Origin of the sequence: Rufibacter aurantiacus (genome assembly GCF_017916345.1) — a bacterium.
GTDB classification, from domain to species: Bacteria; Bacteroidota; Bacteroidia; order Cytophagales; family Hymenobacteraceae; genus Nibribacter; species Nibribacter roseolus.
In genome coordinates this window covers 807,173-922,515 of record NZ_JAFMSV010000004.1, presented here as the reverse complement: position 1 = coordinate 922,515, position 115,343 = coordinate 807,173, and the positions used below count along the sequence as shown (strand labels likewise).

Below are 115,343 nucleotides of genomic sequence, written 5' to 3'. Positions count from 1 at the left end.
ATTCCGGTACGGAAGCAGAAGCGCGAAGGAAACGGCAAGAGCCTGATTCTGCGCGGCGCCACTGGCCATAACCTGAAAGACGTGACGTTGGAGTTGCCCTTGGGTAAACTGATCTGCGTAACAGGCGTATCGGGGAGCGGGAAATCGTCTTTGATCCATGACACGCTGTACCCTATTCTAAACAAGTACTTCTTCAACGCCAAACGCGAGCCGCTGCCGTTCAAAGCCATCGAGGGACTGGAGCACATTGACAAGGTGATTGAGGTGGACCAAAGCCCCATCGGGCGGACGCCGCGCTCTAACCCTGCTACCTACACCGGCGTGTTCACCGAGATCCGCAGCTTGTTCGCGTCCATGCCGGAGGCGAAGATCAGGGGTTACCAGGCCGGACGTTTCTCGTTCAACGTGAAAGGCGGTCGGTGCGAAACGTGTGAAGGCGCGGGTATGCGGACCATCGAGATGAACTTCATGCCCGATGTGTACGTGCCCTGCGAGACCTGCAAAGGCAAACGCTACAACCGCGAGACGCTGGAAGTGCGCTTCAAAGGTAAATCTATCACCGATGTGCTGGACATGACCGTGGAGGCCGCCGTGGAGTTCTTTGAGCACCAGCCGCGTATCCTGCGCAAAATCCAGACCCTGAACCAGGTGGGCCTTGGCTACATCACCTTGGGTCAGCAGGCGACGACCCTTTCTGGCGGTGAGGCGCAGCGCGTGAAACTGGCCACGGAGCTTTCCAAGAAAGACACCGGCCGTACGCTTTACATCCTGGATGAGCCTACCACCGGTCTGCACTTCCAGGACATCCAGCACTTGTCTGACGTGTTGAACAAACTGGTAGACAAAGGCAACTCGGTCCTCATCATCGAGCACAACATGGACCTGATTAAGGTCGCTGACCACGTGATTGACATAGGCGCCGAAGGTGGTGCCAAAGGCGGCATGATTGTGGCCCAGGGCACGCCTGAGCACGTGGCCGAGCTGAACTTAGGCTACACCGCCCGGTTCCTGAAAGAGGAACTGAGCACCAGTCATTACGTTGAAGCACCGGTGTATATCGCTGATGAGCCGGAAGTAGAAGACGAAGCACCGGTGGAAGAAGTGAAAGAGAAGAAGACCCGGGGCCGCAAGAAAAAGCAAACCACCGAGGCAGATGCTGCACCGGCTGCCGCGACGGAAAAGAAAAAGCCCGGCCGGAAAAAGAAAACCGAATAACGTTTAGGATCTGATTTGAGAAAACAGGCCCTAAAAGCAAAAACAGAAAAGCCTTGCTCCGGGAGCAAGGCTTTTCTGTTTTAAAGGTCATTACCGTAAAATGACGCTGAAATAGCGCTACCGGTAAAACTACTTCTTAGTGGGCAGCTTCTTCTGAATGGGCTGCTGAGTCTGGCTTGGCTACGGTGGCACTGTCGGCTTTCACGGGAGCGGCAACTTCGTGCGTTTCCTGGGCGGGAGCGGCAGTGGTTACTTCCTCGGTGGTGGTACCAGACCCCAGGTCAATTGGGTCTGTAGAGGAAGTATAGGTAGAACAAGCGGAACCGGCCAGCAAAGCACAAGCCGCAAAGAAAGGCATGATAGATTTCATCGTTTTCAGAAAGTTTGGCGCAAAGGTACAGAATAGGACCTTCAAAAAACAACCTGCATTTTTCTTGCTTTCAAACGCTTTCGCCTTCTTTTCTACTGGTTCTTGTTTAGCGGCTGTTTTCCTTTAAATGGCCCTAAAGCAGTGAGCCAGCACACCTTACAAAGGAATGCGGGCCCATAAAAATACCAGAACTTGCCTTTTACTCAGCGCCGGCTTTCTTGGCAGTGCCGCTGGTGGCAGCTCCGCTGGCGGTGGCCCCGTCAGGAGACCCGCCCCGGCCCACTTTCTCATAGACTGGCTGGGCCAATTTACGGTGCTCACGCAGGACAGGCAGAGTCTTCGCTGCGAAGGCTTTCAGGTCTGGGTCTTTGCCGCTGGTGGCTTGCTGCTCAAAAACCTTGATGTCTTTGTCATGGTCTTCCACCATGTGCTGCATGTACATTTTGTCAAAATCTGCATTGCCCTGTTGCGAGAGCATGTCCAGGTGCTGCTTGTGCTCTGGCAAGAGCGTAGGCGGCAGCGTGATTCCTTTTTTGGCGGCCAGGGCCTTGAGCTCAGTATTGGCTTTGGTGTGGTCGGTGATCATGCGTTGCCCGAATTGCTTCACGCCGGGGTCTTCCCCTCTGGTAGTGGCCAGTTTACCCGCCTGCACCTCCAGCAGGCCTCCGCTGGCGGCGGCCATCAGGAATAGCTGGTCCTGATCCTGGTTTACGGCCATGCTGTCTGAGTTTACCCCCGTAGCCGGATTGTCAAGGGTGGCATTGTTATGGGCTTCGGCCAGGCCGCTGCTGCCCGGGTGGGTTCCCACTTGTTCGTTAGAAAGGGCGTAGCCGGTACCGTAATTGTCTGGGTCTGTGCTGGCTGTATAGGTATTGCAGGCAGCGCCAGTTAGCAGAATGGCGGCCACAAAGAGGGGCATGGTGTTTTTCATAGTTTTAAAATGATCGCGTAGAACAGTTTTTAAGAATGGTTTTTATACGCAGTGGTCTGCAGGTGGTTAAATTTCTTTGTCAACCGCTGCTATTCAAGGATTTGTGGTCTACAGGTTTAGGCAAATAATCCTCTGCCTGCAGATTAGGAAATATGCCTAAACCTGGGCACGATGGCGCAACAAAAAGTGCCTGCGTCTGGAAGGCGTTTTTGTAGAAACAGCCCCTGAACGCAGGCACTTAAAAAACCAGGAATGCAGTACAACAAGGTTAGTCTACCCGGTCTTCCAGTTTGGTAGCCATTCCCTGGTGCGACTTAAGCATAGGCAATGTTTTGGCGGCAAGGGCCTTCACAGTGGGCGTTTCTGCATTGGTGCTCTTCATCTGGAACATGGCGATGTCCATTTTATGGGCTGTTTCCATGGCATCCATGTAATCTTCTTCAAATCCTTTGCCGGTCTTCCCTTTCAGTTTGTCCAACATGGCTTGGTGCACGGGCATCAGGGTTTTAGGCAGGGTGATTTTCATCTGCGAGGCCAGGCTCATCTGCTCCTGGCTTGCTTTGGTGTGGTGGTCTATCATCATTTGGGCAAATCTTTTCACCTCAGGATCGGTGGCAGACTGCACGGCCAGTTTACCGGCCTGAATCTCAAACATGTTGCTGCTGGCTGCGGTCATCATGAACATGGCATCTGTCATGTTGGTCATGTCCATGGTGGCTCCGGCAGTTCCGGCTGCACCTGCGGCTGTCCCCCCGGTAGTTCCGGTGGTAGTGCCTCCGGTTGTACCAGTGGTGCCACTGGTGGTGCCGGTAGTGCCAGATGTAGTTCCGGTTGTACCTGAAGTAGTGCTGCCTGAAGTTGTTCCAGTAGTGGTGCCGCTGGTGGTGCCCGTAGATCCGCTGGTGGTTCCGGTGGTAGTACCTGAGGTAGTAGTTCCGGAAGTAGTCGTTCCGCCGGAACCAGACATAGTACTTGAGCCGGACATTGTACCAGAACCTGACATAGTACCGGATGCAGAACCCGCTCTGGCATCTGTTGAGGAGGCACTTGAGGTACCAGTGGAGGTGTTAGTATCCGTTCCCGTATTCGTGCTGGAACAAGCGGTGCCCGTAAGCATAGCCCCGGCCATCAACATTGACATTACTTTTCTCATAACTCTCTAATTTGCGTTCAAATTCGTTCTGCCCTGTATACGCGCTCAAAATGAGGCAGTTAAAGCATTAATACCTGAACAAATACTGTATTTCAGCAGGGCTATGGCTATTTATACGGGGTCACAGGCCCCTTATTGCTGCTCTGAAGAATCTGAAGACAGGGTATCTGAGGCGATGGCGTGAGTAGAGGCTGCGCCGCCCATGCCGCTGCTGCCGGCGCTACTGGTGGCTGCCGTGGGGCTTTCCGCCGCTCCCTGGGCGTTCACGTCTGAGTCTGTGGTGGGCTGGGTACCTTTCTGTTCGCTGCTGCAGCCCGCCATCATCAATAGAAACAGGGCCAAAGCGCCGCAGGAGCCTATTCGTTTTATCATCTTTATCATATTCTTGTAAGCTGTTTTAAAGGTATTTTCAGGAAAACGGGGCTAAAACCCCTGCACGCCCCCTTACAACAGAAAAGCCTGCAGTTAGCAGGCTTTTCTGTTGTAAGGGGGCAAAGTTATTTCAGGATTTTCTTTTCCAGCTCATCGGCCTCGTGCTCATGGATGCGCAGCATGGGCAGGGTTCTGATGGCGAAGGCTTTCACAGTGGTAGTAGGCGCCGCGTTGCTGACCACGTCAAACAGCGCGATGTCGCTCTCATGCGCGTCTTCTATCTTGTCTATGTATTTGCGGTCAAACTCAGAACCGGTAAGTTTAGAGAGTTCATCCACCAGTTTCTGGTGCTCGGGCAAAAGGGCGGTAGGAAGCGTGAGGTTCATGCCTGAGGCAATACTGGTGAGCTCCTGGCTTCCCTTGGTATGATGATCCACCAGAGTCTGGGCCAATCTTTTCACCTCAGAGTTGGCGCTGCGCTCCAAAGCTAATTTGCCTAACTGCACTTCCATCATGCTGCTGCTGGCCGCCTCGGTGAGGAAAGTAGCCTCTGTGATGTTGCGGGTGCCGTAGCGCATGGTGCCGGTACCAGCCACAGTGCTGGTGGTGCCCGGGGCTACGTAGGCATCTGCCGAGGTACCCACGGTACCGGACGCAGAATTGGAAGAAGTGACAGTTGCCTCGTAAGCATCTGAAGTGGGTACTGAATTAGACGTATTGGCATCTACCCTGCTGCAAGCCGATCCTGCCACCAAGGCAAGCGCAGCCACTCCATAAAATATCTTTTTCATACTTCCTTCTGTTTAATGGAACCGTCCCAGGCCAATCTACCCTGGCCGGATCTTCTCTTCATCCGCGTCTGGCTTACAGAACCCTATTTCGGTTCCAGCTCATCTTCCAGCTGCTCTACCTGTGAGAGATGCGCGCGCAAGGTGGGCAGGCTTTTTCCGGCAAAGGCTTTCAGCTCCATGTCGGTTCCTTCCTCAGACATCTCCTCGTACCTTTCAATGGCTTCCTTGTGGTCCTTTACCAGCGCTTCCAGGTAAGCTTTGTCAAAAGCAGCCCCTGAATTGCTCATAAGGTCATTGAACGCTTTCTGATGGTCATCGCTCAGGCTGGTGGGCACTATCAGGTTCTTGAGGTCCGCAATCTGCTTTAGCTGGGTATTGGTTTGGGTGTGGTGGTCCATCATCAGCTGCCCCAATTGCCGCACTCGCGGATCGGTGGCCTTGCTGCTGGCCAGGCGGCCCATTTCCACTTCAAACAGATTGCCACTGGTTGCTTCCGCTACAAACCAGCCGCTTTTCTCATCTTTGCCCGTGCTTTCCAGCAGGTCCTCATTGTGTTTTCCCGCTGCGTCTACCGAAGTAGCCTCAGACGAGGAACCACCACAACCAGAGACCGAGGAAACACAGGCCGCAAACAGCAGGTAGAGCAGAGCGTTTTTCATAGTTAGATCTTGTACTGATGGCAAGCGGATAGATTCCGCACAGTCTTTTTACGGAGTAAGTTGTACAGGGTTGACATTGCACTCTACCAATCTCAAACTGGCTCCTTCTTCCAATGCTTGGTATAAAGGCCCACGGAATTTGTGCTTAAAGAAGAGGCTATCCTCCTTTAACCCTTACGCCCATAATGCAGCTATATAGGTATTAAAACCAGAAGGGCGTTCTGGGACTGCTTTTATAAAAACAGCCCCAGAACGCCCTTCCAATGAAAGAACGATAACCGGTCTAAATTACAGACTCACACCTTTACGTTTACCGGCCTGACGGATGGCATCCCGTACGGCCTCCTCGTATTCCTCCGGCACAGAGTCCAACTCAATCTGCCCGGTCTGGCCCGAGGTTAAGCGGTACAGCAGTTTATCTGACTGTACCCGCAGCAAGCTAATGGTGTCCCAAGGCAGCGTGATGGCAGCCTGGGTGAGAGACAGCTTCAGTTCCAGGTGCTCCTCGGTTACCTGCACATAGCTGGTGCCGGTGGCTTTGCGCCGGCGCCAGGCCACTACCAGGTACGAAAAGGCCAAGGCCACTTGCAGCAAAGGCAGGAAGTAAACGCCCAAGGCCACTTCCTCCTCAGCGGTATAATGCCGGTACACGCCCAGCCCGCCTAATATAAAAAACACCACCGCCATGAACAGGTACAGCTTGGAAAGCGCAGACCCGTTGTGGTTAGAGGGTGATAGGTTCAAGAAGTAAGATTCCATAAAAAAGCTATTTAGAAGATTTGCTTTTCCGATTGCGCAGCACCATGATGATCTTAAGCACTACAAACATCATGAACCCCACGAATGCCGCCAGGGTCACAAAGATATTTGGGTCGTCCAGGCGCCACATCAGAATGAGGAACGAGACGGTAAGCATGAAATTCAGCAACAAATCAGATGGACGTAAAGCCATGGGTAAAAGCAAAAAGTAAGGGGGGTAAAGATACAAAGATGTACCCAGTACTCAAGTCTTTACCTGTTTATGCGCTACTTTAATGAAACTGTGCCTCAAACAGAATAGTGCCTTTTTCAAGCGAAAAAGAAGCATTTCCCGGCTTTTATTTATCAGCCAGGGTCCAGCGTTCAAAGTCACTGAAATAGGCGCTTTTCCAGAAAGCGTACCGGGGCAGGATGGCCGTTTTCAGCCGCCGTTTGAAGTCGGTGAAGTCCTTCAATTTGGGGTCGGTCCAGAGGACCTCGCTCAGAGCAGTCATGCGCGGGAACACCATATACTCCACCTTCGCCGGAGAACCCATGTATTCGGTCCAGACGTTGCCCTGCGCGCCCAGGATGTATTTATCCAGCCTCAACTGCTGCAGCTCGGCCGGCAAAGGGTTGTACTGGTACACGGCCTCCAGCGGATTATACCCATGGATGGCCAGGCTGTCCTGCGGATTTCTGGACTGGTAGTTGTCAAAGTACAGCGGGTTGCCGGGCGTCATGATCACCGGGTGGCGCCTTTTAGCCGCCGCGATGCCCTCCGCGGCCCCGCCCCAGTTCATGACCACCGCCGAGGTGTCCAGGTCCCCTTCCAGAATTTCGTGCCAGCCAATGACTTTCTTGTTCTTTTTGGCCAGATAACCCGATACCTGCTCTATGAAATAGGTCTGCAATTCTTTCTCGTCTTTGAGCCCATTGACCTTCATGAACGCCTGCGTGCTGGGACTGGCCTTCCACCATATCTTGCTGCACTCATCGCCCCCAATGTGGATATATGGAGAGGGAAACAAGTCTGCCACCTCCTGGAACATGGTCTCCAGAAACCTGAAAGTTTCCGGATTAGGCGCCAGCACGTTGTTCTGCCGGTTGTACATGCCCCAGGTATTGGCCACCTGCCAGGCCGAGTCTGGTTTGGTGCTGAACTCAGGGTAAGAGGCGATAATCGCACGGCTGTGCCCGGGAATATCAATCTCCGGAATCACGTTGATGCCCCGCACGGTGGCGTAGCGCACCACTTCGCGCACCTGGTCCTGGGTGTAGAAGCCGCCGTAGCGGGTGGAATCATAGCGGGCGGGCGTGTCTTTGAAATGCCCGATGAGCGTGGAGTTGCGCCAGGCGCCTACCTGGGTGAGTTTGGGATAGCTCTTGATCTCCAGGCGCCAGCCCTGGTCATCGGTGAGGTGCCAATGGAAGTTGTTGAACTTGTGGAAGGCCAGGTAGTCTATGTACTTCTTGAGGAAATCAAGCGGGAAGATATGGCGGCTCACATCCAGGTGCATGCCCCGGTAAGCGAAGCGCGGATAATCCTTGATCTCCACCGTTGGGAAGGCCACCTGCTTGGCTTTCTGCAGCGGCAACAACTGCAGGAACGTCTGGATGCCGTGCACCATACCCGCCACATCCCTAGCCTTAATCCTGATCACGGGCCCACCAGATTCCAGCCAGTACATCTCGGGCCGGTTGGCCTCGATGGTGTCATGCATGAGCTGGATTTTGGTGTGCCGGCTTGGCTTAGCGTTTGGGGTGGAGATGGCTAGCCCTAGATCGCACTGGTCCAACAGTAGGCCCTGCAGGTACTCGGCCTGGGCTTTGTAAGGGACATCAAAGAGGATGACAGTATGTCGGTCTATGGTCACGGGCCTTTCGCCGGTGGCGTTGAAGGAAACCGGCCGGGGCACGATGTTATTGGCCTGTGGCGCCTGCCCCTGGCACCGGAAAGACACCACGGCAAACAAGCCCAGCAAACAAGACAGCCAGCGTTTCTTCATTTATTTACGGCGGGTTAGCGTTGATTCCAGATAACAGAAGCACAGACAAACAGATGATTAAAAATAAGGTTTATTTCCACACGGCCTAAAAACAGATCGGCCTTTCTCCGGAGAACCAGAGAAAGGCCGATCTGTTTTTGCTTAAATAAAAGGCAGATTATGACTGCGGCTTCACCGCCGGAAGTGCCTTGCGCGGCAACTTGTCTTTGCGGGTAGCCGACTGGTACACGAAAGAAGCCACAATCACGGAGGCTTGCTTCAGGTCATCGGCCTGGAGGCGGTCATAGGTATCCATGTTGGTGTGGTGGGTACGGGTGTTGTACTCCAGACCATCCTGGATGAACTGGAAGCCTGGCAAGCCCAAGCCATCGAAGGAAAGGTGGTCGGTACCGCCGGTGTTGCGGTTGGTCACGGTGGTGGCACCCAGGTCATGGAAAGGTTTCAGCCACTCAGTGAACAACGGCGCCACGGCCTCGTTGCCCTGGGTGTAGATGCCTCTGATTTTTCCCGAGCCGTTGTCCAGGTTGTAGTAAGCGGCAATCTTGGCGTGCTCCGGCAACAGTTTCATGGTAGCGGGGTCACCCAGGTGTTTCTTGGCGTATCCGCGGGAACCGTACAGACCTTGCTCCTCGCCACCCCACAGGGCAATGCGGATGGTGCGCTTAGGCTGCAGGTTTAGGGCTTTGATGATGCGCACGGCTTCCATCATCACGGCCACGCCGGCGGCGTTGTCAGTAGCGCCGGTGGCAGCGTGCCAAGAGTCAATGTGGCCGCCCAGCATCACAATCTCAGATTTCAGTTTTTTATCGGTACCCGGGATCTCCGCGATCACGTTGTAACCTTGCTGGTCATCGGTGAGGAAACGGGTTTTGCTTTCCAGCTCCACTTCTACGGGAATACCGGCGGCCAAAAGGCGGCTCATACGGGCCAGGTCTTCCTGGGCCATTTCAAACTCAGGCAATACAGGCTTGGCATCCATGGCGTACGAGGCGCCATTGCTGGTGAAGAACGTTCCGTGCGAACCGCTGCGGCCGCTGAACATGGCCACGGCGCCTTCCTGCAGGAACATCTCGCTCATTTTGGCTACTAAAGCCCGGCGGGCCTGCATGGCGGCTCTCTGCTCATCGGTCATGGGCGTACGACCGGCGGTGGGCTGCACAGGCTCGGCCATTTTCTGCAACTGCTCATCGGTGTAGCGGCTGGCATCGGCGGTGAAGGTGGTTTTGATAGGATTGGTTACCTCCATCATCACTACTTTGCCTTTCAGCTTGCCGGTGTACTGGGCTAAATCTTCTTCTTTGGCGGCTTTCACCAGCATCACCTGCGCTTTCACCGGTCCGTTGGTGCTAGGCGTCCAGGCTTTGGGCGAGCCGATCATGGGCTGATAATACGGTTTGGTAAGCGCCAGGTAGGATTTCTCCACCTCCCAGCCTTTGCCAAACGTGCCCCAAGGCTCAATCACGGCGTTCTTCAGGCCCCAGGAAGTCAGTTTGTCTTTCGTCCACTGGTTGGCTTTGGCCAGGCCGGTAGAACCCGAGAGGCGAGGGCCGTTCACATCGGTGAGGTAGAAGGCGATGTCCATCACCTGGGAGTTCTTCAATCCTTCCTGGCGGATTTTCTCTACCACGGCCGCATCCAGCGGCTCTACCTGTTGGGCAAAAGCAGGCATCGCCAGGAAAGCGGCGCCTAAAAATAGATTAAAAGCTTTGTTCATTAGAAAGGGGTTTGTAGGGAGGTTTGTAGGTCTGCGGGTAAATATAGAAAAGGCCAGATGATTAAACCAACCCCACAGCATAAAAACCTATTTCTGAAGAGAATAGCCCGCCTAGCACTACCGGCCGGTAGTGTGCAGGTAGCAGTTCTCCAGTTTGAATTGTCCGTTCTTGGTGATGCGGTAGGCTTCCAGGCAAGACCAGCGGTTGAAGACCTTATCGGCGCGGAAATACCTTTTCACCAGCACCAGGTTCTTTGACAGCAGCACCACCGGGTAGGAATAAGCATAATAAGAGGCGGGCGCCAGACCCAGTTCCTGCAAGACCATAATGTTCTGCGGGAAATCCTCGGGCGTCCACTCGGTCCGTTTCTGTTGCCTGATTCGTTTTTTGATTAGCTCGAACTCCGGTTTGGTCAAGCGGAAGTCCATTTTGAGTTGGGGACCGGCGCCGTGCAGTCCCTGCCGGGCCGCCACGCGGCTGGCATCAGAGATATTGACTTTGGCCCATAGCGAGTCATTGAGATACACTTCAGACAGGTTCCAGGGCAGCATGTTTTTGTCTACCCGGTTGTGCGTGCCGTTTTGCCCGGCCAGGTACCGCATGAAGCGCTGGATCACCTGGGTTTCTGTTTTCCCGGCTTGCGCGATCCCCTCAGAAGAAATGGACAATAAAAAGCCGAGGAAAGCGAAAAGGGCGAAAGACTTGAGACGCATGAGCTGGAAAAAGGATAATTCTTCTACAATATCCGGAAAACCCGGGTTAATCACAACCAAGCCCTTACCTGCAGAGAAGTTGGGTTTGACTCTTCCCGGAGACATAGGTTATAAATGCAGTAGCGTTTTGAAGCTACTTTAGAGAAATCAGGCTAAAAGCGTGCCATTTAAAAACTGTGATAAATCTGATTTAAAACAAGTCATTTCTGGTTTCTGCCGCGGCACCTCTCCTCCACCCTTGCCTGAATGGTTTAACTGTTTTCTACCCGATTTCCCGAAAACGGTTCTAAAACGGAGTACCCCAGAGGCAGACGCCCAGCAGAAAGCCCAGCGCGAAGCCGGTGTACACCTGTTTGGTATTATGGGCACCCAGGGCCAGTCGGGCAGACAAAACCGCGCCGCAGATCACGCACCCCAATGCCACGGGCAACAGCAGGTAAGCCTCGGGGAGCCACGCATGCAGCAGCACCAAAATCCCCAACGTGCCACCCAGTCCAATACCATGCGCACTGATTTTCCAGAACTGGTTAATGACCAATGTGAGGTACACGGAGACCGTGATCACGCCCATCATGAGGTAAAACAGGCTATCAAAGAAAGAGATGCGGTAAAACACTACCGTGAGCACGGTGTAGCAGGTGGCGGATATCAGGAGCGGCCAACGGCGATCGGTGCGGGCGTCTAAAGTGACAGAGGTGACCAGGCCCGCCTGTTGCAGCAGCATTGTCCCCAGTACCGGCAGCAGAAAAGTAAGGATGAACACCAGCAGCACAATCAGGCGCCTCCCCTCCGGTGGATACGAGAATACCTCGGCCGGCAGGTAGTACAGCAGCAGACTGAATAGGTACGTAGGAAGTAACAACGGGTGAAAGAGTACTGAAAGCACCGTTGCGAGGCGGGGATTCACTTTGGTAATTAAGAATTAGGAATGGAGAATTAGGAAATGGTGCGACAGATACCGAACTACTCACTAAAGCAAGCAGCGCAATGAGTTAAGCATAAAAATCATCTCTATTTCAAATTCTCAATTCCTCATTCTTAATTCACCCGCTGCGCGGGTTAAAGTTCCTTGCGCAGGCGAGCCACCGGTATGTTCAGTTGCTCGCGATATTTGGCCACGGTGCGGCGGGCTATGTTGTAGCCTTTCTCATTGAGCATCTTCTCAATTTTATCGTCTGAGAGAGGTTTGCGCTTGTTCTCGGCCTCAATAATATCTTTCAGGATGGCTTTCACCTCGCGGCTGCTGGCATCTTCACCCGCATCGGTAGCGATACCTTCTGAGAAGAAGAATTTCAACGGGATAATCCCGAACTCGGTTTGCACGCTTTTGCTGTTTGCCACGCGGCTCACGGTGGAAATGTCCATGCCTATGTCCTCGGCGATGTCTTTCAGGATCATGGGCCGCAGTTTACTTTCATCGCCCTCCAGGAAATAGTCGTACTGGCGGCGCAGGATGGCTTCCATGGTGCGCAAAAGAGTATTCTGCCGCTGCTTGATGGCGTCTATGAACCATTTGGCGGCATCCAGCTTCTGCTTCACAAAGGTTACCGTCTCCTTCAGCTTCTTGTCTTTTTTGGAGCCTTTCTCATAGGCATCAAACATATCAGCGTAGGAGCGGGAAATGCGCAGGTCCGGGGCGTTGCGGGCGTTCAAGGAAAGCTGCAACTGGCCGTCTTCATTGGTGATGATGAAATCGGGGATCACGTACTGCACGCGCGTGGCGCCGCCGGTTCCGCCCGGTTTGGGGTTCAGCTTCAGGATCAGGTCAATAGCGGCTTTCAGCTCATAGTCTTCCAACTCCAACCGCTGCTGAATCTTGGCGTAGTGCTTCTTGGTGAACTCATCAAAGCAGTCATGGATGATCTGCTCGGCTACTTCGGTGATGTCATCGGGGTCGCGGCGCTCCAGTTGTAGCAAGAGGCATTCCTGAAGGTCACGGGCGGCAATGCCGGGCGGGTCAAAGGCCTGGATGCGGCGCAGCACGTCCTCAATCTCCTCAGGGCTGGCGTCTATGTTCTGCGAGAAAGCCAGGTCATTGGAGATAGCCTGCAGTTCCCGCCGGATGTAGCCGTCCTGGTCAATGGACCCGATGAGTTGCTCGCCAATGGCCAGCTGCTTGGTGTCTAGGTTCAGGAAACCCAACTGGTCCAAGAGGGCATCGGTGAGCGAGCCGGTAAAGGCGATGGGCATTTCGCGGTCTTCCTCGTCGCCGGGGCCGTCGCCCTGCATTTTGTAGCCGGCTACCTCGTCATCATTGATATAATCGCCCAGATCTACATCATCATCGTCGCGGCGGACTTCCTCTTCGGCAAAATCATCCTCGGTGTTGTCGAAATCGTCATCGGCATCACTACTTGAATCATCGTCTGCGGTAGGCTCATCGGCGGCGTCTCCTTCTTCCAGGGCGGGATTCACCTCCAGTTCCTCTTTGATGCGGGCCTCCAGCTCAGCGGTAGGCACCTGCAGCAATTTGATGAACTGGATCTGCTGCGGCGATAATTTTTGGGATAAAAGCTGTTTTAAGTCAAGTCTCTGCATATGAAAACGGCACCAACCACACAAGTGCGGACTAGCCCAAAGTTATGGTTTTTTACTACTGGATTGCAAAAAAGGTTAATTTTGAAGTTCGCGTTATTGCGCGAGGTATCAAGTATCAGGTATCGGGTAGCAAGACTCTTCCTTTAGGTAAGATTTATTTGCAATTGGATACCTACTTTTGCAACGGTCAAATACGTGCTACTTGATACATGCTACGTGATACTACAATTAACATGAAAAGAACCAAAGTAAAGGAAGTCCTCCAGACGGAGCCCAGTGGCCAGGAGGTGTTGGTAAAAGGTTGGGTGCGCACCAAGCGCGGCAACAAGTACGTGACGTTTATTGCCGTGAACGACGGCTCTACTATAAACAATATCCAGGTGGTGGCGGACATGACGGTGTTCTCTGAGGAAAGCCTCAAAGAGGTGACCACCGGCGCCAGCGTCTCTATTTTGGGCACGTTGGTGCAGAGCCAGGGCAAAGGCCAGACCGTAGAGATCCAGGCCCGCACTGTTGAGGTGCTGGGCACCGCCGATCCGGAGACCTACCCGCTGCAGAAAAAAGGCCACTCCCTGGAGTTCCTGCGCGAGATTGCCCACCTGCGCCCGCGTACCAACACCTTTGGCGCCGTGCTGCGCGTACGCCACGCCATGGCGTTTGCCGTGCACCAGTACTTCAACCAGAAAGGCTTCTTTTACATCCATACGCCCATTATCACGGCCTCTGACGCTGAGGGCGCCGGTGAGATGTTCCGGGTGACTACCTTGGACCCGGTGAACCCACCTAAAACTGAGACTGGTGAAGTGGATTTCTCGGAAGACTTCTTCGGGAAATCAACCAACTTGACGGTGTCTGGTCAGCTGGAGGGCGAGGTGACGGCCATGGCTTTGTCTGAGATCTATACCTTCGGGCCTACGTTCCGGGCCGAGAACTCCAACACCAGCCGCCACCTGGCCGAGTTCTGGATGATTGAGCCCGAAATGGCCTTCTATGAACTGGAAGACAACATGGACCTGGCCGAGGATTTCCTGAAGTACCTGGTGCGCTACGCTCTGGACAACTGCATGGACGATCTCCAGTTCCTCAACGACATGTACGACAAGGAGCTGCTCAGCCGCCTGAACTTTGTGGTGGAGAACGATTTCCAGCGCCTGACCTACACCGAGGCCGTGGAGATTCTGAAGACTGCCAAGCAGAAGTTTGAGTACAAGGTAGACTGGGGCACCGACTTGCAGAGCGAGCACGAGCGCTACCTGGTAGAGAAGCACTTCAAGAAACCGGTAATTCTGACGAACTACCCCAAAGACATCAAGTCTTTCTACATGAAACTGAACGATGACGGCAAAACCGTGCGCGCCATGGACGTGTTGTTCCCGGGCATCGGGGAGATTATTGGCGGTTCGCAGCGCGAGGAAAGTTACGAGAAGCTGGTGACCCGCATGCGGGAGATGGGCGTACCCGAAAAAGAAATGTGGTGGTTCCTGGATACCCGCCGCTTCGGGACCGTGCCGCACAGCGGCTTCGGGTTGGGCTTTGAGCGTCTGCTGCTGTTTGTGACCGGCATGGGCAACATCAGAGACGTGATTCCTTTCCCCCGATTCCCTAAGAGCGCCGAGTTCTAGGATTTCGTTATCCCAAGCCTATATGGCTATCAATCGCCCTGCCGTCTGTATGACGGCAGGGCGATTTTGTTTTAGGCCTGTTTTACTGAAAAGCGCCTATAAACTAGTTTCCTGCGTTTGTTATTTCAATCTTTAGACTATGGCTGCCATAGCTTTGAAGAACAAGAAGAAGCGTAGAGAAGGGGTTACAGACAATTAAAACGAAGCAGTGTATCTCTCCTCCTCAAGTCCCGTAAAAGCTTTTAACACTTTAACGCCAGCACCCATCCAGCAAGGAAATACTCCAGGTTCTAATTACAGGAAATTGGGTATTCCTGGAGCCAAACCCCTCCTGGCAGGTATAAACACAAGGGTGCAGAGCCATCTTTTTAGCATTTATTCTAGCACAAAAAGGCAAGTTTACTATCAGCAATTGGCTTAATCAACAAAACCACTATATTAAAAATCCTATATATTAGTATCCTTCCCCTCTACTTGTCCGTAATGCCCAAAATCCGTCAGTTTCAACTTAAAAACTGTTTCACTGTTTTCTGAACATAGGAAAATGGATGAACAAACGCCCGTTTTGAAGGGCATACAACTTAGTTTTATTATACACAAACCTTACAAAAGGAATTTCATATGTAAATACTAGGATTTACTCTATAATTTATTTTGATTTGCAACGACAAAAAAGACTATCTCCCAAACTCAAAAACTATGATGAAACACCTTACTCTCCTCCTATTTGTATTTGCCTTAGCGTTAGGTTCAGCTCAAGCCCAAAGTGCTGCTCAGAAGAGCAAAGAGCGGGCAGCTCAAATGAAACAAAAAGAAAAAGAGCGTGCCGAACTGGCCAAGCAAAAAGCGAAAGAGCGCAAAGAATTAGCCAAACAGAAGCAAATTGCGCGCGAAGCCCAGATAGATGCCAAGTACGAGGCAATGGATGAAGCTTACGCCCAGAAGGAAGAGGCAAGAAGAGTGGCTATGAAAGAAAGAGAGGAAGCCCTGAAGCAGAAAGAAGAAGAACGCGAAGAGGCTTTGAAGGAGAAAGCAGCGGCAGCCAAAGAAAAACAGCGCCAGGCAAAACTGGCAATGAAAGAGAAAGAAGAAGCCAGAAAAGAAGCTGCCAAGCAACGCGCCCAAGCCTTAAAAGAAAAGGAAGCTGCCCGTAAAATGGCCGCCAAAGAGAAAGAAGCTAACCGCAAGATTGCGTCTAACGAATAACAACACTTTCAACTTTACTGCAAGTTGAAAAGTAAAACAGCAAGAGCCCGCCAAAAGCGGGCTCTTGCTGTTTTACTTTGTTTACCATTATGGTTTGCACGTCGGAAGAGGGCTATTTACAGGGTGTTTTTAGCAAAAGGGGCCTGAAATGCATTACCGCAATTTACAAGAGTTTCTATCACGCCGGATCTGCCCCAACTCTGGTCCCTAACTGCTAAGACATTCAAGGAATTCAATTGTAACAGTTTCCAGCCATTCCGCAACTCTAGAAGCACAGTTTTCTCACTGGCTCTATTTCTTTCAGAAGCCAAACCCAGGAAAATGACGGGCCAGGTTCTGTTATAAACAACAATCTGTTCTCAATACAATAACCCTTTCCTTATTCAACCATTACCTGACGCTAAAAACCCACTTCTCCCCTCATGTCCAGGCATCGTCAAACACTAACAACATACAATTTGGTATAAACCGCATAGTATAAAAACCCAAGTAAAATAATATTTATTGTTATTATTGTTTTATTTTATTATTAATTATAACTATTATTGGCATACGCTCAATCAGATTGCCAGGCCCACGCCACCGCATCTTCTAAAAGAGTTTATAATCAATTGCTATATGGAAAACCGTTACACTTTAAAGCCTGCATCTGCCTTATGGTATCTCATGAGGGTTCTGATTGTTTTGATGGTATTGGATGCAAGTGCCATTGCCGTAGAGTATTACCTCAGGACTTATGTTGATCCGTCTATCACCGCTTCCTATTCCTTTCAATATTACGTGACAGGCATGTTTGCGATGGATGGGGAAAGAAATATCCCTACCTACTTTTCAGCCATCAACTTACTGGTCAGCGCAATCCTGCTGTTCACCATCTCCAGACACGTAAAGAACAGTGCAAAACCCAGGCACCACAGAAAGTGGTACCTCATGGGCTGCATGTTTGCCTGGCTGTCCGCTGATGAGTTGTTTTCCCTGCACGAACTACTGGTGAAACCTACCAGGGGCTTTCTTAAACAATCACTACAGCAAGACAACCTGGGATACCTGAATTTTGCCTGGTTTGTGCCTTACCTCCTCTTCTTCATGCTGGTAGGCCTGTACCTGGTTAAGTTTGTGCTGTCACTGCCCAGAACCACGCTCCTGAGGTTTATAGGGGCCGGGGCCATCTTCATTGCCGGAGCCGTAGGCATGGAGATGATTGGCGGTGATTTCATGGCAGACAAAGGCAGCCGGATAAGCCTTGTCTACAAAATGTTTACCTCCGTGGAAGAAGTGCTGGAGATGCTGGGCATCATTTTCTTTATCTACTCCCTCCTCAAATACATGGAACAGCAGACAGCAATGAATGATTTGTTGACGCTTACCTTCAACAAAACCAGAAAAGAGGCCGTGCCTGCGTCTTCTGCCCCTAAACAACATGTCATAAAAGAAGTGGAAGCCCCCTTAACGGTAGCCTCTTGATTAACTTTTCCTAATCCAGTCCCAGGCGAGTAGATGTTTTGGGAAGGAAGTACTAGAAACCTACAGAAAACGCCCCTATGCTTAATGCTTTTTTACATTAAGCTGATGGTAAGCGACTGTTTAGAACTGAGGGGCACCAGAGAACTGGTGCCCCTCCTTTATGGCATTCCTGTAAACTTTGGCCGCTTGTTTTAACTTTTGGTCGCTACAGTCTATCCTTTCTCCTTTACGTTTCATCTTCCTCTGTTTACAGTTCATCTCCTTTTAATTTCAGGCGGTTTTCCGGTGGTTCATATTTGTCCAGAACCTAACCGAGACCGCCATGAAAACCTTTACTCTTCTTTCTTTCCTTCTGCTGCTCACCTCTGGGGTCACCAAGGCACAAAGCCTTCTGCAAGGCCAGGTACAGGACGAAGCTGGGCAGCCGGTGATTGGGGCCAACGTGTACCTGAAGGGTCTTTATGACGGCGCCTCCACCGATGAAACCGGGCATTTCAAATTTACCTCCAAGCAAACGGGCCCTCAGACGCTGGTGATCAGTTTCCTGGGTTTCTCTACCCTGGAGCGCGAAATAGATCTGACCCAACCCCAATCCTCCCTCAGGTTCACCCTGAAACCAGATTACCGCCAGCTACAGATGGTCCAGATCTCGGCAGGGGCGTTTGAGGCCAGCGATGAGAAACGGAGTGCCCTGCTCACCTCCAGAGACATTGTCACCACGGCCGGCGCCACCGCCGATATCATGGGGGCCATCAATACCTTGCCCGGCACCCAGAAGGTGGGCGAAGAAGGAAAGCTGTTTGTGCGGGGCGGCGACAGCTACGAGACCAGAACCTTTATTGATGGTTTGCTGGTAGCCAACCCTTATAACGCCAGCGTACCGGATGTGCCCTCCCGAGGCAGGTTCTCGCCTTTTCTGTTCACCGGCATGGCTTTCAGCTCCGGCGGATACTCGGCCGAGTACGGGCAGGCGCTTTCCTCGGCGCTACTGCTGCAGAGCCAGGACCTGGCCGAAGAGTCGCAAACCGGCATTTCGCTCATGAGCGTGGGCGCCAGCCTTTCCCGCACCAAACGCTGGGCGAACACCTCCCTGGCCATCTCTGGCGAGTACAACAACCTCAGGCCCTACATGGCCCTGGTGCCCCAGCGGCAGAAGTGGCTGCACATGCCAGAGTCCAGAGCAGGCAGTGTGGTTTTCCGGCAGAAGACCTCTAAAACGGGGATGCTCAAATTCTACGGCACCTACACCACATCACACCTGGCATTGGAACAGCTTGACCTGGACCATCCCACAAAAGCAATTGCGGTGGGCCTGCAGAACCAGAACCTGTTCCTGAACACCACCTATGAAGAGGTCATCCGGGAGAAATGGACCCTGCAAACCGGCTTTACCTATACTTACAACCAGGAGGACATCGCCGCGGGCGAGGCCCAGGTAAATACCGGTACCCACACCTGGAACGCTAAGGCCGTGATGATACGGGACCTGGGACACGCCGTCACCCTGCGGACCGGCCTGGAAACCCAACAGAAAAACTACCGCCAGCTTTACGAAGAAACCCCTGCCGCCCAACCCCGGCACGGCCTAGTGGATGACCAGAATCTGGCGGCTTTTGCCGAGGCGGATGTGTACCTGGGCCAGAAGCTGGTGGCCCGGCCCGGCCTACGCCTGGAAAGGTCCTCTTTCCTAAATCAACAGGCCCTGTCGCCCAGACTGGCGGTGGCTTACCAGTTGCACCGCGCTGGACAAGTCTCTTTTGCCTACGGCCACTTCTACCAGACCCCGGAGAATGATTACCTTAAATACCACCAGTCGCTCAGGTTTGAGCGAGCTACCCATTATATCCTTAACTACCAGCGTACGGCAAACAAGAGAACACTCAGGGTAGAAGGCTACTACAAAAGCTACCAGAACCTGGTGCGGTACAATGCGCTCCAGTTGCAGAACGCCACCGATTTCAACAGCCAGGGCCACGGCTACGCCCGGGGAGTGGAGGTCTTCTGGCGCGACCAGAAGAGCATCAGGCACGGCGACTACTGGGTTTCCTATTCCCTGCTAAACACCAAGCGCCTGTACAAAGGGTTTCCGGAGGAAGCCCGCCCCAGCTTCGCCTCTACCCATAATGTCAGCCTGGTGTACAAGCAGATGGTAAACCCGATCAAAACTTACGTGGGCACCACCTTCAGCTACACCAGCGGCCGACCTTACCACAACCCCAACCAGGAGGGTTTTCAGCAAAACACCACCAAAAACTACCTGGACCTGAGTCTGAACGCCAGCTTTCTCACCAGCATCAAAGGGCACTCCACTATTCTGCACGCCTCCTGCACCAACCTGTTGGGCTTCAACAACGTGTTCGGGTACCGCTACAGCACCTCCCCAGATGCGCAGGGTCAGTTCGCCGTGCAGCCCATAGTACCTGGCGCCAAGCGTTTCGCGCTGCTGGCCCTCCTCATCTCGGTCAATGACGGGAAAAAGGAAAGCGCCAAATAATGCCCTCCCTCTCGTCGCCAGAAGCTGTTCACCGATTCTCCTTTTCGCCCTCTTTTCAGAAAATTAACCTTAAAACAGAAACCATTCAAATCAAAGCCATGAAAAAACTACTCTTCCTTCCGCTCTTCTTCATCACAATGCTGGTGCAGGCCCAAGGCCACTTCCAGGCTGCCCTGGGCGAAGCGCTCACCGATTTCAAAGCCTCCCAAACCCCTGAGGAGGTGCAAGCCCTGGCCAACAAGATGAGCCGTATTGCAGAGGCCGAGCCCAAGGAATGGCTGCCCGCCTATTACGCGGCCTACGCCCACGTCACGCTGAGTTTCATGCTCAAAGAAGACCATCAGCGCGATGCCGTGCTGGACAAAGCGCAAACCTATCTGGACAAAAGCCTGAAACTGAAGCCACAGGAATCTGAGCTGTTTGCCTTACAGGGATTTCTGCACCAGGCCCGCATCTCAATAGCCCCCATGGACCGTGGGATGAAGTACTCTGGCCAGGCCCTGGCTGCGCTGGAGAAAGCCAAAACCTTGAATCCTGAGAACCCCCGCGCCTATTTCTTGCTGGGCCAGCAGTATTTTAACATGCCCCAGATGATTGGCGGCGGCAAAGAGGTAGCCAAGCCCTTCCTGACCACGGCCGTGGCAAAGTTCTCGGTGTACCATCCGGCCAACCCGCTGCTTCCCAGCTGGGGGCAGAGCCGGGCTCTGGCGCTTCTCAGTGAGTGCGAGTAAACCCAGGAACCCGCGCCTGCCTCTTTTGGGTGGGCACGGGTATTCTTAAAAATGATTAACTTCCAGCCATGTCCCATTTCGCTGTCCCACGTCTTCAACTCAAGTCCATTCTTAGGTGGATACTCATCTTTTCTGGGTTGGCCCTGGTGAATGTGCTTTTGCAGTGTGCCTCCTGCCTTACAGACAGGAGCTGGGTGGTCCACAACTTTGGGTACGCTTTTGTTTTGTGTTCCAGCTTGTGGCTGGGGAACGGCTATCTGGGCAACGCCCTTAATCAGGTGGTGTCATGGGTAGACCATCCGGTGCGGCGGTTTGGGGTCACCTCGCTGGCCACCACCTTGTACTCGGCGGTGGCCATTTTCCTGGTGAACTGGACGTACTTTATAGGAGTGCGGGGCCATGCGCCCGCCTTGCTCCTGACCCCGGGCCTGCGCAGTACCATGCTCACCCAGATGCTGGTGACTTTTTTCATTACGCTCTCCTTACACGCCGTTTCCTTTCTGCGCCACTGGCGGCAATCTGCCATTGACACAGAACGCCTGAAGAAAGAGCATGCGCTGTCTCAGTACGAGGCCCTCAAAAACCAGGTGAACCCGCATTTCCTGTTCAACAGCCTCAATGCCCTCACCAGTCTGGTGCATCCGCAGCCCGATCTGGCCGTGAAGTTCATCAAGCAGCTATCCGAGGTGTACAGGTACGTGCTGGACTCGCAGCACAAAGAGGTAGTGCCGCTGGAAGAAGAACTGCATTTTACCCGCCGCTACGTTTTTCTGCAGCAGATCAGGCACGCCGAGGGTCTGGACGTGCAGTTTCCAGCTTCTTTCCCGGCTGGTTTCCATCTGCCGCCGCTGGCCTTGCAGATGCTGCTGGAGAACGCCATCAAACACAATCGGTTGTGGGCCAAGGAACCGCTGCGCATCAGCATCTCCATTGCCCAGAGCTGGCTCATAGTGGAGAACAACCGTCAGCCCAAACCGCAGCATGAGCCTCCCAGCGGTTTGGGCTTGGCAAACATCCAGGCCCGGTACCAGATGCTGACCCACCGTAAACCAGAGATTGTCTCAACCGATGCTACTTTCACGGTGCGTCTGCCGCTCTTGTCTTTTCAGGAGCAGGAATCGCCGGAGACTACTTAGTTAGGTCTTGCCTCCAAGGAAAGGAAAATCTCCGTTTTGTGGTTATTTTGCAGAAATCAGGCTAAAAACAATCACGAACCAACCTTGCACATGCGCCGAGCGCTGATCATTGAAGACGAACCCCTTGCCGCCGACCGGTTGGCCAGACTACTGCAAACGCAAACAGAGCTGCCCGTGCAGGTGGTGGCCCAACTGGCCTCGGTGCAGGAGGCGGTAGCCTATTTCCGGGAGCAGCCCGCCCCTGATCTGGCCTTCTTTGACATTCAGCTAGCCGATGGCCTGAGCTTTGAGATATTTGACCAAGTAGAAGTCACCTGCCCCATCATCTTCACCACCGCATATGATGCGTACGCCCTCCGGGCATTCAAGGCCAACAGCATAGATTACCTGCTAAAGCCCATTGATGACGAGGAACTGGTACTGGCACTAAGGAAACTCCAACGCCTGACCGCGGCCTCACCTGCTGCAACCTCCACCCAAGAGACTACCCAACTGCAGCTCCTGCAGCGGGCTTTGCAACAACTGCAAAGCCCCTCGGCGGCCACCTACAAAAACCGGTTTGTTTTGAAAGTGGGCGAACACCTCAGGGCTATTCCGGTAGAGGAGATTGACTTCTTTTTCAGTTTTGAGAAGGCTACTTTCCTGCAGACCATGGATAACCGCCGCTTCGCCCTGGACTATACCGTGGAACAGCTGGAGCAATTGGTAGACCCGCAATGCTTCTTTAGGGTAAACCGTGGCTACCTGGTACAGCTCAAGGCTATCCAGGACATTGTCCATTACACCAACAGCCGCCTGAAAGTAGTCTTGCGCCACCATGCCCAGGAAGAGGTTCTGGTCAGCAGGGAGCGGGTAGCGGCTTTCAGGGCCTGGCTGGACCAGTAGCTGTTTCCAGCCTGTTTTGATAATCCTGCGCTGAAAACGGCACCACCCCTTCTGCTGCCCTACTGCTTTATATTCCTTATCCCGATTCTCTTCCTCCCGCCTCTGCAAAGCACAGTTGCTACCGTGCTGATTTTGCTATCTACAATCGGCCTGCATCTAAAACCTATAACACCTTAATACTGACTCTTTTCACTATTTACTAGGCGCTACAACTCATCAACATTAATATTATTGCTTGCATTTTACTAAGTTATTTTATAACTTAAATTTCATCACCGCTAGGTTTCATTCCAGAAACAGACAGCAAACCTATAACTAAGCTGCCATGCCTTTTTCTACTCCTTTACCCGAAGCTAACAGAAACGGCTTCTTCCTAAGTTTTGACAAAGATTTACTTCAGTTAGACGCTATCCACGGGTTTTTAAGCAAGGCCTATTGGTCTAAAGGCATTCCCAAACAGGTGGTGAAAAGAGCCATTGACCACTCCCTCTGCGTGGGCGTCTATTATGAGGGCAAACAAGCCGCATTCGCCCGTCTGGTCACTGACTATACCACGTTCGCCTATCTCTGCGATGTCTTTGTGCTGGAGGAATACCGGGGCAACGGGCTTTCCAAATGGATGCTGAAGGCGTTCAGGGCGCACCCTGAGTTGCAGGGCCTCCGCCGCTGGATGCTGGCCACCGAGGATGCGCATGAGCTCTACACCCAGTTCGGGTTTGAGCCGCTGCCCCACCCAGAGCGGTTTATGCAACTGCACACCCCCAACATTTACCAGAAGCAAACGCAGAGAGCCGAGGAGGTATAAGCTTTCGGGGTTAGGTGGATGATAACGACAGCGGGCGTTTTTGCTCTCTTTTCCGTAAAAGAGGGCAAAAACAGAAATCGCGTATGCATTATTCATCAGCTTATAATTTCAAAAAATCACTAGCAGCCAGGATTCTGCCCTTCTGGGTGCTGGCCGCTTTTTGTCTCCTGCAAGCCTGCAGCAGTACCAGCAAACTGCCGCCGGCGCAGTCTACGGCCGAGTTTTACCAGAAATACCGCAATGAAGCCGGCTTCAAAGGCACCACTGTGCCCGTAGGATTGGTCTCTAAATACCTGGCGAAGGAAATCACCGATACCACCGTACGGGCGGCTTTGGCTAACATCTCCTCGGTGCGCGTCCTGTCCTTTACGCCCACCAACAGAAAATCGCAGCGCTTGCTGCAGCAGGGCCTTACCCAGGAACTGGACCAGGTCCTGCAACGGGACAACTATGCCGCCATTCCTTTACTGGACGAGGCCCCGGGCGCTTTGCAGTTCAGGATGAGGCAGTCTAATGAGCAGGTGCAGGAAATAGTGGGCTATCGCAAGTACGGCAACTCCTTCCTGATGCTCCAGGTTAACGGCCGCTTCACCCGGCAGCAGGTAGAGCAGATGCTGCAGAAAATAGACCCAGATCTGTTGATTCCCCTGTTAGGCTGATTTCCTTAGACCTGTGATTTAAGCCTTATTTCAGGAAATCTGCCAGGAAACGGCGTGGCCATGGCATCTGCAAATTGACAGACCCGGCAACAAAAAAAAGAGCATCGGAATAAAGGAAACTTCTCCTGCTTTCCGATGCTCTTTTTTTTGGGTATCCTTTCTTTTAAACTTCCTTATCAGAAGTCAGGAGCGCGGGAGATGGGGTGATAGTCTCTTCGCGGAAATACACGGTAAAGGTGGTGCCTTTGCCCGGCTCACTTTCCACCTCAATGCGGCCGCCGTTGTTCTCAATGATCCGTTTCACAATGTACAACCCTATACCGGTGCCTTCTACGTGCGAGTGGAACCTACGGAACATGGTGAACAGCTTTTCCTGCTGGTCTTCCCTTATTCCCAGCCCGTTGTCTGCCACGCTCAGTACCACATACCCATCCTGCCGATAAGTATTGATGTTTACCGTGAGTTTGCGGGCCGGGTCGCGGTATTTGACAGCGTTAGACACCAGGTTGTAAAGGATGCTGCGCAGGTTTTTACGGGCGTACCGCAGGTGTTTCACCTGGAAAGTGGTTTGCAACTGGCCCCCAGACGCCTGGATCATGGGCGCGATGTCTTCCTCCACCCCAGCCAGCACTTCGGCAAAAGAAAGCTCCTCTGCCTGCGAGTCCAGGTCTTTCTGCACTTTGGTGATCTCGGTGAGGTCATGGATGGTGCCTTTCAGTTTAGAGATGGAAGAGGCTACCATGTGCAGCAGCAGATGCTCCTCACTTTCCTCCTTGCCTTCCACGGTTTCCAGCAAAGCCGAGGTGAGTCCCTCCAAATTAGCCAAAGGCGACCGCAGGTCATGCGAGGCCGTGTACACGAAGTTATCCAGGTCATTGTTGATCCTGATCAGCTCCTGGTTTTTGAGGTTCAGCTCATCGTTGATGGTGGAGAGTTGCTCGCGGCTTCTCACCTGCTCTGTCACCTCCACCGCAAACGTGAGCACCGATTCCACTTCTCCGCGGCTGTTTTTGATGGGCTCGTAGACAATGTTGAAATACCCCACGTTCTGCCGGCCTTCCGGCGTATCACTGAAGTAAACCGGCACTTCCTGGCCCACAAACGGCTCACCGGTCTCCGCGATGTGCTTGATAACGGCCCTGAATTGTTCATGCTGAGACTCCGGCAGAGAATCTGTGGCTACTTCCCCTACTTTGGCCTTGCCGTCATACAGGTTACTCAGGTAAGAATTGACCAGGGTGTATCTCAGGTCTTTGGTGCGCACCAGCCCCACAATGGCCGGCACCTGCATGAAGATTTGCTGCAGCATATCGGCGCTCTGCTTCAGTTTTTTCTCCATTTTGATGCGGTCGCTGATGTCAATAGCCGAGCCGATATAACCAAGGAACTCCCCGCCCTCAGTGCTGAACCTTGGAATGCCCATCGTCACCACCCCACGGTAGGCCTCATCGCGGCGGCGCAGGCGGTATTCCACCTTGAACTCATCTTTTGCCGCCAGCGCCTGCTGGTAAGTTTGGGACATGTATGGACTATCCTCTGGGTGGATGAATTGCAGCCATCCCTTGCCCAGGTTGTCTTCAAATTTTGAGCCGGTGAACTTGAGCCATTGCCGGTTCACGTAGGTGCAGTTGTGGTGCTCATCGGTGATCCAGATCATTACCGGGGCGCTGTCTGCCATGTTACGGAAACGGGCCTCGCTCTCCAATAGGGCCTGCTGGGCTTTTTTCTCCTCCGTGACGTCGCGCACTTCCAGGATATGCCCCACCACCTGGCCGCCCTGCTTCACATAACGGGTAGAGCAAACCACCGGAATAGGGTTGCCGTCATGGCAGATAAAGGAATCCTCAAAGGTGAAAGACTTCTGGGATACCAGCTCGGGCGCCAGGTTCCTGGCCTCATGGTCGCGGTGCACTATCTCATACAAGGGTCGGCGCTTGAGTTCTGCCAGGTCATACCCCAGCAACTTCTCGGCAGATGGGTTCTGAAAAGTGCAGTAACCCCGGTCATCCAGCATGAACAAACCGGCGGTGGTATTCTTGGTGATCAACTCGGTTAACTGGTTTGACTGCAGGTAACGCTGCAGCGACCAGATCACAAAGAAAATAAGCAAACTGATGATGCTGCCGCCCAACAGAATGAGGTCATGCTGGTCTATGCCCGAGGCCTCGGCAAAGGCTTTGTTCGCTTTGTAGCGCAGGGTCCAGATGCGGCCGGCAAACCGGATGGTGTCTGTGTCTGTCAGGAGGCTGTCATTACCGGCAGAAACGTCCAACTCAGTGGCGTTCCGGAAAAGGAGCGCCTCTTCTTTCATCTTTTTGCCGTCATAGATGGATAGGCTGATGTTCTCCAGGGCGTCGCCCAGGGTATTGGAGAAAAGGTCTCCGGCCCGGAAAGGCGCATAGACAAACCCCCGCAGCTTGTTTCTGCGCTCCATAAGGTCCACCGGGTCTTTGCCGCCATAGTAGACCGGCATGTAAATGAGCAGGCCAGGCTGCACATTTTTCCCGCTTTCCTGCACCAGGCGCACTTTCCCGGTCATGGCCGGCCGGTTAGAATCACGGGCGGCTTCCATGGCTTCGCGGCGGGTAGGGTCATTGAACATGTCAAATCCCAAAGCCCGATTGTTTGCCCTGTTCATGGGCTCAATGAAGATAATGGAAGAATACTCGGTACGGGGTCCTTCGGGGTAAATCTTAAAGTTAGGAAATCCCTCGGCGCGTACGCGGTTTTCAAGGGTTGGCGCCTGCTCTGGCGTGGCCATGGCCGCAAACCCAATGCCCTGCACCCCGGGGTAGTTCCTCAGGATCTCCAGCGAGCTCAGGTATCCCTGGAAATCGGCGCGGGTAACGGTGTCTGAGGCGGCAAACAAACCGTTCACGCCCTTCAGGATCTGCAGGTAATAGCCCATACGGCGCTCCAGGGTGGCTTTGATCTGCACCTTCTTGATCTCAAACTGCCGGGCATCCTCCGCCTCGTCATTAGATTTGGACACATAGTAGGCATACAAGGTGATTCCCAACACCAATACAAAGGACCCTATGGCCAGGTAATAATCTTTTAGACGGGAAAATATCATGTACAATCAGTTCGCATCACCTTCTCTTAATGTATAGAAGGTGTTTTTTGTTTGACAGGCAAAGACTTTTTTATGGTGTATTTAAGGGGCCTTTTCCAGAAAACAGACCGAAAATAAAGGAAAGCTAAGCCAGTTGTGCCTGCAGATACTCCTGCACCTCTGGTTTGTTGTAGTCTTCCTCTTTCTGGATATGTTCCATTAATACGCGCATAATCTCTTCCTGCCGCTGACCGTTGGCCAGTGCCTCGGCATACGGTAAATCCGGGGAAAAGGTAACCATGGAATACAAAGGCAGCCAGGAATCTGGGTATTGGGCCGTAATTTTAGCCTCTATTTTCTTCTGGAGCAAAAAACGCGGATCGGCGACTTTGTCCCGCATCTCAATAAAGTTATAGACAGCCAGATCGGCGATGGCATCTGTGTTGGGCTTGCGCACGTCCTGGAACGTCTGGAAAATGGTTTCCCAATCGTCTTGGTGCTGCTCCAGCAGGCCGCGCAGCACGGTGCAGTCTTCAAACCCGGCGTTCATGCCCTGCCCGTAAAACGGCACGATGGCGTGGGCGGCATCGCCTAGCAGCAGGATTTTGCCGCTGTGGCGCCAGGGCAGGCATTTGATGGTAACCAGCGACCCGATGGGGTTCTCGAAGAATTCCTGCGCCAGATCAGGCATTAGGGCAGTGGCATCGGGGAAAACTTCCTGGAAGAAGCTTGTCAGTTGTTCCGGGGTCTGCAGTGATTTAAAGGAGGGCTCGCCCTCGTAGGGGAAAAACATGGTGCAGGTAAAGGAACCGTCCACGTTAGGCAGCGCAATCATCATGTACTGCCCGCGGGGCCAGATGTGCAGGGCGTTTTTCTCCAGTTGCCAGCCCCCATCAGCCGCAGGCGGAATGGTGAGTTCTTTGTAGCCGTAGTCCAGGTAGCTTTGCTCGTAGTTGAACCGGTCTGTTTTCTGCAGAGACAACCGTACCATGGAATAGGCGCCGTCGGCGGCGAAAATCACGTCTGGCGAAATGTGGTGCTCCTTCCCCGAGACCGTGTCCAGCATGGTTACCTTATTGGTGGCCACTTCCACCTCCATCACCTGTTGCTGGAAGTGCAGCGAGATAGTGGGCTCCGCCTCGGCGAGGTCCAGCAGCGCCTGGTTCAGGCCGCCCCGGGAGACCGAGTAGATGGCCTGTCCCTCCTGCCCGTACGGCTGGAAAGAGAGATTCCCGTTCTTGTCATGCATCACGCGCTGGTACATGGGAATAGCCACCTTGCGGATATCCTCGGCAATGCCGATGGTTTCCAATGCCCGCCAGCCGCGGTCACTCAGCGCCAGGTTAATGGAGCGCCCTCCCCCAATGTCGGTGCGGCGCAGGTCTGGCCGCCGTTCATACACATCCACCCGGTATCCTTGTTTGGCAAGATACAAAGACAGCAGGCAGCCTACCAGGCCCCCGCCCATGACGCTGAGTTGGGTGGTTTTCTCCATCAATTTTGGTTACGTGTGGTCTCCTGCGCAGAAACTGGCCCTGAAAAGGTGCTTTCTACGGAAAGAAGAGGTAAACTTAGGTTAAATTTTGTAAACAAGCCTTGCCATGTCTGCCCCTTCGCCGCTCTTTGTGCTCCATTTTTCTTCGCCGGTGGGCACCATTCAGCTTACCTCTACGGAAAATCAGCTGTTTAGGGCTTGCTTTCTGGAAAACGGCCCTGAAAAGGACAGCCCGGTTATACCCACCTGCCTGAAGGAGGCCGCTACGCAACTGGAAGAATACTTCGCAGGCAAGCGTCACACCTTTGACCTGCCGCTGTACACCCAGGGCACTCCCTTTCAGCAACAGGTCTGGCAAGCGCTCCAACAAATCCCGATGGGCAAAACCGATCATTACCTGGGCCTGGCCAAACGCATGGGCAACGCCGGCGCCGTTCGGGCGGTGGGCGTAGCCAACGGCGCCAACCCCTGGATGATCCTGGTGCCCTGCCACCGCGTAATAGGCGCGCAAGGCCAACTCACCGGTTACGCCGGCGGTCTCTGGCGCAAACAATGGCTCCTGGACCACGAAGCCAAGATGACCGGCACGTATCAGACGGCGCTTTTCTAAATGAGAGATTGAATGATTGAGTGATTGATAGAATATTTTTTTCCTTGCATTCTCTCAATCATTCAATCTCTCATTCACTCATTAGAATGGATAAACCTGAACGTGAGGTTGATTCTGGGCTGTAGAGGCTTGGTGGTTTTGGGGAGCTGGTGGTGCCAGAAGTGTTGAGTGGGGCCAGCCATTAAAAGCAGACTACCACAGGGTAAGGTTATTTGGTGTTTCAGGTCTTTTTGTTGGCGGTGCCGGAAGGAGAAGGTGCGCTCCTGGCCCAGGCTGATGGAGGCGATGATGGGGTTCTTTCCAAGTTCGGGTTCGTCATCGGCGTGCCAGCCCATGCTGTCCTGCCCGTGGCGGTAAAGGTTCATCAACACGCTGTTGAAAGCGGCGCCCGTGGTTTTTTCCAGGTCTTTTCTTAAATCTGATAGTTCTGGCAGCCAGGGCAATGGCTCCCAGGTGAGGCCCGAATAGGTGTAGGCTTTGCCGGCATCGGCGTACCAGGCGGTGAGGCGAGGTTGGTCTACCTGGCGGCCAAACATCCTGATCTTCTCCTGCCGCCAGTCCGCCTTCTCCGTCAGCGCCTGTTGCAAGTCTGGCTGGTTTTCCGGAGAAATGAAATCTGGAAGAAGGTAAACCTCGGCATTGGGCAAGGGCAACCTACAGGCGGCAAATTGCTGCTGGAATTCTGGGGAAAGGTGCGGCATGCGGGAAAGATACGCCTAAATTATTCCTGGGGCTTATCAACGGACTCACCTTTGCGGTCATCTGACATCTCCAGGGCGGCTTTGTCGGGGTCAATAAAATCGCTAGGGGTCCGGACTTTGTCCAGGTAGCGCATGATGGGCGTGGCCAGTATGCCGTGCAGGAAGACCGAGAGCAGAATGGTGAAACCTGCCACCGCCCAGATTTCCTCAGGGTTCGCGAAATCGGCTTTGCCCAGCGCGAAGGCCAGGTAGAAAACCGACCCGATGCCCCTGATCCCGAAAAAGCTGATGGCCCACTTTTCCCTTGTTTTCACCGGAACGCCCCATAAACCGATGTACCCGGCCAGGGGCCGAATCACCAGCAGAAACCCGATGCTCACCAGCGCGCCCTGCCAGGTAAGCGCATCCAGCAGGCCCCGACTGATGCTGCCGCCCAGCAAAATCAGCACGATCACCACCAGGATCCGTTCAATTTGATCAGTGAAATCATGCATTTCCCGGTGGTAATTATTGTCTTCCTCGAAGTGCTTGAGGGTTAGCCCCGTTATAAACACCGCAATGAACCCGTAGCCGTGTACCATCTCGGTGAGGCCGTAGACCAGCAACGTAGTAGAGATGGCCACAAAACCGTCCTTGGTTTCAGGAAAGCGGCTTTTCTTAGGAAGTTTGAACAGTAGAAACGTCAAGAGTTTGCCCAGTAAGTAGCCCGTTCCCACGCCCACCACTATGCGATAAAGCAGGTCATAGGAAAGCCAGTCCACCAGCCAGGCTTCGGGCGCCAGCCCGTGCAAAGCCAACGTGATGGCCAGCCAGGTGAACGGGAAAGCCATGCCGTCGTTAAGACCAGCCTCGGCGGTGAGCGCGAACCGGGTAGCGTCTTCCACCTCATCGCTGGGCGGGCCCACCTGCACATCAGAGGCCAGCACGGGGTCGGTCGGCGCCAAAGCCGCAGCCAGCAGTACCGCCGAGGCCACCGGAAATCCCAGGAACTGCCAGGCCAGCCAGGCCAGGCTACCGATGCACAGAAGCATGGTCCAGCTCACCAGCCGCAGCGGCACCTGCCATTTGAACAAAGAGAACCGCCGGTTGATCTTGATGCCCGTGCCCATGAGCGTGATGATGACACACAGCTCAGAAAGACGCAGCGCAAAATCATTCTTGCGCAGAGGATCTGGCTCTGGCAGCCCGATGGGCAGTTTGTAGAGCAGGAAACCCACGCAGACAAACAGCATGGCGTAGGAAACAGGCACTTCCTTGAACCAGGTGGGCAACCAGGCCATGGCCAGCGCGGCAACGCCAACCACCACAAAAGAAATCAGGTAAATGTCCATGGGCCGCTTCGGTTTCTGGCAGGCTGGGTCCTGCTCTTCGTATAAATACTTACTTCATACGGAATCGAAGCGTATGTTTCTACCCTATTTTCTGAAAAAGCGCAAAAAAACGTGCGACCGCCAGCTCCGCCAAGTCCTTATATGTCAGAAACTATCCATAAAAGAAAAGTGCCTTTCGCCGGGCTTTTACGTTTAGAGGCCGTTTTGCGACAACTACCTATAAAACAAACAGCCTGAGGAAAGGCACGTGGAAGATGCGGGTTGGTTGGCTCTTTAATCCATTGTCATCTCTTCCCGCCGTTGAAAATCAACCCATCCCTCCCAGGAGGGAATACCGTAACTGTAACAATAAAGGCTAAGACTTTCCCAAACATTCTATTGGGAAAGCCCCTCCTTAGAACGGTAGGGTGGGTAAAGGACCGCTAATTGCAAAGAGCTCTATTTCCTGAAGTGCGCCGCCAGAAACTGCCCGAACCGGAACACGTCTTCAAAGGTGTTGTACAGCGGCGTAGGCGCTACCCGGATGACGTTGGGCTCGCGCCAGTCCAGGATAAAGCCGTTGGCCATCAAGGTCTCAAACAGCGCACGGCCGTTCTGGTGCACCAGCAATGACAACTGGCAACCCCTCGCCGATGGCTCTTTGGGAGTGATGACCTCCAGGGCTTCTTTGGGTTGCTGCAGTTCCTCTATCAGGAATTCAAGGTAAGCGGTGAGCTTCTCGCTTTTGGCGCGCAGGTTTTGCATGCCGGCCTGGTCAAACATCTCCAGGGAGGCTTTGTGCACGGCCATAGGTAGAATCTGGCTGTTGGAGAGTTGCCACCCCTCGGCGCCCGGCATGGGAATAAAGCCTTTCTTCATCTGGAATCTTACGCTCTGGTCATGGCCCCACCAACCGGCAAACCGCGGCAGGTCTGGGTTCTTGGCGTGGCGCTCGTGCACAAACACCCCTGAGGTTCCGCCCGGGCCCGAGTTCAGGTATTTATAGGTACACCACACGGCAAAGTCCACGTTCCAGCCATGCAGTTGCAGCGGCACGTTTCCGGCGGCGTGCGCCAGGTCAAAGCCGCAGATAGCACCCGCAGCATGGGCCTCGCGGGTGATGGCTGCCATGTCAAACACCTGCCCGGTGTAGTAGTTCACCCCGCCCATCATCACCAGCGCTATCTCGCTGCCTTTCTCCCGGATGACCGCCAGAATGTCCTCGGTGCGCAGGGTATGCTCGCCAGCTCTGGGCGCAACTTCAATAATGGCTTCATCTGGATTAAACCCGTGGAATTTCACCTGGCTCTCCAGCGCATACTGGTCTGAGGGGAAAGCCCCGGCCTCAGTGAGGATTTTGTAGCGCTGGCCTTGCGGCCGATAGAAGGACACCAGCATGAGGTGCAGGTTCACGGTGAGTTGGTTCATGACCACCACTTCCTGCGGAGAGGCGCCCACCAGCCGGGCGGTTGGCTCCGCTAAGGCCGCGTGGTAGGTAAACCAGGGTGTATCACCGGTAAAATGCCCTTCCACGCCCAGCTCGGCCCACTTGGTCATTTCTTCCTCCAGGGCGGCCCGGGCGGCTTTGGGCTGCAAACCCAAGGAGTTGCCGCAGAGATAGACGGTGTCTTCCCCATTGAACTTTGGAATATGGAACTGGTCTCTGTACGATCTGAGCGGGTCTGCCTGGTCAAGCGATTGGGCAAAAGCAAGGGTATTTTGAAAAGACATGAAATGCGAATACGTTGAAGAACAAATTTAAGAAGAAGCCGGTGCAAACCTCCCCATCGCGGATACTTTCTACACCAACAGAAAATCAGGGGGTTTGTTTGCTTTGGGCCAGCTTCTGCACCAGAAAACGCTCTTTCTCCAGACCCAGCCATTGCAGGGCCGCGCCACCCAGCAGCAGCTCTTTCACCTCCTGGGAATAAGACATGGACTCAATGAGTTTGCCTGGCTCCTGCTCGCCTAGCGGGAAAGGATAATCGCTGCCCAGAGCCACTTTCTCCGGCCCGAACTGCTTCACCACATAATCCAGAGTATTGGGGCAGTGCACCAGTGAGTCTATCCAGAACTTGCCCACGTAGTTTTCCGGAGCTACGGGGTTGTCCACCGCGCAGAGATCGGGGCGTACGTCAAAGCCATGTTGAATGCGGCCTAAAGTGAACGGGAAAGAACCTCCGCCGTGCGCAAAGGCCAGCCTGAGGTTAGGCAGCCGCTCCAGCACGCCCCCGAAGATGAGCGAACAGATGGCGCGGGAGGTCTCGGCGGGCATGCTCACGAGCCAGGGCAACCAGTACTTACGCATCTTCTTCTCGCCCATCATGTCCCAGGGATGCACGAAGATAGCGGCGCCCAGATCAGCGGCAGCTTCAAAAATGGGGAACAGCGAGGCATCGTCCAGGTTAATGTCGTTTACGTTGGAGCCTATCTGCACCCCGGCCAGCCCTAGTTCTTTCACGCAGCGCTCCAGTTCTTTGATGGCCAGATCGGTATCCTGCATGGGCAGGGTACCCAGACCCACAAACCGCGTCGGGTACCGGGCGACTACGCCGGCGATATGGTCGTTGAGGATTTTGGAGAGGTCCCAGGTGTGCTCAGGCTTGGCCCAGTAACTGAACATGACGGGCACGGTGCTCAAAACCTGCACATGCACGCCATGCTGGTCGCACTCGCGCATGCGGGCGGCAGGGTCCCAGCTGTTTTCCTGGATCTCGCGGAAGAACCGGTCATCCAGCATCATGCGGGCGCAGCAGGGTTTGTGGTGCTCCAGCCTGATGAAACCGCCATAGCCGTACCGCTCCCGCAGATCGGGCCAACGCTCCGGCAGAATATGGGTGTGGATGTCTATTTTAAGCGGCTGGTAGGACATGGCTGGCAGAACAAACAAAAAGGAACTGTTGCTCAACTTACGAAATCTCTTTCACATAGTCTCGGCTCCCGTTACGCAGGCTTTGTTTTCACCCTGTTTTTGGCAAAACAAGCCCCAAACGCATCGCAAATTATTTCCGGCAAATGCAACATTCACTGGCACAAGTGCGGCAGGTTAGATAAACTTACGGCATCCTTTCACTTAACTATATACGCACATGGCACGTCAATTATTCTCCTCAGGGGCGCCCTGGGAAAGCAGCGTGGGTTACTCACGGGCCGTACGGGGGGCCCCTTGATTGAAGTCGCCGGCACCACCGCCGTAGAGAACGGGCAGGTCATTTGTCCTGATGATATGTACGCCCAAACGGTTTGCATTCTGCAGAAGATTAAACGGGTCTTGCAGGAAGCCGGTGCCTCGCTCCAGGATGTGGTACGCACGCGCATGTTTGTGACCGATATCAGCCGTTGGGAAGAGGTGGGCCGCGCGCACGGCGAGTTTTTCAAGGACATCCGACCGGTCACCAGCATGGTGGAAGTCAAAGCCCTTATTGACCCGGCGCTGCTGGTGGAAATCGAAGCAACTGCCTACGTGGGTTAAGGCATTTTCCAGCCATTTTCAAAAAATCAACCCTGAAACAGGTTTGTTTTTTCGCTCAGGTTTACGGTTTACTATAGGCAGTTTTTCCATCCTTTACCTATGGCTTGGCCTAGGTATTTAGCGAACCATCCATCGCCAAGAGACTGCTAAGCTTGTTGCCAAAATTCATTTTTGGACTAGCTTCTTTTGCAATAAATTCAAAAGATAGCTAGTTTAGAGGACAAGAGTACATTCCCCCACCTCTTTACACGCCCTGTCTATGCAAACAGTCCTTGTTTTAGGAAGCACCGGAAGCCTAGGTTCCAGTATCCTGGAAGTGCTGAAACAGCAGCCATACAAGGTCCGCGCCACCGCCCGCACGCCCCTGAAGGCCGAGCAACTGCAACCCTCGGTAGACGAAGTGATCATCTGCGACCCCACTGATCCTGAAACCCTTTCGCCAGCGATGGTGCAGGGCGTGGATTTCATTATCTCGGCGCTGGGCAAGAGCCTAAGCCTCTCAGACAGCAGCCGCACCTCCTTCCACGAGGTGGATTTCCAAGGCAACCTGAATGTGCTGCAGCTGGCGCAGGCCCACGGACGATTGCAGAAATTCATCTACGTGGGTGCCTTCAGCGGCGAGAAGCACCCGCACGTAGCCTACTTCAGGGCGCACGAAGACTTCACCCAAGCGCTGCAGCAAAGCGGCATTGCCTCTACCATCATTAAACCGCCGGCGCTCTTCTCGGCTTTCCTGGATCTGCTGCCCATGGCCCGCAAGGGACGCCTGGCCTCCATTGGCGACGGCGAGCGCATCACCAACCCCATCCATGAGCAGGAAGTGGCCGAGGCCTGTGTGCAGGCGCTCACCTCGCCGGAGAAAGTGATAGAACTGGGAGGTCCTGTTACCTATTCGCGTCTGGAGCTGGTGCAACTGGTGGGCAAGGCCGTGGGGAAGGGAAACAAGGCCATTCCTAAGGTGCCGTACTGGGTGGTGAACTCGTTTCTGCCCATGGTGCGGCTGGTGAACCGATCGCTCTACGAGAAGGCGGCCTTCTTTGTGGAAGTCACTAAAAGAGACTGCGTGGCCCCTATCAAAGGCAAGCTGAAGCTGGAAGATTATTTAGCCGAACATGTGTAGCAACCCGCTTGGGCTATCCGCCGTTTTTCCCGATATTTGTCTGTACTTTGTTTTAGACTAACCGCATGGGAAGAGCATTTGAGTTCCGGAAAGCCCGGAAGATGAAACGCTGGGACATGATGTCCAAGCAGTTCACCCGCATAGGGAAAGAGATTGTGATGGCCGTGAAATCCGGCGGACCCGACCCAGACACCAACGCTCGTCTGCGGGTGTGCATCCAGAACGCCAAAGGGGTGAACATGCCCAAAGACCGCGTGGAAGCCGCCATTAAACGGGCCCAAGGCAAAGAAGAAAGCGATTACTCAGAAGTGGTATATGAGGGCTACGGTCCGCACGGCGTGGCCGTTCTGGTAGAAACCGCCACCGACAACGTGAACCGCACCGTGGCCAACGTGCGCATGCACTTCAACCGCACCGGCGGTGAGCTGGGCCGCACCGGCCAATTCGATTTCATCTTCGAACGCAAAGGCGTGTTCCATTTGAACGCTGAAGGCCTGGACATGGAAGAACTGGAATTGGATCTGATTGACTTTGGCCTGGAGAGCATTGACAAAGACGAAGAGGAAAACGAGATCATCATCCAAACCTCTTTCGGAGACTTCGGGGCCATGCAGAAAGCCCTGGAAGAGCGTGGCATCCACGTGAAAACTTCAGAGTTGCAGCGCTACCCTACCGTCCTCAAAGAACTTTCCCCCGAACAGCAGGAAGACATGGAAAAACTCATAGACCGCCTGGAAGAGGACGATGACGTACAAGCCGTGTACCACAACATGAAAGAAGAATAGCCTGTTCTTAGGCTGATTTCTGAAAATCGGCGCTGAAACAGCAGTTATAACAAAGGCCCGCTTTCTCTGGAGAAAGCGGGCCTTTGTGTTGTCAGGTAGTTCATTTAGCAATATCCTAGTAGAGCCATGTAATGATATTATTGTTTTTGCTTTAATTCTAGGGTCTTAGCAGCCATTGAATCAATGACTACACTTATGTTCCTTAATCCAGGAAGAGGAATTTTTATCGGTTGATTTTCTTTCGACTCTATTAGAATCCTGTATTCTTCTTGAAACTTAAAAGCCAGATCTTTATGATGTAAAGTCAAATCTCCATTATAAGTTTTGGGATCATAATATATTACTGGCCTCCTTTTATATTCATAGCCACACTTTACTATTGATTCATCAAGAATCTTAAAAAAGGCTAAGCAATCAACAATGAGCAACATTTTATTACCCATCTCTAAAGCTTTGTCACTTACATTTGATAAAACACCATTAAGATCAATGTCAATTGTAAAAAGTGAACAACAACTGACCGTAGAATCATCAGGGTGTTCCATATATTGGCCGCTGAAATTAGACAAAGCCTCACTAAGTTCTATTGCTACATCTCCTTTTTTAATTAGAAGATTTTTTAATTGTAAGTTCTTAGTATTTAATTCTCTTGGATCTAATCTTCCAGTTATATCCTTGGAATCACTTCTGAAATATTTTAAACTGTTAAAATATAGATATTCATTCTCGTACATATCATTTATGTACTTTTCGTCCTGAATTTTTCCAAGAAGCATCATAAGGTATAAATTAAGACTAAGGCCTCTACAGTTCGCTCACAAGATCCTTTCAGGATGACAAAAGGGGTTGAAGTCTCTATTACTTTATTGACCACTTACTGCACCGGAGCCGGTTTGGCCAACACCTCGCCGCAGTTTGAGCAGGTCCGTTTCTCCTCAGATTCCCAGAAGGCGTTCATCACCACGGGCAACTGCCCCACGATGTCCGATACCGGGATAAACTCCTCGTAAAGTTTGGTGTTGCAGTTCTCGCAGTACCACTGGAAACCGTCCATCTCGCTTTCATTGCGGTAGCGTTCCATTACCAGGCCTACGGTGTTGGGGCCTCGGCGCGGAGAATGCGGCACGTTGGGCGGGAGCAGAAAGATATCGCCCTCGTTGATGTGGATGTCTTTGAACTCGCCGTTGTCAATGACTTTGAGCACGATGTCGCCTTCCAGCTGGAAGAAGAACTCCTCGCCGTTGTTGATGTGGTAATCTTTCCGCGAGTTGGGTCCGCCCACCACCATCACAATAAAGTCTTTGTTGTCTTTGTACACCTGTTGGTTACCCACCGGCGGCTTAAGCAGGTGGCGGTGTTCCTCTATCCATTTCTTGAAGTTGAAGGCAGGTTGTAAGGCCATGGCAGTAGCGTTTGGGTAAATAATGCGTCTTAGGTTCATGCCCCAGACTGCTCCAAGGTACGAAACCTGCCGCATAAAAGATAGACGCCTCTTTGAAGCCGTTTTCTAAAAAGCAGCCTTAAAACACCCGTTCCGCTGCTCCATAATAATCTGTACATTTACTTCTATGGATTTAAATTTACAGCACAAGCACGCCGTGGTTTGCGGCAGTACGCAGGGCATCGGAAAAGCGGTGGCGTTGGAGTTGGCGCTCATGGGTGCCACGGTCACGCTGGTGGCCCGAAACGAAGAACGCCTGCAGGAAACCCTCAAAGAACTTTCCACCGAGGCCGGTCAGCAGCACCAGTACGTAGTCGCAGATTTCAGCCGTCCGCGGGAAGTACAGGAGCGTTTAGAGGCTCATTTAGCAAAAATCGGCCAAACGCATATCTTGGTCAACAACACCGGGGGCCCGGCGGGCGGGCCGGCTCTAGATGCGTCGCTGGAAGAATTTGAGAATGCCTTTGCGGCGCACCTGCTGTCTAACCACGTACTGGTACAAGCGGTAACTCCGTACATGAAAGAGGCTGGGTATGGTAGAATCATCAACATTATCTCCACCTCGGTGAAGCAGCCTATTAAAGGCTTGGGCGTTTCCAACACAATACGAGGAGCCGTGGCCAATTGGGCGAAGACGCTTTCCTTTGAGCTCGCGTCCTTCGGCATTACCGTAAACAACGTGCTTCCAGGGGCCACGCTCACTGCCCGCCATCACTCGCTCATTGAAACCCGTATGCAGAAAACCGGCCTCCGAAGAGAAGAGATCGAGAAGGAAATGCTGGCGGGCATTCCGGCTAACCGGTTCGCGGAGCCTGCCGAGGTAGCCGCCGCCGCCGCGTTTCTGGCCTCGCCTGCCGCAGGTTACATCAACGGCATCAACGTGCCCGTAGACGGAGGACGATTAGGCAACCTGTAACCAAAACAAACGAAGACTTCTCCCCCCATGTCCGCGAAACAAAAGAGACTCAACTTCTACTTAAGCCTGTACCAGGCCGTTGGGTTTTCGCTTACCTCCATCATTTTGACCATCCTTCTAATAAAAGAGGGAGGAATGGCGGTATTGCTTATCTTCTTCATGGCGTTACTGTTTCTGCCGTTTCTGTTGCTCTCCATGTCAGAGCTGCTTAAGCCCTTGCTCGGGAACCAGAACCTCAAGCTGTGCATCTACCTGGCGCTGGGTTTCCTGGTGATCCCCGCTTTGGCGTTGCCCTTCTTCTTTGAGTTGGGCGGGTTCCTGATCTCAGTGTTCTGCTTGTGCTTCGCCGGAGCGGTTTGGCTTCTGAAAGACTGGCACCAGAAATTACTGGCCATAAACGTCTTGGGAGGCTTGGTCCTTTCGGCTATTCTGGTGTATCTCATTTGGAGTGTAACCAACTATATGACCTAACCTCGGCCTCCAGAGACCTACCTTTCACCACTGCGCTTTAAAAACAAACCACCTGCCTCCCATGCTGCACCTCCAAAACTACATCAACGGAAAATTAGAGGCTCCAATTTCAGGTGCGTATCTGCCTAACATCAACCCGGCCACGGGAGAGGTGTATTCCCAGATTCCGGATTCTGATGACCACGATGTGCAAGCAGCGGTAGAGGCGGCGCAGGCGGCATTCCCGGCCTGGTCTTCGCTTCCTGCCGAGAAACGGGGCCGTTTTCTCATAAAGCTCTCCGAACTGATAGACCGGAACCTGGAGCGCCTGGCCGAGGCCGAAACCACCGACAACGGCAAACCGCTCTCCCTATCCAGAACCGTGGACATTCCCAGGGCCAGCAGCAATATGTACTTCTTCGGGACGGGCGTACAGCATTTTGCGTCAGAGGCTCATACCATGGAAGGCGTAGCCGTGAACTACACCGTGCGCAAACCGCTGGGTGTGGTGGCCTGTATTTCCCCGTGGAACCTTCCGCTTTACCTGTTCACCTGGAAGATCGCGCCGGCCCTGGCCGCCGGAAACTGCGTGGTAGCTAAACCCTCGGAGATCACACCTTACACCGCTTTCCTGCTGGCAGAACTTTGCATAGAAGCCGGATTACCAGCGGGCGTGCTGAACATCGTGCACGGCACCGGACCAAAGGTAGGCGCAGCCATGTGCGAACACCCCGAGGTCAAGGCCATTTCCTTTACCGGCGGCACCCAAACCGGCAAAACCATCGCCCGCACGGCGGCTCCGATGTTCAAGAAACTGTCGCTGGAACTGGGTGGCAAGAACGCTACCGTCATCTTCGCGGATTGCGACTTTGAGCGCACCGTGAATACCGCCGTGCTGGCCGCCTTCTCCAACCAGGGACAGATCTGCCTCTGCGGCTCCCGCATACTGGTGGAGCGCCCGCTGTATGACCGTTTCAAGGCCGCTTTTCTGGAAAGAACCCAAAACCTTACCGTGGGTGACCCCATGGAAGAAGGCTCCAGAATGGGGGCCCTAGTTTCGGAGTCGCATTTGCAGAAAGTGCAGCAATACATTGCCCTAGCTAAAGAAGAAGGCGGCACCCTGCTACTCGGCGGAGAACGGGTGCATCCGGAGGGTCGCTGCGCGAACGGCTATTTCCTGCAGCCCACCGTCTTTGAGAACCTTCCCCACACCTGCCGCACCAACACCGAGGAAATCTTCGGGCCGGTGGTCACCCTCCTGCCTTTCGACACCGAGGAAGAGGCCCTCACCTACGCCAACTACACGCAATACGGCCTGGCCTCCTCCGTCTGGACGCAGGACCTCACCCGCGCTCACAGGGTGGCGCATCACCTGCAATCCGGCATTGTGTGGGTGAACACGTGGCTGCTTCGGGATCTGCGTACCCCGTTTGGCGGCATGAAGCAAAGCGGCGTGGGCCGGGAAGGCGGCTGGGAAGCGCTGCGGTTCTTCACCGAGGCGCAGAACGTGTGCATCAAAATTTAATGAGAGATTGAATGATTGAGAGAGTGAATGAATAATTAGTGATGGAGTGAATACAAAAGTGGAAGGATTTAATCTTCTAATTCTCTCATTCAGTCAATCTCTCAATCGCTCATTCCCAATAAATGCCTACTTTTAAGGCTACGAACTTTCTAACAAACCCCATGAGACATAGAATGAACCGCTGGTTTGTGGCGGCTTCCTGCCTGGTGCTGACCATGAGCGCGCAGGCCCAACAAAAACGTGATTTTGATTTAGACGACATTTTCAGAAAAGGCACCTTCCAGGCCAAATCGGTGTACGGCGTGAACTGGATGCGCAACGGCCAGTTCTACTCCAGCCAAGTAGCCGATCAGAAAAACCAAGCCGTGGATGTGGTGCAGGTAGACGTGACCACGGGTCAGCCGGTGAGTACCATCATTGAAGGTGAGGACATCAAGGTGAACGGCAAGACGCTGGAGTACGATGACTACAGCTTCAGCACGGATGAAACCAAGATCCTGTTCGAGACCGAGCACGAGCCGATTTATCGCCGCAGCAGCAAAGGGCATTTCTACGTGTATGACCGCTCCAGCAAGAAACTGCAGAAGCTGAGCCAGGGCGGCAAACAGTCTTACGCCACCTTCTCGCCAGACAACAAGTACGTGGCCTTCGTACGCGACAACAACCTGTTCTACGTGGACTTGGCTTCCATGCAGGAGCGCCAGATCACCAATGACGGCAAATGGAACTTCATCATCAACGGCGGCACCGATTGGGTGTACGAAGAGGAATTCGGGTTTGCACAGGCATTCTTCTGGTCGCCGCAGGGAAACCAGATCGCGTTCTACAAATTCGATGAGAGCCAGGTGCCCGAATACAACATGCAGATGTGGGGCCCGCTGTATCCGCAGGACTACAAATTCAAGTACCCGAAGGCTGGTGAGAAAAACGCCACCGTGGCCATCTATACCTTCGACCTGGGCTCCGGAAAAACGGTCAAAATGGAAACTGGCAACGAGGCCGACCAATACATCCCACGCATCAACTGGACCAACACGCCTAATCTGTTGTCTATCCGGAGAATGAACCGCCTGCAGAACACCCTGGAGATCCTGCACACCAACACGCAGACCGGCCAGAGCAAAGTGGTTCTGAAGGAAACCGACAAAGCCTACATTGACATCACCGATGACCTGACGTATTTGGCCAACGGCAAGCAGTTTGTGCACAGCTCGGAGAAAGACGGGTTCAACCACCTGTACCTGTATGACATGAACGGCAAACAAGTGCGCCAAATCACCAAAGGCAAGTGGGAAGTGAGCAGCTTCTACGGTGTGGACGAGAAGAACAACGTGGTGTATTTCACTTCCACCGAGGCATCGCCACTGGAGCGTCATTTGTACAGCATCTCGCTGAACGGCAAGAACAAGAAGAGCCTCACACCGGCCAAAGGCACGCACACCATCAACCTGAGCCGCGATTTCAAATATTACCTGGACTACTACTCCACCATCACTACGCCGCAAGTGGTAAGCCTGCACACCTCAGACGGAAAGCAGATCAAGGTGCTGGAGAGCAACGAGGCCCTGAAGAACACCTTGGCTACTTACAACATGCCCAAGCCGGAGTTCTTCCAGTTCAAGACCTCGGAGAACGTGACCCTGAACGGCTACACCATCAAACCCGCTGATTTTGACCCGAACAAAAAGTACCCGGTGCTCATGTTCCAGTACAGCGGTCCGGGCAGCCAGGAAGTGGTGGACAGCTGGAGAGGCCGCAATTACCTGTGGCATAGCTACCTCACCAAACAAGGCTACATCATCGCGGTGATTGATAACCGGGGTACCGGCGGACGCGGCGCGGAGTTCAAGAAAATGACCTACGGCAACCTGGGCCACTATGAAGTGATTGACCAGATTGAAGGCGCGAAGCATTTGGGCAGCCTACCGTATGTGGACAAGAGCCGAATCGGCATCTGGGGCTGGAGCTTCGGAGGCTATATGAGCTCGCTGGCCATCACCAAAGGCGCCGATGTGTTCAAAGCGGCCATCGCGGTGGCGCCGGTGATTAACTGGCGTTTCTATGACTCCATTTACACCGAGCGTTTCCTGAAACTGCCGCAGGACAACGCCCAAGGCTACGACGACAACTCCCCCATCACCCATGCCAACAAGCTGCGCGGCAAGTACCTGCTCATCCACGGCACCGGCGATGACAACGTGCATTTCCAGAACTCCATTGAAATGGTAAATGCCCTGGTGAAAGCCAACATCCCGTTTGAGAGCGCCTACTACCCTAACCGGAACCACGGCATCAGCGGCGGCAATACCAGCATCCACCTGTTCACCAAAATGACTGAGTTCGTGCTACGAAATTTATAGTCTGAACTTACTTTAGAATAGAAAACGCCAGCCTTTTAGAGGGCTGGCGTTTTTGTTTTACACTTGACAGAACTGTTTCAAGCTTCCTTTTAAGAAAATGGCTCATAAACAGGAGCCCGTAGACACGCTGGCGCGAGCCAGCCTTGGAATATGGTAAAACACATTAACTGTATAGAGGCTGATTTCTAATAAACAGCCTCTATACACACCTCGCTTCTATCCTCTGAAACTAGCCCGCTGCAGACGGTCATTGATGGCGCGGCCCAGGCCTTCCTCGGGCAAGGGCTCTGCCAAGATCAGGTCGACGGGCTGGGCGTCCATGGTGCGGAGGGCGGAGAAAAGGCTACGGGCGGCTTCGCTTAGATCACCGGAGGCGGATAGTTGAATTTGCTGTTCACGTGGAACTTCGGAGAAAATACCCTGCAAGGAAATCACCCCAACGCGCGCGGGATCCGTTTTCTGCAGGTTTTCAGAAATATTGCCTAAAAGCACCTTCTTGCGAGGCGAGTAGTGGCTGCTGAGCATACCGGGTGCGGCCGGGTTAGAAGAAGAGGTTTTCACCTGTACCTTCGAGATTTGCACCACCTCCTGCAGTTCTTCCAGTGCCAGGCCGCCTAAACGCAGCACCTCCACCTCATCGCCGTTCAATCGGATGATGGTAGATTCAATCCCTACCGGGCAGGCGCCACCATCCAGAATATACGGAATACGGTCTCCTAACTGGTCCTGCACGTGCTGGGCGGTGGTAGGGCTCACGTACCCAAACGGGTTGGCACTAGGTGCCGCCACCGGGAAAGGCAATTGACGCAACAGATCAAGCGTGAGCGGATGGTTGGGAATACGCACTCCCACAGAGTCATGGCCCGAGGTCACCAACAGCGGCACGTGCTCGGCTTTGGGCAGAATAAGGGTGAGCGGCCCGGGCCAAAAGCGCTCGGCCAGTTTGTAGGCTGCATCCGGCACCTCCCGCACAATCCCGCTGACCAGGGACACCGCGTGGGTGTGCACGATGAGCGGATCAAAAGCCGGACGGTTCTTGGCCTCAAAAATCTTCACCACCGCCTTCTCGTCATAGGCGTTTGCCGCCAACCCGTAAACCGTTTCGGTGGGAATAGCCACCAAGTCGCCTTGCGTAAGAAAGGATACTGCACGCTGTAAATCAGTGCCGATGTCTGCCATAGTACTTTAATAATCCTGCAAAGCTACTACGATGTTCTCTCATTTACAGCCGGGAAATCTGTTTTAAGTTTGTATTAAGGAAAATGCCCTTAAAACAGAAAGCCCTGCTTTGTGGGCAGGGCTTTCTGTTTTTGATAATATATAGACTTCTAACTTACACCGTTTCTTTCTGGTACAGTTTGGCCAAGGTAGCTACGGCGTAGTCAATCTCTTCTATGGTGTTGTACTTGCTGAACGAGAAGCGTACGTTGCCGCGCTCCATGTCTGACCCAATGGCTCGCAGCACGTGCGAACCCAGATCGACCCCGCTGGTGCAGGCGCTTCCGCCCGAGGCCGAGATCTTGTTGATGTCCAGGTTGAAGAGCAGCATCTCGTTCATCTCAGATACAGGCAGACTCACGTTCAGGACCGTGTACAGGCTATTATCGGCTTCCGCGGAAAGACCGTTGAACTGCACGTCTTCAATCTGCTCGCGCAGTTTGGAGATCATGCGGTCTTTGAGATTCTGGATGTGCTGGTGGTGCTGGTCCATGTCGCGGTACGCGATCTCCAACGCTTTCGCCAGCCCAATGATGCCGTACACGTTCTCGGTGCCGCCGCGCATGTTCCGCTCCTGCGATCCGCCCTGGATCAATGGGTTGATCTTCACCGATGAATCGACATAGATAAAGCCCACGCCTTTTGGTCCGTGGAATTTATGGCCCGAGCCCACCAGAAAATTCAAGCCCAAGGCCTGCACATCGTGGCGGTAATGGCCCATGGTCTGCACCGTGTCTGAGTGGAAGATGGCGTCATACTTCTTGCAGATGTGGGCAATGGCCTGGATGTCGTTGAGGTTACCCAGTTCATTGTTGGCGTGCATGATGGACACCAACGTGCGGGGCTGTGAAGCCAGCGTCTGCTCCAGATGCTCCAAGTCCAGCACACCGTTTCCGTCTACCTTCAGCATGGTCAACTCCACCTCACCGGTTTTCTCCAGCGCCTCCAGCGAGTGCAGCACCGCGTGGTGCTCCAGCGGAGAAGAGATGGCGTGCTTGATTCCCAGGCTGCGGATGGAGCAGATAATGGCCAGATTATCGGCCTCGGTACCACCGGAGGTAAAGAAAATCTCAGACGGCGACGCGTTGATCAAGCCGGCTACTGTCTTTCGGGCGCCTTCAATGGCGGCCCGCACCTGTCTCCCGTGTGCGTGTATGGACGATGGATTTCCGTAGTGCTCCAGCATGAAGGGAGCCATTACATCAAAAACTTCTTTGTCTATGGGCGTGGTGGCCGCATTATCTAAATATACACGCATGAGGAGAATTACTTTTTACAACAACAACAGGTGAAACAGGTCCGGTTCATAGGAAGCCTTCTTAGAAAAAATAAAAGCTATGTATTTATATTCAACTACGATTTAACAGAGATAATCTCTTTGATATCGCCAATGATTTTATTGGCCAGATGGTCAGCGGTGGAGAGGCTGTCAGACTCGGCGTAAATCCGGATGATAGGCTCGGTGTTAGATTTACGCAGGTGCACCCACTCTTTGTTGAACTCAATCTTAACGCCGTCAATGGTGTTGATGGGTTGCTTGGCGTAATGCTTCTGCACTTTGCCTAGCACCGCGTCTACATCAATGTCTTTGGTAAGTTCTATCTTGTTTTTAGAGATGTAATAGTTAGGGTATGTGGCACGCAGTTGGGTCATAGTAAGGCCAGTTTTAGCCAAATGACTTAAAAACAAGGCAATCCCTACTAAGGCATCGCGGCCGTAGTGCAGTTCTGGGTAGATGATGCCTCCGTTGCCTTCGCCCCCGATGATGGCGTTCTGGGCTTTCATCATGTTCACCACATTCACCTCGCCTACGGCTGCGGCAAAGTACTGGCCTCCGGCTTTCTCAGTGACATCGCGCAGGGCGCGGGTAGAAGACAAATTGGAGACAGTGTTTCCTACCTGGTTTTGCAGAACGTAATCAGAAACGGCTACCAGGGTATATTCCTCGCCAAACATGCTGCCGTCTTCGTTCACCAAGGCTAAACGGTCAACGTCTGGATCAACCACAATACCCAGATCAAACTTGCCTTTCTCCATGAGACGGGCAATCTCGCCCAGGTTCTCCGGGAGCGGCTCTGGGTTATGGGCAAAGTGCCCGGTGGGCTCGCAGTGCAGTTTCTCAATCTGCTGCACCCCTAAAGCCTCTAACAGCATAGGCACGGCAAATCCTCCGCTGGAGTTCACGGCATCTACCACCACGCTGAAGTTTTTAGCTCTGATCGCCTCTACATCTACCAGCGGCAAATCAAGAATGGTTTTGATATGCTCCTGCAGGAATTGGTCGTCCTGGGAGTATGCGCCTAGCTTGGTTACCTCGGCAAACTCAAACGCTTCCTGCTCGGCCAATTCCAACACCAACTTACCTTCGGCATCGTTAATGAACTCACCTTGTTGGTTCAGGAGTTTGAGGGCGTTCCATTGCTTTGGGTTATGGCTGGCAGTAAGAATGATTCCGCCGCCGGCATTCTTGGCAGGCACTGCCATCTCCACTGTTGGGGTGGTAGACAAGCCCAGATCAATGACGTTAATGCCTAATCCCTGCAGCGTAGCGGCCACCAAGCGGTTCACCATTTCGCCAGAAAGGCGGGCGTCACGCCCAATTATTATTGTATCATTGTTGGTGGTCTGCAGTACCCAGGTACCAAAAGCCGCCGCAAATTTCACTACATCAACCGGTGTAAGGGCGTCTCCTACCTGACCTCCAATTGTTCCTCTTATTCCTGAAATTGATTTTATAAGTGCCACTGATTCCAAATTTTGAACACGCAAAAGTAGTAAAATAGAAATGATTCAACGCAAGGAAAGGTAACAAAGGTCCAGGCTCGGCTTCCGGGGTGGCGCTTGCATCTGGCTTGGCAGGAAGAAATTTGCGACAAGCAAAACCTTCTACCAAAGTTCTCATTAGTAGACAATAGAGGTAAATAGCCGCCTGTTCAACCTAAATCCAAAAAAGGTTTTTCTCTTAAGGTTCATGCGTTTTGAGCCTACTTTTTCAGAATTATAAGACAAACAGCAACCAAGACTGCCTCTTTTTAGGCAAGCAGATATCTTTTTAGGGCAAACAGCGTTTTAGTGCAAATTCCAAAAACCTAACTCGGTTTTAGGCGTTCTCTCAAATACACCCACTTTTTATGGCAGTTGGCGGCTTTAAACGCCTGTGAGCAACGCCCGAAGAAAAAACTTTACTTTTTTTCTTCCCCGGTTATGGAATCCTTATGAAACATGCATCATGGTAGTAAATAAATCGTTCTTGCCCGGGACCAGGTCTTGGAGAGAACGTAACCTGTTTCAAGGCCGAAATCCTGATTTTAGCCCCAAAACAAGTTCGGTTGATTCACCCTCACCGGTAAAGTTTATGGTTTGTTGTGTTATTGTTTCATTAAGAAATCTCGCATAGCTCATGAATTGTTAACAATACGTTTATCTTTGTTAAATGGAAACCCCGGTAGTACCCGCTTACCCCCGCCAAGCCCAGTTAGATGCTTTTAACCGTCTGCTGGATATTTTAGATGATTTACGTGAAAAATGCCCCTGGGACAGGAAACAAACCATGGAAAGCCTGCGGCACCTCACCATTGAGGAAACCTACGAGCTCTCTGAGGCCATTCTCACCCAGGACCTCCCGGAAATCAAGAAAGAGTTAGGCGACGTACTGCTGCACCTGGTTTTCTATGCGAAGATCGCTTCTGAACAAGGGGCCTTTGACATCGCGGCGGTGCTCAACGCCCAATGCGACAAATTGGTTTTCCGGCACCCCCATATCTACGGTGACACCAAGGCAGATACAGAGGAAGAGGTAAAGAAGAACTGGGAGAGTTTAAAACTGAAAGAAGGCAATAAATCTGTTTTGTCGGGCGTTCCTTCCTCGCTTCCGTCCATGGTGAAAGCCATGCGCATCCAGGAGAAGGCCCGCGGTGTTGGATTTGATTGGGATGAACCTTCCAAAGTTTGGGAGAAGGTAGAGGAAGAAATGGCTGAGTTCAAGGCTGAGTTTGACAAACCGCAACTCAGCGAAGAAGACAAGGCCAAAGCCACCGATGAACTGGGTGACGTCTTTTTTTCCCTGATCAACTTTGCCCGTTTCCTGGACCTTAACCCAGAAGAAGCCCTGGCCAAAACCAACCAGAAGTTCATTCACCGGTTCCAGTACCTTGAGAAAGCGGCCGCTACGCAAGGGAAAAAACTAAGTGAGATGACGCTGGCCGAAATGGATGTATATTGGAACGAAGCAAAACAAAAAGCCAACCCGGGATAGAAACCAAATACTTAAGAATACCTTAAATAGATTGTACTTTTGCAATAAATTTTCCGGTATTATTTGATAAATTGCGTTTAAATCCCTAGGCTTGTATTTAGGTTGCTCCCAAACAGAAGTAACTCTCTCGCTGATTTAGCAGTTAAAAGGGAATTATTAACGTATAAAGAGCATTAAACTTTTTAACAACCAATTCATTATCAACAACTAACACAGTAACACAAACAACTAAACCTAAATTTTTAGAAACAATGGAAAAAAAGAGTGCACCTGCAACTGCAAAACCAGCAAAACAAGAAGGCAAAGCAGGCTCAATGTTCGCAAGCATCGTAATTCCGGTAGCCATCATTGCTGCTGTTTGTATTTATCTGTTTATCCTTGGTAACGGAGCTAACTTTGAAGGCGGCGACAACGCCAATCACCCACTTCCAGGCAACATGCTGGGCCAGGTGTACAAAGGTGGATTCATTGTGCCAATCCTGATTGCGATCAACATTCTGGTAATCACTTTCTCAATTGAGCGTTTCTTAACAATCAACAAAGCAAAAGGCGGTAAAGGCCTGGAGTCTTTCGTGAGAAGCGTGCGTCAGAAAATGAACGCCAACGATATCAATGGCGCTATCGCTATCTGTGACCAACAGAAAGGTTCAGTAGGAAACGTGGTGAAAGCCGGCTTGCTGAAATACCAGGAAATGCACAACGAGCACGGTATGACCAAAGATCAGCGTATCCTGGCTATCCAGAAGGAAATTGAAGAAGCTACCGCTCTTGAGTTGCCAATCCTGGAGAAAAACCTGGTAATCATCTCTACCATCGCCTCTATCTCTACCCTGGTAGGTCTTATTGGAACGGTATTGGGTATGATTAAAGCGTTCGCGGCTCTTGCAACTGCAAGTGGTGCACCAGACGCTACCCAGCTGGCAAACGGTATCTCTGAGGCTTTGATCAACACAGCCCTTGGTATCACTGGTTCTGCTATCGCCATCGTTGCTTACAACTTCTTCACCAGCAAAATTGATGAGTTGACTTACAGCATTGATGAGGCTTCTTACAGCATTATCCAGACGTATGCTGCGCAGCACACTGAAAACAACAGAATCTAATTAGAACTTCTCGCTTAGAAGGAAAAAATGCCTAAAGTAAAAGTACATAGAACCTCTCCATCCCTGGACATGACGCCCATGGTGGACTTGGCATTCCTTCTGGTAACGTTCTTCATGCTTATTTCGAAGTTCGCACCAGAGGAAGCGCTGGTAGTGGATACGCCTTCTGCGACAACAGAAATCAAAGCCCCGGACGCCAACGTGATCACCATCAGTATTGGTAACGATGAGCGGGTTTTCTTTGGAGTAGACGACAAAAACACTAAACTGAGACTGATAGATAAAATAAGTGAGAAATACGGAGTAGGCTTCACCCAACCAGAGAAAGAGGTTTTTGCTTCTCTGTCTTCATTTGGAGTTCCCATTTCTCAGCTTAAATCTTATTTGGCTCTGAAACCCGAAGATCAGAAAAAGGTGAACCAACCAGGTATTCCTATTGATTCTACCAGAAATGAGTTAGGTGACTGGGTTCAATTGGCCCGTTATTCTAATCCCCAGTCTATTGTAGCCATCAAAGGAGACCAAAAAGCAGGTTACCCAGTTGCTGGTCGTGTGATTGAGATCTTGCAGGAGAAGAACGTGAACCGTTTCAACCTTGTAACAGATATGGAAGTTAAACCTGTTATCAAATAACGAAAGGGAAACGACATGGCAGAAATACAACAGCAAGGCGGCGACGAAGGCGGTAAGAAACGGGCCAAGAAAGGCTCTACCAAAGTGGACATGACCCCAATGGTAGACCTAGGCTTCCTGTTGCTCACATTCTTCGTAATGACCACTACCCTGGCCAAGCCGCAGATCATGGAGATCAACATGCCGGTGAAACCCAAAGACAGACAAGAGCAGAATGAATTGAAAGCGTCTAACGCCTTTACCGTTCTCCTTGGCGGCGATAATAGAATCTTCTATTACCGCGGTCTTCACCAGCCAAACATGAACATCATCCCGCAAGTGGAGGAGAGCAACTGGTCTGGTAAAGGTATCAGACAAGTAGTTCTGGATGCAACCCGCGCCAATCCTAATCTGGTAGTGCTAATTAAAGCTGATGAGACCTCTTCTTACAAGAACCTTGTGGATATCTTGGATGAGATGAGTATCACCAACACCCAGAAGTACGCCGTAGTGGAATTGGACAACGCAGATGCCACTTTGCTTAGAAACGCAGAAAAAGGAGGAGGAGCGCAATAATGGATAATCAACGTTTAGCAACCGCCTCTCTTGATGATATGGTCTTTGAAGGCCGTAACAAAGAGTATGGTGCGTACATGCTTCGTAAGCTTTACACGAAGCACGTAAACCGGGCAATTGTCATTGCCATTATCCTGTTCGTACTCTTTTTGAGTATTCCTTTGATTCAGTCAATGTTCAAAGATGAGGATGCAGTGACTAAGGCACCGGTAGTAAAAGTAGTGGACTTGGCTGCGCCGCCTTCCGTTGAGAAGGTAGTGCCACCACCGCCACCACCACCAGATGCCCCACCACCCCCACCACCCGTACGTTCAACCGTTAAATTCACTCCTCCGGTAGTGAAGAAAGACGAAGAAGTACAGAAAGAGGAGATTCCGGATGTAAAGGAACTTCAAAAGACAGACGCCGGTACTGAAACCGTGAAAGGTGACCCAACTGCGCCGCCAACCCTTGAAGGGATTGAGAACGGCACAGGCCCAACTGGTCCGGTACAGGAAGTCTTTGAAGACAAGGTTTACATTGCGGTAGAGAAAATGCCTGAGTTCCCAGGCGGGATGGCAGCCATGATGAAATACATGGGTGAGAAATTCCGCATCCCATCAGCCGCTCAGCGTGCTGGTGCAGAAGGTAACGTGGTACTCTCTTTCGTAGTAGGCCCAACCGGGGAAATCACCAACATTGAAGTTCTAAAAGGCCTTGGTTATGGTCTGGATGAAGAAGCCGTACGTGTTATCAAGGGTATGCCTAAGTGGAGCCCAGGGGAGCAGAACGGCCGTAAAGTATCTGTAAAATATACAGTTCCTTACCGCATCGTGATCAAGTAACCAAATACCTTCACTGGTACTTTACAAAAAACTCCGGAGACAGACCTTCTTAAAAGAATGGTTTTGTCTTCGGAGTTCTTTTTTACCAACATGCCCGAAATCACGTATTATACTTGAAATAAGCCCAAAAGCAGCAACATGAATTATTCCAGAAGACCCCAGCAAGAAGACCGGGGAAGCGCCTACGGAGGCATCATGAAATATGTGTCCCTGCTTATGGTGCTTCTATACTTTGGCTTTGGCTTGTACGTTTTATTTTCTACCGAAAGGCAAATCCCCTTCCCAAGGGATTATAAATATATACTAGGAGGCCTCCTCCTTTTCTACGGTTTGATTAGATTTGTGAGAGCGTACCAACAGTACTTCAAAAAAACCAGACGAAATGAAGAAGATTAATCTTTTAACTTTTCTATTTACTGCAGGTGTGGCTCTTGCTACTTTCTCGTGCGGTCAGTCTGGGAACAAGAACACAGACACTCCAACGTCAGGAAGTATCAAGATAAGCGCAGATGAATCTTATGCACCTATCATAGACTCGCAGATCCAGACGTTCCAGGGCTTGTACAAATATGCTAAAGTACAAGCCGTGTATAAGCCGGAAGCCCAGGTAGTGCATGACCTTCTTACTGACACCATCAGGTTTGCCATCATGGCCCGTCAGTTGAATGACCGGGAGAAAGCTGAGTTTGAGAAGCTCAAGCTTACGCCCCGGATGAACAAAATTGCGGTAGACGGGATAGCGCTTATCATAAACAAGGAAAACACAGACACTACCCTTACCTTACAACAGGTTAGAAGCATATTCACGGGCAAGACAACCTCCTGGCGCCAACTGGATCCCAAGGCCCAGGATGGCAAGATCACCATTGTGTTTGACAACAGTAACTCTAGTACGGCCCGCTTCATCCTGGACTCAATCAACCTGAAGCAGCCTCTGCCGCCAAATACTTACGCATCCACCTCTAATGCTAACCTGGTGGACTACGTTGCACAGAACAGAAACGCAATTGGCGTCATAGGCGTGAACTGGATTAGTGACCGCCGCGACAGCACGGCTATTTCTTTTCTCAAAAAAGTGAATGTAGTAGGAATCAGCAGAAACGAGAACCCTACTTCTGAAGATGATTTCATCCAACCTTACCAAGGATATTTGGCCCAAGGAACTTATCCACTACGCAGAGAGGTTTTTATAGTAAGCAAAGAGGCCCGCGCAGGACTTGGCACAGGTTTTGCATCCTTCATATCAGGAGATCGGGGCCAAAGAATAATTTTAAAATCGGGCTTAGTCCCAGCCTCTATGCCAGTTCGGATAGTAGGGTTTAGACAGTAATAATTAACTAGAGTTTCACTAACACTAACAACCAAGACAAATGATTAAGAACTGGAAGACGTATGGAGTTTTGGCGGCCGCTTTCTTCACTGCCGCTGGAGCCTCAGCACATAATGATGGGCTGCGTTCTGGTAAGATTGAAAAACAACTAACATCAATACAATCCCCCCAGGATCAATTGATATTCGCTTCTTATGCTGTACAAGATAATTCTGCTGCCGGCTTGGTGAAACAAGGGAAAGCAGCCCTTGAGCAGAACAAACTGGCAGAAGCGCAGCAGTTTTTTGACAAAGCGTTGGCCTTGAGCAAATCAAAAGACAACAACGTCAAGATCATGATTGGTGAAGCGTATGTGACATCAGGAGTGAAAGATTTGTCTCCGGCTATCAAACTTCTGGAAGAGGCTACCAGCAAAGACACTAAAAACGCGAATGCGTTTGTGTTGCTTGGTGATGCTTACCTGCACAACAAAACCGTAGATGGCGGAAAGGCTATGGCCAGCTATGACAAAGCTTTGGCGGCAGACGGCAAATTTGCCAAAGCCCATTTACGCAAAGGACAGCTGTACGTACAGTCTCGTAACTTTACCCAAGCCAAAGAAGCCTTGGACGCTGCCGTAGCCGCAGATCCAAACTACGCTCCTACTTACCTGGAGTTAGCCGAGTTGTACTACCGTGCCGAGCAGTATGCGAAAAGCTCTGAGTACATCAAGAAGTATGTGTCAATGGCTGAGAACACACCAGAGACCCGTGCCAAGTATGCTTCTATCCTTTACCTTACCAAGGATTACCCTAACGCCATGACAGAGATTCAATCTGTTCTGAAGAGCGATCCTAACAACATTGCCATGAACCGTTTGTTGGCATACAACTACTATGACACCAAACAGTATGACAAAGCCTTAGAAGCCATTACTGCTTACTTCAATAAGTATGATGAGTCTAAGCGCATTCCTTCTGACTACGAGTACTATGCCAACATTCTGGTAGAGAACAAGAAACCACAGGAGGCTGTTGCTGTCATTGAGAAAGCGAAACAACTTGATCCTAAAAACCCGCTCTATGATGATCTTTTAGCCAAGCAATACCTGGCTCTTAAGAACTATCCTAAAGCGATCCAGGCATACAAATCAAAGTTCGCGACCACGCCTCCCAACAACACAGATTTGTTCTACTACGGTTATGCCCATGAGTTGAATGATGACTTCAAAACCGCGGATAGTGTATACACCATCATCACCACCAAGAACCCTACCTATGCGTACGGTCACTTCTGGAGAGCCCGTGTAAACTATAGCTTAGACCCTGAAACAAAAGCAGGCCTGGCCAAACCGCACTACGAGGAGTTCATCAAGCTGACTTCCGGTGATAAGGAGAAGTACAAGAAAGACTTGATCACTGCTAACAACTATCTTGGCTACTACTATTATCTGAAAAAAGATAAAGCCAATGCCATGAAGCACTGGCAAGAAGTGAAAACATTGGATCCGGCAAACGCAGATGCCACCAACGGTTTGAATGGATTGAAAGCCATGAAGTAATCTTCTTTAACAACATAAAAAAGCGCCTCTTACTATAAGAGACGCTTTTTTTATGTCCAATGATGACTGCCTTATAACTGCTGCTTCTATAGAAAAGAGAATAGATCAACAGGTAATTTTTGCACCTACTACAGCAAAACAACACTTACTTCAATCCGGAGAAATCAACTCCTGACACTTTCCACAACCATGCACCCTATTATCTTATCGAAGGCTGAAAAAATAAGATGGTGCTACATTTTCTAAGATAGACAAACCAGTTTTAAGGCCATTTTGGTGCTACTCTGGCAACTTCCTTCTCACCTGTATTATGCCTCTTTTCCAAAAAACAGAAATAAAATGAGGCTTTACTTCTTCTATCCAATTGAGTTAAATGAATATACGAAAGGCTATAAGGGCGACTGGTATAAAGGCCCATTCCTAGCTTTGAATCCGGTTCTGAAGCACTTCCCCGTATTGTCTCCATTTTTCTAAAGCCGCCACGAAATCTGAAGGTAATTCTGATTCGAAAAAGACAAATTGCTGGGTAGTTGGGTGAATAAAGCCCAATGATTTGGCATGCAGGGCCTGCCTAGGTAACAAATCAAAGGTATTCTGCACAAAGGCCTTGTACGAACCCGTTTGCTGCCCTTTCAGAATCTTATCCCCTCCATAGGTAGCATCATTGAATAGCGGGTGCCCCATGTACTTCATATGGGCCCTAATCTGGTGCGTGCGCCCTGTCTCCAGGTTGCATTTGATAAGACTGCAGTAAGTAAAGCTTTCCAAGACCTCATAATGCGTAACGGCGGGCTTCCCGAAATCGCCCTCGGGGTAAACGGCCATTACTTTCCTATCCTTTACACTGCGCCCGATGTGCCCTACAATTGTACCCTTTGCTTGGGCGGGAACACCCCAGACAATGGCATAATAGGTTCTTTCAATGGAATGGTCAAAGAACTGCTTGGCCAGGTAAGTCATAGCAAACTCTGACTTCGCAATTACCAGTAAGCCGGAGGTATCTTTGTCAATCCGGTGTACCAGGCCGGGCCTGATCTCCCCGTTTCTGGAGGTGGGCAGGTTCTGCAGGTAATACACCAATCCGTTCACCAACGTACCAGACCAATTGTTATACGCGGGGTGCACCACCATACCGGCGGGCTTGTTGATCATCATCAGCTCCTCGTCTTCGTACACAATGTTGAGCGGAATATTCTCCGGCACCACATCTGTGTCGCGGGGAGGGTTGGCCAGCGTAACGGTAATCACATCCAGAGGCTTTACTTTATAGCTGGCCTTGGTGGGTTTTCCGTTCACGCGTACAGACTCTGCTTTGATGGCATCCTGCAATTTGTTACGGGTTACGTTAGGCAAACGGTCCATCAGGAACTTGTCTACTCGTAACAGTGCCTGGCCTTTGTCTACCTGTATCCGGTGGTGCTCATATAACTCATCAGAATCGGCGGAGGCCAAATCTTCAATCTCGTCTTCTGGGGCGTCAGGTAGTTGCATGCGTTTTAAGCCTGTTTTCTAAAATATAGCACAAAAATAAAGAGCCGGTAACGATAATCGTCACCGGCTCTTGAGTATTAGAAAGGATTAACCTTATTTTTTCTTTTTCACGGGAGCAGCGTTGTTCACGGCAGGCTTAGGAGAAGAAGCACCTGGGGTAGCAGCAGAAGCAGCTGGAGAACCTTTAGGAGCTGGCGTTACACCAAGATCTTTCAACACCAGGTCAGTGAAGCTGTTTCCATCCTCTGGTCCGTACAACAGAGCCTCGGCGGTAAAGATGTGGGTGTATCCGTTTTCTTTAGCCACTTTGTCAATTGACTTCTGGATTTTATTCATCACTGGCTCTAAAGCAGCTTGCTCTTTTTTCTGCAAAGAAGCATCTGCGTTACGCTGGAATTCTTCAATAGAAGCCTGCAGGGTAGTAAGCTCTTTTTCTCTGTCTGCTCTTACCACATCGGTCATGGTAGGGGCACCTTTTTTATAAGCTTCTACTTTAGTCTGATAATCTTTGTACTTGTTCTGAAGCTCTTTCTCCAATTGACCGCTGTGGGCTTTCAGATCAGACTCAATCTGGCGGCTTTCAGGTAGCTGGCTAATGATGTAGTTAGCATTGGTATAGCCAATTTTAACTGTTCCTGTCTGTGCAAAAGAAGCCACACTTACCAATAGAAAAGCGGCTACTAACAGAGATTTCAATTTGTTCATTGTAAGTTACTTAGTTTGTTTAATTGTTTTTCTTTTTAACTGGGGTTGTTGCTTTGCGGGAAGGCGTAGCTTTCTTGTTTGAGTTGGTAGGATTCTCTGTGGTAACAGCCCCTTCCGGCAGTGGCGGTACATCGGCCGGATCATCTTTCAAAGCATCTGCCGGGCGAGCCCCTGCGGTATTCTGCTCTTTAGATGCCAGGCCAAGTTCCTCCAGCACAAATTCGGTGTAATCATGCCGGGGATCTGTGTACAGCATCACCATATCACCAGACTTGTCAAACATGAAGTTGAGGCCGCGTTGCCTTACAATTTTCTCCACCGCTTCAAACAACTGGTCCTGCGCTGGTTTTATCAGTTCTTGGCGTCTTTTAAACAAAGAGCCCTCAAAACCGAACATCTTCCGTTGGAATTCCCGAAGTTCTGTTTCCTTGCGGTTGATCTCCTCTTGCCGCTTCACTTTCATGTCGGGCGTTAACAGAATCTCCTCAGCCTGATAACTCTTTTGGAGCTTTTCAAGTTCCGCCCGCATGCCCTCTATTTCCTTCTGCCAAGACTGAGATAGCTTTTCCACCTCGGCCTGGGCATTGGCGTAAGCGGGCATTTTCTGCAAGATAAAACCAGAATCAATATAGCCAAAGCGCTGCGCATTTACCTCCTTCCCAAACAGAAGGAACAAACCCATCACCATAAAGCACTTTAACTTCTTCATCACTTCTATCTTAACAAATTCTGTTCCAATTATCTGATTTGCTGACCTATGATAAAGTGGAATTGACCGCCGTTAGCACCTGGGCGTCCTGGCACGGTGTCAAGTCCCCATCCGTAGTCAAAGCCTAGCAAACCGAAGGCCGCCATAAACACCCTGGCGCCTACCCCTACAGAACGATACAGTTTGAAAGGATCGTATTCACGGTAAGTACCAAAGTTATTACCAGCTTCAGCAAATCCAAGGACAAACACCGTTGCTGCTGGGTTCAATGAAACCGGGTAGCGCAGTTCTGCTACGTATTTGTTAAAGGCGATACCACCGGCCGCATTAGGTGTGATACTTTCGTCTTCATAACCTCTCAAGCCAATGTAATCTGTGGCCACAATGAATGAACCACCGCCTAAACCAGAGCCACCCAACTTGAAGCGCTCAAACGGCCCGATTACTCCTTTAGAACTGTATGTCCCGATGAAGCCAAAGTGAGCACGGGTATTCAGTACCAGTTTGCCATCGCCGCTTAATGAATGGAACCAAGAGGCATCAAACATCCATTTGTGGAACTCAATCCACTGGAAGTTATTCACGCTGTTCCTAAACAAAGAGTAAGGCGGAGTGAAGGTCACATTCAGGCCAATGGAAGAACCGGAACGGGTATAAGTTGGGTTGTCAATACTAGAGCGGGCGAAAGACGTGATAAACGAGATGTTGTTCGCATCTCTGATTTGGTCTGCCTCGGCGTACCCTCTAAAGATGGTAGATCCGTTGCTCATATTATACCTGAAGTAAGAAATTGAATTACTTAAGGTGAAATAGTCATCTGGCCAACGCAATCTTCTACCCAGGTTCACACTAGCCCCCGAGATATCAATGAAAGCATTTTCTGCCTGGCCAAACTCATCCTGTTGTGTATAGCGCTGGATGGATTTGCTCAAACTTACCGTTAGAGAGTTAGGACGGCGCCCGCCCAACCAAGGCTCAGTAAAGGACAATGAGTAAGACTGGTAACGCTTACCATTTGCCTGAATGTTCAAAGCCAGACGCTGCCCATCGCCGGACGGAACCGGCCTCCACTGCTTCCAGTCTGTAGCTTTGCGTAATGAGAAGTTGTTCAACACCAAGCCCACAGTTCCTACCGCACCAAGGCCACCACCCCAACCACCAGAAAGTGTAATCTGGTCATTAGGCCGTTCCTCAACGGTGTAGCGGATATCTACCGTTCCATTCTCAGGGTTTGGAACTGGCTCCATACCAATTTTCTCCGGGTCAAAATAACCAAGGTTGGAAAGTTCACGCTGCGAACGAATCAAGGCAGATCTGCTGAAGTTCTGGCCAGGCAACGTACGCAATTCCCGAAGAATCACATGGTCACTGGTTTTGGTGTTACCAGTTACTGAAATACTGTTGATAGTGGCCTGAGAACCTTCGCTCAGACGCATTTCAATATCTATGGAATCTCCGTCTACAGCAACCTCTACCGGCTCAATCTGGAAGAACAGGTAACCGTCATCCATGTATAAAGAGGTGATGTCGTTTCCGTTAGGATTGTAGTTCAGGCGCTTGTCTAGTTCTTCTCTGTTGTAAACATCACCTTTGTTCAGCCCCAGTACCCTGGCCAGCATGGCATCATCATACAGGTAGTTTCCGCTCCAGCTAATGTTGCGGTAATAATACCTGCGGCCTTCATCCACTACAATCTTGATGCCTATACGGTCATCGCTGATCTTGTAAATAGAATCTGATACGATGGCTGCATCACGGAAACCTTCTGAGTTATAGAAGTCAAGCAGGAGCTTCTTATCCGCTTCAAACTCGGTTTTGTTGAATTTGGCGCCGGTGAAAATCTTATAGAATTTCTTTTCCTTGGTCTTCTTCAGCTTCCGCTTCAGTTGTGACTCACTGAACATTTCGTCCTCGTCACTCCAGATACCCGAGATAAAGCCTCCGAAACCTTCTTTTCTGCTTTGACCGGTAGCGGCGTTGATTCTCTCAATGTCCAGTTCCCCAATACGTACCTTCTCTCCTTTATCTACTCTTATCTCCAGCGCCACGCTGTTTGCGATGACTGAGTCTGGGGTTTGTCTGATTACCACCTGGGCATTCAGGTACCCTTTGTCCTGGAAGAACTTCTGCACCGTGGTGCGGGTAGAGTTCAACAGTGCGTCTGTCACTACCCTGCCCTTGTTCAAAGAAATTGATTTCTGCAGATCCTCAGCCTGGGATTTGGTAGCACCGGAAAAATCAAAACGGGATAACCGGGGGCGCTCAGTTAGGAAGAAGTCAAGGAAAATATTGTCTCCCTCAATTTTAGTGGCGCGCACATCTACCCCGCCCAAGATTCCCTGATCCCAAAGTTTTTGGATGGCTCTGCTGATAGCATCACCCGGCACATCAATCTCATCCCCTATCCTTAACCCGGTAAGAGAAATCAACGTAGTAGGATCAAGGAACTTGGCACCACTCACCGTGATACCGCCAATCTTATATTTCCGGGGATTTGCGTAATCAATGGTAGCGGCATTGCTGCTGCCAACCCCTAGTCTGATCTGCGCATTAGCAGTTACACCAGACATTACTAACAGGCATAACAGCCAAAAATACTTACTCATTAAGAATGTGCTTTTTGTAATTGTTCGCTTGTCTTCCCAAAGCGGCGTTCGCGCTGCTGAAAAGCAAGTATGGCTTCATAAAGATGCTCTTTCCTGAAATCTGGCCAGAGAAGATCTGTAATATACAATTCTGTATAGGCAAGCTGCCAAAGCAAAAAGTTACTTATTCTCTGCTCCCCGCTGGTCCTGATTAAAAGCTCCGGGTCTGGCATACCAAAGGTATTCAGATAATCCTGTACTATGCGCTCATTGATAGCCTCAGGTTCCAGTTCCCCGGCTTTAACCAAAGAAGCCATCCTCTGCATGGCATTTACCAACTCCCAACGGCCGCTGTAGCTCAGAGCCAGGACCAGGGTCATCCGGGTATTTTGGCTGGTAATCTGGATTGCCTCTTCCAACTGCTTACGGCAAGCCTGAGGCAAGGCTGCTAAATCGCCAATAGACTGCAGCCGGATATTGTTCTTATTCAAGGTCTCGGTTTCCTTGCGGATGGTGCTCACCAACAACTGCATCAGGGCCTCTACTTCATATTTAGGCCTTGACCAGTTTTCTGTGGAGAATGCGTAGAGCGTTAAATAGTGAACTCCCAGTTCTGCCGCCGCCTCCACCGTTTCGCGCACGGCAGTGATGGCATTCTGATGGCCAAAAATCCTAAGGTTCCCCTTTTTCTTTGCCCATCTACCGTTTCCATCCATGATAACGGCAATATGTTGGGGCAAATTGCCTATGTCTATCTTTTCCTTCAGGCTCATTAAAAAGAAATTTCAATGCAATTTAGGAAAAGCTTAGCACTTTTTACTTATTATCCACACCCCCTGTCTTCTTTTACTTAACGGGGCAGTTGATCTTATAGAAGGTGTATGAGATACTAACCCCATTGTAGAAATACAAGTCTCTGCTGTTAGGGTTCATGACCTGCTCATTCTGATCGGTGAGATTATCAAAGGCATCTGTGAAGAGAACCCTCACGCCGGCTTCAAACCCAAGGTTCCAACGCTCAGAAAGGGCATACTTCACCCCTGCCCCCACCGGAACAGCCAAAGCGAAACCGGTTCTATACGCCTGCTGCTTGTCTGCATCTGTTGGATATATAATGGCAGGGTTCTGGGCTATTGTTTTGTTGTTGTATACTATACCGGCTACGCTTACAGTGAAGTAAGGAGTCCACCTGATAGGCCGCCTGAAATCATAGTAGTCCAGAAACTTATAGTCGATGCCGCCACTCAGCTCAAGAATACTGGTAGTCACAGTTGCTTGCCTGTACATAGACAGAGGCAGTTCCCTGGCCAGGAAAGAAGGGTTATCGGTAAAATCCTCATCCTTAGCCTTTATCTTACCAAGGAGCAAACCTACTTTCCAGGCTACGGCATTGGAGATATCCTTCTTATAGAAAATGTTAAGCGCCGGCCGGTTACTCTTCAAGCGGTATCTGGGCGCTATATCACCTTTATAGACAACTCCACCAATACCAATCCCTAACTCACTGGTAGTTTTGGGCTGTCCCGTCTGTTGCTGCGCTGTTGCGGGCAAGGCAAAAAAAACACTCCCTATTTGTACCAAGGTGCAAACAAGGAGTGTGCGTACTGTTTTTAAAATCATTTACTCAAAATCAGAAGGTGTTTCCGTATTAACGGAATTTCGGTCCTCTTCGTGCAGGAGTCAGAATATAATTTAAAGAAAAACCGGTAGTGATGTACCAGTCGTCATCAGACACGTCACCTCTTTGGTCACCTTTGGCACCATAACCATTTATTCTTCTATAACCATTCTCAGTAATGATTGGGTACTGGCTAGCTCTAGAGTTATCGGCACTTCTGTCAGACAAGATAGCAGCGGCTGTACTCAGGTCACTCTTATCAGCGTAAACGGTACTTACGTCATCCAGGTAGTCAGTGAAGGTTTTGCGCCAGGTGATCTCAAAGCCAAGATCCCAGTATCTGGCAAGCTTGTATTTCACCCCTAAACCAAAAGGAATAGCAAATTGAATCTTTTTGTATGGTTCTGGATAACCTGCTCCATTGGCGTACTGACCTTCAGTTCCTAAAGGCTGCAGTTCATACCAACCAGCAGGTAGACGTGGATCTGTTCCGTCATAATAAGCTTTGGGGTTGTGGTGGAACACTGCTACTCCCAGGAAGGCATATGGTGTAAAGTCAGGGCGGCGCATGAAAGTTCTGCGGTTCTCAAACAGGTCAACAATACCTTGCACGCTCAACTCCTTAATATCATTTCTGAAGCTTAGGTTACGCTTGTATCTTGGCTCGTTCTCTGGCTCTGAGAAATCAGCGCTTTTGCTGTCGTCACCGGTGATTCTACCCCAGGAAAGAGCAGCGCGGCCATAGATTCTCGGAGTGAATTTTCGGGTAAAGTTCACTGAGATACTTGGCCGGGTTGAAGCAAGGCGTAAGCTGGTAAAATCAGACTCAGGGGTAACATCGCCAAAATAATTCATGGCATTTAAGCTAACCCCTACACTATTGTAAAGGTTTCTTCTACTAAAACGCTGAGCTTCCGCCTCCGGAAGAGCAGCCATAAAGAGAACAAACAATATTAAAGAAGTAGAGAAAAATTTCTTCATGCCATCAACTGTTACTGATTTCATCAACTTATTACCGGTTTACTATTTAATTTGCAAAACAATGATTGCTCCGCAACGAACAAAATTATACCTTTTTTTTATACCTCAAACAGGTATATAGGATTTTTTTATATTTTAATTTTATTTAACCATTCCTTTGATCAAGCCCCCAGTGCATCTTAGTTCTAAGAGTAGTCAGAAAATTGACTTGATTCAACTTCACCAGCCTTGCATTGAAGTCCTCTCTCCGTACCGCTAACTGAATGGAAGCATCTACCGGCTTGGACCTGGAATCCAGAGAAACCAGATACCGGGTGCTTCTGCCCTCAATCTCAAAAGAAATCACGCTTTTGTCTGAGACCACCAAAGGCCGTACGTTCAAGTTATGAGGGCATACGGGAGAGATTACAAAATTGTTTGTCTGCGGCATCATCACAGGACCTCCACAAGAAAGCGAGTATCCCGTGGAACCAGTTGGAGTTGCCACTATCAGGCCGTCTGCCCAATAAGAATTTAAATATTCCCCGTCGATGTACGTATGCACGGCAATCATGGAGGACGTATCCCGCTTCAAGATCGAGAACTCATTCAACCCGAAGTTCTTGCCCTCAAATACCTCCTGATCGCTGTCCAGATGAATGAGAGATCTATCTTCCAGGGTAAAATGCCCTTTGAGCAAAGCATCAAGAGCCATTTCCAACTGAGCATAAGGGACTGATGCCAGGAATCCCAGGCGCCCCATGTTAATGCCCATAATAGGAATTTGCAAAGCCCCTACGTAGGTAACCGCATCTAGCAAGGTTCCATCACCGCCCAGACTGAGCATGTAAGTCACGTCCTGCAGACTGGTATCACGGGTAAAAACCTCGGCTTGGCTGGGCACAGAAGTGAAGGGAGCCAACGACTCCACAAAATGATCTGCCACCGTAAGTTCAATGCCTTGCTGCACCAGAATATCCATTAGCCGGCGCACAAAAGGAATCACTTCCTCTTTTACTGGCTTCCCGACTATTGCTATTTTCATGGTGTACTCAGATCAAAGATATTGCAACACATTCAATATCAAGACAAATATATAGGGTGTTTGCTTATATAGGAAATTTAAATATTCAAATACCGTAAAAGCATGTCCAGCCTGTCCTGGTCTTGCGGGGCGCTGGAAGTATCCTGGAACTGCGCGGTAATCTTATATCCAAACCGCTCCAGGGTAGCCACAATACGGGTAAGGTCGCCGGTATTTATCTTTAGAGTGAGCTTTATCTTGAAGATATCCACCTCGTCTGGCGAGACGTTGGCGCTCAGAATTTTGGCGTTGTTAGACTCTACTAGACGGCTGATTTCACTCAAAGAGTAATCTCGTTCTGCCATGCAGAGCACCAGAATACCGCCCTGCCCCTGGATGGCGGACATTTGCCCGAACGCCGAAATGGTGTCACTTACCGTGATAACCCCCAGGTATTCTTGCAGGTCATCTAGTACCGGCACCACCTGCACTTTGTTCTTGATGGCCAATTCCATCACGTTGTAAAAGTGCTGATTCTGTTGCACGTGCACATGCTCAAAATCAAAGGGAATGTTCTCTAAAACCGCCTCGGGGTTCTTGGCCTCCAGGACGTTTTCTTCGGTTACCAGACCCAGGTACTTCCGGTTCTTCACCACAGGCAATTGGTTCAGCCGGAACTCATCCATCCAACGTACCGCTTTCTCACCGGTGTCAGAGAGTTTGAGGGGCGGAACCATCTGGTTTATCAATTCTTCAGCTATCATAGGCAGCAGTCTTTAACAGGAATTCCTCTAAGATACTGTTAAAGGCCTCCGGATGTTCCATCATAGGTGCGTGGCAGCAATGGTCTATAAAACGAAGCTCTGATTTCTGGATCAATCTGTTGAATTCATGGGCCACCATAGGCGGCGTGATGGTGTCATTGAGACCCCAAATAAGCAAGGTAGGCGCCTTGATCCCACCCAAGTCCTTGCCCAGGTTGTTGCGCTGTGCCGATTTGGCGATGGAGATGATACGGAGCACTTTGGGATTGCTGTTGGTGATGTCAAAAACCTCATCCACCAGTTCTGGGGTAGCCACGGCCGGGTCATAGAACGTGTACTCTATGCGTTCTTTCACAAACTCATAGTTACCGCGCTTAGGGAACGAACCACCCATGGAATCCTCAAACAAGCCTGAGCTACCGGTGAGCACCAGGCGTTTCACATGCTCGGGGCGTTTTAAGGCGAACTCCAGGGCCACATGGCCGCCCAGCGAATTGCCTAGCAAGGTCAGGTCTGTCAGTTTTTTGTAGGAGATGAAATCCTCCACGAACTCCACCAAGCCGGGAACGCTGGCCTGCGGCAAAGGCATCTCGTACAGGGGCATGAGCGGAATAACCACGCGGTAGTTTTTATGGAAATAAGAGACCACTCCCTGCCAGTTACTCAACGCGCCAAACAACCCGTGCAAGAGCAAAAGCACTTCGCCTTCGCCTTCATCTATGTACTCAAACCCGCCTTCCTTCTTGATTTCCAAGTCCATGTGAGAAAATCGCTTGTATTGATAGTAAGTAGAAACAATTATAGGGATGTAATATTAGCAATATTCACCCAATTTCTGAGCATTTCCAGTCCGTGTTGGGTAAGGGCGGCCTCTGGGTGGAATTGCAAAGCATATAAAGGTAAGTGCGCGTGCCTGAACGCCATAAGCTCGCCCTCAGCGGTTTGCGCCAGCGGCACCAGGTCTGCCGGAGACTCCTGCACCACCAGCGAATGGTAGCGTACCACCGGTATCCTGGAAGGAAGCCCCGCAAAGATGGGGTCCGGCGCGCAGTATATCTCAGAAATTTTGCCGTGCATCGGCCGCAAGCCTTTCACCACTTTGGCCCCGAAGAACTGCCCCAGCGCCTGGTGCCCCAGACAGATGCCCAGCATGGGAAGCCGATCATGGTAATAGTCTATGACAGCGGGCATTACGCCGGCCCGCTCAGGCGTACCCGGCCCCGGTGACAGCACAATCCCATCCAGCGGCATAGCCTTGAGTTCCTCCAGCGGCACATCGTTGCGGCGCACCTCTACCACTACGCCCAACTGCCTGAAATAATCATAGAGGTTGTAGGTGAAAGAATCAAAGTTGTCTAAAAGCAGCAGCACAGAGAAGAAAACGCAGAGAAATGAAAAAAGATGTTCCTGTTTTAGGCCCGTTATCCATAGAACAGGTCTAAAACAGGAACGAAAAACAATTCAATTTATCCGATTACCGGGTGCTTTTATAAAATATTGCCCCCGTTTCAACGGTGTTTTTAGCAAAGCTGCCCTAAAACGGGAAAACTGGTTTTTAACCGAAAGACTCCAGCGCCTCGCGCCCGAACGGGATGATCCATTGCACGAAGGACCAGGCGCTGGGCGCGGCATCCAGGTAATAGGGGTACACCTCAGAGTCCCGAACAGATTGAAACGTCAGGTCCAGCCCGGTGGCGTGGGCAAAGTACACCAGGAGGCAGATACAGAAACCCCACTTCAAGGCCCCGATGAGAGCTCCGATAACATTGTCCATTAGACCGAGCGGTGTGAGGTGCACGGCTTTCTTGATGACCATGCCAATGGCCCTTACCGCAAACCCAATCCCGATGAACACCACCAGGTACGGCAGAAAGGGCAGGAACCCGGCGTTGTCGCCCAGCCACTCATGGATGGGCGGCGTTAACACGCCCACAAGCTTCATCCCGAAAACGGTAAGGATGATCAGAGTCGCCAAAGACGCGATCTCCAGCACCAGCCCTTTGAAAAAACCTTTGAAAGCGCCGTAAGCTACCGGCAGCAACAGGAAAAGGTCAAATGTACTCACGCGGGGTTCTTCTTAGGCGTTTGTGTTGTTCAGCAGCGCGTTCACAGCATTGGAGATCGCGCGACCATCGGCTTGGCCGGCCAGTTCGCGGGAAGCTACGCCCATCACTTTGCCCATATCAGAAGGTCCCAGGGCACCCACGCGCTGGATGATTTCCAACAGACGCTCGCGCAGGTCTCCCTCATCCAGTTGCTGGGGCAGGAATTCCTCAATCACAGCCAGTTCAGCCATTTCCACCTCCTCCAGGTCGGTACGGTTCTGGGCGCGATACACCTCAGCTGACTCGCGGCGCTGCTTGGCGGCTTTGGTCAAAAGTTTCAGCTCGGTGTCTGGGGTAAGGGCCTGCACCCCGCCTTTCTCGGTCTCGGCCAGCAGAATCTGGGATTTGATGGCGCGCAGGGCTTGCAGACGGGTCTTATCTTTGGCCAACATGGCTTGCTTAATGCCGGCTTCTACTTTTTCTTTCAAGCTCATAGTTTTATAGGTATAAATAGTGTCTGGTGCCACGACACCGGGGTCAGAAATCATTATGGAAAGTGACGCCAAGTTTCTTTTATCTTTGCCCCATCCAAAGAATGGAACGCTAACGTAAGACCAACATGACGAAACTGAGCGTAAATATAAATAAAATAGCCACGCTACGGAACGCACGCGGCGGCAACCGGCCAAATGTAGTACAAACGGCGCTGGACTGCGAACGATTCGGGGCGCAGGGCATCACGGTGCACCCGCGGCCCGACGAGCGGCACATCCGGTTCCAGGATGTATACGACCTGAAAGCCGTTGTGACCACCGAGTTCAACATTGAAGGCAACCCCACCCCCGATTTCATCAAACTGGTGCTGGCCGTGAAGCCCGAGCAGGTGACGCTGGTGCCCGATGCTCCCGATGCCATCACCTCCAACGCCGGCTGGGACACACTCAAGCACAAGGATTTTCTCATTGACGTCATAGGTCAGTTCAAAGCCGAAGGCATCCGGACCTCCATCTTCGTGGATCCCGTGAACGCGCAGGTGGAAGGCGCCGCCCTCACCGGTACCGATCGCATTGAACTCTACACCGAGGCCTACGCCCACCAATACCACTCCGGCCGCGAGGCCGCCGTGAAACCGTACACCGAGGCCGCCCGCGTGGCCCAGCAAGTAGGCTTAGGCCTGAACGCCGGCCATGACCTGGACCTGGACAACCTGCGCTACCTCAGAGAACAACTGCCCAACCTAGACGAGGTCTCCATCGGGCACGCGCTCATCTGCGATGCCTTGTACTACGGCCTGGAGAACACCATCCAGTTGTACCTGCGCCAACTCAACTACTAATGCCACACTCCCCGTTTACGGCCCCATTTCCAGAAAACAGCTTCAAAACGAAGTCTAGCGCACCAAAGTCATGTTAGGGCTGCTGCTGAAGATAGCGGCTCTGGCCATAGCGGCGAATTACGGCGTGCGGTTCTTTTCCTGGCTATTCAGGAAACAGCAGCGCGTGCACTATCTCTCGCCCATGCGCCAATTCAAAATGGTGTTTTGGTCGTTGCTTAGTTTCTGGCTGGGCGGCACCATGTTGGGCACGCTCCTGCGCGACCCCAACGTGACGCCGCTGGAAACCGCCATCGCCATTGGGCTGGGTACCCTGTTGTTCCTCTTCGCGGTGCCTACCCTGCTGGTGCATTTCCAGTACTGGAGCCACGAGCGGGAAAATGCCCTGGAACTGGAGAAGGAGACTAACAGCGCTTTGCTCCTGCAGCCCGGCGGCCGGTACCTGCTCAATCAACAGCACATCAGAGAGATCACGGAGGTACAATGCCCCAGCAAGCGCTTCTTCTGGAGTTCTTACCGATACCTGATTATCACGTTCACCGATGGACAGCAGGTAAAAGTCACTTCCCTGCTTATTGATCTGGAGCAGCTCAAAGCCCTTTGGCCGCGCGTGCCGTATCAAACCAAAACGAAATGGGTCTGTTTTCTGTAAAACAGGCCAGAAACCCAACTTCGCAAATTATCTCTCCAGACCATGGAATTAAATTATAAAGTTTTAGGCGAAGGCCAACCCCTCCTTATTCTGCACGGACTCTTCGGCACCCTGGATAACTGGCAGACGCTGGGCCGGGAGTTATCCAAAACCTATAAAGTGTACCTGGTGGACCTGCGCAACCACGGCCGCTCGCCGCACACCCCAGAGTTCAGCTATCAACTCATGACCGATGACCTGGTGGAGTTCTTTGACCAGCACCAACTGCAGGATGCCTACCTTATCGGGCATTCCATGGGCGGCAAGGTATCCATGAACTTCGCGCTGCAGCACTCAGAAAGACTTTCCAAACTTCTGATAGCCGATATCGCACCCAAAGCCTATCCGCCGCACCACGATGACATCATTGCCGGTTTCCGGTCCATTGATTTGAATACCATCCAAAACCGTCAGGAGGCCGATGACCAACTTGCCCAAAAGGTAGAGGACTTCGGGACCCGCATGTTCCTGCTCAAGAACCTGTACCGCAAAGACGACAACACCTTCGGCTGGCGCCTGAACCTGAATGCCATTGAGCAGAACCTGGACAAGATCCTGGGCAACGTTGAATCTGAGACGCCTTTCACCAAACCCACCCTGTTCCTGCGCGGCGGCAACTCGCGCTACATCAAACCAGAGCAGGATTTGCCACAGATTCAGTCCTTGTTCCCCAACGCTACCATCCAGACCATTGAGAATGCCGGCCACTGGCTCCACGCCGAGCAGCCCCAGGAGTTCTACCGCTTGACTATGGAATTCTTGCAAAAGTAGAGGCTACTTTCAGGTCATTTTGAGGATCCTGAACCCGAAACGATGATCGCGCCTGAGCCAAGGTCTATCTAGTTCGCCCACAAGATCCTTCCAGGATGACAAAAGGGAATAATCCAGAATATAAATGGGGAACTATCCAGGCCATAAAAATGGAATAACCCAGATGATAAAAGTGGCATTAGCTGCGTCACCTGTTTTGAGCCGCTTTTAGATAAAATACCGAAGAAACATGAGCACTCCCGCCAAAGGCACTCTTTTCTTAATTCCAACCGTTCTCGCTGAGGACACGGCATCGGCGGTCATTTGCCGGCAGGTGGCCGAGGTCACGGCTCAGCTCAAATACTTTCTGGTGGAGAATGCCCGCACTGCGCGGCGCTACATCAAATCCATTGCGCCCAGCCAGACCATAGAAGAACTGCAAATCACCGTCATCGACAAGAATTCCTCTAATGCCGAGTTGACGGCTGCCCTGAAACCGCTTTTGGCTGGCCAAGACGCAGGCGTGATCTCGGAGGCAGGTTGTCCCGGTGTGGCAGATCCAGGGGCAGAGTTGGCGCGATTGGCGCACCAGCACGGCGTGAAGGTGGTGCCGCTGGTGGGACCTTCGGCGATTCTGATGGGTTTGATGGCCTCAGGATTCAACGGGCAGTCGTTCGCTTTCCACGGCTACCTGCCCATTGAGAAGCGCGACCGTATTCAGGCGGTTAAAGAGTTGGAGAAAGAGATGGCAGTGAAGGACCAGACGCAGATTTTCATGGAGACGCCCTACCGCAACAAACAGATGATTGACGATCTGCTGCAGAACCTGAGCAAAGACACCAAACTCTGCATCGCGGCCAACATCACCGGTCCCAATGAGTTCATCAAAACCCTGCGGGTCGCCGACTGGAAAGGAAAAGTGCCGGACCTGCACAAACAACCCGCCGTCTTCCTGATTTACAGACGTTGATCTTTGAGGCTGATTTTGGAGCAACAACAAGGGATTGCCCCTACATATTATTAAATTGCGCGGAAAGGTGTTTAGGACCTGATTTCACAAAATCGGGCCCTAAACACCTTTTCTATTTTGGCATGAGCCAGCCTTGCGGGTTGAGGTTGGTTTGGTTTTTCCAGATCTGGAACTGGAGTTCAGAGGTGCCTTCGGCATCGGTGTAGACCGTCCCGATGGTTTGTTTGGTGCTGATTTCCTGACCTTCGGAGACGCTCACTGTGCGGAGTTTGGCATAGACGGTAAAATACTCGCCGTGCTGCACCATCACAATGTTGTTCATGCCCGGAATGGTCTGCACCGCCAGCACTTTACCCCCGAAGATAGCTCTTACCCGCTCGTTGGCACCAGTCTGGATGTCAATACCGCGGTTCTCCACCACTACGCCTTTCAATACCGGGTGCGCCTGCCGCCCGAAACGCTGGGAGATAAACCCCCGTTCCACTGGCCACGAGAAGCGGCCTTTGTTTCCCGCGAAGTTGGAGGAAAGGGCAGCAGCCTCCGGGGTAAGGGTTACGCGATCGGTACGGGAGACAGAGGCTCTGGTCTTGGCAGGGGCGCTGGCGGTAGCGGCTGGTTCACTTGGGGCTGGTTTACCTGCCGCAGCGGCAGCTCTGGCCGCAGCAGCGGCTTCACGGGCAGCCTTGGCTCTGGCAGCAGCTTCCGCTGCACGGGCGGCCCGGGCAATCTCTTCCCGCACAATGTTGGCGATGAGTCTGTTCAACTGCTGCACTGCTTTCTGGCGCTGTTCCACCTCCTGCTTCAGGGACTGCTCCTGCAGACTCAGTTGCTGGATTACTTGATCCTGCTGGTCATGCATGGAAAGCAGGTTCTTGTTTTCGTTCAGCTGCACGCTAAGCAGGCTTCGCTTCTGCTTCTTTTGGGTGGTAAGGGTGCTCAGTTGCTGGTTAAGGTTCTGCTGCACCTCCTCAATGGCTGCCGCCTGCTTTTTGCGCGCCTCGGTATACTGACGTAGATAGCTCATGCGGCGCATCATCTGGTTGAAAGAATCTGACGCGAACAGGAACATGAGTTTGTTGTAGCTGTTAGCCGTTTTGGAAGCCGCATAGATGAGGCGGGCATATTCTTTTTTAAGACGCTCCAGATCGGTTTGGGCATCGGCCACTTTTTCCTCGGTGGTGCGCAGGTCGCGGTTGAGGTAGACTATTTCTGAGGAAATGTTTTTGATGACGCCTGTCTGCACGGTGATCTTCTCTTTGATCACGTTCAGTTGACCCAGAGAGGCTTGTTTCTTCTGGGCCGTTTCCTTCAGAATACGGTTTGCTTCCTGAATCCTTTTCAGGTTGGCGTTTTTCTCGCGCTCCAGCTGGGCTTTGCTTTTTACCGGCGCTTTCTTTGAGGACGTTTTGGAAGAGGAACGGGTAGTCTTTTTCTGCTGAGCCTCAGCAGAATTCAACCCGATCAAGAAAAAGAATAAAAAAAGATAAAGTAGCCCCGCCCTATTTACGTTCATAGTTCGAAGGTACGGAAAAAGGGAAATCCAGGGAAGTCTCAGACGTGGAAACCTGTCTGTGCTTCACCGCTACCACCGTTGTCTTAGAGGCATTTCCCTCGGGCTGCTGGATGGAAAGCAGCACGGCCATGGCAAATGGCTTACCATTCAGATCCTCAAAATCCTGGTAATCTACGGTCATATAATCTTTGGTCTGCAGGTTACGGACCTCGGTGCGCTTGAGCTTGAACTTGGTGGTATCCACAAACTGGTCTATCTGCAGATTGGTGCGCAGGGTGCGCAGGTGCTGCACCGGTCCCTCCTGCTCCAGCTTTTCCCGCCCGTTTTCGGCGGCCACAAAATTTCCAATTAACAGGTCTTGCAAGGTTTTAAAATCAACGTCTACGTTGTAGCGCTCGCGCAGCATGTTGTAAGACCCTACAAAGTACTCGTCTTTGAGCCTATTTACTACATACACAGAGTCTGGCGTTACTTTGAGGCGGGCAGCCTCAAAACCCAAAGCCTGCACCGAGGCCCAGATCACCTCGTTTTTCTTCATGCGCAGCGTGAGGTTCGCGTTGATTTTTGTGCTCTCGCTCTGCACCTTGCCCTTCGCGCTGAAAAAGGTGTAATCTGTATTGACTACGTTTACCTTGTTGATATTCTCGGGAGTCACAGCGCCGGAGGCGCCGGGAGCGGCTTTCTTGTTACATCCTACCAGTACCAGCAAACTCAACCCTAAGGCGTAGATATAGTTACTCTTATTCATAAAGTCTTTTGTCTTTAATCTTCTTGCTGATGCCCTCTGAGGCGCCGCCCACCTGGTTTGCGCGCACCCATTGTTTCAGGGCCAGATCGCGCTGGCCCAATTGGTAGAGCACATCGCCGTAGTGTTCAATAATGGTGGCATCTGAAGAGACAGCTACGGCTTTTTCCAGTAACCGTTTCGCTTCCTGGTAATCCTTCATCTTGTACAAGACCCAGGCGTAGGTGTCTAAGTACGTAGGATTGTCTGGGTACTGCGCCACCAGCGTACTGGCCAGCGCTTTCGCCTTAGGCAGGTTCTGCCCTCTCACAGACAGGAAATAACTGTAATTGTTGAGCGCGTGCGGGTTGTTAGGCTCTATGGACAGAGCGGCTTCATAGGCCTGGTCTGAGAGCGCATACTGCTCCAGTGAATGGTAAGCATCGCCTAGCTGCAGGTTGAACTGTAACTGCAGATCGCGGTTATTGCCCGCCAAGCGGCGGCCGTATTCCAGTGATTTGGCGGCTTTGGTGTAATTCTTATTGATGAGGTAAGCCGTGCCGTTGTAAAACCAGAACATGGGCTGGTTAGGGAAAAACTCCAGCGCCCGTTCAGAATGGACTACCAGGGAGTCGTTCTGGTTCATCTCGCCGTCCAGCAACACAATCTGCTGCCAGATTTTGTAATGCCCCGGGTCTAAAGCCACTGCTTTCACATAACTATCGCGGGCAGGCAGTTTACGGCCGGCATTCACGAAAACGTCACCGGCTACGGCATGGGCTTTGGCTTCGCGCGGATGCGCTTTGGTGGTGAGTTCCGCCAGTTTAATGGCTTGGGCCGCTACCTTGTCATTGGGCAGCCGCCGGATATAGTCTACCAGGATCTTCACCTTGGAGTCAATATCCAGGGAAGGATTTCCAAAGGCGAGCTCCAGTTGGGCATCGGCCTCGGTGGTTTTGCCTTGCTGTTGCAGCAGATCGGCCAGCATAAGACGGCCGTAGGCGTTATCGGGGGCAACCGCCAAGGCTTTCTGGGCCATGTTGATCGCCTCGCCTATTTTCTTGTTCGCAGCCAGAATCTCGGCCTGGGCTAACAGGTAGCGTACTTCCTCAGGCTTGGAGGAGATCAGGTTCTCGCCTTCCTGCAGGGCCTTGGCCAGGTTGTTCTGCTTAAGGTAGATTTGCTGCTTTTTAAAGGAGATTTCCTCAATTAGCCCGTATTTTCCCTCAATCTGGCCTAAAGTGCGCAAAGCATCGTCCAGCCGGTTTTTGGCCAGATAAAGGTCCGTCAGATTGAAAAGGTACTGCTCGGTGTGCGGGAGTTCCTGCGTGAGGCGGGCGTAAACTTTGATGGCATCGTCGTACTCCTGTTGGTTTGTGTAGATCTGGGCCAGCAGGAGATGGTAATAGGGGTTCTTGGGTTCCAGTTCCAGGGCAGCTTTGGCAAAGGGCAGGGCGCCCCTTACGTTGCCTAGCAGCAGACTGGTTTCTGCCAGCTTGTAGTTCACCGCCGCGTTATTGGGGCTGATGGCATACGCCCGCTGGAAACGGTCAAGGGCTTTGTTATACTCTTCCAGCACGAAGAACTTCATGCCTTCCAGAAAATAGGACTCACTTAGCTGCTGCTCTTGTTGGCTAAGAACCAGAGGGGGCGTTACCGCCTGAGGGGCCGCGTTCCTCTCCTTCTTGCGCTCAGACTGGGCATAGCTGTTCTCACACGCCACTACCAACCCGCACAAAGCAGCCACTATCGTGAGTCCTCTTTTCAGCATAAAATTAAATCTCCTGTCTAGCCACGCAGGGTATTGTAGTCGCCTAAGCTCAGGTCAGCTGGAATCCCTTCATACACAACGTAATTACCCACCATTGAGTTAGCGATGTGGGCGTGGTTTACCTTGCTGTTTTCCTGCACAATGCTGTTGCTGATCACCGACCCGCTTACCTGGGTGTTGTTTCCAATTGAAACGTGCGGACCTACCACAGAATTGTTTAGTACTACGTTTTCCCCTAAATATACCGGCGGTATAATAACACTGTTATTCACCTGCGCGGTTCCAGATACCAGGCCTTCTTCGTCCTGGATGTACTCAAGGTAACGCTGGTTGGTGAACACGGTAGAGTCTTTGTTTCCGCAGTCCAGCCACTCAGAGATCTGGCCAGGGATGAACACTGAGCCTTTGCTCTTCATGTTCTCCAGCGCGTTGGTGATCTGGTACTCGCCTTTGTCTTTGATGTCGTTGTCCAACAGGTACTGCAGTTCGCTGCGCAGGTACTCGCCGTCTTTGAAATAATAGATCCCGATGATGGCCAGGTCAGAAACGAACTCCTGTGGTTTCTCCACAAACTCGGTGATGTGGCCTTGCTCGTTCAGTTTCACTACGCCGAACGGACGCGGGTCCTCTACTTTCTGTACCCAGATGGTGCCCTCGGCAGAAGTATCCAGTTTGAAGTCGGCTTTGAAAAGGGTATCGGCGAAAGCCACTACCACATTGCCTTTAAGCGCGCTCTGGGCGCACAGAATGGCGTGGGCGGTTCCCAGCGGCTGATCCTGATAATGGATTGTACCTACGGCGCCAACAGACTCCGCTATCTTCAATAACTTCGCCTCTACTTCAGCCCCAAACCTACCAATAATGAAGGCTACTTCTTCAATAGGCTCCTGACACACCTTGGCAATGTCTTCCACCAACCGCTGTACAATTGGCTTCCCAGCAATTGGGATAAGGGGTTTAGGAACAGTAAGGGTGTGCGGGCGCATACGTTTGCCCATGCCGGCCATTGGTACAATAATTCTCATAGTTTCTCTTAAATAGTTTGCTTAAGTAAGGGCTACCTACGGGTTTTTCGTGTTTTAGATATGTTCACTTCCCGTTTTCAGGCTATTTCTTCTAAAATATAGTAAAAACCGAAGATATCAAATTCAGAAGGCACCCTGAACGCTAATTTTAGGCTGCCTTTTAGTGCTTCCCGGTGCTCCCGTATCCGCCAGCCCCGCGTTCTGTGTCAGAAAGTTCCTCCACGGCTTGCCAGGCCACCCGCTCATACCGGGCCACTACCATCTGCGCGATGCGCTCGCCGTCTTCCACCACAAAATCTACATCAGAGAGATTCACCAGCAGCACTTTGATCTCACCGCGGTAATCTGCGTCAATGGTGCCGGGGCTGTTCACAATGGAGATGCCGTGCTTGAAAGCTAGTCCGCTGCGGGGCCTGATCTGGGCCTCGTGCCCCTCGGGCAGCTCAATGGAAAGCCCTGTGGGGATAAGCGTGCGCTGCAAGGGTTTAAGGGTCACAGGGGCCTCCAGATTAGCGCGCAGGTCCAGCCCGGCAGAGTGCTCCGTGGCGTATGCGGGCAGCGGATGCTTACCCAGGTTGATGACTTTAACGGGAAGAGTGGTACTCATAGAAAGCTAATATACGAATTTATCTATTTAACGGCTGTTGCCGGGGCATTTCGCTGCAGGGGCTTCTCCACCACCCACACCACGGCCAGGAACACGGCGCACAAAGCCAGGTGGTAGGCCTGCCGGAGCCAGAAGCTCTCTATGTCCCACGCATATGCCAGCCAGATAAGCCCCGAGGCCAATAGCAGGTACCCAAAAATGGCCTTAATAGGATACGGCACCGGGAAATACTTCTGCCCGATGGCATAACACACCACTGACATGGTGAAATAGCAAAGGAACGCCGCAATAGCACTGCCCATATAGCCCAGTACCGGAATCAGCATGAAATTCGCTACTACGGTGACAATGGCCCCGAAGATGGTGATATAGGTGCCGTAATGGGTTTTATCGGTGAGTTTGAACCAGACCGTGAGGTTGTAGTAGACGCCGTTGAACAGGTAGGCCAGCAACAGCACCGGCACCACCTCCATACCTGTGCGGTACGCTTTCTGCCCCAGGAAATACTGGAAAAGGTCCAGGTTGGCGCTGATGCCCAGGTAGGCCAGTGCGCATACAATCACAAACCACCGCATGACTACCGCAAAAGTAGCCGGCGAGTTCTTTTCCTGCGACTGCGAGAAAAAGAACGGCTCTGCCGAATACCGGAACGCCTGAATCATGAGGCTCATCATGATGGCCAGCTTGTAATTGGCCCCGAAGATTCCGAGGGCATCCTCGTTTGTCACGCCTTTATAAAACCCTTCGGGCAACCAGTCCTCCAGCATGAGGCGGGAGAGCATTTCGTTTGTGGCACCGGCCAGGCCCATGACCAAGATAGGGAATGCGTACACCAGCATTGGGGACATTTCCTTAAAACTGAGCCTGAAACGGAAATCAACAAACTCGCGCCAGAGCATGGGAATGAAGAGCAGGTTAGCCACCATGTTCACCAGGAAAATGTAGCCCACGCCCAAGTTAGGGTCATAAATGGTGTCAATGAAAGGGCGCAACCCCACCAAATATTTGCCTTCGTACACTTGCCGACAGAAAATCAGGAAGAACAGGTTGCCGGCGATGACCAGAAAGATATTAGAGAGTCGGATAATGGCAAAGCGCACCGCCTGGTTCTCCAGGCGCAAGCGGGCAAACGGAATAGCGGAGATGGCATCCACGGCCATGGTGATGGCCAGCCAGATGATGTATTTTTCCCGGCCTGGGTAACCCAACTCTGCCGCGATGGATGAGGAAAACAGCACAAGAACCGCCGTAAACAGCAGACTAGAAGTAAGGATCAGCGTCTGGACCTTGTGGTAGAGTTCCCGCCGATCTACTCCGGGTTTGTTTGCATACCTGAAGAAGGCCGTCTCCATGCCGTAGGTATACACAATGTTGAGGAAAGCCACTATGGCGTACAACTTGGTGACCACCCCGTACTCGGCGGGCGCGAACACGCCCGTGTACAAGGGCACCAGCAAATAATTCAGGGCCCGGCCCACAATGCTGCTGAGACCGTACGCCGCTGTTTGCCCTACCAGTTTTTTAGCAATACTCATATCTGGGGAATGGCAGGAAAATGAGGTTGATAAAGCGCGTTCATTTTTCCTTATGTACACCTACTCCCGTTTTGGGCCTGTTTTGTGTAAAACAAACCCAAAACGGGAGTAGGCAGAGAATTCAATGATAAGTTAGCTTTAGGCTGTGCGGGAAGATTTATTCGCCTTTAAACGCGGGCTTGCGCTTCTCAAGAAACGCCGAGGTTCCTTCTTTGAAGTCCTCTGATCCGCAGCACCGGCTGAAGGAATTGGCCTCAGTTTGGTAGCCGTTTTCTTCTTTGTCATACCAGGCATTCACGCAGTCCACAATCATGCCCACCGCCAACGGTGCTTTGGCCACGATCTTCTGCATGATCTCCAGGCACTTGTCCATCAGTCCTTCGGGGGTAGTCACATGATTCACCAGCCCCACTTCTTTGGCCTCGGCGGCCGAGATCATGTCACCGGTCATCATGAGCTCCATGGCTTTGCCTTTGCCTACCAACTGGGTCAGGCGCTGCGTGCCACCGTAGCCCGGGATAATGCCCAGGTTCACCTCAGGCTGCCCAAAACGGGCGTTCTCGCTGGCTACCCTGATGTGGCAAGCCATAGCCAGTTCACAGCCTCCGCCCAAGGCGAAACCATTCACCGCGGCAATCACAGGCTTAGGGCTCTCTTCAATCATGGAAAAGACATCCTGCCCCCGCTCCGCGAAACGGCGGCCGTTCACCTCGTTCAACTCAGCAATCTCAGAGATATCGGCCCCGGCCACAAACGCCTTCTCACCGCTTCCCGTCAGGATCACGCCCCGCACCTCTGGGTCATCATACACTTCCTGCATGGCGTTGTTGATCTCCTTTACCGTCTCAATGTTGAGGGCATTCATCTTGTTGGGCCTGTTGACCGTAATAAACAAAATGCCGCCTTTGTTCTCCAGCAGAAGGTTGTTGTATTGGACCATGTTCTATCTTCTAAACGTGTGTTTCTCCTCTAAATAAGAGGCGCAAATATAAAGAAATCCACACAGATTACGGTGCTTGCCCACCACCCATTAAAAATACTCTTAATGCCTACTTTTTCAGTTATAACGCTTAGGAAAGTATAATATTTGTGCTTAACTTAAGTGTGAATATCTGGAACAGTTTTTGCGCCCTTCGCGTTACACGGCATATTTCCACTTCTCTTCGCATCTACGCTATATGACCACATTTTTTAGATACGTTGTGTTTGCCATGGCGCTGGTACTACTGGGCGCTAATGCTACGCAAGCCTCGGCCCAGAAGCCCAGAAAATCAAAGCGCGAAGCCAGTCGGCGCGGTCCTGAAGGCATCAAGAAGGGCCAGTCTGGCTCCAGCAACGTGGACCGGGAGATGCTCCTGGACCGGCAGAAAGCAGTAGCCTCTGCCAAGACCAGCGGCGGTATGTACTCCGGACCGCGTTACTCCATGCCAGACAACAAGTATGACACTGGCAAGGGTGCCTTTTCTATAGGAACCTATAAAAACAAGGCGAAGAAGGTAAAGCAGCGGAAATCTAAAAGGCTTATTGACAAGGACAACCCCAACGGGAAAATGTATCAGCAGAGCCTGAACAAGCGTAACCGCAAGTTCCTGTTCTTTTAACCGGTTCACCACCCATATCAAAAGCCCCTTTCACCTGTGTGGAAGGGGCTTTCTTTTTTTAAAGGCATTTTGCTGAAGTCAGGGCTAAAACGTGAGTTCCTATGATTGGCAGAGGCACTCGTAGGACCTGCTGAAGGCTTTGCCTACGCAAATTCCCCTACGAACCACAATCACTTTACTTTCCAAAAAACAATCAGAACACAGGGCAGAAACAAAAAGCCCCACCTTTTGGGTGGGGCTCTCTTTATCTGAAATCAACTTGTGACTTATCCGTGGATTACAGCGTCCGTTTAACTTCGCGCTCTTCGTAGGCTTCAATGATGTCGCCTTGCTGCAGATCGTTGAAGTTCTTGATGCTGATACCGCACTCGTACCCTTGACGTACCTCGGCCGCGTCGTCTTTGAAGCGTTTCAGGGCCAGGATCTCGCCGGAGTGAACCACGATACCATCGCGCACCAAACGTATCTTCGAGTTCCGGGTTATGGTACCATCGGTAACCATACAACCTGCAATAGTTCCCACTTTGGTGATCTTGAACACCTCGCGTACCTCTACGTTGGCAACTACCACTTCCTGTACGGTTGGCGCCAACATACCTTCCATGGCGTCTTTCACCTCGTTGATGGCGTTGTAGATGATAGAGTACAGGCGGATGTCTATCTGCTCCTGCTCTGCCAGCTTGCGGGCATTGGCCGACGGACGAACCTGGAAACCAATGATGATTGCATCTGAAGCGGAAGCCAAAAGAACGTCTGACTCGGAGATCTGGCCCACCCCTTTGGACAGGATGTTCACCTGCACCTCTTCGGTAGACAGTTTCAATAATGAGTCAGAAAGGGCCTCTACTGAACCATCCACGTCACCACGCACAATCACATTCAACTCCTTGAAAGTACCGATGGCCAGACGGCGACCGATCTCATCCAGGGTGATGTGTTTCTTCGTGCGCATATTCTGCTCACGCTGCAATTGCTGACGGCTTACGGCAATCTCACGGGCTTCACGCTCAGTTTCCATTACCACAAACTTGTCACCGGCCTGCGGCGCTCCGTCAATACCCAACACCTGGATAGGCATGGATGGACCCGCAGCTTTATGACGACGTCCTAAAACGTCCGTCATCGCTTTCACGCGGCCGTAGTGCGAACCAGCTACCAGAATGTCCCCAATTTTAAGAGTACCGGTTTGTACCAATACGGTGGCCACGTATCCGCGGCCTTTATCCAGGGCAGCTTCAATCACAGTACCTACGGCACGGCGGTCTGGGTTGGCTCTTAGTTCTAATAACTCAGCTTCCAGCAATACTTTCTCCAACAGTTCGTCAATACCTTGTCCAGTCTTGGCCGAGATCTCCTGGCTTTGGTATTTACCGCCCCACTCTTCCACCAGTACGTTCAACTGGGCAAGTTCCTCACGGATCTTGTCTGGGTTAGCGGTTGGTTTATCCACTTTGTTGATGGCAATCACGATAGGCGAACCAGCCGCCTGCGCGTGGTTCAAGGCCTCTTTCGTTTGCGGCATCACGCTGTCGTCAGCAGCTACCACAATGATTACCACGTCAGTTACTTTGGCACCACGGGCACGCATGGCGGTAAAGGCCTCGTGACCCGGCGTATCCAGGAACGTGATGTCTTTCCCGGCATCGGTGGTTACCTGGTAGGCGCCAATGTGCTGGGTGATACCCCCGGCCTCACCGGCGGTTACTTTGGTTCTTCTGATATAATCCAGCAAAGAGGTTTTACCGTGGTCAACGTGACCCATGATGGTCACGATTGGCGCGCGTGGCTGCAGATCTTCTTCTGCATCTTCTTCCTCGGCCCCCAGGTTTTCTTCGTCCTCGGTGGTAGCGAACTGGATCTCGTAGCCAAACTCATCAGCGATGATGGTGATAGCTTCGGCATCAAGGCGCTGGTTGATGGATACGAACATACCCAGGTTCATACAGGTCTTGATCACCTCGTTCACGCTCACGTCCATCAAGGCCGCCAGGTCATTCGCAGACACGAACTCGGTTACGCGTAGAATCTTAGATTCCAGCTGCTCCTGCATTCTGCGCTCATCAGCGGCATCTGCCACGGCAGAGCGTTTTTCACGGCGGTACTTGGCACGGTTTCCTTGGTTACCGCCTTTACCACCGCTCAGACGGGCCAGAGTAGCCTTGATCTGATCCTGGATTTCTTTATCTGTCAGTTCAGCACGTGGAGCAGCCGGGGCCGGACGATTACCGCCACCGCCTCCTGGGCGCTGACCTGGGCCTCCGCCTGCTGGGCGATTCCCTTGGTAACCTCCACCGCCACCCGGACGTTGTCCCTGGCCTGGTCCGCCGGCGTTGCCCTGGCGGTTTGCCGCCTGGCCTGTTCCCAACGGACGGGTACTGGTTGCTCTGTCACCGGCGCGATGTCCTTGCTGTTGCGGGGCATTGTTGCCACCACCTTGCGCACCGGTTTTAGGTACTTCAATGCGTTTGCGTTTCTTCTTGTCTCCGCCGCCCTGGCCTTGCTGACCTGGGGCACCCGGCTGGTTTCCGCGGCGGCGCTCATCTGAAGACGCCACTGGTTTACCGCCTTTGCCACGGCCTCCGCTTACCGGAAGCTCAATCTTACCAAGCACGGTCAAGCCTTTCAGCTGGTCTGCTTGTGCTTTAATGGTAGACTGTGGTGCCTCTGGTGCGCTTGGCTCAGCAGGCTTGTCTGCCGCCGGGGCAGGCGCCGGAGTTGCTGCTACCGGAGTGGAAGCAGGAGCTGGCGTTGGAGTAGCTACCGGAGTTTCTGGTCTTGCTTCCTGTGGTGCAGGTGCAGGTGCGGCCGGTCTTGGCGTTTCGGCTACTGGAGCCGGTGTTGTAGTTGGCGCTGGAGCAGCTGGTCTTTCAACTGCAGCCGGAGCTTCCGGGGCTTTGGCCTCAACCGGGGCTTGTGCTGCCGGAGCAGCAGGTGCCACTGCAGCGGGCTTAGGGGCCTCAGCTACCGGAGTAGGCGCTGGCGCTGGTTCAGCTGCTGGGGTTGGCGCCGGAGCGGCCGGTCTTTCGGTTACGGCTGGTGCTTCGGTTGGTTTGGCTGGCGCGGCGGCAACTGGTGCCGGAGCCTGCGCTACCGGGGCAGGAGCAGGTGCTGGCGCCGGAGCGGGTGCCGGTTTTGGAATTGGTCTGCCTTTGGCATCCAGGTCAATCTTGCCCAGGATCTTGATCCCTGGCAAAGCAGAACCACCTGCGGCGGCTGTGGCCGGGGCAGGGGCTGGTGCTTGCGCGGGAGCCTGCGGCGCCGGAGCGGCCGGTCTTGGCTGCTCAACGGACTGCGTTCTCACCTGGTTGGATTTGATAAACATCTCCGGCTCAGGCTCGGGCTGCTTCTTAGGCTCAGGCCGGTGCTCATGCTCAGCCGGCTTTTTCCCGATGTTCAGTTCTGCTGCCTCGGCCTTGGCCTGCATGGAGGAAGCAAATTCTTTCGACAGCATATTGAACTGCTCCGGGGTAATTTTTGAAGTAGGTTTATTCTCGATCTCAACCCCTTTCTTGCCCAGGAATTCTACTACCGTGGCAAGGCTGATGTTTAAGGTGGTTGCTACCTGCTTAAGCCTCATCGATCTTTCTTCTGACATGTTCAAATATGCTGTTATAATTTACTTTTAGTAGTTACTTGTTTCTTACTCATTAAAAAGGATGGGTGGCCATGACGACTTCGCGTTTTTGCCCTGTTTCCCGGAAAATAGGCCAAAAATGGCACCCACCCTCCAGTAAGGTCAAATAACCCGGCACATAAAGCGCACCACTAGTTGTTGCTTTCTTCTGAATCAAACTCTTGGCGGATGATGTTGAGCAGGTCTTCCACGGTCTCTTCTTCAAGCTCCGTTCTGCGCACCAGATCTTCCTTGCTGACGGCCATCACGCTGCGGGCTGTGTCCAGACCAATACGCTTCAGCTCGTCAATCACCCAGCTCTCAATCTCGTCAGAGAATTCTTCCAGGTTAATATCTTCTTCAAACCCTTCGGTTTCACGGAACACGTCAATCTCCAGACCCACCAATTTGCTGGCGAGCTTGATGTTCTGCCCGCCTTTACCAATGGCCAGGGAAACCTGGTCTGGTTTCAGGAACACAGAGGCGCGGCCCGTTTCTTCGTTTATCTTGATGCTGCTGATCTTGGCGGGGCTCAGCGCCCGCTGGATGTACAGCTCCATGTTGTCTGTGTAGTTGATCACGTCAATGTTCTCGTTCTCCAGCTCACGCACGATGGTATGGATACGCGAACCTTTCATGCCCACGCAGGCACCTACCGGGTCAATGCGGTCATCGTAAGACTCCACGGCTACCTTGGCACGCTCGCCTGGCTCCCGCACAATCTTCTTGATGGTGATGAGGCCGTCAAAAATCTCAGGCACTTCGCCTTCAAACAGACGCTCCAGGAACTGCGGAGAAGTACGGGAAAGAATGATTTTTGGGTTACCGTTGATGATCTCCACGCGCTGAACCACCGCCCGCACCACGTCACCTTTGCGGTAACGGTCTTTGGGGATCTGCTCAGACTTAGGAATCAAGAGTTCATTGTCCTCAGAGTCAAGGATCAACACCTCGCGGTTCCATACCTGGTAGACCTCGCCGGAGATGATCTCCCCTACCTGGTCTTTGTATTTCTGGTACAGCAGGTCTTTCTCAAGGTCTTTCACCCGTTGGATAAGGGTCTGGCGGGCAGTCAACACGGCGCGGCGACCGAAGTCCTCCAGCTTGATCAGCTCAGAAACTTCTTCGCCCACCTCAAAGTCAGGCTCAATCTTGCGGGCCTCAGAAAGGCTTATCTTATCATCATCCCAGATGTCCTCTGAGTTATCGTCCACAATCTCGCGGTTACGCCAAATTTCAAGATCGCCTTTCTCTACGTTCAGGATGATGTCAAAATTCTCATCAGTAGACCATTTCTTCCGGATCATGGTACGGAACACGTCTTCCAAGATCCGCATCATGGTAGGGCGGTCAATGTTCTTGAATTTAGCGAACTCCGCAAACGACTCGATCAATACTGAACTATCCATGTCTTTCTTATTTAAAAGAGATTACAATCTGCGCTTTCACAATATCACTGAAGGCCACGTGCACGGGCTCCAGCAACGCTTTCTTATGTTTCTGTTTCACTTCCTCGGCCAGCAGGATGCCGTCTTCCAGCACATCCCTGATCTCGCCGGTTTTCTCTACGCCACCTGCAAAGGTCAGCTTCACGGTGCGGCCAATATTTTTTCTATAGTGCCGTTCTGTGGTAAGCGGAAAATCCACGCCCGGAGAGGACACCTCTATCACGTAGCTGAATTCCTCACCCATGGCCTCTTCAATGCGCTTAGACACCCGGCGGCTGATCTGCGCGCACTGGTCAATGCTGATGCCTTGGTCACCGTCGGCGAGGATGGTCACCTTGGGCCGCACGGGCGTATCAGAGACCTTCACGCTCACTATGAACAGGTCCGGCTCTGGCAAGGCTGCCTGCGCAAATTCCTCAATCGTTTTTTCCTCTAGGGCCATTCGCAATCTGGATAACAAATAAAAAGGGGGACTCTCTCGTCCCCTCCAATTCACTTTAATCGCACAAATGTACAAACAAATCCACTGAAACACAAGCAACAGGGCATTATGTACGCTTTAAGATCAGGTAAAAGAAAACCAGCGCCGGGAAGAACCGCTTTTTTTCAGTCTTCTGTTGACCAGAAAACCGAGGCTGCTCACCTAGGAATTAACCAAGAACTTGCCTATATAGTTCAAAATGGATAAAGATGGTTTTATGGCCCTTTTCAGGGAAACAGCCCCAAAGCGCAGACGCAAATAAATTCTGTTGCCCCTGGTGCAGAATCATATCTGAGGGAAGGACCCAGGAAACTTGGAAGCATGAAAAAGGCAACCCTGAAGAGATTGCCTTTTTCAAAGTATATACCGCTTTGGGTCTGTTCTCAAGAAAGAGGGCCCAAAGCGCAAGAAACTTAGGAGAACAATCGGAACACCAGGAAGGCCGAGGCATACGCCAGACCGGTCATGTACAGCATCTGCAGGATAGGCCATTTCCAGCCTTTCGTCTCCCGATACACCACCGCAATGGTGCTCATACACTGCATAGCGAAGACGTAGAAAATGAGCAGCGAGAAAGCACGGGCCGGCGTGAAGAACGGCTGCCCAAACTCGTCTTTCTCGGCCATCAGTTTTTCTTTCACGGTAGAAATGTTCTCTGAGTCGCCCACGCTGTAGATGGTAGAGATGGTGCCCACAAACACCTCGCGCGCCGCAAAGGAAGTGAGCAACGCGATGCCAACTTTCCAGTCATACCCCAGCGGACGGATGGCCGGCTCCATGAACTTCCCGAACTGCCCGGCGTATGACGCCTCCAGCTTCTGGCCGGCAATATGCGCCTCGGCATCAGCTTCGTCCAAATTCATGGTGGTGAGTTCTACGGAAGCCTGTTTTTCAGCCTGCTCCATGGCATTGCCAGGACCGTAGGAAGACAGGACCCAAAGCACCACCGAGATGGCCAGAATCACTTTTCCTGCCTGGAACACAAACGCTTTTACTTTCTCAACAATGGTGAGGCCCACGTTTTTCCAGCGCGGCATTTTGTAGGTAGGAAACTCCATGATGAAGTAGCTGCGCTCTTTCGTTTTGAGCACCCATTTCAATAAAGCCGCCGAAAGGATGGCCGCCACAAACCCGATCAGGTACAAGCCCATCAAGACCAATCCCTGCAGACTCATGAAGCCTAGGAAATACTTCTCCGGCACTACCAGTGCGATCATCACCGTGTAAATGGGCAGACGCGCCGAGCAGCTCATGAGCGGCGTCACAAAGATGGTGATCATGCGGTCTTTCCAGTTGTCAATGGTGCGGGTGGCCATGATCGCCGGCACCGCGCAGGCCACACCCGAGATGAGCGGAACCACGCTTTTCCCGTTCAGCCCGAACTTGCGCATGATTTTGTCCATCAGGAAAGTCACGCGGGCCATATAACCAGTTTCCTCCAACACCGCGATGAAGGCGAACAGCAAGGCAATCTGGGGAATGAAGATGAGCACGCCACCCAATCCGGCCAAGATGCCATCGGTGAGCAAATCTACCAAAGGACCATCGGCTTGGGTATGGATCCAGGCATTAAGGGTGGCCACCCCAGAGTCAATGAGATCCATGGGGTACGCGGCCCACGCGAAGATGGCCTGGAAGATCATGAACAGCACCCCGAAGAAAATGAGGTAGCCGAAGATCTTGTGCGTTAGCACCTGGTCCAGTTTGTTGCTGAACTGCTCATTGTTTTCGGCTTTGGTCACGCGCATGGCATCCAGCAGTAGCCCGTTGATGCGGGTGTATCGGTCTACCGTTTCTGAAGCTTGCAAGGCGTTGGAATGGAAGCCGTACTTCTTCACCAACTCGCCTATGTACTCTTTGTCATCATCGGAGAGGAAAGACAGTTTGTGGTATTGGTGGGCGTAGTGCCAGGCCAGGTAATCGTTGCTGAGCTCAAAGTAGTAGCGGATCTGGCGCACCATCACCAGCAAATCATCCGGGATAGGGAAGAAAGTAGATTTAGGCGCCTCCAGTTCTTGCGAGAGCAGGATCTTAAGGGCCGCCAGGCCGCTGCCGGTACGGGCGTTCACCGGAATCACCGGCACACCTAGTTCTGCCTGCAACTCGGCCACGTCAATCTTCACGCCGTGCTTCTCGGCCACGTCCATCATGTTCAGGGCCAACACCGCCGGAATCTGCAGATCAGCGAGCTGGGTGAAAAGCAGCAGGTTACGCTTCAGGTTAGAGGCATCGGCGGTGATGATGAGCACATCCGGGTAAGAGGCGGCTTTTTTGTCGTGGAGCAGGTCAATGATCACCTTCTCATCCAGCGACTTGGGGTAGAGGCTATAGGTACCTGGCAAGTCAATGACCTGCGCCTTGAGGTTTGGGGTAAGCTGGCTGATACCGGTTTTCTTGTCAACGGTAACGCCCGGGAAGTTGCCCACCTTCTGGTTCAGACCGGTTAAATGGTTGAACAACGAAGATTTCCCGGAGTTGGGATTACCGATCAGGGCAATCTTGGCCACCTTACGGGCGGTGGGAACAGTGGTATGCGGAACGGAGGCGGGGGCCGGCGCAAGAACTTCAGACATAGACTAAGCCTTTAACTTGATGGTAGCAGCTTCGTCTAAACGCAAGGAAAGGGTGTAATCGTTCACAATGATGGTAATGGGGTCGCCAAGGGGGGCACGGCTGTTGAGTTTTACCTCCTCGCCGGGAATACAGCCCATCTCCAGCAGTTTCAAAGACATTTCGGGGTCGGTTAAGCAACAGATCACCCCCTTCTCCCCAATCTTCAAATCCCGCACACTCTTTTGCTCTCTTTGCACCTTGCTTCTCTTATTTAGACTTGTTATAAACAGCCGCAAGGTACAAGGTGTTCCTTTTGAATCCAAAAAGAAGCGGATGTTTTGCGCTTCAGGCCTTTATCGGCCCGATTTTAGCTTGTATTTCTACTGATTTTTGTCTACTTTTCGTGAAAACAAGCTAAAAACATGTCACTTTTCTCTTCTAACAACCCTGCTTTAAAAGAAGAAGCGTTTATGCAGGCGGCAGTTCCGCAAGCCGTTGACGGTCCGACCATGACCCTGAACGGCACCATTGCAAAATCGGCACTGCTGCTGGGTATTGTACTGGTGTTCGCGGTTTTCTCCTGGGACCTGTTCTCCGTAATGGGCGTTCCCCTGCCGTTCCTGGTGTCCATTCCGCTGGTGGGCGTAGGGCTGGCATTCCTGCTTGTCTTCAAAAAACACTGGGCGGCTTACATTGCCCCCATCTACTGCGCGCTGCAGGGATTGTTCCTGGGTGGCGTCTCCGGTATTCTGGAAATGAAGTTTCCCGGCATAGCGAACCAGGCCATGCTACTCACCTTTACCGTGTTCGGGGGTATGCTGCTTCTTTACAGCACCGGCGTCATCAGAGCCACTGAGCGTTTTAAGTCTATTATCATTACGGCCACCTTCGGGATTTTCTGCTACTACATGCTCTCTTTTGTGCTGCAGTTCTTCGGGGTGGAGATGGCCCTGATCCATAGCACCGGCACGGCTGGTATTATCTTCAGTGTTCTGGTGGTGATCATCGCGGCCATGAACCTGATCCTGGATTTTGACACCATTGAGCAAGGCGTGACCTATGGCGCCCCCAAGAACATGGAATGGTACGCGGCCTTCGGATTGGCTGTCACCCTGATCTGGCTGTACATTGAGATCCTGCGCCTGCTTTCTAAGTTGAACAGCCGCAACTAATACACAACCCGCGTCTTCCACGGCCGTACATGCCTGTATATCAACTTTGTACAATTATGCCGAAGACAAAGAAAGACCAGAAGAAAGAAGACCCATGCTGGAAAGGCTATGAACAGGCCGGCATGAAAGACAAGGACGGTAAAAAGGTGCCCAATTGTGTCAAGAAGAAAGACTAACCCTTTAATAGAAACCGCCACCGGAAACCCAGTGGCGGTTTTGTTTTGTACCAATTTGAAAGAGAACCGCTTTAAGCCCGATTTCCTTAAAACAGCCCCTAAACGCTATTCGTTGAAAAACACCCGCCCACAAAGCTTTAGCCAGCAAGAACTCTTTTCCCCTCCCCATTACCGCGCAACCAGACCAGCAGCCTTCTTCCCAAACTTAAATTATATAAAGGCCACCTGCCCCAAACAGACGTAAGAGGTGTTAGATTTAGTATCTTTGCCTTTGCTCTATTGTCTGGTCTGCTATAACATTCCAAATTATGCTTTTATACATTGATCCAGGTTCCGGCAGTATGCTCTTTCAGATCCTAATGGCGGGTGTGTTAGGTGGTCTGTACGCCATCAAAACGTTCTGGAGACAGATCAAGACTTTCTTCCTGAGGGTCTTCGGGAAAAAACCTAAGTCCTAGCAGGTGGCCAACGCAGAAGTAACCATTGGATCTTACCGCGACCCAGACGGTTTTGTTTTTGAGACGGCAGAAGGCCTGTTCAGGCAGATAAACCATTCTTATGCCTCTACCTATAGGCACTTGGTGGCCTCCAACCTGTACCAGGAGCTAACCAATGCCCAACTTCTCATCCCGCACGTTGCAACCGATGTTCCAGCCTTCACGCCCGATGGCTGGTTGGTGATCCAACCGCAACGCATTCCGTTTATCTCTTACCCTTACGAGTGGTGCTTCAGTCAATTGAAAGACGCCGCTTTGCTCACCCTTCAACTCCAACAGAAGGCCCTGGCACACGGCATGAGCCTGAAAGACGCCAGTGCTTACAATGTGCAGTTCCTCCACGGCAAACCCGTTTTCATTGACACGCTCTCCTTTGCGTTGTACGAAGAAGGGCAACCCTGGCCTGCCTACCGCCAATTCTGCGAACATTTTCTGGTGCCTTTGGCCCTCATGGCCCATACAGACATCCGGCTTCACCGTTTGCTGCTCTCTAACCTGGAGGGCATCCCACTGCAACTGGGGAGCAAGCTGCTGCCCTGGCACACTTGTATGAGCTTCGGTTTGTTGATGCATGTCCACCTCCATGCAAAAGCCCAGGTGAAGTACACGGGTCAGGAAAGCGGATCTAAAAACAAGCAAAAAGCCATGTCCAGAAACGCACTTTTGCAGCTTTTGGATAGCCTTACGGCCACCGTTAAATCCCTCTCCTGGAGCCCAGACAAAACCCTGTGGGCCGATTATTACCAGCACACGAATTACCAGGACGGGGCCATGCGCCACAAAGAGCAGACCGTTGAACAGTTGCTTCTGAAGGCAGGCCCTGAAATCGTTTGGGATTTGGGGGCGAATACTGGCCGTTTTAGCCAAATCGCGACCAAAATGGGTGCCCAGGTAGTCGCCATGGATTTTGATATCGGTTCCACCGAGATCCACTACCTCCGGATTAAAGAAGAGAAAAATACGGCCGTCCTCCCGCTGGTGATTGATTTGACCCAGCCCAGCCCGGCCATCGGCTGGTTAAACAAGGAGCGGGAGAGCATCTTCGCACGCCCGAAACCAGATTTGGTCATGGCCCTGGCCCTGGTCCACCATCTGGCCATCAGCCACAACCTTCCGGTCTCTTACCTGGCCTCATTTTTCGCCGGGCTGGCCAATCATCTCCTTATTGAATTCGTCCCGAAATCTGACTCTCAAGTGCAAAGGCTATTGGCCAGCCGGAAGGATATTTTTACCGGTTATACCCAGGCAGCCTTTGAGGAAGAGTTCTCCCGCTTTTTCCAGATTGAAGAGAAACATCCCCTTCAGGGCACGGAGCGCACCTTATACTTGATGCGTAAAAGATGAAAGGCATTAAGGGCCTGGTCTGGCATCCTTTCCTTGGCGGCTTATTTCCCGTGCTGTTCCTGTACGCTTACAACAGCAGCTATATCCCCTTTGCAGAACTCTTGGTGCCTACGCTGGCGGTGGGCCTTTCTTCCAGCCTCCTCCTTTTGGCGGCCAAACTGTTCCTGCGCACCTGGCAGAAATCCGGTATCCTAGTGAGTTCCTTCTGGCTTCTCTTCTTCTCCTATCAGGCCCAATGGCTGCAGGTGGTTCACTGGTTTGGCGAAGAAGGGGCACGTCACTCGTATTTACTATTGGCCAACCTCCTGCTATTGCTAACTCTGTTTCTTTGCCTCAGAAAAAGCAAAAGTCCTCTGTTTAGGCTTTCCAAAACCCTCAATGTATTCGCGGGCATTCTCATCTTTTTCCCCGTGAGCCAAATTCTCTATTTCCAGGCAAGCCAATTGGTTTCAAAAGCCTCTGTTGGCCCAGAAAAGCAGAACACCATCCAAGGGCTGGAGACTAAACCAGGCCAGAGACCAGACATCGTCTACCTCATCTTAGATGGCTACGGGAGACCCGATGTTTTGCAGGAGAACTACAGCCTAGACTTAGGCGAATTTAACGCCTTTCTAAAGGAACAAGGCTTCTTTTTGGCTACCCAAAGCACTGCCAATTACGCCCGTACCACCGCATCATTGGCCTCCTCGCTCAACTTTGACTATCTCCAGAACCTGCCCGGGTACCACCCCAGACTCACCTACCTGGATCTCCATGAAATCACCGAGGAAGCCCGGCTGTTGCATTTGCTTAGGCAGGAAAAGTACCAGCTGTTTGGCTTTGCCACGGGTTTTGGAAACGCAGAACTCACCAAACTGGCCACTTACCTTTCTCCATATACCCAGAAATCACCGCTTCGGGAGATGCTGTTCTCCATGTCTCCCTTGCAGATCATAGAGGAAAACGGCAAGTTGTACAGACAATATGTGGGCCTCAAAACCAGGTTCTTCAACTACCGCGAAGCCCCAGCAGACAAGGGCCGGCGCTATTATGAGGAAATCCAGTTTGCCCTGGAGAAGGTGCCCCAATACGTAGGCCAGGAGACTCCTTCCTTTGTGTTCGCCGATATCTTTGTGGGCCACCCTCCGTTTGTATTCAATGAACTGGGAGCATACCAGAAATCCGCCCCAAAACTGGAAAACCCCATTGCCGACGGCAGCGACCTGATCCCTTTCTACCCAGGCGGGAAAGAAGCATACCGGCAGCAGTACCGCGTTCAACTCGGGTACCTCAACAGGAGAATCATGGCTTTGGTGGAGCGCATAAAACAAAACGCAAAGCGGCCCACCGTCATCATTCTGCAGGGCGACCATGGTCCCGGCACCAACTTTCACCAGGAAGAGGCCGCCCAGTCTAACCTTCCGGAGAGATTCGCCATCTTTAACGCCATCTACCTTTCGGGTGGGGGAGCCCCTGCCCTGCCCCTGGATTTGACCCCGGTAAACACCTTCCGGATTCTCCTTAACCACTACTTCCGCACTACTCTTCCCCTACTACCCAACCGGCAGTTCTACTCCCCGGCAAACGAACCCGGCAAGTTTGAGGAAGTCACCCACCTCTTGCAAAAGAAGGCGCAACCGCTTTAAGCCCGACTTGCTTAAAACGGCCCCTCAACGGCTATTCATTGAAAAACACCCTCTTCACCCGCGTGCTCACGTTAGTCAAAAGTTCATAGGGAATCGTCCCGATGCGGGCAGACAGTTCTGTGAGCGGCAATTCCGCACCAAAAATCAACACTTCATCGCCGGCGCGCACGTCCAGGCCGGTGATGTCTACCATGCACATGTCCATGCACACATTCCCGATAATAGATGCACGTTGCCCGTTGATGAGCACCTCGCCCACGCCGTTCCCGAAGCGTCGGTCATATCCGTCGGCGTACCCGATGGCGATGGTGGCGGTCTGTTTATCGGCTTCCGCGATGCCACGCCGGCTGTAGCCCACGGTTTCACCAGCTTTGATAGATTTCACCTGTGAAACGGTGGTCTTGAGCTGCCCTACGGTCTGCAGACTGCTTTGCTCCTGCCCCGCGGACTCCACGCCGTACAACCCGATGCCTAGGCGCACCATATCAAAAGCAGCCTCCTCTCCAAAACGCACGATGCCGGCGGAGTTGAGGATGTGTTTCGTAACAGCGTAGCCTAGCCCCTTTTCTACAGTGGCGGCCATCTGCCGGAACCGGGAGATCTGCTCGTGGGAGAAATCATTGTACAAGGCTTCATCGGCGCCAGCCAGGTGGCTGAAGACGCTTTGTACGCGCACGTGCGGCATCTGGTCCAGCACCTCCAGGGCTTCCTCCAGTTCTGCTGCGTCAAAGCCCAGGCGGTGCATACCGGTATCCAGCTTAAGGTGGATGCGGGGTGTTTTGCGGCTGTTTATGGGGAAATAGTCCAGAAATCGGTGTAGCAGGTCCGGGGAGTAGATCTCGGGTTCCAGGCTGTACTGCTGCATTTTCAAGAAACTGTCGGGGCTGGGGTTCATGACCATGATGGGCAGCGTGATGCCATGCTCCCGCAGGGCGATGCCTTCATCGGCGTAGGCCACGGCCAGGTAATCCACGCGGTGGAACTGTAGCAGATTGGCGATCTCGTAGGCGCCCGCGCCGTAGGCGAAGGCTTTTACCATGACCATGATCTTGACCTGGGCCGGCAGTTTGGCGCGGTAGAAGTTGAGGTTGTGCACCAGCGCATCCAGGTTCACCTCCAGCTTGGTGCCGTGAATCTGCTGCTGCAGAGCGGCCACAATCTTCTCAAACTGGAACACGCGTGCGCCTTTCACCAGAATTGTCTCCTGCCGGAAGGTCTCGGAGCGGAGCTGGCCCAGAAAGGAATCCGTGCCCAGGTAGAACTCGCTGCCGACGGGGAACAGGTCCTGGTGACGGGTAATAATGTCCCCGATGCCAATGACGCGGTCCACGCCGCGGGTTTTGATTTCCTGTGCCACCTGCTGGTAAAGCGCATGCTCCTCCACCCCAGCCTCCAGCAGATCAGAGACAATGAGTGTTTTACGCCCGCGGCGGGCCTGTTGGCCCAGCACATCCAGCGCGATACGCAGACCGGCTAAATCGTTGTTATAAGTATCGTCAATGACGTAGCAGCCGTTGATGGCCTCCTTGCGCTCCAGGCGCATGGCCACGGGGTGCAGGCGCTCAAATCGACCCGCCAGTTCCTCAGGCTTCACGCCCACGTACAGCAGCACCGCCAGGCAGTGAAGCGCATTTTCCAGCGAGGCTTCGTCAGAGAAAGGCAGCGTGAGGTCCTGGCCTTTGCCATCATAGCGGAATCGGACTTTGGTTTTGCCGTGGTGCATCTCCAGCACTTTCAACTGCACCTGCGCCGCGGTATGCTCATGGGTGCTCCAGGCAAAAGTTGGCAGACCGGCCTCCCGGATGGCTTCATAGACGGCAGGCTGATCGGCACAGAAGACAAGCTTCTCTACATGGGCGAAAAGTTTGAGTTTCTCCTGCAATTTCTGATCCGAGGAGGAAAAACCTTCATCGTGCGCCGGACCCAGGTTGGTGAACACACCGATGGTAGGCTGCAGCACGCTGGCCAGGTGTTCCATCTCGCCGGGCAGCGAAATACCGGCCTCAAACACGCCTATGGTATGGCTCTCGTTGATCTGCCACACCGAGAGCGGCACCCCGATCTGAGAATTGTAACTACGGGGGCTTTTCACCACCCGCTCTGAGACGCTCAACAGTTGCGCCAACCACTCCTTGACAATGGTTTTGCCGTTGCTGCCTGTAATTCCGATGACCGGTATATTGAATTTGCGCCGATGGTAGGCCGCCAGCCGCTGCAAGGCGTGTACGCTGTTGCTCACCAGCAGCACGTTGGCCTCCGGGAAAGTAGACAGGTCCATGAGCCCCGAGGCATCCTCCACCACAAACTGTCGTACGCCAGCGGCATACAGCTCGGGCAGGTACTGGTGCCCATCGTGGAATTCTCCCCTGATGGCGAAGAACACCGAGGATACGGCATTGGCTATTTTCCGGCTATCGGTGAGCAAGTGCTGTACGGGATAGGTGCCGTTACACTGCACCAGCATGCCGCCCACCACCTGAGCAATTTCTTTGAAAGTAAACATGATGCGGTTATCTGTTATCCAAATATACAACAGAAGGAATACCGCCAAACACTCTCTTCCGCCACGCTCCTGCCACCCAGAAAATCCATTTTAGAGGCGATTTCTGAAAAAGGGCGCAAAAGCGGCAACAACCCGGTTCAGACGTTCTTTTTGGCGAAACACAAGGGTGTTTTTGGGCAGAAATAGCTGCTTATTAGGCAGTACGCGGGTCAACGTCTACCTTTGTGCTCCTGAAAAAAATTACCGTGAAATTAAACCGTTACCATATAGCTGCCGTCAGCGCCTTTCTTATCTGGGGATTTATCCCGTTTCCGCTTAAAGCTTTATCCGGGTTCCCCAGCAGCCAGATCCTTTATTTCCGCATCCTGGTCTCGGTGCTCACGCTGTTACTTATTTCCGGTACTACCCGCCGTGAGCAGTGGCGCCAGACGTTTAAGCGCTTTAAGAAGAATGACCCAATAGAAAAGCGGAGATTCATTCTGTACACGTTGCTGGGTGGGGCGCTGCTCACCATCAATTGGCTGGCGTTCATTTACGTGGTAAACCACGTAGACATCCAGACCGGCTCTTTCTCCTATCTGCTCTGCCCTATCCTCACCGCCACGCTGGGCTTTTTGATTCTGCATGAGCACCTGCGGGTTCACCAGTGGATTTCCGTAGGGCTGAGCCTCATGAGCTGCCTTCTGGTGGGCACAGACTCTATCTACAACCTGCTGTTCAGTCTGCTCATCGCTTTTTCTTACGCTTTTTACCTCATCACCCAGCGCCTGCTCAAAGATTACGACAAGATCGTGCTGCTTACGCTGCAGTTGCTGTTGGCATTCACGTTCATCGGACCTAGTTATCCGTGGTTTGTGGGGCAGGAGGCGCAGCCTATCACGGGCCATTTTGTGGGGCAGATTGTGCTGCTAAGCTGGCTTTTCACGGTGCTGCCTTTGTTTTTGAACCTGTACGCGCTCAAAGAACTGAAATCTGCCACTGTGGGCGTGCTCATGTACCTCAACCCGATCATCAACTTCACCATGGCGTTCCTGTATTTTGGGGAGGTCACGAGCCAGCAGAAGATATTGGCTTACCTGGTGATCTTCGCCTCGGTGATTTTGTACAACCTGCCCATCGGGAAGAAAAAAGAAGTGCCGGTCTCTGCCTGACCAGAAGAAAGCCATGCAACTTTTGGCCTTGTTTTTGGCTCTTGTTTATAGATAAGGCAACGGAGCCTTTCCCATTGAACAGACTTATGAAAAGCACTTGGTATTTCGCATTGGTAAGCCTTCTGCTCACGGGCTGCGCCCAAACAGAAAACCTGACCTCTACCGAGGGAGCTGTCTTCACCCAGGGAGCTAACCTTACGCTGAAGCTGCAAAAGCCCGTGGCCGCTGGTGACCTCACCCTGAACCTGCAGAAGGTAGACGAGAGCCGCTGCCCCATCAATGCCAACTGCGTAAGAGCGGGATCAGCTATCACGTATGTGCAGTTGCAGGATGCCCAAGGCAACAGTATCACCAAAGTTCTATACCTGGGAGACCCGCTCACGGCGCCAGATAACCGCGGCTTCCGCACTGCGGATACACTCAACGCCACTCTGGGCAGCAAAACTTACCGCCTGACTTTAACCGAAGTTCTGCCTTTCCCCAACACGGCATACCCCAACCCGGCTGAGAAAACCGCCAAACTATCGGTGACAGCATTATAAGTAAAGTCACCTGTGTGGGGAGGCACCAGGAATTTAAGTTTCTGATAGAATAGTGGTTTACTTTGCAAGAGAAAAGGCCTTCCTTTTACAGAGCATTTTTCCTAAAACCGCGCTAAAGCAGCAAACCGGCTTTCTGCTTCACAGGGGCAAATCATAAGGGTAACAAAGCATTAGCGTGGCTTGTCTCCTTAGTAAAAGTTTATGGGAGGCTTTTACGGGTATTGAAGTAAATTTCAAGTATTTTAGAGGCATACAAGCTATATCCAGCCGCTAAAACTATACTTTTCTCGTGAAGCTACCTCTTTTCAAAAGCCTGCTTTTCCTTTCTGTTGCAGCTTTCCCCCTCTCATGTGCCCAGAATGTCGTCCCACCTCCCGCTACAGTCCAAACTCCTGCGGCTTCGCAGAAGGCTGTAAAAGTAGAAGTAAAGAAAGAGAACGGTCGGTATCAACTATACCGCGGAGGGAAGCCCTACTTTATCAAAGGAGCGGGCGGCGGCCGTTACCTGGACCAACTAGCCGCCTACGGTGGCAACTCCATCCGGACCTGGAGCACCCATAATGCCCAGCAAATTCTGGATGAGGCCCACAAGCATGGCTTAACTGTGACCATGGGGTTGGATGTGGCGCGCGAGCGGCACGGGTTTGACTACAACAACGCGGAGGCCGTAGCCAAACAACTGGCCAAACTCCGTGAAGAGGTCATGAAGTACAAAGACCACCCGGCCTTGCTGGTATGGGGTATCGGGAATGAGTTGAACTTAAGCTATTCCAACCCTAAGGTGTGGGATGCGGTGAATGACATTGCCAAGATGATCCATGAGGTAGACCCTAACCATCCGGCCAGTACCATGCTGGCGGGCCTCAACAAGAAGGAAGTAGACTACATCAAGGCGCAGGCTCCTGAACTAGACCTTTTATCCATCAATGCCTACGGTGATTTACCTTCTATTCCGGGCCGGGTCCGGGAGTATGGCTGGGAAGGCGCTTACATGATCACCGAATGGGGACCCACCGGCCACTGGGAAGGCCCGCAGACTCCCTGGAAAGCCTCAGTGGAAGAAACCAGTTCTGAGAAAGCCGCCGTTTACCGCAGCCGCTATGAGGCCACCATGGGGAAAGACACTGAGCGCTGCCTTGGCTCCTATGTTTTCCTGTGGGGACAGAAACAGGAAAGGACCCCCACCTGGTATGGTCTTTTCACGGAACAGGGAGAAGAATCTGAAGTTGTGGATGTGATGCACCATCTCTGGTCAGGGAAATGGCCCCAAAATCGTGCTCCGCACCTAACCTACCTACACCTTGACGGCAAAAAAGCCACTGATAATGTCTACCTAAAGCCTAACCAAAGCTACCTTATCCAGACCGAAGTAACGGATCCAGACCGTGATGCGCTCACCTACCGCTGGGAACTCCTCTCTGAAAGCACAGACCTCAAAGAAGGCGGCGACGCTGAAAGCCGCCCGGGTGCAATCCCCGGCATTGTGCAAGACCAAGGCAAAGGACAGGCTCAAGTGAAAGCCCCAGAAAAAGAAGGTGCCTACCGCCTATTCGTGTACGCTTATGACGGCAAGAACAACGTAGCCACGGCTAATATCCCTTTCTTTGTGAAGAAGTAGCCAGTCGGACTCCCAGACGCACCTATTTAACCCGCTGTTTTAAGGGCACTTTCATGAAAACAGCCTAAAACAAAACGCCCGCAGGATCCACCTGCGGGCGTTTTGTTTTAGGCTGAATCCAAGGTTTCCTAGATGTGCTACGCTTTAGCTCTGTTTTTTAAAAATGGAGCATAAAACAGTGCCGTTTGAAAAGGAATACTCAGCAATAAATAAGGGGACGTTCCTTTCTTTTAACAGAAGGAACGTCCCCTTATTTATTGGTTTATGAAGGAATACAGGCCAACTTTTGTGCTATCTAACAAAAGCTTCCTGTACGCAGGTCTATTTTTCCACCATTTTATAAACCCGGACATAATCTACCTCCATCGCCTGTGGGTAAACCGATGCATCCACCCCCTGGGTACCTCCCCAGTTACCACCTACGGCAATATTCAGTAGCAAATGAAAGCGTTTATCAAATGGCCAGGCGGCGTATCCTTTGCCTTCATTGATAAATTCATACATCATTTGGTTATCAATATAGCCCCGTATGGCAAACGGTGTCCAGTCAATTCTGTATAAGTGATATTCTGTACTTGCATTTGGCACTACCTTACTGGCGCCTTTCTGGGTTCCAATACCGTGGTTATAAGCTTCTGTATGAACGGTTACGTGTACGCGGTCCTGGTCATACCCTACGTGCTCCATGATATCAATTTCCCCGGATTTCGGCCAGTTCCCGTAAGACCAGTCCGTTGGCAGCATCCAGATAGCCGGCCAGGTTCCCTTGCCGGTGGGTAACTTCGCTTTGATTTCGAAGCGGCCGTAAGTCCAGTCGCCTTTGTCTTTGGTTACCAAACGAGCCGAGGAGTACTCTTTCCCTCCTACACTTTCCTTTCGGGCAGTTATGGTCAGTTTGCCATCGGCTACACTGGCATTGCTGATGTTATCAGAGTAATACTGCAGTTCATTGTTACCCCAACCGTTACCGCCAATATCGTAGCCCCATTTAGCACTGTTTGGCTTGCCAGAATAATCAAACTCATCGGCCCAGACCGGAGTGGTTTCAAAACTCCAATTCTTGTCTACTGGCCCGGTAGGCTGCGTGATGACTGGTCTGGGGATATCCTTCTCGCCGCCACAGGCTGCCATAGCCCAGGCAAAACAGAAATAGCCAATAGAACTAAGAGGCATTTGAAATATTTTTTTTGTTTTAAGTATCAACATGATGACTTCGATTTGGGGGATTGTAGTTTCCATATACAACCACCAGAAAACGCAGGATGTTACCCATCCAAAAATAAAAAGACAAAAAAATGCCAGGTGCAGAAACTGAACCTGGCATTTTAAAAAGATTCTACTTCTCTAATCTGAAATCATCCAGGAAGAACACTCCCGGGATAAAGTTACCTTCTCCACCCACCTGAATCACAATGCGGTCCAGGTCTTTGCGGCTGATGATATTGGCTGCACCAAAATCAAACGTTAACTCTATCCATTTATCCAGTTGCGTTACCTGTTGTTTGATCTCAACTTGATTTACCCAAGGCTGTGCGGCGGTACCATCCTGGAGTTTTACTGAAACTTGCTTCAATAAATGCGGATCTGCCCAAGACTCACCAGCAGCTTTGGTGAAGTCATTATAGCTTGGGATAAATACTTTCAGCTTGAATACGTGGCGTGTTGTTAAATCAAACTTGTAGGTAAAGTCAGCGAACATGTTGGCAAACTCAAAGGGCTGGCCATCTTGTTTCACGTACAATGCCACCTTTGGCGAAGCATTTCCTGATGCTGCAGATGGTGCCGGATTGTCGTAGCTCTCGTTCAGGGTCAGCGCTTCGGTTTTCCAAACTACATTCCCTGGTTCATCAAAGTTATCCTTGATGTCTTCGATTTTGTATGGCTTTTCCTGCACTGGCCGGGTGTATCCTTTTGGCACCAGGCGCAGCCACCAGGCATTGGCTGCGTTTGACGCATCGTTGCCTTTTACATAGAGTTCGTTTTCGGTTAACTTCAGAATCTCATAGCGGGTAGCACCGGTATAATAGCCCAGGAAGCCTCCACCTGAGAAGGTCAGGTACTTTTTACCACCTTCTTCTACAATACTCCAGGTCATGTTAGTAGGCGGCGTGTAAGGCGTAGTGTAGTCAGAACTTTGGTTTGCACCACCCAGACCACTGCCGTTTGAGCCGTTCACGAAAGTAGAGCCATTGTTTTTGTAGGTGTAAGCGAATCCATTCAGGTTAAACGTCATTTCGTCGTCGTAAAGTCCTTCAGATGCTTTCTCATTGGCTCCGGCCTGCCACCATTCTGGCGTACCTGCCCCAATTGGCCCCACTCCCATGTGCCCAGCCAGCGTTTTATCAATCACCCAGGTTTTGCCAGTAGCATTTGCCGCACCGCCGGTTAACATGTTGTAATCTTCCCGGTTCAACATAGAGACATTCGTCTTGGCAATGGTTACCGCCTGGGTTCTGGTTGCAAAACCACCACTTGTGAACACGGTAAGCTTCACATTATAAGTACCTGCTACCGGATAAGAACCAGATGCATCGTTACCTACTCCTGTAGCCCCATTTCCAAAATCCCATATAGCTTTCAGAGTCCCGGGGGTCTCGTTTTTGAAAGTTATGATGTTGGGATTGGTGGCTGTAGGTGTCGCAGAAAACATTACCTGCTCAGAGGTAGGCGCAGCCGCCAACTCTCCTTCAAAATCCTCAGGGGTACAGGCTGTAAAAGAGCCTCCTAACAGTGTTAATGCCAGGTATAAACAAACCTTGTATGTTTTAAATATTGATTTCATGGTTAGTATATTTAAATACAATTAATAGCCTGGGTTTTGCGTGATAGTACTGTTAGTAATATCAATCTCCTGCTGTGGAATAGGCAAAAACTCGTTTCTGTTGGCTTTGAACCCAAGTGGCCCCAAAACAGCGGCTGCTCTACCGGTGCGTACCAAATCAAAGAAGCGGTGTCCTTCAGTGGCTAATTCCAGTTGACGTTCACGGTAGATGTTATCCAACGTAGCCGGTACAGACGGTAAACCAACACGGGCACGCACGGCATCTAAAAGCATTTTGGCTCTGGTTGCATCTCCGCCACTGCGAACCAATGCTTCTGCCTCCAGCAAATAAGTATCTGCCAAACGGATTTCAATCTCATTGATTGGCCAGTTTAATTCCGGCGTACCTACAGGAGACTTAGCACTTGCATACGGGGCATATTTCTTAATGAAATAATCAGTATTCTGATACCGTGGATTGTAAGAGGCTCCCTGTGCTTTCAAAGCTTTACCATCAATGATAGTGTGTTCAAAACGCGGATCTCTTGTCATGTCCGCATTTGTCATGGCCGCAACCAAATCCAACGAGATAGGAGCAAAACCCCAGCCTCCAGAATATAAAGGTCCATTGTAATTTTCTGGGCCAACAAACTGAGGGGCTACGTTGCCTTCTCCTCCGTTCACCCAACCCCAGTCACCCCAAACACCTTTAGTAGAATGAGGAATCTCTAAGATGGACTCCGCATTAAATTGATTGTCTGGTTTGAAGATATCACCATAGTTCTGCAACAGCTGATAATTGCTTGCCGTGTTCACTTCTTTGAAAAGGGCGGCAGCTTCAGCCATACGGCCATTATCATTCTGGTGCATGATGGCTTTGCCTAAGAGGGCAGTAGCGGCATATTTCGTTAACCTACCTTTTTCAGTTGCAGGAACAGAACTTGGCAAATCAACACGGGCTTCCTTCAGGTCTTTCTCTATCTGAGCATAGATTTCTGCCGGTGTAGCTTGTTTCTGTGAATATAAATCACTGGTAGGAATGGCGCCCGTGATCAACGGAACCCGTCCAAAAAAGCGAACCAGATCAAAATAGAAATAAGCGCGCAGAGTTTTTGCCTCAGCAATAGCTCTGGTTTTAAAAGCTTGACTTAACCCAGGTGCTTCTTCAATTTTAGTTAATATCAGGTTAGCCCGATAAACCCCGGTAAAGTTCTTTTGCCATAAGCCAGTAGAGGGGCTGATGAAAGGATCTACTGTGAAATTATCCCAGGCCACCCAGCTAACCTGGTCTGTGGCACTGCCTCCCCCCGCGTGGGCTTCGTCAGAGGCAACGGTAAGCAAGGGTTGCTTCATGGTATAGCCACCGCTGTTACCCCACTGCATTACATCATACACGGCTACCAAGCCCTGCATCACCTGAGTTTCGTTCTGGTAGAAATTACCTTCTAACTCTGTTCCCCTTGGAGTTAACTCCAGGAATTCTTTGTCACAGGAGCTGAAGGCTACCAGCCCTGCCAAGAATAAGGATGTATATATTGATTTGTTAAGTTTCATGTTTTATAAAATTAAAAACCCACATTTAAACCAAACATCAGAGACCGGGCTTGCGGATAGATACCACGGTCAACCCCATAGCTTCCTCCACCAATCTCTGGGTCAAAGCCGGTGTACTTTGTAAAGGTTAACAAGTTATTACCGGTAACAAATAAGCGCAGTTTGTTCATGTGCACTCTGCTGATAAGTGACTCTGGCAGAGAATAGCCAATTTGCAACGTCTTCACCCTGAAATAAGAGGCATCTTCCACATAGAAATCAGAGCTACGATTAAAGTTCTGGCTTGGGTCTCCTTGTACTATCCGGGGGAAACTGTTGGAGGTTCCTTCTCCTGTCCAGCGACCTAATGCCTCAGTGGTCCAGTTGGCCCCGTTCAGGTCTGGGCGTCTTAGGGTTTTGAATACATCGTTCCCTGAAACACCTTGCCCGAACACCAGGATGTCGAAGCCTTTGTATTTAGCCGATGCGGTGAAACCGAAGGTCCAGTCTGGAGTTGGGTTCCCGATCATGGTCCGGTCGTCATTATCAATGATGCCGTTTCCGTCCACATCTACTTTGCGTAAATCACCGGGCTTAGCATTTGGCTGTAACAAGGCTCCGGTGCTGTTCACGTAGGAGTTCACTTCTTCCTGAGTCTGGAATAAACCGTCAGTCTTGAACCCATAGATAAAGCCTACCGGACGACCAACTTCGGTGCGGGTGATTTGTTCCCCCGCAGGGCCAAAGGTCTGACCATTCAGGAATTTCTTTTCTGAGCCCAGGCTGGTTACTTCATTTTCTAAGTAAGAAGCATTACCGCTCACATTGAAGCTGAAGTCATTGATGGTTTTGCCATAGCCTAATTCCACTTCAAAACCTCTGTTCTCCATATCAGCGATGTTACCTACAGGGCCGTTATTCCCAACATACCAAGGAACAGCAATGTCTAAGAGCATACCGGTAGTCTTCTTCTTGTATAGATCAACGGTTAAGTTGATATTGTTGAATAACACCGCGTCAAACCCTATATCAGACTGAGATGTTTCCTCCCACCGTAAATCTGGGTTTGAAATAGCATTCGGGCTTACCCCATTTACCAAAGTAGCATTGGTGCTAGTGCCCAGCGTGTAGTTTCTGCCACCTCCTACTGTTGACAAATACCTGAAATCACCAATTTGGTTATTCCCGTTTACTCCGTAAGAACCTCTGAATTTCAGGAAATTAACAACATTGTTGTCAGGGAAGAAGTCTTCACGTGAAGCTACCCAGCCTACTGAAACAGATGGGAAGTAACCGTACTTGTTGTTAGGGCCAAACCGTGAAGATCCGTCCCGGCGCAGGATACCGGTGAACAGGTATTTCTCATCGAAATTATAGATAACGCGACCAAAGAGAGAAGCCAACGTTTCCTGATATTCTCCCCCGTAGTATTGTTGGTTTGCCTGAGGAACCGGGAATGCCAATGAGGCATCATCCAGATTATCAATTGGTAAGCCAGATCTGGTACCTCCCTGGGTTTCGCCATAGTTCCGCTGGGCGGTTGTTCCGGCTAATAGGGTAAGGTCATGTTTGTCGAAGACACGGTTATATGAGGCCGTATTTTCCCATAACCAGAACAAGCCACGGTTGTTGTTGCGGGTATAATCATTGAGTACGTTGCTGTTGGTAGCATTCAGGTAGAAAACCGGTGAAAAGCTTCTATCTCCCCAGAAAGCTAAGTCAGTACCAATGCTTGATCTTAGTTTGAACCCTTTGAACAGTTCCAATTCACCAAAGGCATTTGCCACGATTTTATCAGACCATCCTCTGGCTTGGGCCACAGCCAAGGCAGCAATAGGGTTTACAATCTCAGAGAAGACGTAGTTAGAAATTCCGTAAGGTCTTCCTTGAGCATCTCTCACCACGGGCTGTTGCGTGTAAGGGCAAGTGGCACAGTTGATGATAGATGGATCCGTTTCTACCAGCGGTGTGATCGGGTCTAAGTTGATGGCCCGGTTTAGAGGAGAGCCATACTCAGTGTTAGTAGCAACACCCACTGAACCAATGCGGGTATATCCAATATTGGTACCAAAAGTCAAGGCGTCGGTTAGTTTATGCGAAGCATTAACCCGTGCTGTAAACCGCTCAAATTGTGAGTTAGAGGGTGCTACAATCCCTTCTTGTTTGAAATAACCAAAAGATGTGTAGAAGGTAGACTTTTCGCTTCCCCCTGACATGCTGATGTCATGCTGCTGAATACTGGCATTGTCACTGAAAACTTCCTCTTGCCAGTTAGTACCTTCTCCTAAAGATTCAGGATTCTGGAAAATGATGCCGCCGCCGCTGGCTACACTGCCTTCATTGGCAATAACGGCATATTCACGGGCATTTAGCAGATCCAGCTTACGCCAGGGAGCCTGGGTACCCACATAGCCATTATAGTTAATTGACATCTTGCCGGATTTCCCTTTCTTGGTGGTAACAATGATTACCCCATTGGCTGCCCGGGCACCGTAGATAGCCGCCGAAGCCGCATCCTTTAAAACCTCGATTGATTCAATATCAGCTTGGTTAAGGTATTCAATACCGCCACCAACCTGAACACCATCCACAATGTAAAGCGGATTGCTGTTACCAATGGTAGTGGTTCCTCTTACCCGCACGGTTGCCCCTTCCCCTGGCTGGCCAGAGTTGGACGTGATTGTTAAACCAGACGTTCTGCCTTGCAAAGCCTGCTCTACCCTTGTAACAGGTAAACCCTCCAAATCAGCAGCTTTTACACTTGAGATTGCTCCGGTAACAACGCTTTTCTTTTGAGTACCATACCCAACCACCACTACTTCTTCCAGAGCTCTGGCGTCTGAAACAAGGGTGACGTTCATTACATTGTTGCTACCAACCGGTACTTCCTTGGAAACAAAACCGATGTAGGAAAAAACCAACGTTCCTCCGTTATCTGGCACAGCAATAGAATAGTTTCCGGAAATATCTGTGGAAGTTCCCGTGGCTGTACCTTTCAGCACTACAGATACGCCAATCAGTGGCTCTCCAGTTTCTGAGGTAACCTTGCCTGTTACATTTACATCTACGGCATTCGCCTTTGCTTTTTTAGCAGACTTGGCACTTGCCTTTGGTAATAACGGAGAATCTTTCAATGCTCCAGCGTGTACTTCTGCACTATGGTATCCGACTACCATACTGCAGCTAAAAGCTAGTAGTAGTATTTTTTTCATGTATTTTATTTAAGGTTTTGTATCTGCATTATCAATTTTTAGGACACGAGTTCTAGCTTGTAGATTTTCTCAACCTGAAGTTCAAGATTCCTGTTTCATAGAAAGGTTAGTAGATAAGGCTTCGAACTTAGATATACTAACAGCATTTTTTCAGATCATTTCAACTTCCAATAGGCATCTGTTTAAGGGTTTATAGAATGTAAACTCATCATTAACTGTATTTTAATTGAAAAAAGATGCAATTACGGTTTAATACAATTTCAAAGATACTACTCTTTGCATTGTAATCACAAGCTGAAAATTATGAAAACTATATATTTAGGACGTATTTTATGTACTTCTCTTAATTGATGATCTATTCAAATAAGGTTTATTTTGAGAAATGCATTTTTACCATCCCATTCTCTCCTCTTGAAGAAGCATTTTTCTGCTCCACTTTCACTTGCCTGAGCTTATCACAATAATTGTAGGCATCACAGCGCATTGCATTGAGCTAAATAAATGCTACTCCTGCACAAGAGAAGAGAAAAAAGTATTTGGTTCTCTAAATTCGGTTTTGTTAAAAAAAATCCTGTTTTAGAACCCAAATATATAAAATTGGCAAATGTTTAGCCTAATTAGCAGTACGTCACAACTACATCAGGCTGTTTTATAGAGTACATCAAGAATACATCAAGGGTACATCAAGCAGACAAAAAGAGCTTCACAGCCCTTTAAGTAACGTTTTTGCTAAAAGTGAAATCAAAAGCATTATTTTTATTCACACTACTCCTTTTTCTAGTTGTAAAAATGACATTCCTTTAGTGAGACCCATTACATATAGGGATAGCTATTTTTACTTGGATAGCTGCCTCTGTGGTAGGATTCCCTTTTCCCATCTATGCTTTCCTGCAGCCTTGGGAAATTTGGACTTGCTGTACTGGAGTTCGGGTCATCGTGAAACAAAGAAGAGCAACATAATATCAGGCAATGTCAGGAGAAGACATAATGCAGCAGGTTTACAAAAAACAAGCTAAGCACTAAGAAACACCTTTAGAAGCCCGTAGCCGCCGGCGACCTCACCCGGAACCTGCAGAAGGTAGATGAAAGCCGCTGCCCCATCAATGCCAACTGTATCAAGGCGGGATCAGCCATCACGTATGTGCAACTGCAGGATGCCCAGGGCAACAGTGCCACCAAGGTTCTATACCTGGGAGACCCGCTCACGGCGCCAGACAACCGGGGCTTCCGCACTGCGGATACGGTCAACGCCACCCTGGGCAGCAAAACCTACCGCCTGATTCTGACCGAGGTCCTGCCTTTCCCCAATACCGCGAATCCCAACCCAGCCGAGAAAACCGCCAAAGTATCGGTGGCAGCCTTATAACAATTGTATCTTTCTGAAGGGAGCGAGCCCGTGGCGAAAGCTGCAGGTTTCGTTTTATACCCCGTTTCACTTCAATGCCTTGGGTCCGATCTTGCAAAAACAGCCTCAAAACAGAAAGAAATAAACGCAGATAAAATACATCTTTCACAAGCACATTTGGAGCATGTCAGTTTTGGCGTTTGCTGTGGTTATAAGCGATCCAACCTTGCAGTCTCCTTCCTTTTGTTATGGAATCGCTTCTCATAAAACGGGCTTAAAACAACCTATCTCTCTTCAGCATTTCCCTCCAAGATTTTCTCCCTTCCCTAACCCTGAAATTCATCGGGCACTGAAAGCGCTCTTTCCTTTCTCCAGCATTAAACCTCAGCGGCATCCTTCTGCCAGGATCCACAATTCAACTTCAACCCAAAAGCTAGCCTGAAGCATCCCTAGCACAGATAATAGCCCAATTCATCATAGGCTAAAAAGTGGGACAAGATGTTAACAGAAGTTGGGTTTTTAGCTTAAAAATGAAGATTCGTCAAAAAAACACTTAAAAAAGACACAATTTTTAATGAAAATTTATTTCAAACCCTAATGAATTGAAAAACTGCCTAATTAAGCATTTTAGGGCTTTTTTCAGTTTTTTGATGTAGTGCTAACGCAGGGAAATACCACGCTTGATGTATTAGTGATGTAATTAATATTTGAGCATTTTTTTGCCATTATATTATATTAGGTCATCAAAAACGGATATTTTTAACGAAACTGTATTTATGAAGAACAAACTACTAACCTTTTTGCTACTGTTTATAAGTAGCGTGGCGTTTGCTCAAACCACAATTACGGGGAGGGTAACCTCCGCCCGTGGTGGTGAGCCTCTACCAGGCGTTAGCGTGGTAGTAAAAGGTACTACAGCCGGTACCACAACCGACGTGGAGGGCAGATATCAGTTACAGGCTCCTTCAAATGCCTCCACCTTGGTGATAAGCTATATTGGGTTCGTGAACCAGGAAATTGCTATCAATGGAAGAACCTCAATTGACGCTGCAATGCAGGAGGACCAACAAGCATTGGAAGAAGTAGTGGTTGTTGGTTACGGAACCCAGCAAAAAAGCTTAGTGACCGGAGCCATTTCCTCAGTGAAAGCAGAGGAGATTGCCACGGTATCTTCCAGCCGGGTAGAACAGGCTTTACAGGGCCGCACTGCCGGTGTTACAGTATTACCTGCTTCAGGCTCTCCGGGCAGCGGGATGCGCGTACGGGTAAGAGGAACTGGTTCGAACTCTGGTTCAGAGCCTCTTTACATTGTTGATGGCGTAAGAGCCGGAGGCATTGAATTCCTGGACCCTTCAGAGATCGCTTCTATTGAAGTATTGAAAGACGCGGCCTCAGCGGCCATCTACGGGGCTGAAGGCGCCAACGGGGTAGTGATCATCACCACTAAAACCGGCAAAGTCAACACCTCAGAGATCAGCTACGCATTCCAGTACGGCAGACAGTCTGTGGGTAGAATGATGGACATGATGAACCCCCAGCAGTACCAGCAGTACCTGGAGGAATCTAACAGCCCGGGCAGACCAACGGTTGCCGAAGCCACTGCCGCCGGAGCCGGCACTAACTGGTTTGATGAATTGTTCCAGACGGCGCCCCAGCAACACCACTCCATCAGCTTCAGCGGGGGATCAGAGAAATCCAGCTTCCTGGTAGGCGGTAACTTCTTCACCCAGGAGGGTATTGTGGGCGGTGACAAAGCCAAATTTGACCGTTATACCGTTCGCATCAACTCAGACCATAAAATCAAGTCCTGGCTGAACATTGGGGAAAGATTCTCTTACTCCAACTTCAGACGCAGAGGCCTAGCAGAAAACGATGAGTTTGGAGGTTTGATCAGCAGTGCCCTGTCCATGGATCCTTTGACTCCGGTTATCTACACCGGGGCGCTTCCAGCCCACGTAACCGCTGCCATCCAGGCTGGCCAGCCATTGGTGCGCGATGAAAACGGCAACTACTACGGTATCTCTAACTTCATTAGAGGGGAGTACGGTAACCCATTGGCCAGAATTGCCTTGGCCAGAGGCCAGACTACCCAGAACAAAGTGGTAGGCAACGTGTACGCAGACGTGGAGCCCATCCAAGGCCTGAAGTTCACCTCCCGTTTCGGGATTGACGGGGCTTTCCAGAGACAACACAACTGGACCCCTACTTTCTGGTTCTCCAGCGAAAACCTGAACTCCATCGCAAACGGCTCAGACTCCCAGAACAACTGGTTTAACCTGCAGTGGGAGAACTTCGCTACATACACCAAGCAGATTAATAACCACGGCTTCACCTTCCTGGCTGGTACCTCTGCGGTGAAACGCATGTGGAATTACATTGGCGGAAGCTACTCTGGCCTTTTCAAAGAGGAAGATAAGTTCTCTTACGCAGACACAACCCCAGACGCCTTGGACCGCATAGGCAGCAACGCCAATGTGAGCACCCTGGCCTCTTATTACGGCAGACTTTCTTATGACTACGCTGGCAAATACCTGTTGAACGCTACCGTAAGAAGAGACGGATCTTCTCTGTTTTCGCCTGAGAACGCCTGGGGTACTTTCCCCTCCATCTCTTTGGGCTGGGTTGTTTCTAACGAAGACTTCTTCCCAGAAACCAAAATTAACCACCTGAAACTGCGCGCCAGCTGGGGCCAGAACGGTTCCCTTTCAAGCTCCCGCATAGGAGATTGGTTAGCTGCCGTAGGAGTTGTGGGACGTTATCCAGATGGTTCAGGCGACTACCTGGTGGGGGCCGCTCCTACTACCCTAGCTAATCCAGACCTTACTTGGGAAACCAGTGAGCAATTGGACTTCGGTATTGATTTAGGCATGTTCAACAACCGCCTGACCTTCACCGCCGATTATTTCGACAAAAAGACCATCGACCTGATTACGCCAGGGGTTGCACCAGGCTTTGTGGGCGCTGCGCTTCCGTTCGTGAACGGCGGTAACGTACAGAACAAAGGATGGGAATTTGAGCTAGGTTACCGCAATGATGCTGCAGAAGCCTTCCAGTATGAGTTATCCGGAAACCTCACCGCCATCAAGAACAAAGTAACCTACCTGGACCCTAACGTAAACGAGATTCCTGGCGCCAGCGTGGGAACCGGTTGGTCTGCTACCGTTTTCAAAGAAGGCTTCCCAATCTGGTACCTGAGAGGCTATAAAACCGATGGTATCTTCCAGAATGAAGAGCAGATCAGCGAGTACCTGGCCAGAACCCAAATCACCGGTTACAGCCCTAAACCAGGTGATCCGATTGTGCTTGACACCAACGGTGACAAGCAGATTTCCCCTGCCGACTACGCTATGATCGGTAACCCCCACCCAGACCTGATCTTCGGTGCCCGCGTGAACCTGGCTTATAAAGGTTTTGACCTGCTGGCCTTCGTGCAGGGTCAGATTGGCAATGATGTGATCCTGGGCTTTAGCCGTACAGACCGCCCTACCGCCAACAAACCGGCTTTCTTCTATGAAGACCGCTGGACCGGAGAAGGCAGCACCAACACCGGCTTTAGAGCAAGCACTACCAACGCCTACGTTTACAACAGTGACCTGATGGTATTTGATGGCTCTTACGCCCGCGTTCGTCAGTTACAGTTGGGCTATACCCTGCCAAATGCAGTAACCGAAAGATTCAAAATGAGAAACGCCCGCGTTTATGTGTCTTTGGATAACTACTTCACCTTCACAGACTACCCTGGCCTGGACCCAGAGGCAGGCAGCAACAACGCCAACAGCTTAGGCATTGACCGCGGTACTTACCCAGTGCCAAGATTAGCGATGTTTGGTTTAAACTTAAATTTCTAAGCAACAGAATCCATGAAGAAGAATTATATCAAGATTGCAGCATTCGGTTTAGCCCTTATGGCCATGACTTCTGGCTGTAAAGACTTCTTAGACCAGGAGGTACCCGGCAAGCTTTCTGAGCAGGAATTCTACAAAACAGACGCAGACGCGCTCCAGGCCACTACCGCCATCTATGACATCATGCAGGCGCACTACAACACCGCCTGGAGCAGTATCTACATGGTGAAGACCATGCCGTCTGATGAAAGCAACGCCGCCGGTAGCGGACCTGGTGACCAGCCTGCCTACCAGACCCTGGACGACTTCAACTTTGACAGCGAGAATGACGCCGTGAAATGGGGATGGAGACTGACCTACGGTGCCATCTACCGGGCCAACAAAGTCATCAACAACGTGCAGCCGGAAACGGAACTACGCAAAAGGCTGATTGCTGAGGCCAAGTTCCTGCGGGCTTACAACTACTTTGAACTGGTGTCTCTGTGGGGCGACGTGCCGTTGGTAACCGGCGACATTCCTATTGAACAATGGAGCAGCACCGGCAGAGCCGCCAAAACTGCCGTTTACGCTCAGATTGAGAAGGACTTGCAAGAAGCCATGGTAGACCTTCCCCAGAAAAGCGCATTGACCGGCGCAGACCGGTTCAGAGCCTCCAAGGGAGCAGCCCAGGCGTTGCTTGGCAAAGCCATGCTCTACCAGCAGAAATGGGCAGATGCCGCCACCCAGTTTGAAGCCGTTATCGCTTCAAACCAATTTGAGTTAGAGTCATCGGTGGGCAAGGCATTCTCTGAGGCCGGCGAGTTTGGCAAAGAGTCTCTGTTTGAGATCTCCTACACCAAAACCCAAAGCTATGACTGGGGGAACTTCCCTTGGGGGGCGCAGCCAGAAAGCAACATCCACCTTCAGTTGATGGGCCCAAGAAGCGACTTCTACACCAAGGCTCCGTCAGATTCCCTGATCGGGGGCTGGGGCTTCAACTCTCCTAAAGCCAAGCTTTACCAGGCTTTCGTGGCCGCCGGCGATGTGGAAAGAAAACAGGCCACTGTGATGTCTGAAACCGAGCTGAAAGCCATGGGCGGTAACTGGACCAATCCCACCGCTTATGACTACGAGGGCTATTTTCAGAGAAGATACGGCACGTTCAGCAGCCAGACCGGTGGTCCGGTATCTGAACTGAACTACGGTACCAACTGGCGCATGATCCGCTACGCAGACGTGTTATTGATGGCCGCCGAGGCCCATTATCGCGCCGGCAACGAAGGCAAAGCACGCGAATACCTGAACATGGTGAGACAGCGGTCAGAATTGACGCCGGTAACCGCCAGCGGCACCGCCCTGTTTACCGCCATTGTAAACGAACGCTTCCTGGAACTTGCTTTTGAAGGTTTCCGCTATGTAGACCTGGTACGCTGGGGCCTCGCTGCCCAGGAACTGGGTCCGTTGGGTTACAAAGAAGGCAAGCACAACGTGCTGCCTATCCCGGGCGAAGACGTACGTACGGCAGGTTTAGAGCAAAACCCTGGGTACTAATTATTTCCTAAACCCTGCATAAAGAAAAAGCCCACCAGATTTCTGGTGGGCTTTTTTTTGTAAACCTTTCCTAAACCGTGAAGCAACTATTGGCTCTGTTTCAGGCTCTTTATAGTACGCAGGTGAAAATGCCTCCCTTTATAAAAAGAAGCCATGAAACAGAAAAGCGGTCTTATTCTTATGATGGTACTCCTTCTGATGGGATGCGCGCGCACCCGCCCAGAGACTCCCACCTTAACGCCCGTTCTTACCAAACCGCTTACCCATACGCCGTCCTGGACCACCTACACACTTTCCTGGCAAGTGCCCTTGTCTGCGCAAGACCTTACCTTAACGCTCCAGAAAGTGGAAGACACCCGCTGCCCTAAAGATGTCTTGTGCATCTGGGCCGGCATGGCCCTTGCGCAGGTACAATTGGAAGACTCAACCGGAACAAGTGTTTCGCAAATCCTCTACCTGGGCGAGATGGTGAAGTTTTCACTGGGCACCAAAAAATACCAGTTGACTTTGCGTGAGATTACCCCTTACCCCAGAATCTCTGACCTTAACCCGGCCCAGAAGGAAGTCAGGGTTTCCCTTGCCGTCTTGTAGTGGCTTTCATTTCCAGTGGAAGGTCCAACCGGCACCTCTAACAAAGATTTCCCTGCTTTCTGTTTTTCAGCCAATTTTCTAAAAACAGCCCAAAAGCAGGCGTTCTACCGTTCGTAGAGTTCCAGCGGTAAACCATCTGGGTCAGAGAAGAAGCAGAAGCGCTTGCCGGTGTGTTCATCCACCCGTATTTCCTGCACTTCCACATTTTGGTTTATCAGTTCCTGCCGGGCAGCTGCAACGTCTTCCACCTCAAAAGCCAGGTGCCGCAGGCCGGCAGCCTCGGGGAAAGACAGGCGGGCAGGCACGTTGGGGAAAGAGAACAACTCAATGATGTACTGCCCGTTCAGCGCCAGGTCTGCCTTGTAGGAATCGCGCTCGGCACGGTAAATCTCCTGCTGCAGCGTAAGGCCCAATACCTGCGTGTAAAACCTCCTGGAAACCGGGTAGTCTGTGCAGATGACGGCAATGTGGTGGATGCTCTTTAACTGAATCATGGGGCAAAGGTACGCATGGGTTCGGACTTCTGCCGGCAGGAAGCCTATGGCCTAAAAGCCGTAGCCGATCCGGATACCGGAGCTTACTTTCTGGCGTTCCTGGAAACCGGTCACAAAATCCACCCTGAAGACTTTGAACAGGTGCTCCAAACCTACGCCCAGCTCCAGGTAATGACCGGCGGCCGCAGTGTGAAGGTAATTGACGCTGCCCACTTCCTGCCACTTCAGCTTGCGGATGAGTGGGAGCTTGTTCAGGATAAAGCCATTGAAATGGTGGCTGTAGTGACCTTCTATGTAAGTTTTTTGGGTGCTGTAGCGGTAGTAATCCAGCAACTGAAAACCGCTGAAATCACCGGATAAGATGGTGCGGTTCCCGGAAAAGTGCCTGAAATCCATGAAATACAGCTGGTTCTTGCGCCAGAAAGTACCTGCGCTCACCGAGTAGGAACTGGTGCCCAGCAAACCCAAGGCCAGCTCATCACTCACGTCCAGAGAAACGAAGTCGTAGTCCACATCGCTGCCCAGCACCCCGGAGATGCCCTTGCGGTAGTTCAGGGTGAAGAGCGGCCATTTGGAGCCCAGGTTGATCTTGCGGTCTGGGTGCGAGATGTATTCCGCGCCCGGGCGATAAGTCAACGTAAAGGCAGCGGTGAGGGCCTGGTGTCGCGAAAAAGCGGTGGAAGCGACCTCGGCGTTTTGGGGCTCATTTGACGAAAACACTCGTGAAGCGCGGTCGCGTACGGCGTAATCAGTGGTATTGAACATCATCTCGCGCTGGGCATAGCCTACCTGGAATGTCGCCGACAGCCCGTTTACCAACTCGCGGTTGTGCCACAGGCGCAGATATTGCCGCTGGTAAAGCTTCTCGTAGTTCTTCTTCAACAGCAGCGTGTACACAGTATTTACGAAGGGGGTGATGGGTTCTTCGGGGTTGAACTGACTCACAAACTTGCCTCCCTCAAAGCCCACCGAGCGCCGCCGGACCATGTCATACATGAAAGACCCGGACAGCTTGGCCTGCACCTCTCTGTTGCTGAACCCATAGCGCAGGGTAGGCGCGATGGTGTAGCGGCGTCGGTCTTCATAGCGTTTGGTGTACTCGATGCCCAGGTTAGCCACCAGGCCTTCCACGGTGTTGTACTGCCAGATGCGCGTAACCGGCTCAATACTGAAAGAGGTGCGTTCAAACGAATTCTGGTAAGAGTAACCCGAGAGCAGCAGATCAGAGGCGCTGAACTTGTTATTCTTCCGGTCTATGGAGTCTTTGTAGGGCTTTGATTCTTTGATGACCTGCAGACTGTCTTTGGTATGGTAATCCACTATCTCCTCCTGGGTCAAGGGCACGGGGCGTACCTCGTTCCAATAGGCGCTGTCCCGGGTATTGGCGTCTTTCTCAATAAGCAAAACCTCCTTCTTCTTGAAGTACTCGGCATTTGGTACGCCGTTGGCGGGCGGGTTATCCCGAAGGGCTTTGCGTTCCTTACGGCTGAGTTTGGGCGCGGGGGGCGCGGCCACTACCGGCGGACTCACCACCGGGGCTGGAGTGGTGGGAGCAACTGGTGCAGGGGCTGGAGCCTGTTTCACAAAGGGTGCCGGTTTTACGCGGTATTTACTGTAAACGGCCATAAAATAACCATTGCCCTTAAAGCCGTAGCCTTCCACATCAAACGTGAATTTCTGCGATTGCAAAACCCAAACGTTGCCCGGTGCGGGCGTAAACTGCTGCGTAATGCGCAGGGTGTCCACAAACTCAATCTGCTGGTATTTGGTCACAAACAAGTTAAGGCTGTGCAGGCGCCAGGAGCCGTCCACAATGTACACGTAGCCCGTGCACACCGGGTCTGTCTTCCGCTTGGGGATTACCTTGATGCGGTGGATAAGGTACCCGTTGTCCTGGCTGCTGCCCACGTACTCATACTTGTAGAAGAACATGGCGTTGTTGGCCAGCGGCGACACAAAACCCCGCTCGTTCACCCCCTGCGCT

98 protein-coding genes (2 of these 98 running past the window's edge) are annotated in these 115,343 nt (G+C 51.5%); 41 read left to right on the top strand and 57 right to left on the bottom strand.

The window, feature by feature from the left end:
* Positions 1-1,215 carry the 3' end of an excinuclease ABC subunit UvrA gene (gene uvrA / locus J3P34_RS18650; RefSeq protein WP_210490098.1) on the top strand. The gene continues 1,824 nt to the left of window position 1, outside the view, so 1,215 of the gene's 3,039 nt are visible here — the last part of the coding sequence; its start codon lies beyond the left edge, outside the window; it ends in the stop codon at positions 1,213-1,215.
* Positions 1,216-1,351: 136 nt separating this feature from the next.
* On the opposite strand, the gene J3P34_RS18645 is transcribed toward uvrA, so the two are convergent.
* From J3P34_RS18645 to rpoN, 13 genes are all read right to left on the bottom strand, one after another.
* Positions 1,352-1,585, bottom strand: a complete 234-nt coding sequence (locus J3P34_RS18645) for a hypothetical protein (RefSeq protein WP_210463037.1) — start codon at positions 1,583-1,585, stop codon at positions 1,352-1,354.
* A 199-nt stretch (positions 1,586-1,784) separates the two neighbouring features.
* Complete coding sequence (locus J3P34_RS18640; protein ID WP_210490097.1) at positions 1,785-2,516, bottom strand: DUF4142 domain-containing protein; 732 nt, start codon at positions 2,514-2,516, stop codon at positions 1,785-1,787.
* A gap of 268 nt (positions 2,517-2,784) precedes the next feature.
* Positions 2,785-3,669: a DUF4142 domain-containing protein gene (locus tag J3P34_RS18635; RefSeq protein WP_210490096.1), complete on the bottom strand. Its 885-nt coding sequence runs from the start codon at positions 3,667-3,669 to the stop codon at positions 2,785-2,787.
* 132 nt (positions 3,670-3,801) lie between these two features.
* Entirely contained in the window at positions 3,802-4,041 is a 240-nt protein-coding gene (locus tag J3P34_RS18630) for a hypothetical protein (protein ID WP_210490094.1), read from the bottom strand.
* 125 nt (positions 4,042-4,166) lie between these two features.
* Positions 4,167-4,832 carry a DUF4142 domain-containing protein gene (locus J3P34_RS18625; RefSeq protein ID WP_210490093.1) on the bottom strand — a complete coding sequence of 222 codons (666 nt, stop codon included), beginning with the start codon at positions 4,830-4,832 and terminating at the stop codon, positions 4,167-4,169.
* Between the two features lie 83 nt (positions 4,833-4,915).
* Positions 4,916-5,491, bottom strand: coding sequence for a DUF4142 domain-containing protein (locus tag J3P34_RS18620; protein ID WP_210490092.1), 576 nt, complete (start codon positions 5,489-5,491; stop codon positions 4,916-4,918).
* A gap of 288 nt (positions 5,492-5,779) precedes the next feature.
* Complete coding sequence (locus tag J3P34_RS18615; protein ID WP_210463030.1) at positions 5,780-6,250, bottom strand: hypothetical protein; 471 nt, start codon at positions 6,248-6,250, stop codon at positions 5,780-5,782.
* 7 nt (positions 6,251-6,257) lie between these two features.
* On the bottom strand, positions 6,258-6,443 hold the full coding sequence (locus J3P34_RS18610) for a hypothetical protein (RefSeq protein WP_210463029.1): 186 nt from the start codon (positions 6,441-6,443) through the stop codon (positions 6,258-6,260).
* Positions 6,444-6,588: 145 nt separating this feature from the next.
* Positions 6,589-8,238: a beta-N-acetylhexosaminidase gene (locus tag J3P34_RS18605; RefSeq protein WP_210490091.1), complete on the bottom strand. Its 1,650-nt coding sequence runs from the start codon at positions 8,236-8,238 to the stop codon at positions 6,589-6,591.
* 157 nt (positions 8,239-8,395) lie between these two features.
* Positions 8,396-9,952: a M28 family metallopeptidase gene (locus tag J3P34_RS18600; RefSeq protein ID WP_210490090.1), complete on the bottom strand. Its 1,557-nt coding sequence runs from the start codon at positions 9,950-9,952 to the stop codon at positions 8,396-8,398.
* Positions 9,953-10,069: 117 nt separating this feature from the next.
* A complete protein-coding gene (locus J3P34_RS18595; RefSeq protein ID WP_210490089.1) occupies positions 10,070-10,771 on the bottom strand; it encodes a hypothetical protein in 702 nt (233 codons plus the stop codon).
* Between the two features lie 181 nt (positions 10,772-10,952).
* Positions 10,953-11,573 (bottom strand): hypothetical protein, encoded by a 621-nt coding sequence (locus tag J3P34_RS18590; RefSeq protein ID WP_210490088.1) that lies wholly within the window; start codon positions 11,571-11,573, stop codon positions 10,953-10,955.
* 152 nt (positions 11,574-11,725) lie between these two features.
* A complete protein-coding gene (gene rpoN, locus J3P34_RS18585; RefSeq protein ID WP_210463024.1) occupies positions 11,726-13,204 on the bottom strand; it encodes an RNA polymerase factor sigma-54 in 1,479 nt (492 codons plus the stop codon).
* Positions 13,205-13,437: 233 nt separating this feature from the next.
* Between rpoN and asnS the strand changes: the two genes are divergently transcribed.
* From asnS to J3P34_RS18540, 9 genes are all read left to right on the top strand, one after another.
* Positions 13,438-14,826, top strand: coding sequence for an asparagine--tRNA ligase (gene asnS / locus J3P34_RS18580; protein ID WP_210490086.1), 1,389 nt, complete (start codon positions 13,438-13,440; stop codon positions 14,824-14,826).
* Between the two features lie 699 nt (positions 14,827-15,525).
* Positions 15,526-16,032: a cell envelope integrity TolA family protein gene (locus J3P34_RS18575; RefSeq protein ID WP_210490085.1), complete on the top strand. Its 507-nt coding sequence runs from the start codon at positions 15,526-15,528 to the stop codon at positions 16,030-16,032.
* 666 nt (positions 16,033-16,698) lie between these two features.
* Positions 16,699-17,496: a hypothetical protein gene (locus J3P34_RS18570; RefSeq protein WP_210490084.1), complete on the top strand. Its 798-nt coding sequence runs from the start codon at positions 16,699-16,701 to the stop codon at positions 17,494-17,496.
* A 322-nt stretch (positions 17,497-17,818) separates the two neighbouring features.
* On the top strand, positions 17,819-19,990 hold the full coding sequence (locus tag J3P34_RS18565; RefSeq protein ID WP_210490083.1) for a TonB-dependent receptor: 2,172 nt from the start codon (positions 17,819-17,821) through the stop codon (positions 19,988-19,990).
* A gap of 98 nt (positions 19,991-20,088) precedes the next feature.
* The gene (locus J3P34_RS18560; protein WP_210490082.1) at positions 20,089-20,721 is read left to right on the top strand and encodes a tetratricopeptide repeat protein; all 633 of its coding nucleotides are present in this window, start codon (positions 20,089-20,091) and stop codon (positions 20,719-20,721) included.
* A 68-nt stretch (positions 20,722-20,789) separates the two neighbouring features.
* Positions 20,790-21,857, top strand: coding sequence for a sensor histidine kinase (locus J3P34_RS18555; RefSeq protein ID WP_210490081.1), 1,068 nt, complete (start codon positions 20,790-20,792; stop codon positions 21,855-21,857).
* A 90-nt stretch (positions 21,858-21,947) separates the two neighbouring features.
* Entirely contained in the window at positions 21,948-22,742 is a 795-nt protein-coding gene (locus tag J3P34_RS18550; protein WP_210490080.1) for a LytR/AlgR family response regulator transcription factor, read from the top strand.
* A gap of 325 nt (positions 22,743-23,067) precedes the next feature.
* Positions 23,068-23,547, top strand: coding sequence for a GNAT family N-acetyltransferase (locus J3P34_RS18545; protein ID WP_210490079.1), 480 nt, complete (start codon positions 23,068-23,070; stop codon positions 23,545-23,547).
* A gap of 83 nt (positions 23,548-23,630) precedes the next feature.
* A complete protein-coding gene (locus J3P34_RS18540) occupies positions 23,631-24,206 on the top strand; it encodes a DUF4252 domain-containing protein (protein ID WP_210490078.1) in 576 nt (191 codons plus the stop codon).
* Positions 24,207-24,369: 163 nt separating this feature from the next.
* Here J3P34_RS18540 and J3P34_RS18535 read toward each other — a convergent pair whose 3' ends face one another.
* A complete protein-coding gene (locus tag J3P34_RS18535) occupies positions 24,370-27,282 on the bottom strand; it encodes a CHASE domain-containing protein (RefSeq protein ID WP_210490077.1) in 2,913 nt (970 codons plus the stop codon).
* A 124-nt stretch (positions 27,283-27,406) separates the two neighbouring features.
* Positions 27,407-28,756 carry an FAD-dependent oxidoreductase gene (locus J3P34_RS18530; RefSeq protein WP_210490075.1) on the bottom strand — a complete coding sequence of 450 codons (1,350 nt, stop codon included), beginning with the start codon at positions 28,754-28,756 and terminating at the stop codon, positions 27,407-27,409.
* Between the two features lie 106 nt (positions 28,757-28,862).
* On the opposite strand from J3P34_RS18530, the gene J3P34_RS18525 reads away from it, so the two are divergent.
* Positions 28,863-29,366 (top strand): methylated-DNA--[protein]-cysteine S-methyltransferase, encoded by a 504-nt coding sequence (locus J3P34_RS18525; protein WP_210490074.1) that lies wholly within the window; start codon positions 28,863-28,865, stop codon positions 29,364-29,366.
* 74 nt (positions 29,367-29,440) lie between these two features.
* Here J3P34_RS18525 and J3P34_RS18520 read toward each other — a convergent pair whose 3' ends face one another.
* From J3P34_RS18520 to J3P34_RS18505, 4 genes are all read right to left on the bottom strand, one after another.
* Positions 29,441-30,067, bottom strand: coding sequence for an alpha-ketoglutarate-dependent dioxygenase AlkB family protein (locus J3P34_RS18520; RefSeq protein ID WP_210490073.1), 627 nt, complete (start codon positions 30,065-30,067; stop codon positions 29,441-29,443).
* Between the two features lie 20 nt (positions 30,068-30,087).
* Entirely contained in the window at positions 30,088-31,398 is a 1,311-nt protein-coding gene (locus J3P34_RS18515) for a cation:proton antiporter (protein WP_210490072.1), read from the bottom strand.
* Between the two features lie 438 nt (positions 31,399-31,836).
* Entirely contained in the window at positions 31,837-33,108 is a 1,272-nt protein-coding gene (kynU, locus tag J3P34_RS18510; RefSeq protein ID WP_210490071.1) for a kynureninase, read from the bottom strand.
* An 85-nt stretch (positions 33,109-33,193) separates the two neighbouring features.
* Positions 33,194-34,249, bottom strand: coding sequence for an amidohydrolase family protein (locus J3P34_RS18505; protein ID WP_210490070.1), 1,056 nt, complete (start codon positions 34,247-34,249; stop codon positions 33,194-33,196).
* A gap of 294 nt (positions 34,250-34,543) precedes the next feature.
* Here J3P34_RS18505 and J3P34_RS18500 point away from each other — a divergent pair, with 294 nt between their 5' ends.
* From J3P34_RS18500 to J3P34_RS18490, 3 genes are all read left to right on the top strand, one after another.
* A complete protein-coding gene (locus J3P34_RS18500; protein WP_345890381.1) occupies positions 34,544-34,849 on the top strand; it encodes a RidA family protein in 306 nt (101 codons plus the stop codon).
* 259 nt (positions 34,850-35,108) lie between these two features.
* Positions 35,109-35,969 (top strand): SDR family oxidoreductase, encoded by an 861-nt coding sequence (locus J3P34_RS18495; protein ID WP_210490069.1) that lies wholly within the window; start codon positions 35,109-35,111, stop codon positions 35,967-35,969.
* Positions 35,970-36,034: 65 nt separating this feature from the next.
* The gene (locus J3P34_RS18490) at positions 36,035-36,754 is read left to right on the top strand and encodes a YebC/PmpR family DNA-binding transcriptional regulator (RefSeq protein ID WP_210463005.1); all 720 of its coding nucleotides are present in this window, start codon (positions 36,035-36,037) and stop codon (positions 36,752-36,754) included.
* Between the two features lie 137 nt (positions 36,755-36,891).
* On the opposite strand, the gene J3P34_RS18485 is transcribed toward J3P34_RS18490, so the two are convergent.
* Complete coding sequence (locus J3P34_RS18485; RefSeq protein ID WP_210490068.1) at positions 36,892-37,533, bottom strand: hypothetical protein; 642 nt, start codon at positions 37,531-37,533, stop codon at positions 36,892-36,894.
* Positions 37,534-37,628: 95 nt separating this feature from the next.
* Positions 37,629-38,156 carry a 3-hydroxyanthranilate 3,4-dioxygenase gene (locus J3P34_RS18480; protein WP_210490067.1) on the bottom strand — a complete coding sequence of 176 codons (528 nt, stop codon included), beginning with the start codon at positions 38,154-38,156 and terminating at the stop codon, positions 37,629-37,631.
* A gap of 166 nt (positions 38,157-38,322) precedes the next feature.
* On the opposite strand from J3P34_RS18480, the gene J3P34_RS18475 reads away from it, so the two are divergent.
* The 4 genes from J3P34_RS18475 to J3P34_RS18460 all read left to right on the top strand — a co-directional run bounded on the left by J3P34_RS18475 (position 38,323) and on the right by J3P34_RS18460 (position 43,446).
* A complete protein-coding gene (locus J3P34_RS18475; RefSeq protein WP_210490066.1) occupies positions 38,323-39,111 on the top strand; it encodes an SDR family oxidoreductase in 789 nt (262 codons plus the stop codon).
* Positions 39,112-39,138: 27 nt separating this feature from the next.
* Positions 39,139-39,582, top strand: a complete 444-nt coding sequence (locus tag J3P34_RS18470) for a hypothetical protein (protein ID WP_210490065.1) — start codon at positions 39,139-39,141, stop codon at positions 39,580-39,582.
* 61 nt (positions 39,583-39,643) lie between these two features.
* A complete protein-coding gene (locus J3P34_RS18465; protein WP_210490064.1) occupies positions 39,644-41,086 on the top strand; it encodes an aldehyde dehydrogenase in 1,443 nt (480 codons plus the stop codon).
* 161 nt (positions 41,087-41,247) lie between these two features.
* On the top strand, positions 41,248-43,446 hold the full coding sequence (locus tag J3P34_RS18460; protein ID WP_246853778.1) for a S9 family peptidase: 2,199 nt from the start codon (positions 41,248-41,250) through the stop codon (positions 43,444-43,446).
* Positions 43,447-43,662: 216 nt separating this feature from the next.
* On the opposite strand, the gene J3P34_RS18455 is transcribed toward J3P34_RS18460, so the two are convergent.
* The 3 genes from J3P34_RS18455 to glmM form a co-directional block, all read right to left on the bottom strand.
* Complete coding sequence (locus J3P34_RS18455) at positions 43,663-44,625, bottom strand: L-threonylcarbamoyladenylate synthase (protein ID WP_210490063.1); 963 nt, start codon at positions 44,623-44,625, stop codon at positions 43,663-43,665.
* Positions 44,626-44,779: 154 nt separating this feature from the next.
* On the bottom strand, positions 44,780-45,922 hold the full coding sequence (locus J3P34_RS18450; protein ID WP_210490062.1) for a cysteine desulfurase family protein: 1,143 nt from the start codon (positions 45,920-45,922) through the stop codon (positions 44,780-44,782).
* A gap of 95 nt (positions 45,923-46,017) precedes the next feature.
* Entirely contained in the window at positions 46,018-47,409 is a 1,392-nt protein-coding gene (gene glmM / locus J3P34_RS18445; protein ID WP_210490061.1) for a phosphoglucosamine mutase, read from the bottom strand.
* A gap of 688 nt (positions 47,410-48,097) precedes the next feature.
* Here glmM and mazG point away from each other — a divergent pair.
* On the top strand, positions 48,098-48,919 hold the full coding sequence (gene mazG / locus J3P34_RS18440; protein ID WP_210490060.1) for a nucleoside triphosphate pyrophosphohydrolase: 822 nt from the start codon (positions 48,098-48,100) through the stop codon (positions 48,917-48,919).
* A 142-nt stretch (positions 48,920-49,061) separates the two neighbouring features.
* On the opposite strand, the gene J3P34_RS18435 is transcribed toward mazG, so the two are convergent.
* Positions 49,062-49,247 carry a hypothetical protein gene (locus J3P34_RS18435; protein ID WP_210464170.1) on the bottom strand — a complete coding sequence of 62 codons (186 nt, stop codon included), beginning with the start codon at positions 49,245-49,247 and terminating at the stop codon, positions 49,062-49,064.
* On the opposite strand from J3P34_RS18435, the gene J3P34_RS18430 reads away from it, so the two are divergent.
* The 6 genes from J3P34_RS18430 (at position 49,171) to J3P34_RS18405 (ending at position 54,904) form a co-directional block, all read left to right on the top strand.
* Positions 49,171-50,022 carry a MotA/TolQ/ExbB proton channel family protein gene (locus tag J3P34_RS18430; RefSeq protein ID WP_210462995.1) on the top strand — a complete coding sequence of 284 codons (852 nt, stop codon included), beginning with the start codon at positions 49,171-49,173 and terminating at the stop codon, positions 50,020-50,022. The two genes, J3P34_RS18435 and J3P34_RS18430, sit on opposite strands and share 77 nt — an antisense overlap.
* 27 nt (positions 50,023-50,049) lie before the next feature.
* Positions 50,050-50,655: an ExbD/TolR family protein gene (locus J3P34_RS18425; RefSeq protein ID WP_210462994.1), complete on the top strand. Its 606-nt coding sequence runs from the start codon at positions 50,050-50,052 to the stop codon at positions 50,653-50,655.
* Between the two features lie 15 nt (positions 50,656-50,670).
* On the top strand, positions 50,671-51,210 hold the full coding sequence (locus J3P34_RS18420; protein WP_210462993.1) for an ExbD/TolR family protein: 540 nt from the start codon (positions 50,671-50,673) through the stop codon (positions 51,208-51,210).
* Positions 51,210-52,034, top strand: coding sequence for an energy transducer TonB (locus J3P34_RS18415; protein ID WP_210462992.1), 825 nt, complete (start codon positions 51,210-51,212; stop codon positions 52,032-52,034). The genes J3P34_RS18420 and J3P34_RS18415 overlap by 1 nt, the downstream gene beginning before the upstream one ends.
* Before the next feature lie 382 nt (positions 52,035-52,416).
* Entirely contained in the window at positions 52,417-53,364 is a 948-nt protein-coding gene (locus tag J3P34_RS18410) for a PstS family phosphate ABC transporter substrate-binding protein (protein ID WP_210462991.1), read from the top strand.
* 178 nt (positions 53,365-53,542) lie between these two features.
* Entirely contained in the window at positions 53,543-54,904 is a 1,362-nt protein-coding gene (locus J3P34_RS18405; protein WP_210490059.1) for a tetratricopeptide repeat protein, read from the top strand.
* Between the two features lie 420 nt (positions 54,905-55,324).
* Here J3P34_RS18405 and J3P34_RS18400 read toward each other — a convergent pair whose 3' ends face one another.
* The 13 genes from J3P34_RS18400 to J3P34_RS18340 form a co-directional block, all read right to left on the bottom strand.
* Positions 55,325-56,395 carry an RluA family pseudouridine synthase gene (locus J3P34_RS18400; protein WP_210490057.1) on the bottom strand — a complete coding sequence of 357 codons (1,071 nt, stop codon included), beginning with the start codon at positions 56,393-56,395 and terminating at the stop codon, positions 55,325-55,327.
* 93 nt (positions 56,396-56,488) lie between these two features.
* Positions 56,489-57,100: an OmpH/Skp family outer membrane protein gene (locus J3P34_RS18395; protein WP_210462988.1), complete on the bottom strand. Its 612-nt coding sequence runs from the start codon at positions 57,098-57,100 to the stop codon at positions 56,489-56,491.
* A 19-nt stretch (positions 57,101-57,119) separates the two neighbouring features.
* On the bottom strand, positions 57,120-57,809 hold the full coding sequence (locus tag J3P34_RS18390; RefSeq protein ID WP_210490056.1) for an OmpH/Skp family outer membrane protein: 690 nt from the start codon (positions 57,807-57,809) through the stop codon (positions 57,120-57,122).
* 29 nt (positions 57,810-57,838) lie between these two features.
* On the bottom strand, positions 57,839-60,379 hold the full coding sequence (locus J3P34_RS18385; RefSeq protein ID WP_246853776.1) for a BamA/OMP85 family outer membrane protein: 2,541 nt from the start codon (positions 60,377-60,379) through the stop codon (positions 57,839-57,841).
* A 35-nt stretch (positions 60,380-60,414) separates the two neighbouring features.
* Complete coding sequence (gene uppS / locus J3P34_RS18380; protein WP_210490054.1) at positions 60,415-61,167, bottom strand: undecaprenyl pyrophosphate synthase; 753 nt, start codon at positions 61,165-61,167, stop codon at positions 60,415-60,417.
* Positions 61,168-61,240: 73 nt separating this feature from the next.
* Positions 61,241-62,014, bottom strand: a complete 774-nt coding sequence (gene porG / locus J3P34_RS18375) for a type IX secretion system protein PorG (protein ID WP_246853775.1) — start codon at positions 62,012-62,014, stop codon at positions 61,241-61,243.
* Positions 62,015-62,042: 28 nt separating this feature from the next.
* The gene (locus J3P34_RS18370) at positions 62,043-63,017 is read right to left on the bottom strand and encodes a DUF6089 family protein (RefSeq protein ID WP_246853774.1); all 975 of its coding nucleotides are present in this window, start codon (positions 63,015-63,017) and stop codon (positions 62,043-62,045) included.
* A gap of 121 nt (positions 63,018-63,138) precedes the next feature.
* Entirely contained in the window at positions 63,139-64,017 is an 879-nt protein-coding gene (locus J3P34_RS18365; RefSeq protein ID WP_210490052.1) for an NAD kinase, read from the bottom strand.
* A gap of 77 nt (positions 64,018-64,094) precedes the next feature.
* Positions 64,095-64,760 (bottom strand): CBS domain-containing protein, encoded by a 666-nt coding sequence (locus tag J3P34_RS18360; protein WP_210462982.1) that lies wholly within the window; start codon positions 64,758-64,760, stop codon positions 64,095-64,097.
* Complete coding sequence (locus J3P34_RS18355) at positions 64,750-65,520, bottom strand: alpha/beta fold hydrolase (protein WP_210462981.1); 771 nt, start codon at positions 65,518-65,520, stop codon at positions 64,750-64,752. Before J3P34_RS18355 ends, J3P34_RS18360 begins: the two co-directional genes overlap by 11 nt.
* A gap of 38 nt (positions 65,521-65,558) precedes the next feature.
* The gene (locus J3P34_RS18350) at positions 65,559-66,131 is read right to left on the bottom strand and encodes an anthranilate synthase component II (RefSeq protein WP_210490051.1); all 573 of its coding nucleotides are present in this window, start codon (positions 66,129-66,131) and stop codon (positions 65,559-65,561) included.
* A gap of 184 nt (positions 66,132-66,315) precedes the next feature.
* Complete coding sequence (locus J3P34_RS18345; RefSeq protein ID WP_210490050.1) at positions 66,316-66,825, bottom strand: CvpA family protein; 510 nt, start codon at positions 66,823-66,825, stop codon at positions 66,316-66,318.
* A gap of 12 nt (positions 66,826-66,837) precedes the next feature.
* Positions 66,838-67,299 (bottom strand): GatB/YqeY domain-containing protein, encoded by a 462-nt coding sequence (locus tag J3P34_RS18340; protein ID WP_210490049.1) that lies wholly within the window; start codon positions 67,297-67,299, stop codon positions 66,838-66,840.
* Positions 67,300-67,424: 125 nt separating this feature from the next.
* Here J3P34_RS18340 and J3P34_RS18335 point away from each other — a divergent pair, with 125 nt between their 5' ends.
* The 4 genes from J3P34_RS18335 (at position 67,425) to J3P34_RS18320 (ending at position 70,549) form a co-directional block, all read left to right on the top strand.
* Positions 67,425-68,141: a pyridoxine 5'-phosphate synthase gene (locus J3P34_RS18335; protein ID WP_210490048.1), complete on the top strand. Its 717-nt coding sequence runs from the start codon at positions 67,425-67,427 to the stop codon at positions 68,139-68,141.
* 70 nt (positions 68,142-68,211) lie between these two features.
* The gene (locus J3P34_RS18330; protein WP_210490047.1) at positions 68,212-68,790 is read left to right on the top strand and encodes a PH domain-containing protein; all 579 of its coding nucleotides are present in this window, start codon (positions 68,212-68,214) and stop codon (positions 68,788-68,790) included.
* 42 nt (positions 68,791-68,832) lie between these two features.
* Entirely contained in the window at positions 68,833-69,600 is a 768-nt protein-coding gene (locus J3P34_RS18325; RefSeq protein WP_210490046.1) for an alpha/beta fold hydrolase, read from the top strand.
* 229 nt (positions 69,601-69,829) lie between these two features.
* Positions 69,830-70,549, top strand: coding sequence for an SAM-dependent methyltransferase (locus J3P34_RS18320; RefSeq protein ID WP_210490045.1), 720 nt, complete (start codon positions 69,830-69,832; stop codon positions 70,547-70,549).
* A gap of 112 nt (positions 70,550-70,661) precedes the next feature.
* Here J3P34_RS18320 and J3P34_RS18315 read toward each other — a convergent pair whose 3' ends face one another.
* The 7 genes from J3P34_RS18315 to J3P34_RS18285 all read right to left on the bottom strand — a co-directional run bounded on the left by J3P34_RS18315 (position 70,662) and on the right by J3P34_RS18285 (position 78,664).
* Positions 70,662-72,062, bottom strand: a complete 1,401-nt coding sequence (locus J3P34_RS18315; RefSeq protein ID WP_210490044.1) for a murein hydrolase activator EnvC family protein — start codon at positions 72,060-72,062, stop codon at positions 70,662-70,664.
* Positions 72,049-72,810 (bottom strand): lipoprotein insertase outer membrane protein LolB1, encoded by a 762-nt coding sequence (lolB1, locus tag J3P34_RS18310; RefSeq protein ID WP_210490043.1) that lies wholly within the window; start codon positions 72,808-72,810, stop codon positions 72,049-72,051. The genes J3P34_RS18315 and lolB1 overlap by 14 nt, the downstream gene beginning before the upstream one ends.
* On the bottom strand, positions 72,803-74,557 hold the full coding sequence (locus J3P34_RS18305) for a tetratricopeptide repeat protein (protein ID WP_210490042.1): 1,755 nt from the start codon (positions 74,555-74,557) through the stop codon (positions 72,803-72,805). The genes lolB1 and J3P34_RS18305 overlap by 8 nt, the downstream gene beginning before the upstream one ends.
* A 17-nt stretch (positions 74,558-74,574) precedes the next feature.
* A complete protein-coding gene (locus tag J3P34_RS18300) occupies positions 74,575-75,582 on the bottom strand; it encodes a sugar phosphate nucleotidyltransferase (protein ID WP_210462971.1) in 1,008 nt (335 codons plus the stop codon).
* Positions 75,583-75,742: 160 nt separating this feature from the next.
* On the bottom strand, positions 75,743-76,189 hold the full coding sequence (gene dut / locus J3P34_RS18295; protein WP_210490041.1) for a dUTP diphosphatase: 447 nt from the start codon (positions 76,187-76,189) through the stop codon (positions 75,743-75,745).
* 23 nt (positions 76,190-76,212) lie between these two features.
* Complete coding sequence (locus tag J3P34_RS18290) at positions 76,213-77,724, bottom strand: lipopolysaccharide biosynthesis protein (RefSeq protein WP_210490039.1); 1,512 nt, start codon at positions 77,722-77,724, stop codon at positions 76,213-76,215.
* Between the two features lie 157 nt (positions 77,725-77,881).
* The gene (locus tag J3P34_RS18285; protein ID WP_210462968.1) at positions 77,882-78,664 is read right to left on the bottom strand and encodes an enoyl-CoA hydratase/isomerase family protein; all 783 of its coding nucleotides are present in this window, start codon (positions 78,662-78,664) and stop codon (positions 77,882-77,884) included.
* Between the two features lie 238 nt (positions 78,665-78,902).
* Between J3P34_RS18285 and J3P34_RS18280 the strand changes: the two genes are divergently transcribed.
* On the top strand, positions 78,903-79,325 hold the full coding sequence (locus tag J3P34_RS18280; protein ID WP_210462967.1) for a hypothetical protein: 423 nt from the start codon (positions 78,903-78,905) through the stop codon (positions 79,323-79,325).
* Between the two features lie 277 nt (positions 79,326-79,602).
* Here J3P34_RS18280 and infB read toward each other — a convergent pair whose 3' ends face one another.
* From infB to J3P34_RS18255, 5 genes are all read right to left on the bottom strand, one after another.
* Positions 79,603-82,920, bottom strand: a complete 3,318-nt coding sequence (infB, locus tag J3P34_RS18275) for a translation initiation factor IF-2 (protein ID WP_210490038.1) — start codon at positions 82,918-82,920, stop codon at positions 79,603-79,605.
* Positions 82,921-83,090: 170 nt separating this feature from the next.
* On the bottom strand, positions 83,091-84,347 hold the full coding sequence (gene nusA, locus J3P34_RS18270) for a transcription termination factor NusA (protein ID WP_210462965.1): 1,257 nt from the start codon (positions 84,345-84,347) through the stop codon (positions 83,091-83,093).
* A 7-nt stretch (positions 84,348-84,354) separates the two neighbouring features.
* Entirely contained in the window at positions 84,355-84,828 is a 474-nt protein-coding gene (locus J3P34_RS18265) for a ribosome maturation factor RimP (RefSeq protein WP_210462964.1), read from the bottom strand.
* A 452-nt stretch (positions 84,829-85,280) separates the two neighbouring features.
* The gene (gene feoB / locus J3P34_RS18260; RefSeq protein WP_210490037.1) at positions 85,281-87,440 is read right to left on the bottom strand and encodes a ferrous iron transport protein B; all 2,160 of its coding nucleotides are present in this window, start codon (positions 87,438-87,440) and stop codon (positions 85,281-85,283) included.
* 3 nt (positions 87,441-87,443) lie between these two features.
* The gene (locus tag J3P34_RS18255; protein ID WP_223808749.1) at positions 87,444-87,677 is read right to left on the bottom strand and encodes a FeoA family protein; all 234 of its coding nucleotides are present in this window, start codon (positions 87,675-87,677) and stop codon (positions 87,444-87,446) included.
* A 165-nt stretch (positions 87,678-87,842) separates the two neighbouring features.
* Between J3P34_RS18255 and J3P34_RS18250 the strand changes: the two genes are divergently transcribed.
* The 4 genes from J3P34_RS18250 (at position 87,843) to J3P34_RS18235 (ending at position 92,234) form a co-directional block, all read left to right on the top strand.
* On the top strand, positions 87,843-88,592 hold the full coding sequence (locus J3P34_RS18250; protein ID WP_210490036.1) for a Bax inhibitor-1/YccA family protein: 750 nt from the start codon (positions 87,843-87,845) through the stop codon (positions 88,590-88,592).
* A gap of 484 nt (positions 88,593-89,076) precedes the next feature.
* The gene (locus J3P34_RS18245) at positions 89,077-89,226 is read left to right on the top strand and encodes a hypothetical protein (protein WP_210490035.1); all 150 of its coding nucleotides are present in this window, start codon (positions 89,077-89,079) and stop codon (positions 89,224-89,226) included.
* A gap of 3 nt (positions 89,227-89,229) precedes the next feature.
* Complete coding sequence (locus J3P34_RS18240) at positions 89,230-90,609, top strand: hypothetical protein (RefSeq protein ID WP_210490034.1); 1,380 nt, start codon at positions 89,230-89,232, stop codon at positions 90,607-90,609.
* Positions 90,606-92,234, top strand: a complete 1,629-nt coding sequence (locus J3P34_RS18235; protein WP_210490033.1) for a sulfatase-like hydrolase/transferase — start codon at positions 90,606-90,608, stop codon at positions 92,232-92,234. The genes J3P34_RS18240 and J3P34_RS18235 overlap by 4 nt, the downstream gene beginning before the upstream one ends.
* Positions 92,235-92,265: 31 nt before the next feature.
* On the opposite strand, the gene J3P34_RS18230 is transcribed toward J3P34_RS18235, so the two are convergent.
* The gene (locus J3P34_RS18230) at positions 92,266-94,737 is read right to left on the bottom strand and encodes a bifunctional UDP-N-acetylmuramoyl-tripeptide:D-alanyl-D-alanine ligase/alanine racemase (protein ID WP_210490032.1); all 2,472 of its coding nucleotides are present in this window, start codon (positions 94,735-94,737) and stop codon (positions 92,266-92,268) included.
* 245 nt (positions 94,738-94,982) lie between these two features.
* Here J3P34_RS18230 and J3P34_RS18225 point away from each other — a divergent pair, with 245 nt between their 5' ends.
* The 3 genes from J3P34_RS18225 to J3P34_RS18215 all read left to right on the top strand — a co-directional run bounded on the left by J3P34_RS18225 (position 94,983) and on the right by J3P34_RS18215 (position 98,048).
* On the top strand, positions 94,983-95,888 hold the full coding sequence (locus J3P34_RS18225; RefSeq protein WP_345890380.1) for an EamA family transporter: 906 nt from the start codon (positions 94,983-94,985) through the stop codon (positions 95,886-95,888).
* A gap of 86 nt (positions 95,889-95,974) precedes the next feature.
* Complete coding sequence (locus J3P34_RS18220; RefSeq protein ID WP_210490031.1) at positions 95,975-96,430, top strand: hypothetical protein; 456 nt, start codon at positions 95,975-95,977, stop codon at positions 96,428-96,430.
* 289 nt (positions 96,431-96,719) lie between these two features.
* Positions 96,720-98,048 carry a glycoside hydrolase family 2 TIM barrel-domain containing protein gene (locus tag J3P34_RS18215; RefSeq protein ID WP_345890379.1) on the top strand — a complete coding sequence of 443 codons (1,329 nt, stop codon included), beginning with the start codon at positions 96,720-96,722 and terminating at the stop codon, positions 98,046-98,048.
* A 321-nt stretch (positions 98,049-98,369) separates the two neighbouring features.
* Here J3P34_RS18215 and J3P34_RS18210 read toward each other — a convergent pair whose 3' ends face one another.
* The 4 genes from J3P34_RS18210 to J3P34_RS18195 all read right to left on the bottom strand — a co-directional run bounded on the left by J3P34_RS18210 (position 98,370) and on the right by J3P34_RS18195 (position 105,554).
* The gene (locus J3P34_RS18210; protein ID WP_246853773.1) at positions 98,370-99,221 is read right to left on the bottom strand and encodes a glycoside hydrolase family 16 protein; all 852 of its coding nucleotides are present in this window, start codon (positions 99,219-99,221) and stop codon (positions 98,370-98,372) included.
* A 163-nt stretch (positions 99,222-99,384) separates the two neighbouring features.
* Positions 99,385-100,830, bottom strand: a complete 1,446-nt coding sequence (locus J3P34_RS18205; RefSeq protein WP_210490030.1) for a PKD domain-containing protein — start codon at positions 100,828-100,830, stop codon at positions 99,385-99,387.
* A gap of 21 nt (positions 100,831-100,851) precedes the next feature.
* On the bottom strand, positions 100,852-102,363 hold the full coding sequence (locus tag J3P34_RS18200; protein WP_210490029.1) for a RagB/SusD family nutrient uptake outer membrane protein: 1,512 nt from the start codon (positions 102,361-102,363) through the stop codon (positions 100,852-100,854).
* Positions 102,364-102,374: 11 nt separating this feature from the next.
* A complete protein-coding gene (locus J3P34_RS18195; protein ID WP_246849933.1) occupies positions 102,375-105,554 on the bottom strand; it encodes a SusC/RagA family TonB-linked outer membrane protein in 3,180 nt (1,059 codons plus the stop codon).
* 1,141 nt (positions 105,555-106,695) lie between these two features.
* Here J3P34_RS18195 and J3P34_RS18190 point away from each other — a divergent pair.
* The 4 genes from J3P34_RS18190 (at position 106,696) to J3P34_RS18175 (ending at position 112,865) form a co-directional block, all read left to right on the top strand.
* Positions 106,696-106,920, top strand: a complete 225-nt coding sequence (locus tag J3P34_RS18190; protein ID WP_210490028.1) for a hypothetical protein — start codon at positions 106,696-106,698, stop codon at positions 106,918-106,920.
* Between the two features lie 755 nt (positions 106,921-107,675).
* A complete protein-coding gene (locus J3P34_RS18185) occupies positions 107,676-110,747 on the top strand; it encodes a SusC/RagA family TonB-linked outer membrane protein (protein WP_210462955.1) in 3,072 nt (1,023 codons plus the stop codon).
* Positions 110,748-110,759: 12 nt separating this feature from the next.
* Positions 110,760-112,274, top strand: coding sequence for a RagB/SusD family nutrient uptake outer membrane protein (locus J3P34_RS18180; RefSeq protein ID WP_210490027.1), 1,515 nt, complete (start codon positions 110,760-110,762; stop codon positions 112,272-112,274).
* Positions 112,275-112,454: 180 nt separating this feature from the next.
* Entirely contained in the window at positions 112,455-112,865 is a 411-nt protein-coding gene (locus tag J3P34_RS18175) for a hypothetical protein (protein ID WP_210490025.1), read from the top strand.
* Positions 112,866-112,969: 104 nt separating this feature from the next.
* On the opposite strand, the gene gloA2 is transcribed toward J3P34_RS18175, so the two are convergent.
* Both gloA2 and J3P34_RS18165 read right to left on the bottom strand, forming a co-directional pair.
* Positions 112,970-113,359, bottom strand: a complete 390-nt coding sequence (gene gloA2 / locus J3P34_RS18170; protein WP_210490024.1) for an SMU1112c/YaeR family gloxylase I-like metalloprotein — start codon at positions 113,357-113,359, stop codon at positions 112,970-112,972.
* A gap of 51 nt (positions 113,360-113,410) precedes the next feature.
* A protein-coding gene (locus J3P34_RS18165; RefSeq protein WP_210490023.1) for a DUF5686 and carboxypeptidase regulatory-like domain-containing protein crosses the window boundary here: on the bottom strand, positions 113,411-115,343 show its 3' portion. 677 nt of this gene lie beyond the right edge of the window; 1,933 of the gene's 2,610 nt are visible here — the last part of the coding sequence; the start codon falls outside the window, past its right edge — the gene reads right to left on this strand; it ends in the stop codon at positions 113,411-113,413.

Bases quoted from the DNA above. Each gene is read 5' to 3' on its own strand.
- J3P34_RS18645 (WP_210463037.1), bottom strand. From the start codon at position 1,585: ATGAAATCTATCATGCCTTTCTTTGCGGCTTGTGCTTTGCTGGCCGGT.
- J3P34_RS18640 (WP_210490097.1), bottom strand. From the start codon at position 2,516: ATGAAAAACACCATGCCCCTCTTTGTGGCCGCCATTCTGCTAACTGGC.
- J3P34_RS18635 (WP_210490096.1), bottom strand. From the start codon at position 3,669: ATGAGAAAAGTAATGTCAATGTTGATGGCCGGGGCTATGCTTACGGGC.
- J3P34_RS18630 (WP_210490094.1), bottom strand. From the start codon at position 4,041: ATGATAAAACGAATAGGCTCCTGCGGCGCTTTGGCCCTGTTTCTATTG.
- J3P34_RS18625 (WP_210490093.1), bottom strand. From the start codon at position 4,832: ATGAAAAAGATATTTTATGGAGTGGCTGCGCTTGCCTTGGTGGCAGGA.
- J3P34_RS18620 (WP_210490092.1), bottom strand. From the start codon at position 5,491: ATGAAAAACGCTCTGCTCTACCTGCTGTTTGCGGCCTGTGTTTCCTCG.
- J3P34_RS18615 (WP_210463030.1), bottom strand. From the start codon at position 6,250: ATGGAATCTTACTTCTTGAACCTATCACCCTCTAACCACAACGGGTCT.
- J3P34_RS18610 (WP_210463029.1), bottom strand. From the start codon at position 6,443: ATGGCTTTACGTCCATCTGATTTGTTGCTGAATTTCATGCTTACCGTC.
- J3P34_RS18605 (WP_210490091.1), bottom strand. From the start codon at position 8,238: ATGAAGAAACGCTGGCTGTCTTGTTTGCTGGGCTTGTTTGCCGTGGTG.
- J3P34_RS18600 (WP_210490090.1), bottom strand. From the start codon at position 9,952: ATGAACAAAGCTTTTAATCTATTTTTAGGCGCCGCTTTCCTGGCGATG.
- J3P34_RS18595 (WP_210490089.1), bottom strand. From the start codon at position 10,771: ATGTCTCCGGGAAGAGTCAAACCCAACTTCTCTGCAGGTAAGGGCTTG.
- rpoN (WP_210463024.1), bottom strand. From the start codon at position 13,204: ATGCAGAGACTTGACTTAAAACAGCTTTTATCCCAAAAATTATCGCCG.
- asnS (WP_210490086.1), top strand. From the start codon at position 13,438: ATGAAAAGAACCAAAGTAAAGGAAGTCCTCCAGACGGAGCCCAGTGGC.
- J3P34_RS18575 (WP_210490085.1), top strand. From the start codon at position 15,526: ATGATGAAACACCTTACTCTCCTCCTATTTGTATTTGCCTTAGCGTTA.
- J3P34_RS18570 (WP_210490084.1), top strand. From the start codon at position 16,699: ATGAGGGTTCTGATTGTTTTGATGGTATTGGATGCAAGTGCCATTGCC.
- J3P34_RS18565 (WP_210490083.1), top strand. From the start codon at position 17,819: ATGAAAACCTTTACTCTTCTTTCTTTCCTTCTGCTGCTCACCTCTGGG.
- J3P34_RS18560 (WP_210490082.1), top strand. From the start codon at position 20,089: ATGAAAAAACTACTCTTCCTTCCGCTCTTCTTCATCACAATGCTGGTG.
- J3P34_RS18555 (WP_210490081.1), top strand. From the start codon at position 20,790: ATGTCCCATTTCGCTGTCCCACGTCTTCAACTCAAGTCCATTCTTAGG.
- J3P34_RS18550 (WP_210490080.1), top strand. From the start codon at position 21,948: ATGCGCCGAGCGCTGATCATTGAAGACGAACCCCTTGCCGCCGACCGG.
- J3P34_RS18545 (WP_210490079.1), top strand. From the start codon at position 23,068: ATGCCTTTTTCTACTCCTTTACCCGAAGCTAACAGAAACGGCTTCTTC.
- J3P34_RS18540 (WP_210490078.1), top strand. From the start codon at position 23,631: ATGCATTATTCATCAGCTTATAATTTCAAAAAATCACTAGCAGCCAGG.
- J3P34_RS18535 (WP_210490077.1), bottom strand. From the start codon at position 27,282: ATGATATTTTCCCGTCTAAAAGATTATTACCTGGCCATAGGGTCCTTT.
- J3P34_RS18530 (WP_210490075.1), bottom strand. From the start codon at position 28,756: ATGGAGAAAACCACCCAACTCAGCGTCATGGGCGGGGGCCTGGTAGGC.
- J3P34_RS18525 (WP_210490074.1), top strand. From the start codon at position 28,863: ATGTCTGCCCCTTCGCCGCTCTTTGTGCTCCATTTTTCTTCGCCGGTG.
- J3P34_RS18520 (WP_210490073.1), bottom strand. From the start codon at position 30,067: ATGCCGCACCTTTCCCCAGAATTCCAGCAGCAATTTGCCGCCTGTAGG.
- J3P34_RS18515 (WP_210490072.1), bottom strand. From the start codon at position 31,398: ATGGACATTTACCTGATTTCTTTTGTGGTGGTTGGCGTTGCCGCGCTG.
- kynU (WP_210490071.1), bottom strand. From the start codon at position 33,108: ATGTCTTTTCAAAATACCCTTGCTTTTGCCCAATCGCTTGACCAGGCA.
- J3P34_RS18505 (WP_210490070.1), bottom strand. From the start codon at position 34,249: ATGTCCTACCAGCCGCTTAAAATAGACATCCACACCCATATTCTGCCG.
- J3P34_RS18495 (WP_210490069.1), top strand. From the start codon at position 35,109: ATGCAAACAGTCCTTGTTTTAGGAAGCACCGGAAGCCTAGGTTCCAGT.
- J3P34_RS18490 (WP_210463005.1), top strand. From the start codon at position 36,035: ATGGGAAGAGCATTTGAGTTCCGGAAAGCCCGGAAGATGAAACGCTGG.
- J3P34_RS18485 (WP_210490068.1), bottom strand. From the start codon at position 37,533: ATGATGCTTCTTGGAAAAATTCAGGACGAAAAGTACATAAATGATATG.
- J3P34_RS18480 (WP_210490067.1), bottom strand. From the start codon at position 38,156: ATGGCCTTACAACCTGCCTTCAACTTCAAGAAATGGATAGAGGAACAC.
- J3P34_RS18475 (WP_210490066.1), top strand. From the start codon at position 38,323: ATGGATTTAAATTTACAGCACAAGCACGCCGTGGTTTGCGGCAGTACG.
- J3P34_RS18470 (WP_210490065.1), top strand. From the start codon at position 39,139: ATGTCCGCGAAACAAAAGAGACTCAACTTCTACTTAAGCCTGTACCAG.
- J3P34_RS18465 (WP_210490064.1), top strand. From the start codon at position 39,644: ATGCTGCACCTCCAAAACTACATCAACGGAAAATTAGAGGCTCCAATT.
- J3P34_RS18460 (WP_246853778.1), top strand. From the start codon at position 41,248: ATGAGACATAGAATGAACCGCTGGTTTGTGGCGGCTTCCTGCCTGGTG.
- J3P34_RS18455 (WP_210490063.1), bottom strand. From the start codon at position 44,625: ATGGCAGACATCGGCACTGATTTACAGCGTGCAGTATCCTTTCTTACG.
- J3P34_RS18450 (WP_210490062.1), bottom strand. From the start codon at position 45,922: ATGCGTGTATATTTAGATAATGCGGCCACCACGCCCATAGACAAAGAA.
- mazG (WP_210490060.1), top strand. From the start codon at position 48,098: ATGGAAACCCCGGTAGTACCCGCTTACCCCCGCCAAGCCCAGTTAGAT.
- J3P34_RS18430 (WP_210462995.1), top strand. From the start codon at position 49,171: ATGGAAAAAAAGAGTGCACCTGCAACTGCAAAACCAGCAAAACAAGAA.
- J3P34_RS18435 (WP_210464170.1), bottom strand. From the start codon at position 49,247: ATGCTTGCGAACATTGAGCCTGCTTTGCCTTCTTGTTTTGCTGGTTTT.
- J3P34_RS18425 (WP_210462994.1), top strand. From the start codon at position 50,050: ATGCCTAAAGTAAAAGTACATAGAACCTCTCCATCCCTGGACATGACG.
- J3P34_RS18420 (WP_210462993.1), top strand. From the start codon at position 50,671: ATGGCAGAAATACAACAGCAAGGCGGCGACGAAGGCGGTAAGAAACGG.
- J3P34_RS18415 (WP_210462992.1), top strand. From the start codon at position 51,210: ATGGATAATCAACGTTTAGCAACCGCCTCTCTTGATGATATGGTCTTT.
- J3P34_RS18410 (WP_210462991.1), top strand. From the start codon at position 52,417: ATGAAGAAGATTAATCTTTTAACTTTTCTATTTACTGCAGGTGTGGCT.
- J3P34_RS18400 (WP_210490057.1), bottom strand. From the start codon at position 56,395: ATGCAACTACCTGACGCCCCAGAAGACGAGATTGAAGATTTGGCCTCC.
- J3P34_RS18395 (WP_210462988.1), bottom strand. From the start codon at position 57,100: ATGAACAAATTGAAATCTCTGTTAGTAGCCGCTTTTCTATTGGTAAGT.
- J3P34_RS18390 (WP_210490056.1), bottom strand. From the start codon at position 57,809: ATGAAGAAGTTAAAGTGCTTTATGGTGATGGGTTTGTTCCTTCTGTTT.
- J3P34_RS18385 (WP_246853776.1), bottom strand. From the start codon at position 60,379: ATGTCTGGTGTAACTGCTAATGCGCAGATCAGACTAGGGGTTGGCAGC.
- uppS (WP_210490054.1), bottom strand. From the start codon at position 61,167: ATGAGCCTGAAGGAAAAGATAGACATAGGCAATTTGCCCCAACATATT.
- porG (WP_246853775.1), bottom strand. From the start codon at position 62,014: ATGATTTTAAAAACAGTACGCACACTCCTTGTTTGCACCTTGGTACAA.
- J3P34_RS18370 (WP_246853774.1), bottom strand. From the start codon at position 63,017: ATGAAATCAGTAACAGTTGATGGCATGAAGAAATTTTTCTCTACTTCT.
- J3P34_RS18365 (WP_210490052.1), bottom strand. From the start codon at position 64,017: ATGAAAATAGCAATAGTCGGGAAGCCAGTAAAAGAGGAAGTGATTCCT.
- J3P34_RS18360 (WP_210462982.1), bottom strand. From the start codon at position 64,760: ATGATAGCTGAAGAATTGATAAACCAGATGGTTCCGCCCCTCAAACTC.
- J3P34_RS18355 (WP_210462981.1), bottom strand. From the start codon at position 65,520: ATGGACTTGGAAATCAAGAAGGAAGGCGGGTTTGAGTACATAGATGAA.
- J3P34_RS18340 (WP_210490049.1), bottom strand. From the start codon at position 67,299: ATGAGCTTGAAAGAAAAAGTAGAAGCCGGCATTAAGCAAGCCATGTTG.
- J3P34_RS18335 (WP_210490048.1), top strand. From the start codon at position 67,425: ATGACGAAACTGAGCGTAAATATAAATAAAATAGCCACGCTACGGAAC.
- J3P34_RS18330 (WP_210490047.1), top strand. From the start codon at position 68,212: ATGTTAGGGCTGCTGCTGAAGATAGCGGCTCTGGCCATAGCGGCGAAT.
- J3P34_RS18325 (WP_210490046.1), top strand. From the start codon at position 68,833: ATGGAATTAAATTATAAAGTTTTAGGCGAAGGCCAACCCCTCCTTATT.
- J3P34_RS18320 (WP_210490045.1), top strand. From the start codon at position 69,830: ATGAGCACTCCCGCCAAAGGCACTCTTTTCTTAATTCCAACCGTTCTC.
- J3P34_RS18315 (WP_210490044.1), bottom strand. From the start codon at position 72,062: ATGAACGTAAATAGGGCGGGGCTACTTTATCTTTTTTTATTCTTTTTC.
- lolB1 (WP_210490043.1), bottom strand. From the start codon at position 72,810: ATGAATAAGAGTAACTATATCTACGCCTTAGGGTTGAGTTTGCTGGTA.
- J3P34_RS18305 (WP_210490042.1), bottom strand. From the start codon at position 74,557: ATGCTGAAAAGAGGACTCACGATAGTGGCTGCTTTGTGCGGGTTGGTA.
- J3P34_RS18300 (WP_210462971.1), bottom strand. From the start codon at position 75,582: ATGAGAATTATTGTACCAATGGCCGGCATGGGCAAACGTATGCGCCCG.
- dut (WP_210490041.1), bottom strand. From the start codon at position 76,189: ATGAGTACCACTCTTCCCGTTAAAGTCATCAACCTGGGTAAGCATCCG.
- J3P34_RS18290 (WP_210490039.1), bottom strand. From the start codon at position 77,724: ATGAGTATTGCTAAAAAACTGGTAGGGCAAACAGCGGCGTACGGTCTC.
- J3P34_RS18285 (WP_210462968.1), bottom strand. From the start codon at position 78,664: ATGGTCCAATACAACAACCTTCTGCTGGAGAACAAAGGCGGCATTTTG.
- J3P34_RS18280 (WP_210462967.1), top strand. From the start codon at position 78,903: ATGACCACATTTTTTAGATACGTTGTGTTTGCCATGGCGCTGGTACTA.
- infB (WP_210490038.1), bottom strand. From the start codon at position 82,920: ATGTCAGAAGAAAGATCGATGAGGCTTAAGCAGGTAGCAACCACCTTA.
- nusA (WP_210462965.1), bottom strand. From the start codon at position 84,347: ATGGATAGTTCAGTATTGATCGAGTCGTTTGCGGAGTTCGCTAAATTC.
- J3P34_RS18265 (WP_210462964.1), bottom strand. From the start codon at position 84,828: ATGGCCCTAGAGGAAAAAACGATTGAGGAATTTGCGCAGGCAGCCTTG.
- feoB (WP_210490037.1), bottom strand. From the start codon at position 87,440: ATGTCTGAAGTTCTTGCGCCGGCCCCCGCCTCCGTTCCGCATACCACT.
- J3P34_RS18250 (WP_210490036.1), top strand. From the start codon at position 87,843: ATGTCACTTTTCTCTTCTAACAACCCTGCTTTAAAAGAAGAAGCGTTT.
- J3P34_RS18245 (WP_210490035.1), top strand. From the start codon at position 89,077: ATGCTTTTATACATTGATCCAGGTTCCGGCAGTATGCTCTTTCAGATC.
- J3P34_RS18235 (WP_210490033.1), top strand. From the start codon at position 90,606: ATGAAAGGCATTAAGGGCCTGGTCTGGCATCCTTTCCTTGGCGGCTTA.
- J3P34_RS18230 (WP_210490032.1), bottom strand. From the start codon at position 94,737: ATGTTTACTTTCAAAGAAATTGCTCAGGTGGTGGGCGGCATGCTGGTG.
- J3P34_RS18220 (WP_210490031.1), top strand. From the start codon at position 95,975: ATGAAAAGCACTTGGTATTTCGCATTGGTAAGCCTTCTGCTCACGGGC.
- J3P34_RS18210 (WP_246853773.1), bottom strand. From the start codon at position 99,221: ATGCCTCTTAGTTCTATTGGCTATTTCTGTTTTGCCTGGGCTATGGCA.
- J3P34_RS18205 (WP_210490030.1), bottom strand. From the start codon at position 100,830: ATGAAATCAATATTTAAAACATACAAGGTTTGTTTATACCTGGCATTA.
- J3P34_RS18200 (WP_210490029.1), bottom strand. From the start codon at position 102,363: ATGAAACTTAACAAATCAATATATACATCCTTATTCTTGGCAGGGCTG.
- J3P34_RS18195 (WP_246849933.1), bottom strand. From the start codon at position 105,554: ATGAAAAAAATACTACTACTAGCTTTTAGCTGCAGTATGGTAGTCGGA.
- J3P34_RS18185 (WP_210462955.1), top strand. From the start codon at position 107,676: ATGAAGAACAAACTACTAACCTTTTTGCTACTGTTTATAAGTAGCGTG.
- J3P34_RS18180 (WP_210490027.1), top strand. From the start codon at position 110,760: ATGAAGAAGAATTATATCAAGATTGCAGCATTCGGTTTAGCCCTTATG.
- J3P34_RS18175 (WP_210490025.1), top strand. From the start codon at position 112,455: ATGATGGTACTCCTTCTGATGGGATGCGCGCGCACCCGCCCAGAGACT.
- gloA2 (WP_210490024.1), bottom strand. From the start codon at position 113,359: ATGATTCAGTTAAAGAGCATCCACCACATTGCCGTCATCTGCACAGAC.